101 protein-coding genes and 1 riboswitch (2 of these 102 running past the window's edge) are annotated in these 115,343 nt (G+C 71.8%); of the genes, 34 read left to right on the forward strand and 67 right to left on the reverse strand.

What is annotated here, in order from left to right:
- Positions 1–419, forward strand: partial view of a nitronate monooxygenase family protein gene (locus tag OHU35_RS10925; RefSeq protein WP_189728935.1) — the end only. 631 nt of this gene lie to the left of the window's left edge; only the last 419 of its 1,050 coding nucleotides appear in the window; the start codon falls outside the window, past its left edge; it ends in the stop codon at positions 417–419.
- 4 nt (positions 420–423) lie between these two features.
- Here OHU35_RS10925 and OHU35_RS10930 read toward each other — a convergent pair whose 3' ends face one another.
- From OHU35_RS10930 to OHU35_RS10940, 3 genes are read right to left on the reverse strand one after another with little or no spacing between them, the layout of a single operon-like run.
- Positions 424–1,581, reverse strand: coding sequence for an acetyl-CoA C-acetyltransferase (locus OHU35_RS10930; RefSeq protein ID WP_189728937.1), 1,158 nt, complete (start codon positions 1,579–1,581; stop codon positions 424–426).
- Positions 1,582–1,604: 23 nt separating this feature from the next.
- Complete coding sequence (locus OHU35_RS10935) at positions 1,605–2,213, reverse strand: TetR/AcrR family transcriptional regulator (RefSeq protein ID WP_189728939.1); 609 nt, start codon at positions 2,211–2,213, stop codon at positions 1,605–1,607.
- 42 nt (positions 2,214–2,255) lie between these two features.
- Positions 2,256–3,044, reverse strand: coding sequence for an SDR family oxidoreductase (locus tag OHU35_RS10940; RefSeq protein WP_189728941.1), 789 nt, complete (start codon positions 3,042–3,044; stop codon positions 2,256–2,258).
- Between the two features lie 47 nt (positions 3,045–3,091).
- Here OHU35_RS10940 and OHU35_RS10945 point away from each other — a divergent pair, with 47 nt between their 5' ends.
- Both OHU35_RS10945 and OHU35_RS10950 read left to right on the forward strand, forming a co-directional pair.
- Complete coding sequence (locus OHU35_RS10945; protein WP_405505230.1) at positions 3,092–4,231, forward strand: acyl-CoA dehydrogenase family protein; 1,140 nt, start codon at positions 3,092–3,094, stop codon at positions 4,229–4,231.
- Positions 4,231–5,193: an acyl-CoA dehydrogenase family protein gene (locus OHU35_RS10950; protein WP_405505231.1), complete on the forward strand. Its 963-nt coding sequence runs from the start codon at positions 4,231–4,233 to the stop codon at positions 5,191–5,193. Before OHU35_RS10945 ends, OHU35_RS10950 begins: the two co-directional genes overlap by 1 nt.
- Here the strand turns inward: OHU35_RS10950 and OHU35_RS10955 are convergent.
- The 3 genes from OHU35_RS10955 to OHU35_RS10965 form a co-directional block, all read right to left on the reverse strand.
- Entirely contained in the window at positions 5,165–6,823 is a 1,659-nt protein-coding gene (locus tag OHU35_RS10955) for a cytochrome bc complex cytochrome b subunit (RefSeq protein WP_405505232.1), read from the reverse strand. The two genes, OHU35_RS10950 and OHU35_RS10955, sit on opposite strands and share 29 nt — an antisense overlap.
- A 121-nt stretch (positions 6,824–6,944) precedes the next feature.
- Positions 6,945–7,670: a vWA domain-containing protein gene (locus tag OHU35_RS10960; protein ID WP_405505233.1), complete on the reverse strand. Its 726-nt coding sequence runs from the start codon at positions 7,668–7,670 to the stop codon at positions 6,945–6,947.
- 13 nt (positions 7,671–7,683) lie between these two features.
- On the reverse strand, positions 7,684–8,415 hold the full coding sequence (locus OHU35_RS10965; RefSeq protein ID WP_189728951.1) for an ABC transporter ATP-binding protein: 732 nt from the start codon (positions 8,413–8,415) through the stop codon (positions 7,684–7,686).
- Positions 8,416–8,553: 138 nt separating this feature from the next.
- On the opposite strand from OHU35_RS10965, the gene OHU35_RS10970 reads away from it, so the two are divergent.
- The 3 genes from OHU35_RS10970 to OHU35_RS10980 are packed head-to-tail and all read left to right on the forward strand — an operon-like array spanning position 8,554 to position 15,591.
- Positions 8,554–11,889 (forward strand): FtsX-like permease family protein, encoded by a 3,336-nt coding sequence (locus OHU35_RS10970; protein ID WP_405505234.1) that lies wholly within the window; start codon positions 8,554–8,556, stop codon positions 11,887–11,889.
- Between the two features lies 1 nt (position 11,890).
- Entirely contained in the window at positions 11,891–14,626 is a 2,736-nt protein-coding gene (locus tag OHU35_RS10975) for an ABC transporter permease (RefSeq protein ID WP_405505235.1), read from the forward strand.
- Positions 14,623–15,591 carry an ABC transporter ATP-binding protein gene (locus tag OHU35_RS10980; RefSeq protein ID WP_405505236.1) on the forward strand — a complete coding sequence of 323 codons (969 nt, stop codon included), beginning with the start codon at positions 14,623–14,625 and terminating at the stop codon, positions 15,589–15,591. Before OHU35_RS10975 ends, OHU35_RS10980 begins: the two co-directional genes overlap by 4 nt.
- Positions 15,592–15,730: 139 nt before the next feature.
- Here OHU35_RS10980 and OHU35_RS10985 read toward each other — a convergent pair whose 3' ends face one another.
- The 3 genes from OHU35_RS10985 to OHU35_RS10995 form a co-directional block, all read right to left on the reverse strand.
- The gene (locus tag OHU35_RS10985) at positions 15,731–17,194 is read right to left on the reverse strand and encodes a glutamate synthase subunit beta (protein WP_189728959.1); all 1,464 of its coding nucleotides are present in this window, start codon (positions 17,192–17,194) and stop codon (positions 15,731–15,733) included.
- On the reverse strand, positions 17,187–21,785 hold the full coding sequence (gltB, locus tag OHU35_RS10990) for a glutamate synthase large subunit (protein ID WP_189729210.1): 4,599 nt from the start codon (positions 21,783–21,785) through the stop codon (positions 17,187–17,189). The genes OHU35_RS10985 and gltB overlap by 8 nt, the downstream gene beginning before the upstream one ends.
- Positions 21,786–22,169: 384 nt before the next feature.
- Complete coding sequence (locus tag OHU35_RS10995; protein WP_405505237.1) at positions 22,170–22,901, reverse strand: VIT1/CCC1 transporter family protein; 732 nt, start codon at positions 22,899–22,901, stop codon at positions 22,170–22,172.
- Between the two features lie 227 nt (positions 22,902–23,128).
- Here OHU35_RS10995 and OHU35_RS11000 point away from each other — a divergent pair, with 227 nt between their 5' ends.
- The 6 genes from OHU35_RS11000 to OHU35_RS11025 are packed head-to-tail and all read left to right on the forward strand — an operon-like array spanning position 23,129 to position 30,013.
- On the forward strand, positions 23,129–24,151 hold the full coding sequence (locus OHU35_RS11000) for an ADP-ribosylglycohydrolase family protein (protein ID WP_405505238.1): 1,023 nt from the start codon (positions 23,129–23,131) through the stop codon (positions 24,149–24,151).
- A complete protein-coding gene (locus OHU35_RS11005; protein ID WP_405505239.1) occupies positions 24,148–25,398 on the forward strand; it encodes an ADP-ribosylglycohydrolase family protein in 1,251 nt (416 codons plus the stop codon). The genes OHU35_RS11000 and OHU35_RS11005 overlap by 4 nt, the downstream gene beginning before the upstream one ends.
- Before the next feature lie 7 nt (positions 25,399–25,405).
- Positions 25,406–26,575 carry an ADP-ribosylglycohydrolase family protein gene (locus OHU35_RS11010; RefSeq protein ID WP_405505240.1) on the forward strand — a complete coding sequence of 390 codons (1,170 nt, stop codon included), beginning with the start codon at positions 25,406–25,408 and terminating at the stop codon, positions 26,573–26,575.
- On the forward strand, positions 26,563–27,996 hold the full coding sequence (locus tag OHU35_RS11015) for an ADP-ribosylglycohydrolase family protein (protein WP_189728967.1): 1,434 nt from the start codon (positions 26,563–26,565) through the stop codon (positions 27,994–27,996). The genes OHU35_RS11010 and OHU35_RS11015 overlap by 13 nt, the downstream gene beginning before the upstream one ends.
- Positions 27,993–29,192 carry a CaiB/BaiF CoA transferase family protein gene (locus tag OHU35_RS11020; RefSeq protein WP_405505241.1) on the forward strand — a complete coding sequence of 400 codons (1,200 nt, stop codon included), beginning with the start codon at positions 27,993–27,995 and terminating at the stop codon, positions 29,190–29,192. Before OHU35_RS11015 ends, OHU35_RS11020 begins: the two co-directional genes overlap by 4 nt.
- On the forward strand, positions 29,189–30,013 hold the full coding sequence (locus OHU35_RS11025) for an HpcH/HpaI aldolase/citrate lyase family protein (RefSeq protein WP_405505242.1): 825 nt from the start codon (positions 29,189–29,191) through the stop codon (positions 30,011–30,013). The genes OHU35_RS11020 and OHU35_RS11025 overlap by 4 nt, the downstream gene beginning before the upstream one ends.
- Positions 30,014–30,079: 66 nt before the next feature.
- Here the strand turns inward: OHU35_RS11025 and lgt are convergent, their stop codons facing one another.
- The 11 genes from lgt to hisI form a co-directional block, all read right to left on the reverse strand.
- A complete protein-coding gene (gene lgt / locus OHU35_RS11030) occupies positions 30,080–31,012 on the reverse strand; it encodes a prolipoprotein diacylglyceryl transferase (protein ID WP_189728972.1) in 933 nt (310 codons plus the stop codon).
- Between the two features lie 84 nt (positions 31,013–31,096).
- Positions 31,097–31,873, reverse strand: a complete 777-nt coding sequence (locus OHU35_RS11035) for a thioredoxin domain-containing protein (RefSeq protein WP_189728974.1) — start codon at positions 31,871–31,873, stop codon at positions 31,097–31,099.
- 86 nt (positions 31,874–31,959) lie between these two features.
- Positions 31,960–32,778, reverse strand: a complete 819-nt coding sequence (trpA, locus tag OHU35_RS11040; protein ID WP_405505243.1) for a tryptophan synthase subunit alpha — start codon at positions 32,776–32,778, stop codon at positions 31,960–31,962.
- A complete protein-coding gene (trpB, locus tag OHU35_RS11045) occupies positions 32,775–34,061 on the reverse strand; it encodes a tryptophan synthase subunit beta (protein ID WP_189728978.1) in 1,287 nt (428 codons plus the stop codon). The genes trpA and trpB overlap by 4 nt, the downstream gene beginning before the upstream one ends.
- A gap of 59 nt (positions 34,062–34,120) precedes the next feature.
- Positions 34,121–34,345, reverse strand: coding sequence for a tryptophan biosynthesis modulator TrpM (gene trpM / locus OHU35_RS11050; protein ID WP_189728980.1), 225 nt, complete (start codon positions 34,343–34,345; stop codon positions 34,121–34,123).
- A gap of 21 nt (positions 34,346–34,366) precedes the next feature.
- Positions 34,367–35,176 carry an indole-3-glycerol phosphate synthase TrpC gene (gene trpC / locus OHU35_RS11055; protein WP_189728982.1) on the reverse strand — a complete coding sequence of 270 codons (810 nt, stop codon included), beginning with the start codon at positions 35,174–35,176 and terminating at the stop codon, positions 34,367–34,369.
- A 139-nt stretch (positions 35,177–35,315) separates the two neighbouring features.
- Positions 35,316–35,750 carry a DUF2752 domain-containing protein gene (locus OHU35_RS11060; RefSeq protein ID WP_189728984.1) on the reverse strand — a complete coding sequence of 145 codons (435 nt, stop codon included), beginning with the start codon at positions 35,748–35,750 and terminating at the stop codon, positions 35,316–35,318.
- 83 nt (positions 35,751–35,833) lie between these two features.
- A complete protein-coding gene (locus OHU35_RS11065) occupies positions 35,834–36,085 on the reverse strand; it encodes an HGxxPAAW family protein (RefSeq protein WP_189728986.1) in 252 nt (83 codons plus the stop codon).
- A 126-nt stretch (positions 36,086–36,211) separates the two neighbouring features.
- Positions 36,212–36,853, reverse strand: coding sequence for a TIGR02234 family membrane protein (locus tag OHU35_RS11070; RefSeq protein WP_189728988.1), 642 nt, complete (start codon positions 36,851–36,853; stop codon positions 36,212–36,214).
- Between the two features lie 41 nt (positions 36,854–36,894).
- The gene (locus OHU35_RS11075; protein ID WP_189728990.1) at positions 36,895–38,376 is read right to left on the reverse strand and encodes an anthranilate synthase component I; all 1,482 of its coding nucleotides are present in this window, start codon (positions 38,374–38,376) and stop codon (positions 36,895–36,897) included.
- 11 nt (positions 38,377–38,387) lie between these two features.
- Positions 38,388–38,831 carry a phosphoribosyl-AMP cyclohydrolase gene (gene hisI, locus OHU35_RS11080; protein ID WP_189728992.1) on the reverse strand — a complete coding sequence of 148 codons (444 nt, stop codon included), beginning with the start codon at positions 38,829–38,831 and terminating at the stop codon, positions 38,388–38,390.
- 139 nt (positions 38,832–38,970) lie between these two features.
- Between hisI and OHU35_RS11085 the strand changes: the two genes are divergently transcribed.
- A complete protein-coding gene (locus OHU35_RS11085; protein ID WP_189728994.1) occupies positions 38,971–39,606 on the forward strand; it encodes a TIGR03085 family metal-binding protein in 636 nt (211 codons plus the stop codon).
- Positions 39,607–39,645: 39 nt separating this feature from the next.
- On the opposite strand, the gene OHU35_RS11090 is transcribed toward OHU35_RS11085, so the two are convergent.
- The 10 genes from OHU35_RS11090 to hisD form a co-directional block, all read right to left on the reverse strand.
- On the reverse strand, positions 39,646–40,896 hold the full coding sequence (locus tag OHU35_RS11090; RefSeq protein ID WP_405505244.1) for an MFS transporter: 1,251 nt from the start codon (positions 40,894–40,896) through the stop codon (positions 39,646–39,648).
- Positions 40,874–41,464 (reverse strand): transcriptional regulator, encoded by a 591-nt coding sequence (locus OHU35_RS11095; protein WP_189728998.1) that lies wholly within the window; start codon positions 41,462–41,464, stop codon positions 40,874–40,876. The genes OHU35_RS11090 and OHU35_RS11095 overlap by 23 nt, the downstream gene beginning before the upstream one ends.
- Before the next feature lie 118 nt (positions 41,465–41,582).
- A complete protein-coding gene (gene hisF / locus OHU35_RS11100) occupies positions 41,583–42,338 on the reverse strand; it encodes an imidazole glycerol phosphate synthase subunit HisF (RefSeq protein ID WP_189729000.1) in 756 nt (251 codons plus the stop codon).
- Entirely contained in the window at positions 42,335–42,739 is a 405-nt protein-coding gene (locus OHU35_RS11105; RefSeq protein WP_184596613.1) for a RidA family protein, read from the reverse strand. The genes hisF and OHU35_RS11105 overlap by 4 nt, the downstream gene beginning before the upstream one ends.
- The gene (priA, locus tag OHU35_RS11110) at positions 42,736–43,476 is read right to left on the reverse strand and encodes a bifunctional 1-(5-phosphoribosyl)-5-((5-phosphoribosylamino)methylideneamino)imidazole-4-carboxamide isomerase/phosphoribosylanthranilate isomerase PriA (protein ID WP_189729002.1); all 741 of its coding nucleotides are present in this window, start codon (positions 43,474–43,476) and stop codon (positions 42,736–42,738) included. The genes OHU35_RS11105 and priA overlap by 4 nt, the downstream gene beginning before the upstream one ends.
- Positions 43,476–44,120 (reverse strand): imidazole glycerol phosphate synthase subunit HisH, encoded by a 645-nt coding sequence (hisH, locus tag OHU35_RS11115; protein WP_267943668.1) that lies wholly within the window; start codon positions 44,118–44,120, stop codon positions 43,476–43,478. The genes priA and hisH overlap by 1 nt, the downstream gene beginning before the upstream one ends.
- A complete protein-coding gene (locus OHU35_RS11120) occupies positions 44,117–44,281 on the reverse strand; it encodes a hypothetical protein (protein WP_189729006.1) in 165 nt (54 codons plus the stop codon). Before OHU35_RS11120 ends, hisH begins: the two co-directional genes overlap by 4 nt.
- On the reverse strand, positions 44,278–44,871 hold the full coding sequence (gene hisB / locus OHU35_RS11125) for an imidazoleglycerol-phosphate dehydratase HisB (RefSeq protein WP_030248649.1): 594 nt from the start codon (positions 44,869–44,871) through the stop codon (positions 44,278–44,280). Before hisB ends, OHU35_RS11120 begins: the two co-directional genes overlap by 4 nt.
- Positions 44,868–45,992 carry a histidinol-phosphate transaminase gene (locus OHU35_RS11130; RefSeq protein ID WP_189729008.1) on the reverse strand — a complete coding sequence of 375 codons (1,125 nt, stop codon included), beginning with the start codon at positions 45,990–45,992 and terminating at the stop codon, positions 44,868–44,870. Before OHU35_RS11130 ends, hisB begins: the two co-directional genes overlap by 4 nt.
- Positions 45,989–47,314, reverse strand: a complete 1,326-nt coding sequence (gene hisD, locus OHU35_RS11135; protein WP_189729010.1) for a histidinol dehydrogenase — start codon at positions 47,312–47,314, stop codon at positions 45,989–45,991. The genes OHU35_RS11130 and hisD overlap by 4 nt, the downstream gene beginning before the upstream one ends.
- Before the next feature lie 178 nt (positions 47,315–47,492).
- Between hisD and OHU35_RS11140 the strand changes: the two genes are divergently transcribed.
- The 4 genes from OHU35_RS11140 to ybaK all read left to right on the forward strand — a co-directional run bounded on the left by OHU35_RS11140 (position 47,493) and on the right by ybaK (position 51,490).
- A complete protein-coding gene (locus OHU35_RS11140; RefSeq protein ID WP_189729012.1) occupies positions 47,493–49,070 on the forward strand; it encodes an oxidoreductase in 1,578 nt (525 codons plus the stop codon).
- A gap of 121 nt (positions 49,071–49,191) precedes the next feature.
- Complete coding sequence (locus OHU35_RS11145; protein ID WP_189729014.1) at positions 49,192–50,223, forward strand: hypothetical protein; 1,032 nt, start codon at positions 49,192–49,194, stop codon at positions 50,221–50,223.
- An 11-nt stretch (positions 50,224–50,234) separates the two neighbouring features.
- Positions 50,235–50,975: an LON peptidase substrate-binding domain-containing protein gene (locus OHU35_RS11150; RefSeq protein ID WP_189729016.1), complete on the forward strand. Its 741-nt coding sequence runs from the start codon at positions 50,235–50,237 to the stop codon at positions 50,973–50,975.
- 11 nt (positions 50,976–50,986) lie between these two features.
- Positions 50,987–51,490, forward strand: a complete 504-nt coding sequence (gene ybaK / locus OHU35_RS11155) for a Cys-tRNA(Pro) deacylase (protein ID WP_189729023.1) — start codon at positions 50,987–50,989, stop codon at positions 51,488–51,490.
- Between the two features lie 130 nt (positions 51,491–51,620).
- Here ybaK and OHU35_RS11160 read toward each other — a convergent pair whose 3' ends face one another.
- The 4 genes from OHU35_RS11160 to OHU35_RS11175 all read right to left on the reverse strand — a co-directional run bounded on the left by OHU35_RS11160 (position 51,621) and on the right by OHU35_RS11175 (position 55,606).
- Entirely contained in the window at positions 51,621–52,310 is a 690-nt protein-coding gene (locus OHU35_RS11160) for an AAA family ATPase (protein WP_189729025.1), read from the reverse strand.
- A 56-nt stretch (positions 52,311–52,366) separates the two neighbouring features.
- A complete protein-coding gene (locus tag OHU35_RS11165; RefSeq protein ID WP_189729027.1) occupies positions 52,367–53,188 on the reverse strand; it encodes an ABC transporter permease in 822 nt (273 codons plus the stop codon).
- Between the two features lie 107 nt (positions 53,189–53,295).
- Positions 53,296–54,270: an ABC transporter ATP-binding protein gene (locus OHU35_RS11170; protein WP_189729030.1), complete on the reverse strand. Its 975-nt coding sequence runs from the start codon at positions 54,268–54,270 to the stop codon at positions 53,296–53,298.
- 124 nt (positions 54,271–54,394) lie between these two features.
- Positions 54,395–55,606 (reverse strand): NYN domain-containing protein, encoded by a 1,212-nt coding sequence (locus OHU35_RS11175; RefSeq protein ID WP_189729032.1) that lies wholly within the window; start codon positions 55,604–55,606, stop codon positions 54,395–54,397.
- Positions 55,607–55,828: 222 nt separating this feature from the next.
- Between OHU35_RS11175 and OHU35_RS11180 the strand changes: the two genes are divergently transcribed.
- A complete protein-coding gene (locus OHU35_RS11180) occupies positions 55,829–55,993 on the forward strand; it encodes a hypothetical protein (RefSeq protein ID WP_229873351.1) in 165 nt (54 codons plus the stop codon).
- A 96-nt stretch (positions 55,994–56,089) separates the two neighbouring features.
- On the opposite strand, the gene dnaE is transcribed toward OHU35_RS11180, so the two are convergent.
- The gene (dnaE, locus tag OHU35_RS11185; protein ID WP_189729037.1) at positions 56,090–59,632 is read right to left on the reverse strand and encodes a DNA polymerase III subunit alpha; all 3,543 of its coding nucleotides are present in this window, start codon (positions 59,630–59,632) and stop codon (positions 56,090–56,092) included.
- Between the two features lie 215 nt (positions 59,633–59,847).
- Here dnaE and OHU35_RS11190 point away from each other — a divergent pair, with 215 nt between their 5' ends.
- From OHU35_RS11190 to OHU35_RS11210, 5 genes are all read left to right on the forward strand, one after another.
- On the forward strand, positions 59,848–61,173 hold the full coding sequence (locus tag OHU35_RS11190) for a DUF2252 domain-containing protein (RefSeq protein WP_189729039.1): 1,326 nt from the start codon (positions 59,848–59,850) through the stop codon (positions 61,171–61,173).
- An 81-nt stretch (positions 61,174–61,254) separates the two neighbouring features.
- Positions 61,255–61,959: a hypothetical protein gene (locus tag OHU35_RS11195; RefSeq protein ID WP_405509206.1), complete on the forward strand. Its 705-nt coding sequence runs from the start codon at positions 61,255–61,257 to the stop codon at positions 61,957–61,959.
- Positions 61,960–62,046: 87 nt separating this feature from the next.
- Positions 62,047–62,865 (forward strand): thioredoxin domain-containing protein, encoded by an 819-nt coding sequence (locus OHU35_RS11200; protein WP_189729041.1) that lies wholly within the window; start codon positions 62,047–62,049, stop codon positions 62,863–62,865.
- A gap of 92 nt (positions 62,866–62,957) precedes the next feature.
- The gene (locus OHU35_RS11205; RefSeq protein WP_405505245.1) at positions 62,958–64,628 is read left to right on the forward strand and encodes an alkaline phosphatase D family protein; all 1,671 of its coding nucleotides are present in this window, start codon (positions 62,958–62,960) and stop codon (positions 64,626–64,628) included.
- 136 nt (positions 64,629–64,764) lie between these two features.
- Positions 64,765–65,100: a hypothetical protein gene (locus OHU35_RS11210; RefSeq protein WP_189729045.1), complete on the forward strand. Its 336-nt coding sequence runs from the start codon at positions 64,765–64,767 to the stop codon at positions 65,098–65,100.
- A 15-nt stretch (positions 65,101–65,115) separates the two neighbouring features.
- On the opposite strand, the gene OHU35_RS11215 is transcribed toward OHU35_RS11210, so the two are convergent.
- Positions 65,116–65,685: a dienelactone hydrolase family protein gene (locus OHU35_RS11215; protein ID WP_184596574.1), complete on the reverse strand. Its 570-nt coding sequence runs from the start codon at positions 65,683–65,685 to the stop codon at positions 65,116–65,118.
- Between the two features lie 108 nt (positions 65,686–65,793).
- On the opposite strand from OHU35_RS11215, the gene OHU35_RS11220 reads away from it, so the two are divergent.
- Positions 65,794–66,930, forward strand: coding sequence for a mechanosensitive ion channel family protein (locus OHU35_RS11220; protein WP_405505246.1), 1,137 nt, complete (start codon positions 65,794–65,796; stop codon positions 66,928–66,930).
- Between the two features lie 67 nt (positions 66,931–66,997).
- Here OHU35_RS11220 and OHU35_RS11225 read toward each other — a convergent pair whose 3' ends face one another.
- From OHU35_RS11225 to OHU35_RS11250, 6 genes are all read right to left on the reverse strand, one after another.
- Positions 66,998–67,738 (reverse strand): SDR family oxidoreductase, encoded by a 741-nt coding sequence (locus OHU35_RS11225; RefSeq protein WP_359895428.1) that lies wholly within the window; start codon positions 67,736–67,738, stop codon positions 66,998–67,000.
- A gap of 56 nt (positions 67,739–67,794) precedes the next feature.
- Entirely contained in the window at positions 67,795–69,381 is a 1,587-nt protein-coding gene (locus tag OHU35_RS11230) for a Na+/H+ antiporter (protein ID WP_189729053.1), read from the reverse strand.
- 95 nt (positions 69,382–69,476) lie between these two features.
- Positions 69,477–69,947 carry a GNAT family N-acetyltransferase gene (locus OHU35_RS11235; protein ID WP_189729055.1) on the reverse strand — a complete coding sequence of 157 codons (471 nt, stop codon included), beginning with the start codon at positions 69,945–69,947 and terminating at the stop codon, positions 69,477–69,479.
- Entirely contained in the window at positions 69,944–70,888 is a 945-nt protein-coding gene (locus OHU35_RS11240) for an RluA family pseudouridine synthase (RefSeq protein WP_189729057.1), read from the reverse strand. The genes OHU35_RS11235 and OHU35_RS11240 overlap by 4 nt, the downstream gene beginning before the upstream one ends.
- A gap of 45 nt (positions 70,889–70,933) precedes the next feature.
- Complete coding sequence (gene lspA / locus OHU35_RS11245) at positions 70,934–71,590, reverse strand: signal peptidase II (RefSeq protein WP_189729059.1); 657 nt, start codon at positions 71,588–71,590, stop codon at positions 70,934–70,936.
- Positions 71,591–71,679: 89 nt separating this feature from the next.
- The gene (locus OHU35_RS11250) at positions 71,680–72,975 is read right to left on the reverse strand and encodes a TraR/DksA family transcriptional regulator (protein ID WP_189729061.1); all 1,296 of its coding nucleotides are present in this window, start codon (positions 72,973–72,975) and stop codon (positions 71,680–71,682) included.
- Positions 72,976–73,591: 616 nt separating this feature from the next.
- Between OHU35_RS11250 and ileS the strand changes: the two genes are divergently transcribed.
- A complete protein-coding gene (gene ileS / locus OHU35_RS11255; RefSeq protein ID WP_405505247.1) occupies positions 73,592–76,735 on the forward strand; it encodes an isoleucine--tRNA ligase in 3,144 nt (1,047 codons plus the stop codon).
- A 185-nt stretch (positions 76,736–76,920) separates the two neighbouring features.
- Here the strand turns inward: ileS and OHU35_RS11260 are convergent, their stop codons facing one another.
- From OHU35_RS11260 to rsmH, 16 genes are all read right to left on the reverse strand, one after another.
- On the reverse strand, positions 76,921–78,057 hold the full coding sequence (locus tag OHU35_RS11260) for a DivIVA domain-containing protein (RefSeq protein WP_405505248.1): 1,137 nt from the start codon (positions 78,055–78,057) through the stop codon (positions 76,921–76,923).
- A 56-nt stretch (positions 78,058–78,113) separates the two neighbouring features.
- Complete coding sequence (locus OHU35_RS11265; protein WP_115908676.1) at positions 78,114–78,398, reverse strand: YggT family protein; 285 nt, start codon at positions 78,396–78,398, stop codon at positions 78,114–78,116.
- 59 nt (positions 78,399–78,457) lie between these two features.
- Positions 78,458–79,099 (reverse strand): cell division protein SepF, encoded by a 642-nt coding sequence (locus OHU35_RS11270; RefSeq protein ID WP_184596554.1) that lies wholly within the window; start codon positions 79,097–79,099, stop codon positions 78,458–78,460.
- A gap of 129 nt (positions 79,100–79,228) precedes the next feature.
- Complete coding sequence (locus tag OHU35_RS11275) at positions 79,229–79,948, reverse strand: YggS family pyridoxal phosphate-dependent enzyme (RefSeq protein WP_405505249.1); 720 nt, start codon at positions 79,946–79,948, stop codon at positions 79,229–79,231.
- A 6-nt stretch (positions 79,949–79,954) separates the two neighbouring features.
- Complete coding sequence (gene pgeF, locus OHU35_RS11280; RefSeq protein ID WP_189729069.1) at positions 79,955–80,686, reverse strand: peptidoglycan editing factor PgeF; 732 nt, start codon at positions 80,684–80,686, stop codon at positions 79,955–79,957.
- 10 nt (positions 80,687–80,696) lie between these two features.
- Entirely contained in the window at positions 80,697–81,890 is a 1,194-nt protein-coding gene (gene ftsZ, locus OHU35_RS11285; protein ID WP_189729071.1) for a cell division protein FtsZ, read from the reverse strand.
- A gap of 288 nt (positions 81,891–82,178) precedes the next feature.
- Positions 82,179–82,973, reverse strand: coding sequence for a cell division protein FtsQ/DivIB (locus OHU35_RS11290; RefSeq protein WP_405505250.1), 795 nt, complete (start codon positions 82,971–82,973; stop codon positions 82,179–82,181).
- Between the two features lie 26 nt (positions 82,974–82,999).
- On the reverse strand, positions 83,000–84,097 hold the full coding sequence (gene murG, locus OHU35_RS11295; RefSeq protein WP_189729075.1) for an undecaprenyldiphospho-muramoylpentapeptide beta-N-acetylglucosaminyltransferase: 1,098 nt from the start codon (positions 84,095–84,097) through the stop codon (positions 83,000–83,002).
- A gap of 6 nt (positions 84,098–84,103) precedes the next feature.
- Positions 84,104–85,468: a putative lipid II flippase FtsW gene (ftsW, locus tag OHU35_RS11300; RefSeq protein ID WP_189729077.1), complete on the reverse strand. Its 1,365-nt coding sequence runs from the start codon at positions 85,466–85,468 to the stop codon at positions 84,104–84,106.
- Positions 85,469–85,613: 145 nt separating this feature from the next.
- Positions 85,614–87,053 carry a UDP-N-acetylmuramoyl-L-alanine--D-glutamate ligase gene (gene murD, locus OHU35_RS11305; protein ID WP_189729080.1) on the reverse strand — a complete coding sequence of 480 codons (1,440 nt, stop codon included), beginning with the start codon at positions 87,051–87,053 and terminating at the stop codon, positions 85,614–85,616.
- Entirely contained in the window at positions 87,035–88,126 is a 1,092-nt protein-coding gene (gene mraY, locus OHU35_RS11310) for a phospho-N-acetylmuramoyl-pentapeptide-transferase (protein WP_189729215.1), read from the reverse strand. Before mraY ends, murD begins: the two co-directional genes overlap by 19 nt.
- Positions 88,126–89,541, reverse strand: coding sequence for a UDP-N-acetylmuramoyl-tripeptide--D-alanyl-D-alanine ligase (murF, locus tag OHU35_RS11315; RefSeq protein ID WP_405505251.1), 1,416 nt, complete (start codon positions 89,539–89,541; stop codon positions 88,126–88,128). Before murF ends, mraY begins: the two co-directional genes overlap by 1 nt.
- A gap of 28 nt (positions 89,542–89,569) precedes the next feature.
- Positions 89,570–91,090, reverse strand: coding sequence for a UDP-N-acetylmuramoyl-L-alanyl-D-glutamate--2,6-diaminopimelate ligase (locus OHU35_RS11320; protein WP_189729084.1), 1,521 nt, complete (start codon positions 91,088–91,090; stop codon positions 89,570–89,572).
- 197 nt (positions 91,091–91,287) lie between these two features.
- Complete coding sequence (locus OHU35_RS11325) at positions 91,288–93,246, reverse strand: penicillin-binding protein 2 (protein WP_308400962.1); 1,959 nt, start codon at positions 93,244–93,246, stop codon at positions 91,288–91,290.
- A 271-nt stretch (positions 93,247–93,517) separates the two neighbouring features.
- Positions 93,518–93,967, reverse strand: coding sequence for a septum formation initiator family protein (locus OHU35_RS11330; protein WP_189729088.1), 450 nt, complete (start codon positions 93,965–93,967; stop codon positions 93,518–93,520).
- A gap of 46 nt (positions 93,968–94,013) precedes the next feature.
- Entirely contained in the window at positions 94,014–94,970 is a 957-nt protein-coding gene (rsmH, locus tag OHU35_RS11335) for a 16S rRNA (cytosine(1402)-N(4))-methyltransferase RsmH (RefSeq protein WP_405505252.1), read from the reverse strand.
- A 372-nt stretch (positions 94,971–95,342) separates the two neighbouring features.
- Between rsmH and OHU35_RS11340 the strand changes: the two genes are divergently transcribed.
- The 4 genes from OHU35_RS11340 to OHU35_RS11355 all read left to right on the forward strand — a co-directional run bounded on the left by OHU35_RS11340 (position 95,343) and on the right by OHU35_RS11355 (position 100,981).
- On the forward strand, positions 95,343–95,894 hold the full coding sequence (locus OHU35_RS11340; RefSeq protein WP_189729092.1) for a carbonic anhydrase: 552 nt from the start codon (positions 95,343–95,345) through the stop codon (positions 95,892–95,894).
- A gap of 292 nt (positions 95,895–96,186) precedes the next feature.
- Positions 96,187–97,227: a MoxR family ATPase gene (locus OHU35_RS11345; protein ID WP_189729094.1), complete on the forward strand. Its 1,041-nt coding sequence runs from the start codon at positions 96,187–96,189 to the stop codon at positions 97,225–97,227.
- Entirely contained in the window at positions 97,227–98,588 is a 1,362-nt protein-coding gene (locus tag OHU35_RS11350; RefSeq protein WP_405505253.1) for a DUF58 domain-containing protein, read from the forward strand. Before OHU35_RS11345 ends, OHU35_RS11350 begins: the two co-directional genes overlap by 1 nt.
- On the forward strand, positions 98,588–100,981 hold the full coding sequence (locus OHU35_RS11355; RefSeq protein ID WP_405505254.1) for a DUF3488 and DUF4129 domain-containing transglutaminase family protein: 2,394 nt from the start codon (positions 98,588–98,590) through the stop codon (positions 100,979–100,981). Before OHU35_RS11350 ends, OHU35_RS11355 begins: the two co-directional genes overlap by 1 nt.
- A 122-nt stretch (positions 100,982–101,103) precedes the next feature.
- On the opposite strand, the gene OHU35_RS11360 is transcribed toward OHU35_RS11355, so the two are convergent.
- The 3 genes from OHU35_RS11360 to OHU35_RS11370 form a co-directional block, all read right to left on the reverse strand.
- Positions 101,104–101,505 (reverse strand): DUF3040 domain-containing protein, encoded by a 402-nt coding sequence (locus OHU35_RS11360; RefSeq protein WP_189729100.1) that lies wholly within the window; start codon positions 101,503–101,505, stop codon positions 101,104–101,106.
- Between the two features lie 279 nt (positions 101,506–101,784).
- On the reverse strand, positions 101,785–102,648 hold the full coding sequence (locus OHU35_RS11365) for a methyltransferase (RefSeq protein ID WP_405505255.1): 864 nt from the start codon (positions 102,646–102,648) through the stop codon (positions 101,785–101,787).
- A gap of 197 nt (positions 102,649–102,845) precedes the next feature.
- Positions 102,846–103,409 carry an SAV_6107 family HEPN domain-containing protein gene (locus OHU35_RS11370; RefSeq protein ID WP_359895453.1) on the reverse strand — a complete coding sequence of 188 codons (564 nt, stop codon included), beginning with the start codon at positions 103,407–103,409 and terminating at the stop codon, positions 102,846–102,848.
- Between the two features lie 179 nt (positions 103,410–103,588).
- Here OHU35_RS11370 and OHU35_RS11375 point away from each other — a divergent pair, with 179 nt between their 5' ends.
- From OHU35_RS11375 to OHU35_RS11390, 4 genes are all read left to right on the forward strand, one after another.
- Positions 103,589–104,359 carry an ATP-binding cassette domain-containing protein gene (locus OHU35_RS11375; protein ID WP_405505256.1) on the forward strand — a complete coding sequence of 257 codons (771 nt, stop codon included), beginning with the start codon at positions 103,589–103,591 and terminating at the stop codon, positions 104,357–104,359.
- On the forward strand, positions 104,331–106,415 hold the full coding sequence (locus tag OHU35_RS11380; RefSeq protein ID WP_359895454.1) for a YhgE/Pip domain-containing protein: 2,085 nt from the start codon (positions 104,331–104,333) through the stop codon (positions 106,413–106,415). The genes OHU35_RS11375 and OHU35_RS11380 overlap by 29 nt, the downstream gene beginning before the upstream one ends.
- A 47-nt stretch (positions 106,416–106,462) precedes the next feature.
- Entirely contained in the window at positions 106,463–107,092 is a 630-nt protein-coding gene (locus OHU35_RS11385) for a TetR/AcrR family transcriptional regulator (protein ID WP_189729113.1), read from the forward strand.
- A gap of 390 nt (positions 107,093–107,482) precedes the next feature.
- A complete protein-coding gene (locus tag OHU35_RS11390) occupies positions 107,483–108,994 on the forward strand; it encodes a phytoene desaturase family protein (protein WP_405505257.1) in 1,512 nt (503 codons plus the stop codon).
- A 28-nt stretch (positions 108,995–109,022) separates the two neighbouring features.
- Here the strand turns inward: OHU35_RS11390 and OHU35_RS11395 are convergent, their stop codons facing one another.
- The 6 genes from OHU35_RS11395 to OHU35_RS11420 all read right to left on the reverse strand — a co-directional run bounded on the left by OHU35_RS11395 (position 109,023) and on the right by OHU35_RS11420 (position 114,167).
- On the reverse strand, positions 109,023–109,961 hold the full coding sequence (locus OHU35_RS11395) for a hypothetical protein (RefSeq protein WP_405505258.1): 939 nt from the start codon (positions 109,959–109,961) through the stop codon (positions 109,023–109,025).
- A 56-nt stretch (positions 109,962–110,017) separates the two neighbouring features.
- A complete protein-coding gene (metF, locus tag OHU35_RS11400; protein WP_189729119.1) occupies positions 110,018–110,941 on the reverse strand; it encodes a methylenetetrahydrofolate reductase [NAD(P)H] in 924 nt (307 codons plus the stop codon).
- A gap of 104 nt (positions 110,942–111,045) precedes the next feature.
- Positions 111,046–111,705, reverse strand: coding sequence for a thiamine phosphate synthase (thiE, locus tag OHU35_RS11405; RefSeq protein WP_189729120.1), 660 nt, complete (start codon positions 111,703–111,705; stop codon positions 111,046–111,048).
- A gap of 393 nt (positions 111,706–112,098) precedes the next feature.
- A complete protein-coding gene (locus OHU35_RS11410; protein ID WP_031131943.1) occupies positions 112,099–112,464 on the reverse strand; it encodes an Rv2175c family DNA-binding protein in 366 nt (121 codons plus the stop codon).
- Between the two features lie 78 nt (positions 112,465–112,542).
- Complete coding sequence (locus OHU35_RS11415) at positions 112,543–113,784, reverse strand: NAD(P)/FAD-dependent oxidoreductase (protein WP_405505259.1); 1,242 nt, start codon at positions 113,782–113,784, stop codon at positions 112,543–112,545.
- 32 nt (positions 113,785–113,816) lie between these two features.
- A complete protein-coding gene (locus OHU35_RS11420; RefSeq protein WP_405505260.1) occupies positions 113,817–114,167 on the reverse strand; it encodes a hypothetical protein in 351 nt (116 codons plus the stop codon).
- A 51-nt stretch (positions 114,168–114,218) separates the two neighbouring features.
- Positions 114,219–114,330: riboswitch (TPP riboswitch) on the forward strand.
- Between OHU35_RS11420 and thiO the strand changes: the two genes are divergently transcribed.
- Positions 114,328–115,343, forward strand: the 5' portion of a protein-coding gene (gene thiO, locus OHU35_RS11425) for a glycine oxidase ThiO (protein WP_405505261.1). Its footprint extends 154 nt past the window's final position; the window shows 1,016 of its 1,170 coding nt (coding positions 1–1,016); it begins with the start codon at positions 114,328–114,330; its stop codon lies off the right edge, out of view. It overlaps the preceding riboswitch by 3 nt.

A 115,343-nucleotide genomic window follows, 5' to 3' on the forward strand; every position in this document is an offset into this window, starting at 1 on the left:
TGGCGGCGACGGTGCGGGATGTGACGGTCACCAGGGCCGTGGACGGACTGCCGCACCGCATGCTGCGGACGGAACTGGTCGACGCGCTGGAGCGCTCCGGCCGGGTGCGGGGTGCCCTCCAGGCGGTCCGCAGGGCGGCGGGCTACCGGAAGCTGTCCGGCACGAGCTGGCGCCGGATGTTCCAGGACGGCCGTGCGCTCAAGCACGGCAAGGACCTGACCTGGAGCCAGGTCCTGCTGGCCGCGAACACCCCGATGCTGCTCAGGGCGTCCATGGTGGACGGCCGTACGGATCTGGGGGTGATGGCGTCCGGGCAGGTCGCCGGGGTGATCGACGACCTGCCGTCCTGCGCGGAACTGGTGGAGCGGATCATGAAGGAGGCCGAGGACACCTGCCGAGGGTTCACCGCCCCTGGATGACGGCTCACAGCCTCTCGATGATCGTCACATTGGCCTGCCCGCCGCCCTCGCACATGGTCTGCAGGCCGAACCGGCCGCCGGTGCGCTCCAGTTCGTGCAGCAGGGTGGTCATCAGCTTCACGCCCGTGGCGCCCAGCGGATGGCCCAGGGCGATGGCACCGCCGTTGACGTTGACCTTGTCCGGGTCCGCGCCGGTCTCCTTCAGCCAGGCCAGGACGACCGGGGCGAAGGCCTCGTTGATCTCGACGAGGTCGATGTCGTCGATGGCCATGCCGGCCTTCTTCAGGGCGTGGGCCGTGGCCGGGATCGGGGCGGTGAGCATCCGGATCGGGTCCTCGCCGCGCACCGAGAGATGGTGCACGCGCGCGCGTGGGGTGAGGCCGTGGTCGCGCACCGCCTGCTCGGAGGCCAGCAGCATCGCCGCCGCCCCGTCGGAGACCTGCGAGGAGCAGGCGGCGGTGATCGTGCCGCCGTCGAGGACCGGCTTGAGCCCGGCCATCTTCTCCAGGGAGGTGTCGCGGCGCGGGCCCTCGTCGGCCGTGACCTCCCCGTACGGCACGGTCTCGCGGTCGAAACGGCCCTCGTCGATCGCCCGGGCCGCCCGCTGGTGGGAGCGCAGGGCGAACTCCTCCTGGTCCCGCCGGCTGACCCCCCACTTCGCGGCGATCATCTCGGCGCCCACGAACTGGTTCACGGGCTTGTCCCCGTACCGCGCCCGCCAGCCCGCGCTGCCGGCGAACGGCCCCTGGGTCAGCCCCAGGGGTTCGGCGGCCTGCCGGGTGGCGAAGGCGATGGGGATCATCGACATGTTCTGCACACCGCCGGCGACCACCAGGTCCTGCGTGCCGGACAGCACGGCCTGTGCCGCGAAGTGCACGGCCTGCTGCGAGGAGCCGCACTGCCGGTCGACGGTCACGCCCGGCACCTCCTCGGGCAGCCCGGCCGCCAGCCAGCAGGTCCGGGCGATGTCCCCGGCCTGTGGCCCCACGGTGTCCAGACAGCCGAGGACGACGTCCTCCACGGCGGCCGGGTCGACGCCCGAGCGGCGCATCAGCTCCCCCAGCGCGTGCGCGCCGAGGTCGGCCGGATGGACCGCGCTCAGCCCTCCCCCGCGCCGCCCGACGGGCGTCCGTACCGCTTCGACGATGTAGGCCTCGGCCATGACAACTCCCTCGCGGACAGTGGCTATTCGCGTACGGCGATCCCGTCCAGCACCATCGACAGGTACTGCCGGGCGATCTCCTCCGGGCTGTGCTGTCCGCCTGGGCGGTACCAGGACGCGGCGACCCAGACCGTGTCGCGCACGAACCGGTAGGTGAGCCGGACGTCGAGGTCGGCCCGGAAGGCCCGCTCGGCGACGCCGCGCTCCAGGGTGGACAGCCACGCCTTCTCGAACCTGCGCTGCGACTCGGCGAGGAACGCGAACCGCTCCTGCGCCACGAGCTGCTTGCTCTCCTTCTGGTAGATCGCGACGGCCGCGCGATGCCGGTCGATCTCCCGGAACGACTCCGTGACCAGGGCTTCCAGCGTCTCGCGCGGGCCGAGCGCGGCACCCAGGACGGCGTCGTAGCCGTCCCAGAGCTCGTCGAGGAAGGTGCGCAGGATCTCCTCCAGCATCGATTCCTTGGAGTCGAAGTGGTAGTAGAGACTGCCCGCGAGCATGCCCGCGTGGTCCGCGATCTTGCGGACGGTGGTGGCGTTGTAGCCCTGCTCGGCGAAGACCTCGGCGGCGGTGCCGAGGAGTTCGCCGCGGCGGTCGCGGGCGGCGGCCGCGGCGGGCTCTGTGGCGGTCACCTGGGGTTTCTTCTTCGTAGGAGGCACGGGTCCATTGTCGTCCTAGGGATGGCGGCTGCTGACGGAGACCACTTCCCCCGTCATGTACGAGGAGTAGCCGGAGGCGAGGAACACGATCACGTTGGCCACCTCCCAGGGCTCGGCGTACCGCCCGTAGGCCTCGTGTGCGGTCAGTTCGGCGAGCAGTTCGGGTGTGGTCACCTTCACCAGGTGCGGATGCAGGGCGAGGCTGGGTGCCACGGCGTTGACCCGCACCCCGTAGTCGGCCGCCTCGAGAGCCGCGCAGCGGGTCAGCGCCATCACGCCGGCCTTGGCGGCGGCGTAGTGGGCCTGTCCGGCCTGGGCGCGCCAGCCGACGACCGAGGCGTTGTTGACGATCACGCCGCCACGGGTGTCCTTCATGTGACGGAGTGCGGCCCGCACACACCGGAACGTGCCGTTCAGCGTCACGTCCAGGACGCGGGACCACTGGTCGTCGGTCATGTCGACGAGATGCGCGGTGCCGCCCAGCCCGGCGTTGTTGACCACGACGTCGAGGCGCCCGTGCTCCCGCACGGCCGTCTCGAAGAGCATGCGCACCTGCGTCTCGTCGGTGACGTCGCAGGGCACGGCGGCGACCGACGCGGCCCCGAACTCGGCGGCCAGCTCCGCCTCGTGCTCCTTGAGCCGCCGCGCGTGCGCGTCGCTGATCAGCACGCGTGCGCCCTCCTCCAGGAGGCGCCGCGCCGTGGCCCCGCCGATCCCCGCGCCGGCCGCCGCGGTGACGACGGCGGTCCGGCCCGTCAGCAGGCCGTGACCGGGCACGTACGACGGACTCTCGACGTCTGTCATGGGCTCACGCTAACCTACCAAACACTTGTTAGGGAAGGAGGGTAGTCGTGGACCTCGCGTTCTCCCCGGCGGACGAGGAGTTCCGCACCGAGGTGCGGGAATGGCTGCATGCGCATGTGCCGTGTGCGCCGTTGCCCTCCCTGGAGACGGCGGAGGGTTTCGCCGCGCACCGCGCCTGGGAGGCGGAGCTGGCCGCGGACCGCTGGTCGGTGGTCAACTGGCCGTCGGAGTACGGCGGACGGGACTCCGGTCTGCTGCGGTGGCTGCTCTTCGAGGAGGAGTACTACGCGGCGGGCGCCCCGGGCCGCGTCAGCCAGAACGGCATCCACCTGCTCGCCCCGACCCTCCTCGACCACGGCACCGAGGAGCAGCGGGCCCGGGTGCTGCCCGCGATGGCCTCCGGCGAGGTGATCTGGGCGCAGGCCTGGTCGGAGCCCGAGGCCGGTTCGGACCTGGCGTCGCTACGGGCGAAGGCCGTGCGCACGGACGGCGGCTGGTTGCTGAGCGGCCAGAAGACCTGGTCCTCGCGCGCCGCGTTCGCCGACCGCGCGTTCGGCCTGTTCCGCAGCGACCCAGAGACCCCGAAACCCCACCAGGGCCTGACGTATCTCATGTTCGGCCTGCGCGCCCCCGGCGTCACGGTCCGCCCGATCGCCCGTCTCGACGGCAAGCCGGCGTTCGCGGAGCTGTTCCTGGACGAGGTCTTCGTGCCCGACGCGGACGTGATCGGCACACCCGGCCAGGGCTGGCGGATCGCGATGTCGACGGCGAGCAACGAACGCGGGCTGATGCTCCGCTCCCCCGGCCGGTTCCTCGCCGCCGCGCGGCGGCTGGACGGGCTGTGGCGGGAGCGGGGCGGTCCGGTGTCCGCGCGGGACCGGGTGGCCGACGCCCTGATCGGCGCGCGGGCCTACCAGCTCTTCACGTACGCGGCGGCCTCCCGTTTCCTGGACGGCGAGGCGGTCGGCCCGGAGTCGAGTCTCAACAAGGTCTTCTGGTCCGAACTGGACATCGCGCTGCAGGAGACGGCCCTCGACCTCCTCGGCCCGGAGGGCGAGCTCGCGGACACCGACTGGGCGGAGCGGTACGTCTTCGCACTCGCCGGTCCCCTCTACGCGGGCACGAACGAGATCCAGCGCGACATCATCGCCGAGCGCCTGCTCGGCCTGCCGAAGGGGCGCCGCTGATGCGTTTCCTCCCCGACGCCGAGCAGCGGGCCTTCGCCGCCTCCCTGGACGCCCTGCTGACGGCGGCCGGCACACCGGCGGTGGTGCGGGAGTGGAGCCGGGGCGACCATGCGAGCGGGCGGCAGCTGTGGTCCCGTGTCGCGGAGGCGGGCGTGTTCGCGCTGGCGGTCCCCGAGGAGTACGAGGGCCTGGGGCCACGCCCCGTCGAACTGGCCGTCGCGTTCGTCGAGCTGGGCCGCCACGCGGTACCGGGCCCGCTGGTCGAGACGATCACGGCGGCGGTGCTCCTCACAGGGGCCGGCCCGGTGATCGCCAAGCGGCTGCTGCCTTCGCTGGCGTCCGGCGGGACGATGGCGACGGTGGCACCCGAGGGGGCGTTCGCCCTGGACGGCGACGCGGCCGGCCTCCGGCTCTCCTGGGCGCCCGACGGCATCCGCCTCTCCCCCGGCCACGGCCCCGTCCGCCCCTCACTCGACCCGGCCCGTCGCCTCACCCCTCTCTCCCCCGGCGGCGAAGTCGTCGGCACCGCCACGGAACAGGCCCTCGTCTGGGCCCGGCTCGCCACCGCCGCCCAGGCCCTCGGTGTGGGCCTCGCGCTGCTCGACAGAACCGTCGCGTACGTCAAGCAGCGCAGCCAGTTCGGGGTGCCCGTCGGCTCGTTCCAGGCGGTCAGGCACCGGCTGGCCGACGCGAAGATCGCCCTGGAGTTCGCGCGCCCGCTGGTGTTCGGTGCCGCGCTGACCCTGCGGCCGGCCGATGTCGCCGCCGCCAAGGTCGCCGCGTGCGAGGCGGCGTACGGCACCGCGCGTAGCGCACTGCAGCTGCACGGCGCGATCGGCTACACGGCGGAGTGCGACCTGTCGCTGTGGCTGACCAAGGCCCGGGCCCTGCGCACCGCCTGGGGCGCCCCCCAGGAGTGCCGGGCGCTGGTGGTCAGTGCGGCTGGTGATCGCCGCTGGTGATCTCCCGGTACTCCTCCGCCGTCGGCTTCTCGATCCGCGCGTCGGGCCCGAACATGGCGTTCGCGAGCCGGGCACGCAGCCGCTCGGACCGCTTGACCTTGCGGCGGACACCCCCCGCGTCGACCTCGCGCCCGACCTCGTACGGCGGCCGCTGTTCGTGCTGCGTGAGGGTGAACAGCCGGGCCTGCGAGAGAGGCTCGTGGATCTCGATGTACTCGCCGTTGGCCAGCCGTTTGATCGTGCCCGTCTCCATGCCGTGCAGCACTTTGGCGCGGTCGCGGCGCTGGAGGCCCATGCAGATCTTCTTCGTGACGATGAAGGCGGCGACCGGCAGCACGAAGACACCGATCCGCACGAACCAGGTGATCGCGTTGATGGACAGATGCAGATGGGTGGCCACGATGTCGTTGCCGCCGCCGATCAGCAGCACCGCGTACAGGGTCAGCCAGGCCACGCCCAGGCCGGTGCGCACGGGCGCGTTGCGCGGCCGGTCCAGGATGTGGTGCTCGCGCTTGTCGCCGGTGATCCACGCCTCGACGAAGGGATAGACGCCGAGGGCGAGCAGGATCAGCGGGAAGAGCGAGAAGGGGATGAACACGCCCAGGACGAGCGTGTGCCCCCAGAGGTTGATCTCCCATCCCGGCATCACCCGGATGAGGCCCTCGGAGAACCCGAGGTACCAGTCGGGCTGGGCACCCGTGGTGACCAGGTCGGGTCTGTAGGGGCCGAAGGCCCACACGGGGTTGATCTGGGCGACCGCGCCCATCACGGTCAGGACGCCGAAGACGAGGAAGAAGAAGCCGCCCGCCTTGGCCATGTAGACCGGCAGGAAGGGCATCCCGACGACCGACCGCTCTTTGCGTCCGGGGCCCGGGAACTGGGTGTGCTTGTGGTAGAAGACCAGGATCAGATGGGCCGCTACCAGGCCCAGCATGAGCCCGGGCAGCAGCAGGATGTGGACGGGGTACAGCCGCGAGATGATGTCCTCGCCCGGGAACTCCCCGCCGAAGAGGAAGAACGACAGATACGTTCCGACGATCGGGATCGACAGGATCGCGCCCTGCGCGAAGCGGATGCCGGTGCCGGAGAGCAGGTCGTCGGGGAGCGAGTAGCCGGTCAGGCCGGTGATGATGCCGAGCATCAGCAGGGTCCAGCCGAAGACCCAGTTGAGCTCGCGCGGCTTGCGGAAGGCGCCCGTGAAGAACACCCGCATCATGTGCACCAGCATGCCGGTGATGAAGACCAGCGCCGCCCAGTGGTGGATCTGCCGGATCAGCAGTCCGCCGCGCACGTCGAAGCTGATGTCCAGCGTGGACTCGAAGGCCTTGCTCATGAGCACGCCGTTGAGCTCCGTGTAGGAGCCGTTGTAGACGACCTCCTGCATGCTCGGCTCGAAGAACAGGGTGAGGTAGACGCCCGTGAGGATCAGCACGATGAAGCTGTAGAGGGTGACCTCGCCCAGCATGAAGGACCAGTGGTCCGGGAAGACCTTGCGCATGTTGGCCTTGGCCAGCCCGAAGAGCCCGAGCCGCCCGTCCGCCCAGTCGGCGAGCTTCTCGCCCTTGCCGGGAGGGGGACTCCGGCGAGCGGAGTCCGTCCCGTACGCCCGTCGTGCGCCGTCGTCGCCCATACGTCGTCGCCTCCCCGTCGGATCCTTCCCAGCGTGGCACGGCATCGCGACGGTGCAAATGGGGCGTATGGCCGGATAGGCCAAGGGGCGAGGTGGTTGGGCCAAGGGGGCGAGCGGGGGCTCAGGCCGGTGGCACGATCCCCTGGGCCCGCGCGGCGACCAGCCACTTCGGGAACTCGCCCACCAGCCGGTCGTACAGCTCGGCGTCCGGCACCCGCCGTGGATCCTCACCCGCGTGGAAGAACCCGGCGTTGTCGACGATCCGCTTGCCCGGCACGGCCAGGTCGTCCAGCTTGCGCAGGAAGTCGAACTGCTTGCCGCCCGGGTCGCCGAAGCCGATGAACTGCCAGAACAGCGGCAGCCTCGCCGCCTTGCACAGATACCGCTCGGCGGCGAGCTTGTTGATGGGGCCGCCGTCGGTCTGGAAGATCACGAGGGCGGGCTCCGTCGCACCGCTGTCGAGGTAGTGGTCGATGACGGCGTCCATGGCCAGGTGGTAGCTGGTCTTCCCCATGTGCCCGAGCCCGGCCACGATCCGGTCGATCCGCCCCTGGTGGTCGGCCAGGGCGATCCCGGTCTCGGCGTCGATGTCGGTGGAGAAGAACACGACCGGCACGGTGCCGTCGTCGTCGAGGTGCGCCGACAGTCCGAGCACCCGGTCGGCGAGCGCCTGCACACTGCCGTCCTTGTAGTACGGCTTCATCGAGCCGGAGTAGTCGACCACGAGGTAGACCGCGGCCCGCAGCCCGTCGAGGCCGTGTTTCGTGAGGGACACCCCGGCGCTCTTGTAGAGGTTCACCAGCGCGGGAGCGGTCTCCTGGACCTTGCTCAGACTGATCGCGACCATGGCCCCCACCTTCTCACTCCTCGACGACCACTCCGTCACTCAGTTCCAGCACCCGGTCGGCCAGGCCGAGGAGTTGGGGGTCATGGGTGGCGACGAGGGCCGTGACGCCCTCGCTGCGGACCACAGCCCGCAGCAGTTCCATCACCGCCAGGCCGGTCGCGGCGTCGAGCTGGCCGGTCGGCTCGTCGGCGAGCAGCAGGGCCGGGCGGTTGGCGAGGGCCCGGGCGATGGCGACCCGCTGCTGCTGCCCGCCGGAGAGCTCGGCGGGCCGCTGTGTCTCGTGGCCGGCGAGGCCCACCAGGGCCAGGAGCAGCGCCACCCGCTCCTCGCGTTCGCGCGGCTCGGCCCGGCGCAGCCGCAGCGGCACACCCACGTTCTCGGCGGCGGTGAGGATGGGGATCAGCCCGAAGGACTGGAAGACGAAACCGATCCGGTCGCGGCGCAGTTCCAGCAGCTCGCTCCCGCTCAGCGCCGACAGGTCGGTGCCGCCCACGACGACCCGGCCGCTCTGCGGGGAGTCGAGGCCGCCGATCATGTGGAGCAGCGTCGTCTTGCCGGAGCCCGAACGGCCTTTGAGGGCGACCAGTTCCCCGCGCCGGACGGCGAAGGAGGCTCCGCGCAGCGCGTGCACGGTCGTCGCACCCGTGCCGTAGGAGTGGTGCACGTCCGCCACCCGCAGCATCGGCTCGTCGGACGGGTCGTCGGCGAGGGCGGCACCGGACCCCGGGCTGGTGTTCTCGGTCATCACCGCATCCCATACGGAACCGGTCCGGATGGTCAAGAGTGGAACAACCCGCATTCGAACTCATGCGCAGAACCGGTAACTCCGTGATATGCATGCCGAGTTGGGGGAAGAGTGGCTCGGGCATCGGGTGGGGGAAGCGTGACCGGCTTACTGCTGCTGCGCCTGCGTGCGCATCGGCTGCTCCTTGTGGCCGCCCTGCTCGCCGTACTGCTGACCACCTCGGTGCTCGCCGCCCTCGCTGCCTTCTCGGGCTCCGTCGGGGACGCGGCGCTGCGCGGCGCCCTGGGCGGACGGGACGCGGTCTCCGCCTCCCTCCTCGTCGAGGCGGACGTGCCCCGGGAGCGGCGGGACGCGGCGCAGCGGGCGGTGGAGCAAGGGGCGCGTGAGGCGTTCGGCGGGCTGCCGGTGACCGTGCGGACGCTGGAGCGGTCCGGGCCGTACGCGCTGCCCCGTTCCCTCCAGGACGCCGACGCCCGCGCCGGGCAGCCCGATCTCACGCACCTCGCCGCCCTCGACCGGTCGCGGATCAAGCTGGTATCGGGCAGCCTGCCGGGCCCGGCCCCGGCGGACCGCACCGCAGCCGTTCCCGTCGCCCTGCCCGAGGCGGCGGCCGACCGGCTGAGGCTGCGGCCCGGGACGCGCGTCACGCTCACCGACCGGCTGGGCGGCGAGCCGCTCCGGGTACGGGTGACCGGCGTGTACCGGGCGGCCGACAGCTCCGATCCCTACTGGCAGGCGGACGCCCTCGGCGGCCAGGGCGTGCGCACCGTCGCCTTCACCACCTATGGGCCGCTGCTGGCGGACGAGTCGGTGCTCGCCTCCGGCCGCACCTCCGAGGACGGCACCGGCTGGGTGGCGACGGCCGACTACCGGACCCTGACCACCGACGGCATCGGCGCGCTCCGCGCGGCGATCGTCCGCGCCGCCGGGGCGCTGCGCGAGGACCCGGCGCTCGGGGGCGAAGCGGACGTGCGCACGGGGCTGCCCGAGGTGCTCGACGGGACGGGGCGGGCCCTGCTGGTGTCCCGGTCCACCCTGATGATCGTCTCGGTGCAGCTGGTGCTGCTCGCCGGGTACGCGCTGCTGCTGGTGGCCCGGCTGCTGGACAGCGAGCGGGCCGGTGAGACCGAACTGCTGCGGGCCAGGGGCGGATCGCGCCGCCGGATCGCCTCACTCGCCGCGCAGGAGGCGCTGCTGCTGGCGGTACCGGCCGCCGTGTGTGCCGCGCTGCTGTCCGGCCCGCTGGCCCGGCTGCTCGCCCGGTGGTCCTCGCTCGACCGGATCGGACTGCGGCTCGACACCGCCCCGGTGGGCCTGGTCTGGCTGGTCGCGGGCGGAGTGGCGGCGGCGTGCGCGCTGGCGGTCGTGGCGCCCGCGCTGGCGGCGACGGCGAGCACACCGGCGAGGCTGCGTCGGGTGCGGGCCGCGACGTCGGCGGCTCCGGTGCGGGCCGGAGCCGATGTGGGGCTGCTGCTGATCGCGGGCCTGGCGTACTGGCAGCTCGACCGGCAGACCGACGCGACCGGCGGCGGGGTGCTGAGCCGGGACCGGGCCGGGGAGCTGGGCATCGATCCGCTGCTGGTCGCGGCGCCCGCGCTGGCGCTGCTGGCGGGCACCGTCCTGACGCTGCGTCTGCTGCCGCTCGCGGCCCGGCTCGCGGAACGGCGGTCCGCCGGCGGGCGCGGGCTGCCGACGGCGCTGGCGGGGTGGCAGTTCAGCCGGCGTCCGCTGCGCGGGGCGGGTCCGGTGCTCCTGCTGGTCATCGCCGTGGCGACCGGAATGCTGGCGATCGGGCACGGCGCGTCCTGGGACCGGTCGCAGGACGACCAGGCCGACTTCCGGGCGGGCGCCTCCGTACGGGTCCTCGACCAGCGGCCCGGCAGTCCGGGGCAGTCCGGTCTCTACACCGGGCTCCCCGGGGCCCGGGACACCGCTCCCGCGCACCGCACCACCCTGGCCCTTTCCGGCGGCCGCCAGGCGACCGCCCTCGCCCTGGACACCTCCCACGCCGGGCAGGAGATGCTGATGCGCGGCGATCTCGCCGACGAGCCCCCGGCGAAGCTGCTGCGGGCACTGGCCCCGCCCGCGCGGGAGGAGGACCGGGCGATACGGCTTCCCGACGGCACCCGGCGGCTCGCGCTCGACGTGCGGATCACCGACGTGGCCGCACGCAAGGGACGCTCCCCCTCCGCCCGCGCGCCCCAGCTCACCTCGGTCGTCGAGGACCGGTACGGCATCGGGTACCGGCTGGGCGCCGGGACCGTCCCGGTGGACGGCCGGGTCCACCGGGTCACGCTCGACCTGGACCGGACGGCGACGGGCCTGCGCGCCGCCCCCGCCGGACCCTTGCGGCTGACCGGACTTCAGCTCGACGACACCTCTCCCGCCGGCGACGCCGAGAAGCACCGGTTCACCGTCGAACGGCTGCTCGCCACCGGCCGCGACGGCTCCGCCCGGACCGTGCCCGTGCCGGCCGGCACGGGCTGGCGGGGCGTGTGGTCGGTGACGGAGAACGGCGAAGTCGTCGACCGCTCGGCCGCGCGGCCCGCCGTGTCCGGGACCGCGCCGCTGACCGTGTCGTACGGCACCGGCTCCGACGGCGCCGAGCGTTTCGGAACGCCGCCGGTCTACACCGTCCGGGTCGCCACCGCCGGGGCGAAGGCACCGCGGGTCCTCGCCGCCGTCGCCACCCGGGACTTCCTGCGGGCGTCGGGGGCCGAGGCCGGGGACAGCATCGACGTACCGCTGTCCGGGGAACAGCTGCGGGTGCGGATCGCGGGGGTGGTCGAGGAGCTGCCGACCACCGCCACCGGCCTGGACGGAAAGGCCGTGGACGGCGGGGCCCTGCTGCTCGATCTGCGCGCCGTCGACGCCGTGCTGGCCCAGCGGGGCAGCGCGCCGCTCGACCCCACCGAGTGGTGGGTGAGCGCGGCCCCCGGCAAGGCCGCCGAGGTCGCCGCTACGCTGCGGGCGCGCCCCGACCTCGAAGCGCGGCAGGTACTGGTGCGGGACGAGACCGCCGCCGAGCTGCTGCGCGATCCGCTCGGCGCCGGGCCGCGCTCGGCGCTGACGGCCGTCGCGGTGGCCGCCGTGGCACTCGCCGCCGGGGGGTTCGCGGTGAGCGCCGCCGGGGCACGGCGGGAGCGGTCGGCGGAGTTCGCGGTGCTGCGCGCCCTGGGCACGCCCCGCCGGGATCTCGCCCGGCTGGTGGCGACGGAGCAGAGCCTGCTCATCGGGGTCGGCCTGCTCGCCGGACTCGGTCTGGGCACCGTCTTGACCCGGGCCGTCGTGCCGCTGATCGTGCTGACCTCCGGTGCCGCGCGGCCGGTCCCGTCCGTCCTCGTCGAACTCCCGCCGCATCGAGTGGCCCTGCTCCTCGCGGGCGTGGCCGCCCCGCTCCTGCTGATCACCGCCGCGTCGGCGCTGCGCCGTGCCGAGCCGGCGGTCGCGCTGCGCCATCAAGGGGAGGACTGAGATGCCGCCGAGGGAACAGGGTGCGCCCTGGGTGCGGACACGGCTGCGGGCCGCGCCGGTGGCCACCGTCGCCTTCGGTGTGCTGGTGCTGGTCACGGCGTTCCTCGCGGCCGTCCTGCCCCGGGCCGTCGAGGCGTACGAGACGGACGGGCTGCGCGCGGCGGTCGCCGGTGCCTCCCCCGAGTCCACCGTGCTGGAGCTGAAGGCGGTGCAGCCCGGTCTCGAACTGCCGGAGAAGGACCGTGCGGACGAGGTCCTGCCGAAGGCGCTGAAGGCCGTCGACGGCGCGGCGCGGTCCCTGCTGCCCGCACCGCTGCGGGCGGACCCGGCCGAGTCGGCGTACGGGGTGCGGACCGCGAAGAGCCTGGAGGCACAGGAGGCGTCGCTGCCCCGGCCCGACGGGCTGCCGCCCCGCTTCACCCTGGCCACGCAGTCGGGGCTGGCCGGTCACGCCACCGTCCGGGAGGGCCGGCTGCCGGCCGCGAAGACACCGGTCACCGTGGACACCAGGGTGGTGGAAGGAGCCGTGACCGCCGAGACCGCACGCACGCTGCGGCTGCGGACCGGCTCCACGCTCACCCTGGCCGACTTCCTGGACGGGCCGCTGACCGTACGGATCACCGGCATCGTCGAACCCCGGCACCCGCAGCGGAGTTACTGGTCCGCCGAGCCGGTCCTGCGCACACCTGGCCTGACCTCCACCGGAAGCCGTCTCCCGATGTTCTACTGGGAGGCGGGCGTCCTGCTGGCGCCGGGGGCCGCGCCGGCGCTGCTCGGCGGGCAGGGCGAGCCGGAGAAGTACTGGCGGTTCGCGCCCGCGACCGGGCGGCTCACCGGGTCGGACACCTCGGCGCTCGTCGAGGCGGTCGCCTCCCTGGAGGACGGGCCCGGGCTGGTGCGGATGCGCGGGGCCGCCGGTCCGACGGCCCAGGTGTCCACCGGCCTGGAGCAGATCGCAGGCTCCTACACCCAGACCCTTGACGCGATCACGCCCGTGGTCGCCGTCGCGGCCTTCGGCATCGCCGCGGTCGCCGTGGTCGTCCTGGTGATGAGCGGTGGCCTGGCCGCCGCCCGCCGGGACGCCGAACTCGCCCTGCTGCGCGCCCGGGGCGGCTCCCTGCCCGGCATCGCCGGGCGGCTGCTGGCCGAGGCCGCGGTGCCGGCGGTACCCGCGGCGGCGTGCGGTCTGCTGCTCGCGGTGCTCGTCGTGGACGAGGGCCGGCCGCTGCCCGGCGTCCTCGGGGCGGGCGCGGTGGCCCTGCTCGCCTGTGCCGTGCTGCCGGTGCGCGCGGTCATGGCGCATCGCAGGCCGCGCGCGCACCAGGAGCGCGACGACCTCGCCCATGCCAGGCCCGGCGCGCGCCGCACGGTCGCCGAACTGACCCTGCTGGTGCTGGCCGTGGGCTCGGTGGCGGCGCTGCGCCGACGCGGTACGGAGACGACGGGCGACCTGCTGGTGAGCGCCGCCCCGGTGCTCATCGGGCTGGTCGCCGCGCTGGTCCTGGTACGGCTGTACCCGCTGCCCCTGCGGTGGGCCGCCGGCCCGGCCGGGCGGCTGCGCGGCGTGGTCGGGTTCCTGTCGCTGGCCCACGCGGGCCGCTCCCCGGCGGCGGTCGCCACGCTGCCGCTGCTGGCCCTGCTGACGGCCCTGACGACGGCCGCGTTCGGGGGGTCCGTGCTGACCGGCGTGGCGGACGCCCGGGACCGGGCCGCGCTGCTGGAGACGGGCGCGGACGTACGGATCTCCACGACCGACGGCGGCCCGCTCCCGGCGGGGCTGGCCCGGGTGGTGGGAGAGGTGGCGGGCGTGGGGCAGGTCGTGCCCGTCGGCGTCGAGTTCGCCTCGGAGCGCGCGTCCGACACGACGCGGTCGCTGACGGTGGTCGGGGCCGAGCCGGACTCCTACGCGGGGCTGGCCCGGCAGATGGGGCTCGGGGGGTTCGAGGCCGACCGGCTGCGGTCCGGGGGCGGGGTGCGGGACGCCGTCGCCTCCCCCGAGGTCGCCGAGCGGCTCGGGCGCGAGCCGCGCCGGATCATGCTGCCGGGCGGAGCCGTCACGGTGCGCATCACCGCCGTGCGCCCCCGTACCCCGGCCGTCCCCGAGGGCGAGTTCCTGCTGGTCGACGCGGCGGGGCTGAAGGACTTCCGCCGCCCCACGGTCCTGCTGGCGGCCGGTGCCGGGCTGGACGCGAAGGCGCTGCGGGCGGCCGTGCGCGGCGCCGGGCCGGAGCTCTCCGTGGAACTGCGCGGCGAGGCACGCGCGGCGCTGTCCGACTCGCCGCTGCAGTCGGGCGCGGAACGGATCTACGTCTGGGCCGTCGCGGGAAGCGCGGGGTACGCCCTGCTCGCCCTGGTGCTCGGGCTGCTGCGGTCGGCACCGGAACGAGCGGCGCTGCTGGCCCGGCTGCGCACCCTGGGCCTGACGGCCCGCCAGGGGCGGCGGCTGCTGGGCCTGGAGGCGCTGCCCCAGACGCTGCTCGCGGCCGGCGGGGGCATGGCCGTCGGCTGGGCCACGGTGGGGCTGCTCGCCCCCGGCGTCGACCTGGAGCGGCTGGCTCTCCCCGACGCGTCCGGCGTCACGGCGCCGGGTGGTGCCGCGCTGCGGGCCGATGTGTGGTCCCTGGCCCTGCCCGCCGCGGGCGCGGTGCTGCTGGCAGGAGCGGTGGCCGTCGCGCAGGCCTGGTGGGCGGGACGCCGGACACCGATCACTCACCTCAGGGCAGGAGACATGCGATGAGCGGTACGACGGAGTCGCTCGCGGAGCTGGAGCGGCGGGCGGCACACCACCGCGACCGGCCCGCGTACGGGCACGACGCCCTGATCGCCTGCGACCGGCTGGTGCGCATCTTCGCCAAGCGCGGCGGCGGGGACGCCGTGGAGGTGCAGGCGCTCCAGGGGCTCGATCTCCTGGTGCGCGAGGGCGAGTTGATGGCCCTGGTGGGGGCGTCCGGCAGCGGCAAGTCGACGTTGATGAACATCCTGGCGGGCCTGGACGTCCCGACCGCGGGCGCCGCGAAGGTCGCGGGCCGCGATCTGCTGGCGATGGACGCGAAGACCCGGTTGCGTTACCGGCGCGAGGTGGTCGGCTTCGTCTGGCAGCAGACGGCGCGCAATCTGCTGCCGTATCTGACGGCGGCGCAGAACGTCGCCCTGCCCCTGCAGCTGGCGGGCGCCTCGCGCCGGAAACGGGCCGGACGGGCGGACGACCTGCTGGCCATGCTCGGTGTCGCCGACTGCCGGGACCGGCGTCCGGGGCAGTTGTCCGGCGGTCAGCAGCAGCGCGTCGCGATCGCCGTCGGCCTGGCCAACGCCCCCGCCGTACTGCTCGCCGACGAGCCGACCGGCGAACTGGACTCGGCGACCGGCCAGCAGGTCTTCGCGGCGTTCCGCCGGGCCAACGAGGAGCTGGGCACGACGATCGTCATCGTCACGCACGACCAGGCCGTCGCCGGCGAGGTCCGCCGCACGGTGGCGATCCGCGACGGCCGCACCTCGACGGAGGTACTGCGCCGCACGGAGGTCGACGAGGCGGGCCAGGAGTCCCTGGTGGCCCGCGAGTACGCGATGCTCGACCGCGCGGGCCGTCTGCAGCTGCCGGACGAGTACACGACGGCCCTGGGCATGGCGGACCGGGTGCTGCTGGAACTGGAGGAGGACCACATCCAGGTGTGGCCGGACCGGAACGGGAGCGAGAACGGCTGACGGCCCCGGACATGCGACAGCGCCTGCCCGGTCGTCCGGTCGGGGACTGTGGGGCAGGCGCCATCTCGGGGGGTCTGGGGGGTATCCCCCCAGATATCCCGCCCGTACGCCTTTGTACGGGACGTTCTGGGGGTGCGCGTCAGACCATCAGCGCACGGTCCGTCGGGCGGATCGGGGCCGGCAGCTCGCTGACACCCGTGAGGCGGCGGTCCACCCCGCGCGCGGCCGAGCGGCCCTCCGCGATCGCCCACACGATGAGCGACTGGCCGCGGCCCGCGTCACCGGCGACGAACACGCCCGGCACGTTGGTCTGGAAGTCGGCGTCGCGGGCGATGTTGCCGCGCTCGTCGAGGTCCAGGCCGAACTGCTCCACGAGGCCGTTCTCCCGGTCGGTGCCGGTGAAGCCCATGGCGAGGGTGACCAGCTGGGCGGGGATCTTGCGCTCGCTGCCCGGCTTCGGGGTCAGCTTGCCGTCGATGAACTCCACCTCGGTGAGGTGCAGCCACTGGACGTTGCCGTCCTCGTCGCCCTCGAAGTGGGTCGTCGAGACGGAGTAGACCCGCTCGCCGCCCTCCTCGTGCGCGGAGGTGACCTTGTACAGCATGGGGAAGGTCGGCCACGGCTGGGAGGCCGTGTTCCGCTCCTCGCCCGGGCGGGGCATGATCTCCAGCTGCGTGACGGAGGCCGCGCCCTGGCGGTGGGCGGTGCCCACGCAGTCCGCGCCGGTGTCGCCACCGCCGATGACCACGACGTGCTTGCCCTCGGCCGTGATGGGGGGCGCCACGAAGTCGCCCTCCTGGACCTTGTTGGACAGGGGCAGGTACTCCATGGCCTGGTAGATGCCCTGGAGCTCGCGGCCGGGCACCGGCAGATCGCGGGCCGTGGTCGCGCCGACGGCCAGGACCACCGCGTCGTACCGCTTCTTCAGGTCCGTCGCCTTCAGGTCGCGGCCGATCTCGATGCCCGTGCGGAAGCGGGTGCCCTCCGCGCGCATCTGCTCGATACGGCGGTTGATGTGCCGCTTCTCCATCTTGAACTCGGGGATGCCGTAGCGGAGGAGGCCTCCGATACGGTCCGCGCGCTCGTAGACGGCGACCGTGTGACCGGCCCGGGTCAGCTGCTGGGCGGCGGCCAGACCGGCCGGGCCCGAGCCGATGACCGCGACCGTCTTGCCGGACAGGCGCTCCGGGATCTGCGGGGCGACGTCCCCGGTCTCCCACGCCTTGTCGATGATCGAGACCTCGACGTTCTTGATGGTGACGGCCGGCTGGTTGATGCCGAGCACACACGCCGACTCACAGGGAGCGGGGCACAGACGGCCCGTGAACTCCGGGAAGTTGTTCGTCGCGTGCAGCCGCTCCGAGGCGGCGGCCCAGTCCTCGCGGTAGGCGTAGTCGTTCCACTCGGGGATGAGGTTCCCCAGCGGACAGCCGTTGTGGCAGAACGGGATGCCGCAGTCCATGCAGCGGCTGGCCTGCTTGCTGATGATGGGCAGCAGGGAGCCGGGGACGTAGACCTCGTTCCAGTCCTTGAGGCGCTCCTCGACCGGGCGGGACTTGGCGACCTCGCGGCCGTGGTTCAGAAAGCCCTTCGGGTCAGCCATTGATCGCCGCCTCCATCATCTTCTCGTGGGTCTCGGTCTCGGAGAGACCGGCTCGCTCGGCGGCGTCCTTGGCGGCGAGCACTGCCTTGTACGTGCTGGGGATGATCCTGCTGAAGCGCTCGACGGCGGTGTCCCACTCGGCCAGGAGCTTCTCGGCGACGGTCGAGCCCGTCTCCTCCTGGTGGCGGCGGACCACGTCGTGCAGCCACTGCTTGTCGGTGTCGTCCAGCGGCTCGACGGCGTCCACGTTGCCGACGTTGACGTTGTCGCGGTCCAGGTCGATGACGTACGCGATACCGCCGGACATACCGGCCGCGAAGTTGCGGCCCGTCTCGCCGAGCACCACCGCGTGACCACCGGTCATGTACTCGCAGCCGTGGTCGCCCACACCCTCGGAGACGACCGTGGCGCCGGAGTTGCGGACGCAGAACCGCTCGCCCGTACGACCGCGCAGGAACAGCTCGCCGCCGGTCGCGCCGTAGGCGATGGTGTTGCCCGCGATCGTCGAGTACTCGGCGAGGTGGTCGGCGCCGCGGTCCGGGCGGACGATCACACGGCCGCCGGAGAGGCCCTTGCCGACGTAGTCGTTGGCGTCGCCCTCCAGGCGCAGCGTGACACCGCGCGGCACGAAGGCGCCGAAGGACTGGCCGGCGGAGCCGGTGAAGGTGATGTCGACGGTGTCCTCGGGCAGGCCCGCACCGCCGAACTTCTTCGTCACCTCGTGGCCGAGCATGGTGCCGACCGTGCGGTTGATGTTGCGGATCTGCACCTGGGCGCGCACCGGCTGGGCCTCGGTGGCGTCCGAGGCGGACAGGGCGTCGGCGGCCAGCTTGATCAGCTGGTTGTCGAGCGCCTTCTCCAGCCCGTGGTCCTGGGCGATCAGCTGGTGGCGCACCGCGCCCTCGGGCAGCTCGGGCACGTGGAACAGCGGCTCCAGGTCCAGGCCCTGCGCCTTCCAGTGGTCGACCGCGCGGGTGACGTCGAGGGCCTCGGCGTGGCCGACGGCCTCCTCGATGGAGCGGAAGCCCAGCTCGGCGAGGATCTCGCGGACCTCTTCGGCGATGTACTTGAAGAAGTTCACGACGTACTCGGCCTTGCCGGAGTAGCGCTCGCGCAGCGTCGGGTTCTGGGTGGCGATGCCGACCGGGCAGGTGTCCAGGTGGCAGACGCGCATCATGACGCAGCCGGAGACGACGAGCGGCGCGGTCGCGAAACCGAACTCCTCGGCGCCGAGCAGCGCGGCGATGACCACGTCACGGCCGGTCTTCAGCTGACCGTCGGTCTGCACGACGATGCGGTCGCGCAGGCCGTTGAGCAGCAGCGTCTGCTGGGTCTCGGCGAGACCGAGCTCCCAGGGGCCACCGGCGTGCTTGAGCGACGTCAGCGGCGAGGCACCCGTACCACCGTCGTGGCCGGAGATCAGGACGACGTCCGCGTGCGCCTTCGAGACACCCGCGGCGACCGTGCCGACGCCGACCTCCGAGACCAGCTTGACGTGAATCCGCGCCTGCGGGTTCGCGTTCTTCAGGTCGTGGATCAGCTGGGCCAGGTCCTCGATGGAGTAGATGTCGTGGTGCGGGGGCGGCGAGATGAGGCCGACGCCCGGCGTCGAGTGACGCGTCTTGGCGACCCACGGGTAGACCTTGTGGCCGGGCAGCTGGCCGCCCTCGCCGGGCTTGGCGCCCTGGGCCATCTTGATCTGGATGTCGTCGGCGTTGACCAGGTACTCCGAGGTCACACCGAAGCGGCCGGAGGCGACCTGCTTGATGGACGACCGGCGGGCCGGGTCGTACAGACGCTCCGCGTCCTCGCCGCCCTCACCGGTGTTGGACTTGCCGCCCAGCTGGTTCATGGCGATGGCGAGGGTCTCGTGCGCCTCCTGGGAGATGGAGCCGTACGACATGGCGCCCGTCGAGAACCGCTTGACGATCTCGGAGACCGGCTCGACCTCGTCGATGGAGATCGGCTGCCGGCCCGACTTGAAGCCGAACAGGCCGCGCAGCGTCATCAGCCGCTCGGACTGCTCGTTCACGCGCTCGGTGTACTTCTTGAAGATGTCGTAGCGGCCGGAGCGCGTGGAGTGCTGGAGACGGAAGACCGTGTCCGGGTCGAACAGGTGCGGCTCGCCCTCGCGGCGCCACTGGTACTCGCCGCCTATCTCCAGCGCGCGGTGCGCCGGGGCGATGCCGGAGGCCGGGTAGGCCTTGGCGTGGCGGGCGGCGACCTCCTTGGCGATGACGTCGATGCCGACGCCGCCGATCTTGGTGGCCGTGCCGTTGAAGTACGCCTCGACGAAGGTCTCGTCCAGGCCGACGGCCTCGAAGACCTGGGCGCCGCGGTAGGAGGCGACGGTCGAGATGCCCATCTTGGACATGACCTTCAGCACGCCCTTGCCGAGGGCGTAGATGAGGTTGCGGATGGCCTGCTCGGGCTCGATGCCGGGCAGGAAGGTGCCGGCGCGGACCAGGTCCTCGACGGACTCCATCGCCAGGTACGGGTTGACGGCGGCGGCGCCGTAGCCGATGAGCAGGGCGACGTGGTGCACCTCGCGGACGTCGCCGGCCTCGACCAGCAGGCCCACCTGGGTGCGCTGCTTGGTGCGGATGAGGTGGTGGTGGACGGCCGCGGTGAGCAGCAGCGACGGGATCGGCGCGTGCTCGGCGTCCGAGTGGCGGTCCGACAGGACGATCAGCCGGGCGCCGTTCTCTATCGCGGCGTCGGCCTCGGCGCAGATCTCCTCGATGCGCGCGGCCAGCGTGTCACCGCCGCCGTGCACCCGGTACAGGCCGGACAGCGTCGCGGCCTTGAAGCCGGGCATGTCGCCGTCGGCGTTGATGTGGATGAGCTTGGCCAGCTCGTCGTTGTCGATCACCGGGAAGGGCAGCAGCACGCTGCGGCAGGAGGCCGCGGTCGGCTCGAGCAGGTTGCCCTGCGGGCCCAGCGCGGAGCGCAGCGAGGTGACGAGCTCCTCGCGGATCGCGTCCAACGGCGGGTTGGTGACCTGCGCGAACAGCTGGGTGAAGTAGTCGAAGAGCAGCCGCGGGCGGTCCGAGAGCGCCGCGATCGGCGAGTCGGTGCCCATCGAGCCGATCGGCTCGGCACCGGCCTTGGCCATCGGCGCGAGGAGGACGCGCAGCTCCTCCTCGGTGTAGCCGAAGGTCTGCTGGCGGCGGGTGACCGAGGCGTGGGTGTGGACGATGTGCTCGCGCTCGGGCAGGTCGCCCAGCTCGATCTCGCCGGCTTCCAGCCACTCCGCGTACGGGTTCTCGGCGGCGAGCTCGGCCTTGATCTCGTCGTCCTCGATGATGCGGTGCTCGGCGGTGTCCACGAGGAACATGCGGCCGGGCTGGAGGCGGCCCTTGCGGACGACCTTGGCCGGGTCGATGTCCAGGACGCCGACCTCGGAGCCGAGGACGACGAGGCCGTCGTCGGTGACCCAGTAGCGGCCGGGGCGCAGGCCGTTGCGGTCGAGCACGGCGCCGACCTGGACGCCGTCGGTGAAGGTGACACAGGCCGGGCCGTCCCAGGGCTCCATCATCGTGGAGTGGTACTGGTAGAAGGCGCGCCGGGCCGGGTCCATGGAGTCGTGGTTCTCCCACGCCTCCGGGATCATCATCAGCACGGAGTGCGGCAGGGAACGGCCGCCCAGGTGCAGGAGTTCGAGGACCTCGTCGAAGGAAGCGGAGTCGGAGGCGTCCGGCGTACAGACCGGGAAGATCCGGTCCAGGGCCTTGTCGTCGGAGCCGAAGAGGTCCGAGACGAGCTGCGACTCGCGGGCCACCATCCAGTTGCGGTTGCCCTTGACGGTGTTGATCTCACCGTTGTGCGCGACGAAGCGGTAGGGGTGGGCCAGCGGCCACGACGGGAACGTGTTCGTCGAGAACCGGGAGTGGACGAGCGCGACCGCGGAGGCGAAGCGGCGGTCGGACAGGTCCGGGAAGAAGGGCTCCAGCTGGCCGGTGGTCAGCATGCCCTTGTAGACGATGGTCCGCGCGGACAGCGACGGGAAGTACACGCCGGCCTCGCGCTCGGCGCGCTTGCGCAGCACGAAGGCCTTGCGGTCCAGGGCGATGTCCGTCGAGGAACCGTCCGAGACGAAGATCTGGCGGAAGACCGGCATGGTCGACCGGGCGGTGGCACCCAGCAGCTGGGGCGCGACCGGCACCTCGCGCCAGCCGAGCACGGTGAGGCCCTCTTCGGACGCGAGCGTCTCGATCTTCGAGACGGCGTCGGCGGTGGAGTCCTCCGGCAGGAAGGCGATGCCGACGGCGTATCCGCCGGCCTCGGGCAGCTCGAATCCGGCCACGTCACGGAAGAAGGCGTCCGGAACCTGCGACAGGATGCCGGCGCCGTCGCCGGAGTCGGGCTCGGAGCCGGTGGCACCGCGGTGTTCGAGGTTGCGCAGGACGGTCAGAGCCTGCTCGACCAGGGTGTGGGACGCCTCGCCTGTGAGGGTGGCGACGAAGCCGACGCCGCAGGCGTCGTGCTCGTTGCGGGGGTCGTACATACCCTGCGCAGCAGGGCGAGCATCCATGAACGACCAGTTCTGGCCATTCGCGGAGTGCTGGGACGGCTGGCGCGGCGTACGCATCGGCTCTCCCGTCGTCGTCATGTGGCATATGCAAAGTGCCGAGGGACGACGTTGGCCCTCTGCGTGATCGCAAAATTTCGTGCAGGTTACATGATGGAGCGGTTCTCGGGAAGCGGGATAATCCGTTCCAACATGCGGACACCGCAGGTGCGCGGCGGGGGTTCCGCGCGGACGGTGGAAGCTATGGGGGCCGGCACGGAACGACCGGGTGAGATCGATGCCCGCCGGGCCCGATGGCGGGAACGGGCGTCTTCGCCCATCCCGCTGGGGGTGCGCGGTGAGCGTCGTTGCCCGCAGCGCTTACGGCTCATGCCCCGTGGTTGCGTATCCGAAACCAGCGAGTAACGGCTACTTATGCGGCCCAACGCATAAGTCCGAGCCGAACTATCCTACGGCCGTTCCGAACAGGGTGCCCAGGGCGTACGTCACACCGGCCGCCGCGCCTCCCAGGAGCAGCTGCCGCAGCCCGCTGTACCACCAGGTGCGGGCCGTCACCTTGGCCACCACCGCTCCGCACAGGAAGAGCCCCAGCAGCGCCAGGAGCACGGCGGGCCACAGGGTGCTCGCACCCAGCAGATACGGCAGTACGGGGATCATCGCGCCCAGCGCGAAGGAGCCGAAGCTCGACACCGCGGCCACGGTGGGCGAGGGCAGATCGCCGGGGTCGATGCCCAGCTCCTCGCGGGCATGGATCTCCAGCGCCTGCTCGGGATCCTTCGACAGCTGCCGGGCGACCTCCCGGGCCAGCCGCGGCTCGACGCCTCTCGCCTCGTAGAGCGAGGCGAGCTCGGCCTCCTCGTCCTTCGGGTGCTTGCGCAGCTCACGCCGCTCCACGTTCAGCTCGGCCTCGACGAGCTCGCGCTGCGAGGCCACCGAGGTGTACTCGCCGGCGGCCATGGAGAAGGCGCCGGCGGCCAGACCCGCGAGTCCGGTGAGGATCACGGTCTGCTGACTCACGGATCCGCCCGCGACGCCGGTCATCAGGGCGAGATTGGAGACGAGACCGTCCATCGCACCGAACACCGCGGGACGCAGCCAGCCGCCGTTCACGTCCCGGTGCGTGTGGTTGTCCCGGTGCGCCTCGTGCAGCGTCGCCTCGGTCTCGATGATGGCCATGAAAGATCCCCGATTCCCTTGCTTCAACGGCTTCTTTGGACGAGTTCCAGATTTTTATAACACCCAAAATACGCCGTGAATTCCGGCGCCGCCAGCAAGGAAAGGCTGGGCTAACCTGCGGTTTTACCCTTCTGCGCTCACTTGATCATCACCCCGCACAGATGTCGACCGGGTGATGCTGTGGCTCCCGAGGCTCGGGGCGGTCGCCGGAGTGGGACACATGCCGTATGGCATCGATCGCCTGTATCCCCTCCGTCCCGGCGCCCGGGCCCGGGGACGCCGCCGAGCTCCGCGAGCGGGCACGGGGCGCGCTGCTGGGCCTGGCCGTCGGTGACGCCCTCGGCGCCCCCGCCGAGAACATGAAGCCCTCCGAGATCCGCGCCCGGTGGGGCCGCATCACCGGCTACGTCACTGATAACCCGTCCGGCACGGATGACACCGAGTACGCGATCTTCTCCGGTCTCCTTTTGGCCCGGCACGGCTCCGCACTCACCCCGGCGCATGTGGAGGCGGCCTGGCACGAGTGGATCGCCGACCGCGACGAGGGCCCTTTCCGGGGCGCCGGCTTCAGCGAGCGCGGCACGCTGGAGAACCTGCGCAGGGGCCTGGCCGCCCCGATCTCCGCCCAGCACCGGCACGCCTGGAGCGACGGCCTGGCGATGCGCGCGGCCCCCTTCGGGGTGTTCGCGGCGGGCCGCCCGGCGGAAGCGGCCCGCCTGGTCGCCATCGACGGCTCGGTGAGCCACGACGGCGAGGGCATCTACGGCGGCCAGGCGGTGGCGGCGGGCGTGGCGGCGGCGATGGCGGGCGCCCCGGCGATCGCGGTCGTGGCCGCCGCCCTCGCGGTCGTGCCCGACGACTCGTGGACGGCCCGCTGTCTGCGGCGCGCGGTGGCGGTGGCCCACCGCGGCGAACGGGCGGTCCGCTCCGCGGTCGTCATCGGCGGCTACCCCTGGACCGACCTGGCCCCCGAGGCGGTCGCCCTTGCCTTCGGCGCGTACGCGGCGGCCGACGGCGACTTCGAACAGTCCGTCCTGACAGCGGTGAACATGGGCCGCGACGCGGACACGACGGCGGCGGTGGCGGGGGCGCTGGCGGGAGCGACGCAAGGTGTCGCGGCGATCCCGCAGTCCTGGGCCACCCCCATCGGCCCGGTCCTCGGCAGCTGCCTCCCAGCGATGGCGGGCTACCACGTCCTGGACGTGGCGGACCTGCTGGCAGCGGACAGCGGGACGGAGGTACGGGCATGACCCCGCTGGCACCGTCAGCCGCCGACGGTGAGAAGCCCCCGCAGGGGCCACCACCCGAGACCGCCGACGGCGAAGGCGCCCCACGGGAGACCAGGACCCTTCGGGTGACACTTACGAGCGGTGCGCGAGCGGGAGACAGAAAGGCCGAAGGCCTCCTGCTCGGACTCGCCGCCGGAGACGCCGCCGGCTGGCCCGCCGCCCGCCACAGAGCCGCCCGCATGCCCGACTGGACCCGCCGCCTCACCCGCGAACTGGACACCTTCGCCGAACACAACGCCACCACCACCCTCCCGGTCCCGATCGCCCTGAACCAGCCCCCCGAACCCCTCCGCCTCGGCCCCTCCGACGACGCCGAGTGGGCGGCCTTCGCCGCCGAAGCCCTCCTGCGCGCAGGCGACGACACCGTCCTGAACGACCTCAGCCGCGAACGCCGCACCCGAGCCGCCATCGACCTCACCTGGAACGCCCTCGCCGCCGAGGTCGCCGCCGCAGCGGACCGCGCGCCCGAGATCGAGTCCGCCGTCCTCCCCCTGCGCGCCCGCATCTCCGTCCGCGCCGGCCTCGGCAACCTCGCCACCGGCCTGCGACCGCCCGCCACCGGCCACGACAACCCGCACTACTTCGACGACGCGGCCTGCGTACGCGCCTGTGTCCTGGCCATGGCCCACCCGGGCGACCCCGGCCGCGCCGCCGCACTCGCCGAGTTCGACGCCCGCTACACCCAGGACGGCGACGGCGTGCACGGCGCCCGCGCGATGGCGGCGGCCCTCGCCCTCGCCCTGGCCGGGGCGAACGTCGACGCCTGCGTCACGGCGGCCCTCGCCGAACTCCCCGAGGAGACGGAGATCGGCCGCAACGCCCGGCACGCCCTGCACCTCGCCGCCGCCGCGGACAGCGCCTTCGCCCTGGTCCCGCCCCTGGAACACCAGATCGTCGACCACGTCTACAGCTACGGCATCGCCGCCGCCGAAACGGTCCCGGTCGCCCTCGCCCTGGCCACCGCCGCCCGCGGCCGCATCGCGGAGGCGGTCCCCGCCGCGGCCTGTCTGTCCCGGGTCGCGGACTCCGCCCCGGCCCTGGCGGGCGCCCTCACCGGCGCGCTGGGCGGCGGCGCCTCGATCCCGGCCTCCTGGCGGAAGACCTGCCGCACGCTCTCCGGCTGCGTCCTCCCCCGTCTCACCGGCACCGACCTCGTAGAACTCGCCGAACTCCTCGAAGCCGCACAACCGGCCCGCCCAGGTGGATGATGCGGCCATGAACCCCAAACCACACCAAAACGCCCCGCTGGACGAGCGGATCACCGGTGCCCTGACCGGGGCCGCCGTCGGCGACGCCCTCGGCGGCCCCGTCGAGGGCTGGGCACCCGAGCAGATCCTCGAACGCCACGGCGGCCGCGTCCACGGCATCGTCGGCCCCTGGCACGGAGACGCCTGGCGCACCGCCCGCCCCCTCGCCCCGTACCACAAGGGGGACGGCCACATCACCGACGACACCTTGATGACCCACGCCCTGGTCCGCGTCTACGCCCGGGTCCGCGACCACCTGGACGCCTACGCGGTCGCCGACCACCTCGTCCCCGACCTGATGACCGAGCCGCGCTGGATCCCGGAACTGGAGACGGAGGCCCTCCCCCTCCAGCGGATCTTCCTGGCGGAGAAATGGCTGGTGACGAGGCTCCACTACGGCCATGCCGACCCGCGCGAGGCCGGCACCGGCAACATCGTCAACTGCGGTGCGGCGATGTACATGGCTCCGGTCGGCCTGGTCAACGCGGCCAACCCGCCGGCGGCGTACGCCGAGGCACTCGACATCGCCGGCGCGCACCAGTCGTCGTACGGCCGTGAGGCGGCGGGCGTCCTGGCCGCGGCGGTGGCGGCGGCGTGCACCCCGGGAGCGACGCCGGAATCGGTCGTCTCGGCCTGTCTGTCCCTGGCGAAGGACGGCACCCGCACGGCCATCGAGCGGGTCTGCGAGGAGGCCTCCCGGCACACGGACTTCGAATCGGCGCTGCGCCCCCTGCGCGAGGCGGTGGCCCCCTACGACACGGTGGGCCCCGACTACCGGTCGCCCTCCCTCGGTGCCCGCCGCCCTTCCCGCCTCCACGCGATCGAGGAACTCCCCGTAGCGCTGGGCATGTTGCTCGTGGCCGGGGGCGACTACCGCCACGCGGTCCTCGGCGCGGTGAACTACGGCCGCGACTGCGACTCCATCGCCACGATGGCGGGGGCCATGTCCGGTGCCCTCGGCTCGCCGGTCCCCCAGGACTGGTCCAAGACGGTCGCGGAGGCCAGCCGCCTGGACCTCTGGGAACCGGCTACGACCCTCACGGCCGTGACCCGCGAGATCTTCGCCCGGGACGTATCCCGCCGCCGCACCCACGAACAGGCCTTCGCGTCCCTCGGAGGCCCGGCATGCTCCGACTGACCTGGGTCCAGCCGGAGGACCTGATCGGCCACGAACTCCGCCAGGCATCCCAGGACGGCCGCGAGCCGAAGGCGATCGCGGCCCGCTGGACAACGGCGGGCGGCGGAGAGGCCCCCCTTACGGCGGGCGCGTCCCCGACCCCGGCGTCCCGCTACCTCCGCCAGCTGGCGGAAGACCTCCTGGACGAACTGGCGGACCTGCCGAGCAGCTTGGCGGACGAAGAACCAACGGACCTGGACGGAATCAAGTCGGCTTGCACGAACTGGCCGCTGTCTGCGGGCAGTCGTGCCGCTGGGGCGGCACGGGTGGGCGCAGGCGGCACCCCGCCAGCGCGGGCGGGCGTCCCCACCCCGCCCTCAGCAACAACCCCGCAGCACCTCGAAGCCGCCTGGCTGGGCCGAGCCGTCGGCTGCCTGCTCGGCAAACCCGTAGAGAAGCTCCCCCTCGAAGCCATTCGCCAACTGGCCCGATCCACCGGCAACTGGCCCCTCACCACCTATTTCACAGCCCGAGGCGTCCCGGCAGAACTCCTCACCGCACACCCCTGGAACCGCCGCTCGGCGGCCACCTCCCTCGCCGAGAACATCGACGGCATGCCCGAGGACGACGACCTCAACTACCCCCTCCTCAATCTCCTCGTCCTCCAACGCCACGGCAGCGCCTTCACCACCACGGACGTGGCCCGCACCTGGCTCGACGAACTCCCCGCCGGCCGCACCTTCACCGCCGAGCGCATCGCCTACCGCAACCTGCTCTCCGGCCTGGAACCCCCGCACACCGCCCGCCATCGCAACCCGTTCCGCGAATGGATCGGCGCCCTGATCCGCGCCGACGTCCACGGCTGGACCAACCCCGGTGACCCGGCCGCCGCCGCGGAACAGGCCCACCGCGACGCCACGCTCACCCACACCGCCAACGGCGTCTACGCGGCGATGTTCGCGGCAGCCACCCTCGCGACCGCCGCGACGGGCGAACACGACATCCACGCCTGCCTGCGCACCGGCCTCACCGTCGTCCCCCCACGCTCCCGCCTCGCCCGAGCCGTCCGCCACGCCGTCCGGCTGGCGGGCGAGCACGACGACTTCGACACGGTCGTGGACGAACTCCACGCCGTCCACTCCCCCACGTACCACTGGGTGCACGCCGTCCCCAACACCGCCCTGATCGCCGCCGCCCTCACCCACGCGAACGGCGACTTCCCCGGCTCCGTCTGCCGTGCCGTGAGCGGCGGTTGGGACACCGACTCCAACGGCGCGACGGCCGGCAGCGTCGCCGGCCTGCTGGCCGGACACCCCGCGGCACTCCCCGACCGCTGGACGGCTCCGTTGAAGAACCGTCTCGCCACGTCCGTCGGCGACTTCGACGGCATCGGCTTCGACGCTCTCGCCCACCTCACGCACCGGGAGACCCACCGCCCATGACCGCTGCCACGACCGCTCCCCTCACCGGCCTCCGCGTCCTCGACCTCGCCACCCTCTTCGCCGGCCCGCTCGCCGCCACCCTGCTCGGCGACTTCGGCGCCGAGGTCGTCAAGGTCGAGCACCCGTCGAAACCGGACCCCTCCCGCGGCCACGGCCCGTCGAAGGACGGCGTCGGCCTGTGGTGGAAGACGCTCGGCCGCAACAAGCGCACCATCACCCTGGACCTGTCGAAGCCCGGCGGCCGCACCACCCTCCTGCGCCTCGCCGCCACCGCCGACGTGGTCATCGAGAACTTCCGCCCCGGCACCCTGGAGAAGTGGGACCTGGGCTGGCCGGAGCTGTCGGCCGCCAACCCGCGCCTGGTCCTGGCCCGCGTCACCGCCTTCGGCCAGTTCGGCCCCTACGCTCATCGCCCCGGCTTCGGCACCCTCGCCGAGGCGATGAGCGGCTTCGCCGCGATCACCGGCGAACCGGACGCGCCCCCGACCCTCCCGCCGTTCGGCCTGGCCGACTCCATCGCGGGCCTGACGACGGCGTACGCCGTGATGACGGCGCTGGCGGCGCGCGAGCGCACCGGCGAGGGCCAGGTCGTCGACATGGCCCTGATCGAACCGATCCTGGCCGCCCTCGGCCCCCAGCCCCTCTGGTACGACCAGCTCGGCCACGTCCAGCCCCGCACCGGCAACCGCTCCCCCAACAACGCCCCGCGCGGCGTCTACCGCACGGCGGACGGCACCTGGGTCGCCGTCTCGACGTCGGCCCAGTCGGTGGCGGAGCGCGTGATGCACCTGGTGGGCCGCCCGGAACTGATCGACGAACCGTGGTTCGCCACGGGCGCCGACCGCGCCCGCCACGCCGATCTCCTGGACGAGGCGGTCGGCTCCTGGATCGCCGCGCGCACCCGCACGGACGTCCTGGCGGCCTTCGAGAAGGCGGAGGCGGCGGTGGCCCCGGTCCAGGACGTCCGGGACGTGATGGCGGACCCGCAGTACCAGGCCCTGAACACCATCACCACGGTCGACGACCCGGAACTGGGCCCCCTGCGCATGCAGAACGTCCTCTTCCGCCTCTCCGCCACGCCCGGCGCGATCCGCTGGGCCGGCCGCCCGCACGGCGCCGACACGGACGAGGTCCTGACCGAGCTCGGCCTGTCCCCGGCCGAGCTCACGGCGCTGCGCACGGAGGGCGCCCTGTGACGGCGGCGTACCCGCTCACCTGGCTGTACGCCCCGGGCGACCGCCCGCACGTGGTGGCCAAGGCCCTCACCTCCGGCGCCGACATCGTCGTCATCGACCTGGAGGACGCGGTCGCCCCGGATCGCAAGGCCTACGCCCGCGCCGCCACCGCCGACCTGCTCGGCGACCTGCCACCGGTCCCGGTCCACGTCCGCGTCAACGCCCCGGACACCCCGTGGGCCGCGCCGGACATCGCGGCCGTGGCCCGCGCCCCCGGCCTCTGCGCCCTGCGACTCCCCAAGATCACCTCACCCGCCGAGGTCGTCCGGATCGCCGAGCGCGCCGTCCCCCCGGGTCTGCCCCTGTACGCCCTCCTGGAGACGGCCCTCGGCGTGGAACAGGCGTACGCCGTCGCCGGCGCCCACCCGTCCCTGCGGGGCATCGCGCTCGGGGAGGCGGACCTGCGGGCCGACCTGGGCGTACGGGACGACGCGGGTCTCGACTGGTCCCGCTCCCGGGTGATCGTGGCCGCCCGGGCTGCAGGCCTGCCCCCGCCTGCGCAGTCGGTCCACCCGGACATCCACGACCTGGCGGGGCTGGCCGCCTCCTGCGCCCACGGCCGCGCCCTGGGCTTCCTGGGCCGCGCCGCGATCCACCCCCGTCAGCTGCCGGTCATCGAACGCGCCTATCTGCCCACCGAGGGGGAGATCGAACAGGCGGAGACGATCCTCAAGGCGGCGGCGACGCAGCAGGGCGCCCAGGCTCTCGCGGACGGCTGCTTCGTCGACGCGGCGGTGGTGACGGCGGCCCAGCGCACACTGTCCCTGGCCCGCCGTCGCTGAGACACACCGAGGGCGCCCGGAACATCTCCGGGCGCCCTCGGTCACACGTATACGTACGGCGGACGGTCAGGTCTTCTTCGCCGACCCGGCCCCGTCCTTGGCCTCGTCCTCGGCCTCGTCGTCGTCCTTGTCGGCGTCAGCGGCGGCCTTCTCGCCCCCGTCGGCTTCGCCGCCGGAAACCTCCGCACCGGGCTCCACGACCTCTTCCCGGCCGGGGCTCTTCTTCGCCGAGATCACCAGGTAGGCGACCGCGAGCAGGAACACGAGGATCGCGGTCCACACGTTCAGCCGGAGGCCCAGGATGTGGTGGGCGTCGTCGACGCGCATGTACTCGATCCACCCACGCCCCGCGCAGTACGCGGCGACGTACAGCGCGAACGCCCGCCCGTGTCCGAGCCGGAAGCGGCGGTCGGCCCAGATGACCAGGACCGCGACGCCGATGCACCACAACGACTCGTACAGGAACGTCGGGTGGTAGGTGCCCGGCACCCGCCCGTCCGCCGAGGACGTGATCTCCAGGGCCCACGGCAGGTCGGTCGGCTTGCCGTACAGCTCCTGGTTGAACCAGTTGCCCCAGCGGCCGATGGCCTGGGCGAGGGCGATGCCCGGGGCGACGGCGTCGGCGTAGGCCGGCATCGGGATACCCCGGCGGCGGCAGCCGATCCACGCGCCCAGCGCGCCCAGCGCGATCGCGCCCCAGATGCCGAGACCGCCCTCCCAGATCTTGAAGGCGTCCACCCAGTCACGGCCCTCGCTGAAGTACAGCTCGTAGTCCGTGATCACGTGGTAGAGCCGGCCGCCGACCAGGCCGAAGGGCACGGCCCAGACCGCGATGTCGGCCACCGTGCCGGCCCGCCCGCCCCGGGCGATCCAGCGCTTGTTGCCGAGCCAGACGGCAACGAAGACGCCGATGATGATGCAGAACGCGTAGCCGCGCAGCGGAATGGGGCCGAGGTACAGCACCCCGCGCGACGGGCTGGGAATGAAGGCAAGTTCCATGGCAAGGTCGACGCTACCCTGCCGCACCGGGCCCACGGCAGGCAGCCCGGCTACGGGTCCATAACGGGGGCGTGAGAAAAGCCTTTACCCCTTGTTCTCCTCCAGCACCATCTTCTTCAGCTTCGCCGGGGTCATCGCCCGGTCCTGGTAGATGTTCTCGCCCTTGAACAGCACGGTCGGCGTGCCCGAGAAGCCGCCCTTGTTGAAGGCCTGATGGGACTTGGCGACCCAGCCGTTGTGCGTGCCGTTCCGCACGCACTTGCGGAAGGCGGGGGTGTCCAGGCCGTCGACCTTGCCGGCCAGCTCGACCAGCTTGTCGTTGTCGGCGTAGGCGTCGTCGACCTCGGGGGGCTGGTTGTCGAAGAGCACGTCGTGGTACGCGGGGTACTTCCCGGCGTCCTGGGCGCAGGCCGCGGCGTTGGCGGCGTTGCGGGAGCCGGTGCCGCCCATGTTGCCGTCGATGAGGGTGACCAGGTGGTACTCCACCTTCAGCTCGCCGGCCTCGGTCAGCTCGTGGATCACCGGCCGGTACGTCGTCTCGAAGGACTTGCAGGCCGGGCAGCGGAAGTCCTCCCACACCGTGAGCGTGGACTTGGCGCTGTCCTTGCCGACGGGGATGGCGAGGCCGTCCTTGCCCTGCGCTCCCGAGGGGACCACGACCGGGCCCGACGCCTCGCTCTCGTCCTCCTTGCCGGCGTTGGCGGCGACGACGCCGATCACCGCCGCGAGACCCAGGACGGCGACGACGGCCCCGCCCACGATCAGCGCGCGCCGGCGCTTGTCCGCGGACTTCTGCTTCTCACGCTCGACCGCCAGCTTCTCCCGGGCGGTGCGCTTTCCCTCACGGTTCTTCTCGCTCACACCCCGGAAACGAACCGGGGAGGCGCACCGCGCCTCCCCAGCCCCAGGTCCACCCTTACGAGGGACCGGTATGACTTCCCGGTTTCTTACGCCTGCCGGCGCACGCCCTTGGCGAGGTCGCCCGCGAGCGCGCGGACGGCCTCGACACCGGCCGCGTCGTCCGGGGCGTCCAGCATGGCCTTGACGAACGCCGAGCCGACGATCACGCCGTCGGCGAAGCGGGCGACCTCGGCGGCCTGGGTGGCGTTGGAGACGCCGAGCCCCACGCAGACGGGCAGGCCGGTGCCGGTGGCGCGGGTGCGTTCCACCAGGTTCTCGGCCTGCGAGCTGACGGTCGCGCGGGTGCCGGTGACGCCCATGAGGGAGGCGGCGTAGACGAAGCCGCTGCCCGCGGCGGTGATGTCCGCGAGCCGCTCGTCCTTGCTGCTGGGGGCGACGACGAAGACCGTGGCGAGCCCGTGCTTCTCCGCGTGCTCCCTCCACAGCGCCGACTCCTGCACGGGCAGGTCGGGCAGGATGCACCCGGCGCCGCCCGCCTCGGCGAGCTCGGCGGTGAAGCGCTCGACGCCGTAGCGGTCGATGGGGTTCCAGTACGTCATGACGAGGACCGGCTTGCCGGTGGCCCGGTGGGCCTCGCGGACCGTGCGCATCACGTCGGCGATCTTCACGCCGCCGCGCAGGGCGATGTCGTCGGCGGTCTGGATGACGGGGCCGTCGAGGACGGGGTCGCTGTGCGGCAGACCGACCTCGACGACGTCGGCGCCGCCGTCGAGGGCGGCCTTGATCGCCTCGATGCCGCCGTCCACGGTCGGGAACCCGGCCGGGAGGTAGGCGATGAGAGCGGACCGGCCCTCGGACTTCGCCGCGGCGAGGCTGTCGCTCAACAGCTGGATGTTGCCGCTCACTTGGCGTCCCCCTCGATCTCGGCGGTGTCGGTGTCCGCGTCGGCGGCGACCTCGGCATCGGTGTCGTAGAGGCCGAAGTAGCGGGCCGCGGTGTCCATGTCCTTGTCGCCGCGGCCGGACAGGTTGACCACGATCAGCCCGTCCTTGCCCAGCTCCTTGCCGACCTCCAGGGCGCCGGCCAGCGCGTGGGCGCTCTCGATGGCCGGGATGATGCCCTCGGTACGGGACAGCAGGCGCAGGGCCTGCATGGCCGCGTCGTCCGTGACCGCGCGGTACTCACCGCGGCCGGAGTCCTTGAGGTAGGAGTGCTCGGGGCCGATGCCCGGGTAGTCCAGGCCGGCCGAGATCGAGTAGGGCTCGGTGATCTGGCCCTCGTCGTCCTGAAGGACGTACGAGCGCGAGCCGTGCAGGATGCCGGGCTCGCCGGCGGTCAGGGTGGCCGCGTGCTCGCCGGTCTCGACGCCGTGGCCCGCCGGCTCGCAGCCGATGAGGCGTACGTCCGTGTCCGGGATGAAGGCGTGGAAGAGGCCGATGGCGTTGGAGCCGCCTCCGACGCAGGCGACGGCCGCGTCGGGGAGGCGTCCGGCGCGCTCCAGGAGCTGGCGGCGGGTCTCGACGCCGATGACCCGGTGGAAGTCGCGGACCATGGCCGGGAAGGGGTGCGGGCCGGCGACCGTACCGAAGAGGTAGTGCGTGTGGTCGACGTTGGCGACCCAGTCGCGGAAGGCCTCGTTGATGGCGTCCTTCAGCGTGCGGCTGCCGGACTTCACGGCGATGACCTCGGCGCCGAGCATGCGCATGCGGGCGACGTTGAGGGCCTGGCGCTGGGTGTCGATCTCGCCCATGTAGATCGTGCACTCGAGGCCGAAGAGCGCGCAGGCGGTGGCCGTGGCGACACCGTGCTGGCCGGCGCCCGTCTCGGCGATGACGCGGGTCTTGCCCATGCGCTTGGTGAGCAGGGCCTGGCCGAGGACGTTGTTGATCTTGTGGGAGCCGGTGTGGTTGAGGTCTTCCCGCTTCAGGAAGATCCGTGCGCCACCCGCTTCCGCGGCGAAGCGGGAGACCTCGGTGAGCGCCGAGGGGCGGCCGGTGTAGTTGACCAGCAGGTCGTCGAGTTCCTTGGCGAACTCGGGGTCGTGCTTGGCCTTGTCGTATTCGACGGCCACCTCGTCCACGGCGGCGACGAGGGCCTCCGGGATGAACTTGCCGCCGAACGCCCCGAAGTAGCCTTCGGGGCTGGGGATTTGACCCTCCGGGTCGGGGATGAAGAACTGGCTGGGCATGCGGATACCTCACGGTGAGTGTGTGTGGAATGCACTAGTCGCCGTGGGGGCAAGGGTGGTCAGTCGACTGCGGGACCGCTGTGGCCGTTCGCGCAGTTCCCCGCGCCCCCAGAAGCAAAAGAGGGGCGCTGCCATCGCATGCCGTTGACCTGGCCCGGTTCGTCACCGATGACGTACCGCACGCGGCGGCCGTGGACCCGGCGGGCCGGGGCTCGGCAGCCGCGGGGGCGGCAGCCGCGCGCGAGGCGGGCGTACCGGTCCACGGTCGTCATGGTGAGAGTCATCGGGGCAAGCCTAGCGGGGGATCAGCCCCGGCCGTGCCGGAGTGCGGGGTGCTCGCCCGCCGCCACCAGGTCGGAGACCGCCGTCCTGGGGTCCTTGCCGGTGACGAGGGACTCGCCGACCAGGACCGCGTCGGCGCCGGCGTTGGCGTAGGCGATGAGGTCGTGCGGGCCGCGGACGCCGGACTCGGCGATCTTGATGATGTGGTCGGGGATCTCGGGCGCCAGGCGCTCGAAGGTGCCGCGGTCGACCTCGAGGGTCTTGAGGTTGCGCGCGTTGACGCCGATCACACGGGCGCCGGCGTCGACCGCCCGCTCGACCTCGTCCTCGTCGTGCACCTCGACGAGCGGGGTGAGCCCGATGGACTCGGCGCGCTCGATGAGGGACTCCAGGGCGGGCTGGTCGAGGGCCGCGACGATCAGCAGGACGACGTCGGCGCCGTAGGCCCGGGCCTCCCAGAGCTGGTACGACGTGACGACGAAGTCCTTGCGCAGGACGGGGATGTCGACGCGGGCGCGGACCGCCTCGAGGTCGGCGAGCGAGCCTCCGAAGCGCCGCTGTTCCGTGAGCACCGAGATGACGGCCGCGCCGCCCGCCTCGTAGTCAGCGGCGAGCCCGGCCGGGTCGGCGATCGCGGCCAGCGCGCCCTTGGACGGGCTGGAGCGCTTGACCTCGCAGATGACCTTGACGCCGTCGCCGCGGAGTGCCGCCGCGCCGTCCTTGGCCGCGGGAGCCTTCGCCGCGCGCTCCTTGAGCTCGTCGAGGCTGACGCGCGCCTGCCGCTCCGCGAGGTCGGCACGGACTCCGTCGATGATCTCGTCGAGCACACTCACGCGAGCGGCCCCCTTCCAGACGGTTGACAGTTCCAGCGACCAGTCGAAAACCGATGGTCACTGCGATGGTATCCGCAGCGGGGCGTAGGCCTCACATCCGGTTGACGCCGGTCCCACTACCTGGACAGACGCCAGTTGATCAAGGATGGAGCCAGCCACCGAAGGGCAGGTTCCGGACAACCGTGAAGACCAGCAGCAACGCGCCGAGGCTCCACACCTGCGCCGGCCGGGGATCGATCCGCAGCGGGCGCCCGCGGACCGCGTGGACCACCCATACGGTCCACAGTACGGCGAAGCCCAGATAGCCGAGGACGGCGAGCGCGTTGTCCTGGAACGCCGCCGCGAAGTCGCCGTGGACGAAGGCGTGCGCGCTGCGCAGTCCGCCGCAGCCGGGGCAGTACAGGCCGGTGTAGTGCAGCAGCGGGCAGACGGGGTAGTGGCCGGGTTCGTTGGGGTCCACCGTGCCCACGTAGGCGAAGGCGGCGGCGACGGCCGTCAGCACCCCGGCGGGGACGGCCAGGCGGCTCGGGACGCTGCGCGTCACCCTTCGGCTGTCGGCGTTCACGGTATGCATTGTGCCCCGCACGCGCGTGAGGGGCGGTCCCGGCATCCCAGTGCCGGCCGCCCCTCACGCGACAACGCGGTGTGTTCCGGGGATCAGCCCTCGGCGCGCGCCGGCTCGCGGTCGCCGGTCATCGCGTGCGGCTGGTGCAGGTCCTTGGGCTGGCCCATGCCCATCGCCCGCATGACCGCGCCGACGACACCGCCGAGCAGCACGACCACCATGCCCGCCCAGAAGCCCAGCGGCTGGTCCAACACCATGAACGCGCCCGCGATGCAGAAACCGATGAAGGCGATCGTGACACCGGTCCAGGCGGCCGGGGTGTGACCGTGGCTGCTGCCCGCCATTGCTTGCTCCTCGTTGCTGTGTGCGTGTCTGAGCAGGACGCTCGCGCCCATTGTCCCGCACGTGCGCGCGTCCGGTGAGCGGGGGTACTCCCTCCGCTTCTCGTGCCCGCGGCGCACCCGTGCGGTTTACGCCCCGGTCGGGTCCTCGCCCCGGTCGAGGGCCTTCCACAGGTCCTCGGGCCGGTCGGGGTCGACGGCGGGGGCCTTGCGGCGCGGCCGGGGCGTGCCGTCCCGCTCGTAGCGGCCGGACATCGCGGGCCACAGCCGGCCGTAGCGCAGGGCGAGCAGTCCGGCCACGAGGAGCAGGACGCCGCCGGCGGCCGCGACGTAGGGCCAGGCGGTGTGGCTGAGGGCCGCCACGGAGGCTGAGGTGTCGCCGGAGGCCTCGGCGGCCTTCTCGTCGAGTGCGGAGCTGTCGGAGGCGCCGAGCAGGGCGGCGGCGACGGTGCCCGCGCCGGAGAGCGCCAGCAGGGCGGCCACGACGACGCGGCCGCCCCGGCGGACGGCGAAGACGGCGACGAGCGCGGCGAGGCCCACTATGGCGAGCGCCGCGGGGACGCCCGTGACGTCGCTGCCCGTGGCGGTCAGGGGGAAGGCGCCACCGGCCACCGTCGCGGTGCCCTCCGACCAGCTCTGCCGGGTGGCGAGCAGGGCCACGGCCGCGCCGAGCGCGCCGCACAGGAGGGCGACGGCGAGGCTCAGGCGGCCGGCCCGGGCGGATCCGGAGGCTTGGGAACGTGGGTGCGGTACGGCAGTCACGTATCCCACTATCGCCTGAACCCCGGGCGAACCGTCACCCGGGGTTCATCTCAGGCCTTTCCCAGCCGGTTCGCCGTGTGGACGGCCCGCAGGACCGCCGCCGCCTTGTTGCGGCACTCGGTGTCCTCGGCGACCGGGTCGGAGTCGGCGACGATGCCCGCGCCCGCCTGGACGTAGGCCGTGCCGTCGCGCAGCAGGGCCGTGCGGATGGCGATGGCGGTGTCGGAGTCGCCCGCGAAGTCGAGATAGCCGACGCAGCCGCCGTACAGCCCGCGCCGGGACGGTTCGAGTTCGTCGATGATCTGCATGGCGCGGGGCTTCGGGGCGCCGGAGAGGGTGCCGGCCGGGAAGCAGGCGGTGAGGACGTCGAAGGCCGTGCGGCCCGGGGCGACGCGGCCCGTCACCGTCGAGACGATGTGCATGACGTGCGAGTACTTCTCGATGGACATGAAGTCGACGACCTCGACCGAGCCGGGCTCGCAGACCCGCCCCAGGTCGTTGCGGCCCAGGTCGACGAGCATCAGGTGCTCGGCGCGCTCCTTGGGGTCGGCGAGGAGTTCGTCGGCGAGGGCCTGGTCCTCCTGCGGGGTGGCGCCGCGCCAGCGGGTGCCGGCGATGGGGTGGACCATGGCCCGGCCGTCCTCGACCTTGACCAGGGCCTCGGGGGACGAGCCGGCGACGTCGAACCCGTCGAAGCGGAAGAGGTACATGTACGGCGACGGGTTGGTGGCGCGGAGGACCCGGTAGACGTCCAGCGCGCTCGCCGTGCACGGCGTCTCGAAGCGCTGGGAGGGCACCACCTGGAAGGCCTCGCCGGCCCGGATGCGCTCCTTGATGTCCTCGACGGCCTCCTGGAAGTCGGGGCCGCCCCAGAGCGCGGAGTACTCGGGGACTTCGGAGGGCGGCAGGACGGCGGGGGGCTGGGCCACCGGGCGCGAGAGGTCCGCCTCCATGGCGTCGAGGCGGGCGATCGCGTCCGCGTACGCCTCGTCGACACCGGTGTCGAGGTCGTTGTGGTTGATCGCGTTGGCGATCAGCAGGACCGAGCCCTCCCAGTGGTCCATGACGGCGAGATCGCTGGTGAGGAGCATGGTCAGCTCGGGCAGCTTCAGGTCGTCGCGCTCGCCGGGGCCGATCTTCTCCAGACGGCGGACGATGTCGTAGCCGAGATAGCCCACCATGCCGCCGGTGAAGGGCGGCATGCCCTCCTGGTGCGGGGTGTGCAGGGCCTCGATGGTGGCGCGCAGGGCGGCGAGCGGGTCGCCGTCGGTGGGGACGCCGACGGGCGGGGTGCCGAGCCAGTGCGCCTGCCCGTCACGCGTGGTCAGCGTGCCGGCGCTGCGGACTCCGACGAACGAGTACCTGGACCAGGAGCGGCCGTTCTCGGCGGACTCCAGCAGGAACGTGCCGGGGCGCTCGGCGGCGAGCTTGCGGTAGAGCGCGACCGGGGTGTCGCCGTCGGCGAGGAGCTTGCGGGTGACCGGGATGACCCGCCGGTCGGTGGCGAGCTTGCGGAACGTCTCGAGGTCCATGGCGGCTGACCTTACTGATCCGCGGCGGCGGCGTCCGAACCGCCGTCCTTGAGCAGCACGTCCTCGTCGAAGCAGGTGCGGTCGCCGGTGTGGCAGGCGGCGCCGACCTGGTCGACCTTGACGAGCACGGTGTCGGCGTCGCAGTCCAGGGCGACGGACCTGACCCACTGGAAGTGGCCGGAGGTGTCGCCCTTCACCCAGTACTCCCGGCGGCTGCGGGACCAGTACGTGCAGCGGCCGGTGGTCAGGGTGCGGTGCAGTGCCTCGTCGTCCATCCAGCCGAGCATCAGCACCTCTCCGGTGTCGTACTGCTGGGCGATGGCGGGCAGGAGGCCGTCGTCGCTGCGCTTGAGGCGCGCGGCGATCTCCGGGTCGAGGCGGCTGGATGGAGCACCGTGGCGCGAAGCGCCTCCGTGAGGGGCGGCGGCCGGGCGACGGGCGGGCGTGCTGGTCATGTGGTCCATTGTGCCGGGCGCCACTGACAGGCCCGGTGGAGTGTCCACTGATTGGAAAAGGCGGCGCGAAGCGTCTCAATGGGGGGTGGTGGTCGGGTGACGGGTGGGCGGACCGGGAACACGGCCGTAGGCTGGCCGCATGTCGACCCATGCCAAGCGTGAACGACTTCTCCTCGCCGATCTGTTGGAGACCGCGGGCCCGGACGCGCCCACCCTGTGCGAGGGCTGGACGACCCGGGACCTCGCCGCGCACGTGGTGGTGCGCGAGCGCCGCCCGGACGCCGCCGGGGGGATACTGATCAAGCAGCTCGCGTCGCGCCTGGACCGGGTGATGGCCGAGTACACCGGCAAGCCGTACGAGGAGCTGATCCAGCTGATCCGTACGGGCCCGCCGCGCTTCTCGCCCTTCTCCCTCAAGCCGGTCGACGAGATCTCGAACATCGTCGAGTTCTACGTCCACACGGAGGACGTCCGGCGCGCCCAGTCCGACTGGTCCGTGCGCGAGCTCGACGCGGTCTTCCAGGACGCCCTGTGGTCCCGTCTGGAACGCACCGCCCGGCTGATGGGCCGCGGCCTCCCGACGGGCCTGGTCCTGCGCCGCCCCGACGGCCAGACGACGGTCGCCCAGCGCGGCACACCGGTGGTCACGGTGACCGGCGAGCCGTCCGAGCTGGTCCTGTTCTCCTACGGCCGGCAGAGCGCGGCCAAGGTCGACCTGGACGGCGACGAGAACGCGATCGCGAAGCTGCACGAGTCGAAGCAGCTCGGCATCTGAGACGGCCGGCCGGGCGGCGCTGCCGTGGGCGTGGGCTGATCAGCGCGGGAGTTCGGCGCGGCGGAGCGGGGCCGAGCACAGGGTGACGAGGACGCCCAGGGCGCAGATCGCCGCGCACCCCGCGAAGACCGGGCCCGCGGACCAGCGGGCCACCGCCGCGCCGACCAGCGGGAAGGTGAGCGGGGCGACGCCGAAGCCGACCAGGGTGGCGGCGGAGGTGACCCGGCCGACGTAGGCCGGGCCCGCCGTGACCTGGAGCAGCGCCCCTCTCAGCGCGCCGCCGAGTCCGGCGGCCAGGCCGATGGCCAGGGCCACCGCGGCGGCGGCGAGGACGGACGGCGCGTGGGCGAGCGCGGCGATCGCCGCGCAGCCGACGAGTTCCGCCACGGCCATGACCAGCCCGGCCCGCGGCACCCGGCCGCGCAGCGCGAGCAGCAGCGAGGCGGCCCCGGCTCCGGCGCCGAACCCGGCGAGCACCCAGCCCATGCCGGCGGAGCCCCACCCCTTCTCCCGGGCCAGCAGGGTCAGTCCGAGGTTCATCGGCCCGACGAAGCCCAGGTCGGCCAGCGCCATGGCGAGCACCAGCGGGCGCAGCACCCGGTCCTGTGCGATGTGCCGCAGTCCGTCCCGCAGTTCGGCGAGGGCGGTGCCGCGCGGGCGCTCCACGCCCTCGGCCGCGGAGGCTGTCCGGCAGACCCGTACCGCCCACAGCACCGGCAGCGACACCCCGATGAGCAGCGCGGCCAGCCCGAACGCCCCGGCCGTGCCGCCGAGCGCGATGCCGAGGCCGCCGAGCGGTCCGCCGAAGACGGTGGCGAGCCGGGTGGCCAGGCCGCGCATGCCGTGCACGCGGGCGAGTTGCCCCCGGCCGGTGATCCGCGCGGGCAGCGCACTCGCGGCAGGCAGGAAGACGGCGTCGACGATCCCGAACAGCAGCGCCACACCGCCCAGCGCCCACAGCCCCGGGTCCGCCACCGTCAGCATCGCCGCCGCCAGGACGACGAGCAGGCAGCGCGCGGCGCTGCTGCCGAGGACGACCGGGCGCGGCCCGTACCGGTCGGTGACCACTCCCCCGCCGAGCATCAGCAGGGCCCGGGGCACGGCACTCACCGCCGTGACCAGCCCGGCCTCGGCGGGTGTCCCGGTCTGTACGGCCGCCCAGGACAGGGCGACGTAGTAGACGGTGTCCCCGACCGCCGACGAGGTGTAGGCCCCGAGCCAGCGCAGCACGTTGGGGTCGCGGTGGGCCGGCCGGACGGCGGCGGTGTCAGGTACGGAAGGGGAAGGCATACGTGTGCAGCGCGACGTTCTCGCGCCCCTCGGTGTCCCCGGCCGTCTCGGCGGCACGGCCCTTCTCCTGGTATTTCTGGGCGAGGGCACGCAACTCACCGGTGAGCTCGGCGAGTTCGGCCGCCGTGAGCCGCAGCACGGACTCCGAGGACTCGGCTGCGGTGGTCCACTCGGGGTCCCAGTGGGCGCGTTCGTCGAGGTGGCGCCGGTACATGTCGGCGCGCTGCTCGAAGAAGAGGCGGCTGGCCGCGGTGTGCGCGGCCGCCTTCTCGGGGGCGTCACTGAAGTCCTCGGCATGGATGCTCACGCCGTCCGAGGCCGGCTGCCACCAGCGTTCCCGCCCGTCCGCACTCCGCGGCTCGGCCTCCTCGATGAGACCGTGCTCGGCGAGCTTGCGCAGGTGGTAACTGACCAGCGAGACGGCCTCGTCGACCTGCTCGGCGAGCTGTGAGGCCGTCGCGACGCGGGCGAGGGTCAGCCCGCGCATGAGCTTCATCCGGAGCGGATGGGCGAGCGCCTTGAGCGTGCCCAGGTCGGTGATGCGGCGGTCCCTCTCCTTGCTTCCCATGCCTGAACCGTAGATACGAAGGGAAAGTTGCGCAATTGTTTTTGCGCAACTTTCCTTTCTCATCTGCCTATGAAAGAGCCCCGGCCGCACCGGGCGACCGGGGCTCCGGGCGCAGGCGTCACCGCACCGGGTGACCCGCCTCCCGCAGCGTCTCCTTGACCTCGCCGATGCGCAGGTCCCCGAAGTGGAAGACCGACGCGGCCAGCACCGCGTCCGCGCCCGACGCGACGGCCGGGGGGAAGTCGGTCAGCTTGCCGGCGCCGCCCGAGGCGATGACGGGGACGGTCACGTGCTTGCGTACGGCCCGGATCATCTCCAGGTCGTAGCCGTCCTTCGTGCCGTCCGCGTCCATCGAGTTGAGCAGGATCTCGCCCGCGCCCAGCTCGGCGGCCCGGTGGGCCCACTCGACGGCGTCGATGCCGGTGCCGCGACGGCCGCCGTGGGTGGTCACCTCGAAGGAGCCCGACTCGGTGCGGCGGGCGTCCACCGAGAGGACCAGCACCTGCCGGCCGAAGCGCTCGGCGATCTCGCGGATCAGCTCGGGACGCGCGATGGCGGCGGTGTTGACGCCCACCTTGTCCGCGCCCGCGCGCAGCAGCTTGTCCACGTCCTCGGCGGTGCGCACACCGCCGCCGACCGTGAGCGGGATGAACACCTGCTCGGCCGTACGGCGCACCACGTCGTACGTCGTCTCGCGGTTGCCCGACGAGGCGGTGATGTCCAGGAACGTCAGCTCGTCGGCGCCCTCGGCGTCGTACACCTTGGCCATCTCGACGGGGTCGCCCGCGTCGCGCAGGTTCTGGAAGTTGACGCCCTTGACGACCCGGCCGTTGTCCACGTCCAGGCAGGGGATGACTCGGACCGCCAGGGTCATGAATCCACGGCTCCTCTATACGCTTCCACTTCGACTGACACCAGGACCCGCGAGTCGATGAAGCCCTCCACGACCAGCAGGGTCGTGACCGGGCGTACGGAGTCGAACAGCTCCTTGTGGGCGCGGCCCACCGCATCGACATCGCGCGAATGTGCCAGGCACACACGGGTCCGGATCACGGACTCGATGCCGAGCCCGAACTCGCCGATCGCCTCGACCGCACTGGCGAAGGCCACCCTGGTCTGTTCGTACGGGTCACCGTCGCCGTACAGCACGTCGCCCTTGAAGGCGGTCGTGCCCGCCACGATGACACGGTCACCCGCCGCCACGGCCCGTGCGAAACCGAAGGACTCTTCCCAGGGACTTCCGCTCTGCACGCGCCGTACGGCTTCGGATGTCATGACGCCACAGCCTCCAAGGCTTCTTCCAGGGTGAACGCCTTCGCGTACAGGGCCTTCCCGACGATGGCCCCCTCGACACCGGCCGGGACGAGACCGGCGATCGCCCGCAGGTCGTCCAGCGACGACACGCCGCCGGAGGCGACGACCGGGCGGTCGGTGGCCGCGCAGACGTTCTTCAGGAGTTCCAGGTTGGGGCCCTGGAGCGTGCCGTCCTTGGCGATGTCCGTGACGACGTACCGCGCGCAGCCCTCCTTGTCGAGGCGCGCCAGCGTCTCGTAGAGGTCGCCGCCGTCGCGGGTCCAGCCCCGGCCGCGCAGGGTCGTGCCGCGTACGTCGAGGCCGACGGCGATCTGGTCGCCGTGCTCGGCGATGACCTTGGCGACCCACTCGGGGGTCTCCAGGGCGGCCGTGCCGAGGTTCACCCGAGTGCAGCCGGTGGCCAGGGCGGCGGCGAGGGTGTCGTCGTCGCGGATGCCGCCGGACAGCTCCACCTTGATGTCCATGGCCTTCGCGACCTCGGCGATCAGCTCACGGTTGTTCCCGGTGCCGAACGCGGCGTCCAGGTCGACCAGGTGCAGCCACTCGGCGCCGGACCGCTGCCAGGCGAGGGCGGCCTCCAGGGGGGAGCCGTAGGAGGTCTCCGTACCGGACTCGCCGTGCACCAGGCGGACCGCCTGGCCGTCCCGGACGTCGACGGCGGGGAGGAGTTCGAGCTTCACGGAAGACTTCGGGGGCATCAGAGGGTTCCGATCCAGTTGTTCAGCAGCTGCGCTCCGGCGTCGCCGGACTTCTCGGGGTGGAACTGCGTGGCCCACAGGGCGCCGTTCTCGACGGCCGCGACGAACGGCTTGCCGTGCGTGGACCAGGTCACCTTGGGGGGCTCGAGGGCCGGGTTGTGGGTCTCCAGCGACCAGTCGTGGACGGCGTAGGAGTGCACGAAGTAGAAGCGGGCGTCCGCGTCCAGGCCGTCGAACAGCCGCGAGCCGGCCGCGGCCTCCACGGTGTTCCAGCCCATGTGGGGCACGACGTCGGCCTGGAGCGGCTCGACCGAGCCGGGCCACTCGTCGAGGCCGTCGGTCTCCACGCCGTGCTCGATGCCGCGCGCGAAGAGGATCTGCATGCCGACGCAGATGCCCATGACCGGGCGGCCGCCGGAGAGCCTGCGGTCGACGATCCAGTCGCCGCGCACCTCGCGCAGGCCCTTCATGCAGGAGGCGAAGGCGCCGACGCCGGGGACGAGCAGCCCGTCGGCGTTCATGGCCTTGTCGTAGTCACGCGTGATCTCGACATCGGCTCCCGCGCGCGCGAGGGCACGCTCGGCGGAGCGGACGTTGCCGAAGCCGTAGTCGAAGACGACTACCTTCTTCTGAGGGGCGCTCAATTCCACACCTCCAGCCGCACGACGCCGGCCACGAGGCACATCGCGGCGCCGATGGACAGCAGCACGATCAAACCCTTGGGCATCTTCTGCTTGACGAAGGAGTAGATCCCGCCGACGAGGAACAGACCGACGACGATCAGCAGGGTCGAGATGCCGTTCACAGGGCGCCCTTCGTGGACGGGAGGATGCCGGCCGCGCGCGGGTCGCGCTCGGACGCGTAGCGCAGGGCCCGGGCCAGCGCCTTGAACTGGCACTCCACGATGTGGTGCGCGTTGCGCCCGTAGGGCACGTGCACGTGCAGCGCGATCTGGGCCTGGGCCACGAAGGACTCCAGGATGTGACGCGTCATCGTGGTGTCGTACTCGCCGATCATCGGCGCCATCTTCTCGGGCTCGGTGTGCACGAGGTAGGGGCGGCCGGACAGGTCGACGGTGACCTGCGCGAGGGACTCGTCCAGCGGGACCGTGCAGTTGCCGAAGCGGTAGATCCCCACCTTGTCGCCGAGGGCCTGCTTGAAGGCGGCGCCGAGCGCGAGGGCGGTGTCCTCGATGGTGTGGTGCGAGTCGATGTGCAGATCGCCCTCGGTCTTCACGGTCAGGTCGAACAGACCGTGCCGGCCGAGCTGGTCGAGCATGTGGTCGTAGAAGCCGACGCCGGTGGAGATCTCCGTCTTGCCGGTGCCGTCGAGGTCTATCTCGACGAGGACCGTGGTCTCCTTGGTCGTCCGCTCCACGCGTCCGGTGCGGCTCATTGACTCTGCTCCTTCTTCAGTGCACGAACCGCGTCGAGGAACGCGTCGTTCTCTTCGGGGGTTCCGGCTGACACCCGCAGCCACCCGGGGATGCCGTTGTCCCGGACCAGAACGCCCTGGTCCAGGATCTTCTGCCAGGCCGTGTGCGCGTCCTCGAACCTGCCGAACTGCACGAAGTTGGCATCGGACTCGACGACCTCGTAGCCGGTCGCGCGCAGTTCGCGCACCAGCCGGTCCCGCTCGGCCTTGAGCTGCTCGACGTAGCCCAGCAGCGTTTCGGTGTGCTCCAGGGCGGCCAGGGCGGTCGCCTGCGTGACGGCCGACAGGTGGTATGGCAGCCGGACGAGCTGGACGGCGTCCACGACGGCCGGGTGCGCGGCGAGGTAGCCGAGGCGCAGGCCGGCCGCGCCGAACGCCTTCGACATCGTGCGGGAGACGACGAGGTTCGGGCGGCCCTCGATCAGCGGCAGCAGCGAGTCGCCGTGGCTGAACTCGATGTACGCCTCGTCCACCACGACGATCGCCCCGGCAGTCTCGGCCTTGGCCGCCTGCGCGGCCTCGTACAGCGCGAGGACCGTCTCGGGCGGGACCGCGTTGCCCGTGGGGTTGTTGGGCGTGGTGATGAAGACGACGTCGGGCCGGTGCTCGGCGATCGCCTTCTCGGCGGCCTCCAGGTCGACCGTGAAGTCCTCGTTGCGGGGACCGGAGATCCAGCCCGTGCCCGTGCCGCGCGAGATGAGCCCGTGCATCGAGTACGACGGCTCGAAGCCGATCGCCGTACGGCCCGGTCCGCCGAAGGTCTGCAGCAGCTGCTGGATGACCTCGTTGGAGCCGTTGGCCGCCCAGACGTTGGCCAGGCCGACCTCGTGGCCGGAGGTGTCCGTCAGGTACTCGGCGAGCTTGGTGCGCAGCTCGACCGCGTCCCGGTCCGGGTAGCGGTTGAGGTTCCGCGCCGCCTCACGGACCCGCTCGGCGATGCGCTCGACCAGCGGCTCGGGCAGCGGATAGGGGTTCTCGTTGGTGTTCAGCCGTACGGGGACGTCCAGCTGGGGCGCGCCGTAGGGGGACTTGCCGCGCAGCTCGTCCCGTACGGGGAGATCGTCGATACGTACGTCGCTCACTTGCTCTCGGGTACCTTCCAACCGAACCTCGCCTTGATCGCCGCGCCGTGCGCGGGCAGGTCCTCCGCCTCCGCCAGCGTCACCACATGGTGCGCGACCTCGGCCAGCGCGTCCTTCGTGTAGTCGACGATGTGGATGCCGCGCAGGAAGGACTGGACGGACAGGCCCGAGGAGTGGCAGGCGCAGCCGCCGGTGGGCAGGACGTGGTTGGAGCCGGCCGCGTAGTCGCCGAGGGAGACCGGGGCCCAGGGGCCGATGAAGATCGCGCCGGCGTTGCGGACCCGGTCGGCCACCGCCGCGGCGTCGGCCGTCTGGATCTCCAGGTGCTCGGCGCCGTACGCGTCGACCACCCTGAGACCCTCGTCGACGCCGTCGACCAGCACGATCGCGGACTGCTTGCCGGACAGGGCCGGGACGATCCGGTCGTCGACGTGCCGGGTGGCCGCGACCTGCGGCTCCAGCTCCTTCTCCACGGCGTCCGCCAGCTCGACGGAGTCGGTGACGAGGACGGCGGCGGCCAGCGGGTCGTGCTCGGCCTGGCTGATCAGGTCGGAGGCGACGTGCACCGGGTCGGCCGTGTCGTCGGCGAGGACCGCGATCTCGGTCGGGCCGGCCTCGGCGTCGATGCCGATCTTGCCGGTGAAGTAGCGCTTGGCGGCGGCGACCCAGATGTTGCCGGGCCCGGTGACCATGTCGGCGGGCGCGCAGGACTCGGTGCCGTAGGCGAACATCGCGACGGCCGTGGCACCCCCGGCCGCGTACACCTCGTCGACGCCGAGCAGCGCGCAGGCGGCGAGGATGGTGGGGTGCGGCAGGCCGTCGAACTCGGCCTGGGCGGGAGAGGCGAGCGCGACGGACTCGACGCCGGCCTCCTGCGCGGGCACCACGTTCATGATCACGGAGGACGGGTAGACGGAGCGGCCGCCGGGCGCGTAGAGCCCGACCCGCTGGACCGGTACCCACTTCTCGGTCACGGCGCCGCCGGGCACGACCTGGGTGGTGTGCGTGTCGCGGCGCTGGGCGCGGTGGACGATCCGGGCGCGGCGGATGGACTCCTCCAGGGCCGCGCGCACGGCCGGGTCGAGTTCCTCCAGCGCGCGGGTGAGCGCGGCGGCCGACACTCGCACCTGGTCGAGCCTGACCCCGTCGAACCGCTCGGCGAAGTCGATCAGCGCCGCGTCGCCCCGATGATGCACGTCCTCGCAGATGGGACGCACCTTCTCCAGGGCGGCCGCTACGTCGAACTCGGCTCGGGGCAGCAGGTCACGCAGGGCGGTGCCCTCGGGGAGGGCGTCGCCGCGCAGATCGATTCGGGAGATCACGTGCTCAATTCTCTCAGACCCGGGTGAGGCGTCGTCCGCGCGTATCAATGGCTGATACAGAACGCGGCGCGAAGCCGGAAGATCCCCCTCACGTTTCGCGTTCGGGGCGTCACCCAGCGGGCATGAACTGTTGTACGAAGAAACCAACCCGCGAGTACCCGGGGAGGAAGGGAAGAGCGTGACCGAGGGGGCCGGCGTGCGTGCCGGGGATGTGCCCGAGGACCTGACCGCGGCCGAGGCCGGCATGTGGCAGGCCTTCCGCAACGGCAGCGTGTACGACCTGAGCAGCGGCGACCCGCTGGTGGACGATCCGCACGGCGGCAGGCCGTGGGGCGAGGAGCGGACCGTGCGGGCCCGGATCGTCTGCTGGCTGCTCCTCGACGGCCCGCCCGCCCTGGCCGGCCGGGTGTCGGCGCTGAAGCTGGCCGGCATACGGATCAGCGGCTCGCTGGATCTCGCGGGGGGCACGGTGGTGCCGTACGTCGAGATGCGCCAGTGCCGGTTCGAGCAGGACGTGCTGCTGCCCGAGGCCCGCTTCACGACCCTGCGGATGGTGGACTGCTCGGTGCCGCGCCTCGAGGCGGCCCGGGTGCACACCGAGGGCGATCTGCATCTGCCGCGCTGCCGTTTCCACCGCGGCATCCGGATCACGGACGCGCAGATCGGCACGGACCTGATGCTCAACCAGTCGATCGTGCACCGGGACCGCAGCGGCCGGTCGATCGCCGCGGACGGCCTGACCGTCGGCCAGGACTTACAGGCCGAGCTGCTGGAGTCGCACGGCGAGCTGAGCCTGCGCGCCGCCACCATCGGCGTCTCGCTGAGCCTGCGCGGCGCGCGCCTGGCCAACCCCTACGAGCGGCTCGCGCTGAACGCCCCGCAGCTGACCGTCGAGCGCAGCCTGTATCTGACCCCGGCGGGGGTCGGCGCCCAGGCGATGAGCGGGATGACGCCGGCGCGCGGCACGCGGATCCAGCGGTTCGAGTGCGAGGGCGGGATACGGCTCGACGACGGGCGGTTCGGCGACGCCGTCGACTTCGAGCGGGCCCGGTTCGCCCTCACCGAGGACCAGGAGCTGTCGCTGCGCCGGGTGCAGACACCTGAGCTGCGGTTCCTCGGGGAGCATCCGGCGCGCGGGCGGGTGGTGCTGTCGGGGGCGAAGATCATCAACCTGATGGACCGGGCGGACGCCTGGCCCGGCCCGGGGCGGCTGCACATGGGCGGCTTCGCCTACGAGAACCTCGTGCCGCGCGGCCCGTTCCCGCTGGCCGAGCGGCTGGACTGGGTGGCGGCGGCGACCGCCGAGTACAACCCGGAGCCGTACGAGCGTCTCGCGTCGGTGCTGCGGGCCGGCGGGGAGGACGTGGACGCCCGCGAGGTGCTGCTCGCCAAGCAGCGCCGGCACCGCGAGAGCCTGCCGCCGGCGGCCAAGCTGTGGGGCTATGTGCAGGACTGGACGGTCGCCTACGGGTACCGGCCGGGCCGGGCCGCCGTGTGGATGGCGGTGCTGTGGGCGGCGGGCTCGTTCGCCTTCGCGCAGGCCGGCCATCCGCCGCTGAAGCGGGGCGAGCATCCGGAGTGGAGCCCTACGCTCTTCACGCTCGATCTGCTGCTGCCGGTCATCGACCTGGGCCAGGTGGGCTTCTGGCAGTTGCGCGGGGGCTGGCAGTGGCTGGCGACGGCGATGATCCTGCTGGGCTGGATCCTGGCGACGACGGTGGCGGCGGGGGCCACGCGATTGCTGCGGCGCAACTGATGTTGCCGGTGTGACCACAGTTGTTGAACTGTCACACCTTTGCCTTCTCTTGACCGTCAGGCGTACAACTTTCGGCGAGTTCCCCGAACCATCTGGCGCCGCTGTGACCAGCGGTCTTTCAATGGTCGACACCATGGCTCTGCAGCTCCCGTTCATCCGCGCGAGCCGGATGACAAGGACCGCCCCCCACCTCGTCGGCTGGCCTTTCGCCGACGACGAGGTGCTGCTCGACGCGCCCGACGCGCGGCTGAGTCCGGCGCTGGTCGCCGCCGCCCGCGGCGACCACGGACCGGCCGCCGGGCTGCTCCACGCCACCCGCGCGGCGGCCGAGTGGGAGCGACGCGACCGGTACGTGACCCGGCTGGCCGCCTTCGCCCGCTCACGCCCCGAATGGCTGGACGCCTGGCTCGCCACCGCCCCGCACGACCCCGACGCGCTGCTGGTCGGGGCCCAGCTGGCGGTGGACCGCGCCTGGCTCTCACCGGCCCGCGCCGAGCTGCTGCGCGAGGTGAGCCCGCTGCTCACGGCCTCGGCCCGGGGCGACCAGCGGGACCCGGTGCCCTGGCGGCTCGCGCTCGACCACGCGCGGGGCGCGCAGGCCGGGCACAGGTACTTCGAGGAGCTGTGGGCGGCGGCCGTACGCCGCGCCCCGCACCACTACGGCTGTCATGTGGCCGCCCTGCGCTATCTGGCCGCCTCCTGGCACGGTTCGCACCAGGAGTGCTTCGACTTCGCCGACCGGGCCGCACAGGACGCGCCCGCCGACGCGCTCGCCCAGGCGCTCCCGCTGTGGGCGGCCTTCGGCTACCTGACCGACGGCTGCGGACCCGAGGTGCCGCGTGAGCGGCTGGAGGCGGCCGCCGACCGGGCGATCGCGCTGTCCCCGCTGCTGCCGGCGGCCGATCCCTGGCCCGCCCGGATGCGGAACCTGCTGATCTTCGTCCTGGTGTGCCTGGAGCGCTGGCCGGACGCCACCGAGCAGCTGCGGCTGAACGGCCCGTACGCCACCTCGTTCCCCTGGGACCAGGTGTCGGACGACCCGCTCGGACACTTCCTGCGGGTACGCGACGACGTCCGGGCCGCGACGGCAGGTCGGCCGTCCTGGCATCCACGGAGTGAACGGGGCGGACGAGTCCGCTCCGGCGACCATTAGGCTTTTGCGTCGTGACCACCGTCCGGCTCCCCCTCTTCCCCCTGAACTCAGTGCTGTTCCCGGGGCTCGTGCTCCCGCTCAACGTCTTCGAGGAGCGGTATCGCGCCATGATGCGCGAGCTGCTGAAGACCCCGGAGGACGAGCCGCGCCGGTTCGCCGTCGTGGCGATCCGCGACGGCCACGAGGTGGCCCCGAGCGCGCCCGGCATGCCCGACCCGACGGCCCTGCCCGACCGGGGCCCGCTGGCCGGTTTCGGCGCGGACCCGGTCAAGGCGTTCCACAAGGTGGGCTGTGTGGCGGACGCGGCGACGATCCGGGAGCGCACCGACGGCTCCTTCGAAGTGCTGGCGACCGGCACCTCCCGGGTGCGGCTGCTGTCCGTCGACGCCTCCGGCCCCTTCCTGACGGCCGAGCTGGAGACGCTGCCCGAGGAGCCCGGCGACGAGGCCGCGCCGTTGGCCGAGGGGGTGCTGCGGTCCTTCCGCCAGTACCAGAAGCGGCTGGCCGGCGCGCGGGAACGCTCCCTGGCGACCGGTGCCGAGCTGCCCGACGAGCCGGGCGTGGTGTCGTATCTGGTGGCGGCGGCGATGATGCTGGACACCCCGTCCAAGCAACGCCTGCTCCAGGCCCCCGACACGGCGTCCCGCCTGCGCGACGAGCTGAAACTCCTTCGCTCGGAGACGGCCATCATCCGTAATCTGCCGTCGTTGCCGGCGTCGGAACTGACGCGCGGCCCGATGAGCCTCAACTGAAGCGGACCGGCATGGCGAAGAAGTCGAAGAAGCAACAGCAGCCGGGGGGCACGCCCGCCACGGTCGCGCTCACGACGGCGGGCGTTGATTTCACCGTCCACTCCTACGACCACGACCCCGCCCACCCGTCCTACGGCGAGGAGGCGGCCGAGGCGATGGGCGTCTCACCGGACCGGGTCTTCAAGACCCTGGTGGCGGACGTCGACGGCGCGTTGACGGTCGCGGTGGTCCCGGTGGCGGGCCAGCTGGATCTGAAGGCCCTGGCCTCGGCCGTCGGCGGCAAACGCGCGACGATGGCCGACCCGACCCTGGCCGAACGCACGACGGGCTACGTCCGCGGCGGTATCTCGCCCTTGGGCCAGCGCAAGAAGCTCCCGACGGTCCTCGACGACTCGGCCTCGTCCCACCCGACGATCTGCGTCTCGGCGGGCCGGAGGGGCCTGGAGGTGGAACTGTCCCCGGAGGCCCTGGCCAAGCTGACGGAGGCGGTACTGGCACCCGTAGGCCGCGCCTAGCGCCGCCCTCGCTGCGGGCATGCGTGCCGCCCCTAGCTGCGGGCATGCGTGCCGCTAGGGGCGGCACGGGTGGGCGCAGCGGCACCCCGCTACGCCGGGCTGCGCAACGCCCCGCCCCCAGGCCGAGCACCTACGCAGCAGGCGGTGCCTCGTACGGCCCCTCAGGAAACTCCGGCTCCGGATCCCGAGGCCCGAACAACGCCGTAAGCCCCAGATGCAACACCAGCGCGGCAAGCGGCCAGGCCAGCAACGCCCCCTTCGCCCCCAGCTTCAGCGGCGCGGAGAACGTCACGCCCCGCCCCACATCCCTCGCCCGCGCGATGACATCCTCCGCGGGCCCGAGCCACACCCCGAGCCGCCAGGCCAGCAGCGACCCGAGCAGCCCGCCGACAGCCAGGCCCACCACCAGCGGCACACCCCCGCGCCGCCGCAGCAGGAACACGACCAGCGCGCTGACGGCCCCGAAGCCCAGCGCGAGCAGCGTGAACGTGCCGTCGACCCCGACGGCCTGCTCGCCCTCGGTGTCCTTGAGGTAGACGACCCAGTTGCCCTCCACCACGTCACCGATCAGCGGCACGTGCGGCGCGAGCCACCACCACAGCACTCCGAGCAGCACCCCGCCGAGCGCGACGGCCAGCGAGATCACGGCGGCTTCCCGCACTTCGGTCTTCATGCCGGGGCCGTCCTGTCCGTACCAGCCGTGCCCGGCGTACTCGGCGGGCTGAGATCCGGGAGCCCGGGGCCCGTCGGCCGGCGGCGGCCACGCGTCCTGCGCGGAACGTTCATGCGGTGGCGGTGGCGGAGTCAGTGGTGCGGTCACCCTGCCATCGTGCCAGTCCCGCCTGTGCGCCGCGTCACCGGACGACCGCTCCGCGCTCACCGGACGGCCGCCCGGCGGTACGCCCAGGTCGCCACGGCCAGCGAGACGACGCCCACCACCCCGCACACGGCGAGGTCACCGAGCACGAAGGCCCAGTCGGGATGCTGATCGAACGTCCGCGCGAAGGCCTCGACCCCGTACGTCGACGGCAGCAGATCCCGCGCGAAGCGCACCACCTCCGGCATCCGGTCCGCCGGCAGTACGCCCAGCAGCAGCGCCGCCGACATGCCCAGCTGCCCGAGCAGCGTGGCCAGCTCCGGCCGGGGCGCGAGCAGCCCCAGCGCCGCTCCCAGCCCGGCGAGCGCGGCGCCCGCGAGCGGGATCACGGCCATGAGGACCCACAGATGGGCGAGCGGCAGCCCGAACAGCGCGCAGCCGAACACCGCCGTCACGATGGTCCCCGGCACGGTGAACGAGGCGTACGCGCCCGCCGCGCCCAGCACCACCGCCGCCGGCGGCACCGGCAGGGTCGCGTAGTGGTCGAGTCCGCCACTGGCCCGCAGCTGCCCGAAGTACTGCGCGAGCAGGTTCAGCGCGACGAAGGCGACGACCAGGACCGACGAGCCGGCCACGACCGCCTGCGCCTCCGCCCCGTCGTCCACGACCCCGCGCATCAGGATCATGATCCCGATCGACTGGAAGGTCGCCACGAACAGCAGCGGGATCCGCGCGACCCGCGCCCGGGACAGCTGTGCCCGGTACACGGCCGCCAGCGAAGGCCACAGCCGCGCCCTGGGCCCGAGCTCGGCCGCGCACGCGGCGGGCTCCTCCGCGGCCAGGGCACTGCCCGGCAGGACATCGGCGGGTACGACACTCACGTCGCGCTGCTCCCCTTCGCTCGGGTCCACTGCGGCGGTCGCCCTGTTCGGTACGTATGCGGCGGGCTGTGCACTCAAGCCCCCCGCACCCAAGGCCCCGGTACTCCTCACGCCTTCACCAGCCCCTGCTGCACGGCACCGCCCAGGGCCAGGTACACATCCTCCAGGCTCGGCGTGGCCAGCGTGAAGTCGTCCAGGGCGGCGAAGGCGGCCCCGCCGGTGACGGTGGCGACGACCGCCCGGGCCTCCTCGGGCCCGAGCCGGAGCGTCCAGCGGCGGCCCGACTCCACGACGCGATCCCGCAGCGCGGCCACCTCGGGGACGTGCAGCGGCGCCGCGTCCCGCCACACCAGCTCCACCCGCACCTCACCGGCGACCTGCTCCTTGAGCCCGGCCGGGGTGTCGCAGGCGATCACCTTCCCCCGGTCGAGGACGGCCACACGGTCCAGTACGGTCTCGGCCTCGATGACGTTGTGGGTGACGAGCAGCACCGTCGTCCCCCGTTCGGCGCGTCGCCGGTCGACGGCGGACCACACGGCCCGCCGCGCCACCGGGTCCATGCCGGAGGTCGGCTCGTCGAGCACGAGCAGCGACCGCTCCCCCACCAGCGCCGCGGCGAAGCACGCCAGGCGCCGCTGGCCCCCGGAGAGCTTCTTCAGCGGCCGTCCGGCGAGGTTCGCGAGCCCCAGCTCCTCGAGTACGTCGTCCCGCTCGGCCCGCGCGGCCCGTACGTCCAGGCCGCGCAGCCGCCCGGTGGTCTCGGCGGCGAGCGACACGGTCAGCTCGTCGAGGGCGGTCGACTCCTGCCCGAGGTAGGCGAGGATGCGTGCGGCCCGTTCCGGGTGGCGCACGATGTCGTGCCCGAGGATCTCCACGCTGCCGCGGTCGGGCCGCATCAGCCCGGTGAGCTGCCGTACGAGGGTGGACTTGCCGGCGCCGTTCGGCCCGAGCAGGCCGAAGATCTCGCCGCGCCGGATGTCCAGCCGTACGTCGTCCGTGGCCCGGACCTCGGGAGTTCCCGGTGCGCCCCGCCGGCCCCGGACCGCCGGATAGGTCTTGGTCAGCCCGCGGACCGCGCACACGACGTCACCATCGTGCCGAAATGCCTGTGCCGCGCGCTTACTCACAAGGGACGAGACTACGGGGTCGGGAACCCCGGCCGGCTCTCGGGTCGGTCCATTCCGGGGAAATCCGCTCGCAAGGATCTCAGTCGCCGACGGGCGTGTGCTCCACGCCCGTGCGCACGCCGATCTCCCGCCAGAAACCGGCCCGGATGGCGTACCGGTCCCGCTCGTCGATCTGGTCGTCCTTGTGGGCGAGCAGGCCGAAGCGGGCGGCGTAGCGCAGCAGCTCCCCGTCGACCCGGTGCGGGATGCGCGGGTACATCCCGGACAATTTCGGCAGCTGGCCCTGGTCGCCGAGGCGCTCCACCCAGCGCCGTGCGAAGACCTGCCCCACCTCGTACGGGTCGCCGCCGACCGTGGTGATGTCCTCCTCGCGGTCGGCCCACCGCTGCTCGGCCGTGGTCAGCTGGGCGAGCGTCGGCATCGAGGCGGCTTCTGGGGGCTCGGCCGTGGGCCGGTCGACCCAGCCCTTGTCGGAGGACCAGCGAAGGGTGGCGGAGGCGGGGGGCTGGGCGGGCTGGGTTCCGGGGGCGCGCAGGGCCGCCAGGTCTTTGGGCGTGGGGACGCCTTTGGGGGCGGGGACCCGCTCCTCGGTGCCGTTCTGCCCGGGGCCGGCCGCCGGGTGCGGGGCCGGCGGGGCGGTCCGCTCGGCCGTGGCGGCGAGCGAGGACTCGGGCAGCGGCGCGGAGAGGATCGCGGCGATCTCGGGCCGGGGCACGGGCTGCGGGGCGCACACGCCGGTGTACTCCTTGGCGCGGACCGCCTTGGTGATCCACGTCCGGTCCAGGACGCGCCGCTCGTCGGCCTCGGCGACCAGGTCCTCGGACTGGTTGTAGTCGCCGTCGGCGGCCTGGACGGCCCACAGATGCACGGCGACACCGTGCTCCTTGGCGGCCATCATGCCGGGCAGCAGGTCGCCGTCGCCGGTGACGAGGACGACGTCGGAACAGGCGCGGTTGCGGGCCAGCTCGGTGAGCTCGGCGTGCATCGCGGCGTCCACGCCCTTCTGCGCCCAGCGGCCGTCGCTGCGGGTCAGAGCGCCGAGCCGGACGGTGACCCGGGGCATCACGCGCAGCCGGCGGTGCTCCGGTTGCGGGACACGGTCGGGGGCGCCGTCGAACCAGTAGATGCGCAGCAGGGGCTGCTGCGTATCGGACTCGGCGCGTTCGCGCAGCCCCTGGATGAGGGCCGTGTGGTCGACGGTGATGCGGGACCGTGAGGGCTCCCCGGCGAGGAGACTCGCCGCGGCTCCCAGCAGATACCCCGCGTCCACCAGGACGATGCAGCGGTCCACACGACTCACCCTCTTCCCAGGAGGTTTGCTTCGGGCTTGCTTCGAGTCTGCCCGACGGCGCGGAGGTTAACGGCCGGAACTCGATCTTCGGCGTGGCGTTTCGGGAGTTCCCGCTCCGACCACCCCTGTCACGCACGGTAATTGTCCGACATGCGATCGTTGTCGGCCTGTGTGAATCTGGTCCCGGCCCTGGCCCCTAGATCCCCCACAGGAGGCACCACCATGGCCAAGAACAAGAACCGTGAACGCAAGCAGCGTCCCACCGAGCGTGGCCAGCGGGCGGACCGCAGCCCCGCGGCGCAGACGGAGCCCCAGCCCGAGGTCGAGGTGGCCGCCCCCGGCGACATGGCGACCCGTAAGCGGAAGCGCAGCTTCGGCCACAACTGACATCTGCGTGACGGGTCGTTGAGACCCACCCACTTGCGCATATGCGTGAGGGGCGTACCCGGTACCGGGTACGCCCCTCACGCGCATCGAGAGCCCTCAGCCGGCCAGGCAGGACGGCCCGAGCAGCACCTTCAGGTCACCGAAGAGCGCCGGGTCCGGCTTCACGCGGTGCCGGTCCAGACGCAGCACGGTGGTCTTGGTCGGCCCCTGGAGCTTGATCCGGACCTCGCTGTCGCCCTTGTGGTGGCTGAGCACCTCGCCGAGGCGGCTGACCAGCGGCGGGGTGACCCGGGTGGCCGGGATGGTGAGGATCACGGGCGCGTTGGTACCCGCGTTCGACAGGTCCGGCACCATCAGCTCCATCGCGACGAGCCGCGGCACGTCCTCCCGCTTGTCGAGGCGGCCCTTGACGAACACCACGGCGTCCTCGACGAGTTGCGTCGAGACGAGCTGGTAGGTCGCGGGGAAGAACATGCACTCGATCGAGCCGGCGAGGTCCTCGACGGTGGCGATGGCCCAGGCGTTGCCCTGCTTGGTCATCTTGCGCTGGAGGCCGGAGATGATGCCGCCGATGGTCACCACGGAGCCGTCGGAATAGTCACCCCCGGTCAGCTGGGAGATGCCCGCGTCCGCCTTGTCGGACAGGATGTGCTCCAGACCGAACAGCGGGTGGTCGGAGACGTACAGGCCGAGCATCTCCCGCTCCTGGGCGAGCAGATAGGTCTTGTCCCACTCGTCGGGGGAGAACTCCACGTCGAGACCGAAGCCCGGCTCGCTGGTCTCGGCCGCCTCGCCCATGCCGCCGAAGAGGTCGAACTGGCCCTCGGCCTCCTTGCGCTTGACGGCGACCACGTTGTCGATCATCGGCTCGTAGTGCGCGGTCAGGCCCTTGCGGGTGTGGTTCATGGCGTCGAAGGCGCCGGCCTTGATCAGCGATTCGGTGGTGCGCTTGTTGCAGACCACCGCCTCCACCTTGTCGAGGTAGTCCGGGAAGGAGACGTACTTCCCCTTGGCCTTGCGGCACCTGATGATCGACTCGACGACGTTCGTGCCGACGTTGCGGACGGCGGAGAGGCCGAAGAGGATCACGTCGTCGCCCTGGGCCGCGAAGTTGGACATCGACTCGTTGACGTCCGGCGGGAGCACCTTGATGCCCATGCGGCGGCACTCGTTGAGGTAGACGGCCGACTTGTCCTTGTCGTCCTTCACCGAGGTGAGCAGGGCGGCCATGTACTCGGCGGGGTGGTTCGCCTTGAGATACGCGGTCCAGTACGAGACCAGGCCGTACGCGGCGGAGTGCGCCTTGTTGAACGCGTAGCCGGCGAAGGGGACCAGCACGTCCCACAGGGCCTGGATGGCCTCGTCGCTGAAGCCCTTCTTGCGGGCGCCCTCCTGGAAGAGGACGAAGTTCTTCGCCAGTTCCTCGGGCTTCTTCTTGCCCATGACGCGGCGGAGGATGTCGGCCTCGCCGAGCGAGTAGCCGGCGATGATCTGGGCGGCCTTCTGCACCTGCTCCTGGTACACGATCAGGCCGTGGGTGACGTCCAGGACCTCCCTGAGGGGCTCCTCGAGCTCCGGGTGGATGGGCGTGATCTCCTGCTGGCCGTTCTTTCGAAGGGCGTAGTTCGTGTGGGAGTTCATGCCCATCGGGCCCGGGCGGTACAGGGCCGACACGGCGGAGATGTCTTCGAAGTTGTCCGGCTTCATCAGCCGGAGCAGGGAGCGCATCGGGCCGCCGTCGAACTGGAAGACGCCGAGGGTGTCGCCGCGCTGGAGCAGTTCGAAGGTCGTGGGGTCGTCGAGCGGGAGGCTCAGGAGGTCGATGTCGACCCCCTTGTTGGACTTCACCATCTTGACGGCGTCGTCCATGATCGTCAGGTTGCGCAGGCCGAGGAAGTCCATCTTCAGCAGGCCGAGCGACTCACAGCTCGGGTAGTCCCACTGGGTGATGGTGACCTTGTCCGTGTGCCTGACCCAGACCGGGACGTGGTCGGTGATCGTCTCGCTGGACATGATCACGCCGGCGGCGTGTACACCCATCTGGCGGACCAGGCCCTCGACGCCCTTGGCGGTGTCGATGACCTTCTTCACGTCCGGCTCGTTCTCGTACATCCCCCGGATCTCGCCCGCCTCCGAGTAACGGGGGTGCTCGGGGTTGGTGATGCCGTCGAGGTTGATGCCCTTGCCGAGGACGTCGGCGGGCATGGCCTTGGTGAGGCGGTCGCCCATCGCGTACGGGTAGCCCAGCACACGCGCGGAGTCCTTGATCGCGTTCTTGGCCTTGATGGTGCCGTAGGTGCCGATCATGGCGACCTTGTCGGCGCCGTACTTCTCCGTCACGTACCGGATCACCTCGACGCGCCGGCGCTCGTCGAAGTCGATGTCGACATCGGGCATGGAGATGCGCTCGGGGTTGAGGAACCGCTCGAAGATCAGGCCGTGCGGGATGGGGTCGAGGTCGGTGATGCCGAGGGCGTAGGCGACGATCGAGCCGGCCGCGGAGCCTCGGCCGGGGCCGACCGCGATGCCCTGCTTCTTGGCCCACATGATGAAGTCGGCGACCACGAGGAAGTAGCCCGGGAAGCCCATCGAGATGATGGTGTCCATCTCGTACTCGACCTGCTTGGTGCGGTCGTCCGGGATGCCCTCCGGGAAGCGGCGCTCCATGCCGCGCAGGGTCTCCTCGCGGAACCAGCTGACCTCCGTGTACCCCTCCGGGATGTCGAACTTGGGCATGAGGTCGCGCTTCTCGAACATGCCCGTGGTGTCGACCATCTCGGCGATCAGGCGGGTGTTGGCGCAGCCCTCCTGCCAGGCGTCCGAGGAGTCGATGGCGTACATCTCGTCGGTGGACTTCAGGTAGTAGCCGGTGCCGTCGAACCTGAAGCGGTCGGGGTCGGAGAGGTTCTTGCCGGTCTGGATGCACAGCAGGGCGTCGTGGGCGGACGCCTCGTGCGAGTAGGTGTAGTGCGAGTCGTTGGTGACCAGCGGGGGGATGCCGAGCTTCTTGCCGATCTCCAGCAGGCCGTCGCGGACCCGGCGCTCGATCTCGATGCCGTGGTCCATCAGCTCCAGGAAGTAGCGCTCCTTGCCGAAGATGTCCTGGTAGTCGGCGGCGGCCTTGAGGGCCTCGTCGAAGTGTCCGAGGCGCAGCCGGGTCTGGACCTCGCCGGAGGGGCAGCCGGTGGAGGCGACGATCCCCTCGGACCACTGGGAGATGGTCTCCTTGTCCATCCGGGGCCACTTCTGGAGCCAGCCCTCGGCGTACGCGTCGGAGGACAGCCGGAAGAGGTTGTGCAGGCCGGTCGAGTTCACCGCCCACATCGTCTTGTGGGTGTAACCACCGGAACCGGAGACATCGTCCCGCTTCTGGTGCGGCTGGCCCCACTGGATCTTGCGCTTGTTGCGGCGGGACTCGGGCGCGACGTACGCCTCGATGCCGATGATCGGCGTGACCCCGGCCTTCTGCGCCGTGTGGAAGAAGTCGTACGCCCCGTGGAGGTTGCCGTGGTCGGACATGGCGATGTGCGACATGCCCATCTCGTTGCACGCGTTGAACATGTCCTTCAGCCGCGCGGCACCGTCCAGCAACGAGTACTGGGTGTGGACGTGCAGGTGCGTGAACGGCGGCTTTGACACGGCAGCGGCCTCCAGAGAAAACGTAGGTCGAATGGGGTCCGACAGGCTGCGCACAGTCTGGGGGACAGCGTCGAAGTCTATGCCTCGGCACTGACACTCCGAGGGCTGACCCGCGTACCTTCATGCGAGGGTCGCGGGCACTCCCGCGACCCGCCGCACGTTAGTCAGGGGGCGGACCTGCCGCCCTGAACATCTGCACCAGGAGGCACCCAGCGATGTCGTTCCCGCCGCTCGACGACGAGCACCGCGGTGAGGAGATCCTCGCCGTATTCGACACCGCCTTCGGCCAGCTGCTGGCCGCCGACCCGGCCGCGTTCCGTGTGAAGTTCCGGAAGATGGCGGCCTCGGCCTTCGCCTTCTACCGGGGCACGGCGTGCCTCTTCTACAAGGACCTCGACGCCGAGAAGCGGGGCGGGCCGTACCTGGACGAGCGCACCTCGCGCGTGTGGATCCACGGCGACCTGCACGCGGAGAACTTCGGCACGTACATGGATGCGAACGGCCGGCTGATCTTCAACGTCAACGACTTCGACGAGGCCTACGTCGGCCCGTTCACCTGGGACCTGAAGCGCTTCGCCGCGTCCATCGCGCTGATCGGGTATGCGAAGGCGCTCAGCGACGAGCAGATCTCCGAGCTGGTGACGATCTACGCGGTCGCCTACCGCGAGCGGATCCACGCCCTGGCCACGGGTGCGAAGAGCGACGAGGTGCCGCCGTTCACGCTGGACACCGCGCAGGGCCCGCTGCTGGACGCGCTGCGTGACGCCCGCTCGCTGACCCGGTTCGGCCTGCTGGAATCGATGACGGAGATCCGCGACTTCGAGCGCCGTTTCGCGCCGGGCGGCGGCTCCGTCGAGCTGGACGCGGCCACGCGCTACAAGGTCCTCGCCGCCTTCGACGGCTACCTGGAGACGCTGCCGGACAGCTCGCTGGCCCGCCCGGACTCCTACCGCGTGAAGGACGTCGTCGGCCGGCGCGGCATCGGCATCGGCTCGGCGGGGCTGCCGTCGTACAACATCCTCCTGGAGGGCCACAGCGACGCCCTGGAGAACGATGTCGTGATCTACATCAAGCAGGCCCAGACCCCGGCCGTCTCCCGGCACATCACGGACCAGTCGATCGGCGACTACTTCCAGCACGAGGGGCACCGCACGGTCATCTCCCAGCGCGCCCTCCAGGCCCACGCCGACCCGTGGCTGGGCTGGACGGAGCTGGACGGCTCGGGCCAGCTGGTCGCCGAGGTCTCGCCGTACGCGGTGGATCTCGACTGGGGCGACATCGACGACCCGGAGGAGATCGCCCAGGTGGTGGCCGACCTCGGCCGGGCGACGGCCACGATGCACTCGGCGGCGGACGACCAGTCCGGGGAGTCCCTGGTGCCGTTCTCCACGGAGCGGGCCATCGACGCGGCGATCGCGGCCGACGAGGACGGCTTCCCGCCGCTGCTGGTCGACTTCGCGCACAGCTACGGCGCACGCGCGCGTGCCGACCACCAGACCTTCGTGGACCTGTTCCGCAACGGCCGGATCCCGGGCCTGTAGCCGGGGCTTTCGCCATCCGCTCTCCCACAGGCATCCTTTAGGGGTCCCTTACAGGCCCCCATGACAGACTCTCCCTTCGCTATGGACATATCCGGGATCCAGCTCAGAGCCGTACGCGCGGCGCTGTTCACGGCAGTGGTCGTGACGCTCAGCACCGCGTCGCACGTGTTGCTGTCCCAGGTCCCGCTCCCGCTGAGCACGGTGGCCGCGGTCTCCGTCGCCGTGTTCGTGATCGCGTACGCCCTGGCGGGCCGCGAGCGCTCCTTCGGGCGGATCGCGGCCCTGCTGATCCCGCTGGAACTGGCCGCCGACACGGTGTTCACCACAGGTCAGCACGCCTGTTACGGCAGGGCGGGCGGCCCGGTCGCCGGTCCGTTGCGTTCGGTCGGCCTGGACGTGCTGTGCGGGGGCGGCGAGGTCGGCACCCCGCTGGCCCGGATGGCCGGGGCCACCGGCACCGACCGGCTCGCGGCCGCGGTCGCGCACGCCGACCCGGCCACCGCCTGGCTGCTGCTCGGCGCGCACATCGGCGTGGGCCTGGTCGCCGCCGTCTGGCTGCGCCGCGGCGAGCGGGCCCTGGCCCAGCTGCTGCGGGCCGTGGCGGCCGCGGTCTCCACAAGGGTCCGGCCGCTGCTGCTGGCGGTCGCCGCTGTCGCGGTGGAGCGGGCTCCGGCCGGGCGGTGCCTGCCGTCGCGCGCCGCCGACCGCACGCCCACCGCCCGCGACCGGATCCTCACGTACTCCCTGGGGCGGCGTGGACCGCCGTGCTCGCCCGCCTTCGTCTGAGGCGCTCCCGCACCTTTCGAGCACAGGCAGTCCCCCTACGCATTCCGCACACCCCGGTGTGCGCGTACCCCTACGGAGAACATCACCATGAGCAAGCGGAACACCCAGGCGGCGAAGACGGCGGCCCGCGAGCGGCTGCGCGCCGAGCGTGAGCGCGAAGCCAAGCGCGCGAAGGTCAAGCGGCAGATCGTCGTCGCCTGCTCCATCGTCGGCGTCCTGGCGATAGCCGGCGGCATCAGCTACGCGGTCGTCCAGGCCAACAAGCCCAGCTACTGGGAGGGCAAGAAGGACGCCAAGGTCGTCACGCCGGCCAACACCACGGGCGCCAAGGGCACCACGGTCGTCATCGGCAAGGACTCGGCCAAGAAGACCCTGAAGGTCTACGAGGACCCGCGCTGCCCCGTGTGCGCCCAGTTCGAGCAGACCGTCGGCCCGACCGTGAAGAAGGACATCGACGACGGCAAGTACAAGATGCAGTTCATCGGTGCCACGTTCATCGACAACAAGGACAACGGCGAGGGCTCCAAGAACGCGCTGAGCGCCCTGGGTGCCGCGCTGAACGTGAGCGACGACGCGTTCCTCGACTACAAGGCCGCGCTGTACTCGGCGAAGTACCACCCCGAGGAGACGACCGACGAGTTCAAGGACGACAGCTACCTCATCAAGGTCGCGAACACCGTCCCCGAGCTGAAGAACAACAAGAAGTTCCAGGACGCGGTCGAGAAGGGCACCTACGACGCCTGGGCGATGGCCATGTCGAAGACCTTCGACGACAACAAGGAGGGCGTGAAGGGCACCCCGGGCTTCGCCATGGACGGCAAGCAGCTCACCGCCGACAGCCAGGGCACGCCGCTGATGACCGTGGCCGACTTCAACCGGGTGGTGGGCGAGGCCCTCAAGAAGTGACGGCGGGTCCGGTACGGGCCACCGCGTGAAGAGCGGGCGAACTTCCGGAGTTCGCCCGCTCTGGTGCGTACCGATCAGTAACCTGATCGTCCGTGACCAGTCGATACAGATCATCGAAGACGTCCGAGGGCATCAACTCCCTCAACCCCCGCCGCCGTACGGTCGTCAAGGCCGCGGCGGCGACCGCTGTCCTGGCCGGGCCGCTCGCCGCCTCCCTGCCCGCGCGCGCCGCCGACCAGGCTCCCGCCTTCCTGCACGGCGTCGCCTCCGGTGACCCCCTGCCGGACGGCGTCCTGCTGTGGACCCGGGTGACCCCCGTCCCGGAGGCGATACCCGGCTCCGGGCTGGGTCCGGACACCGTGGTGAGCTGGGTCGTCGCCGAGGACCGCGCCTTCACCACGATCGTCGCCAAGGGTTCCACCACCGCGACGGCCGCCTCCGACCACACGGTGAAGGCCGACATCCGGAGCCTCAGGCCGGCCACCGACTACTGGTTCCGCTTCTCCTCCGGCGGCACCGACTCCCCCGCCGCGCGCACCCGCACCGCCCCGGCGGCCGACGCGGCCGTCACGAACCTCCGCTTCGGCGTGGTCTCCTGCGCCAACTGGGAAGCCGGTTACTTCTCCTCGTACCGCCATCTCGCGGCCCGCGGCGACCTGGACGCCTGGCTGCACCTCGGCGACTACATCTACGAGTACGGCACCGGCGAGTACGGCACGCGCGGCACGGTCGTACGCCCGCACGCCCCGGCCCACGAGATCGTCACGCTCGCCGACTACCGCATCCGGCACGCGCGCTACAAGACCGACCCGGACCTCCAGGCCCTGCACACCACGGCCCCGGTCGTGGCGATCTGGGACGACCACGAGTTCGCCAACGACGCCTGGTCGGGCGGTGCCGAGAACCACACGGAGGGCGCGGAGGGCGCCTGGTCCGCCCGCCAGGCCGCCGCCAAGCAGGCCTACTTCGAGTGGATGCCGGTGCGTCCGGCGATCGCGGGCACCACCTACCGCCGGCTGCGTTTCGGCAAGCTGGTCGACCTCTCACTGCTTGACCTGCGGTCCTTCCGCTCGCAGCAGGTCAAGGTGGGCAACGGCGAGGTCGACGACCCGGACCGCACGCTCACCGGCCGCGCCCAGCTCGACTGGCTCAAGGCGGGACTGAAGGCGTCCGACACCACGTGGCGGCTGGTCGGCAACTCGGTGATGATCTCGCCGTTCGCCATCGGCTCGCTCTCCGCCGACCTGCTGAAGCCCCTCGCCAAGCTGCTCGGCCTGCCGCAGGAGGGCCTGGCCCTCAACACCGACCAGTGGGACGGCTACACCGACGACCGCCGCGAGATCCTCGCCCACCTGCGCGCGAACGCGATCCGCAACACGGTCTTCCTCACCGGCGACATCCACATGGCCTGGGCCAACGACGTCCCGGTGGACGCCGGCACGTACCCGCTGTCCCCGTCCGCCGCCACGGAGTTCGTCGTCACCTCGGTCACCTCGGACAACCTCGACGACATCGTCAAGGTCCCGGAGGGCACGGTCTCCGCGGTCGCCTCACCCGTCATCCGCGCCGCCAACCGGCACGTCCACTGGGTCGACACCGACCGCCACGGCTACGGCGTCCTGGACATCACGGCCGAGCGCGCCCAGATGGACTACTACGTCCTCTCCGACCGCGCGAAACGCGACGCGACCGCCAAGTGGACCCGCTCCTACCGCACCCGCAGCGGCACACAGAAGCTCGAGCGGGTCTACGACCCGGTGTGAGCGGCCGTCTACGAAAAGACACCTTGAAGTCGTCAACCGTACGAGCAACTCCTACGTCTTTCTCAGTAGGTTGACGATTCGTCAGCGCTATCGACGCGTACGAGAAAGGAGTCACATGGCCACCTCTCAAGGTGTCTTGACGAAGTCAGCGGTGGTCGTGGCCGCTCTGGCCCTCGCCGGAGGTACCGCCACCGCCGCCCATGCACAGGAATCCGCCCCCGCGGCACCGGCCTACGTCACTCTGTCCGTGCTGAACCCGGACGGCGCCCCCGTCTACGCCAAGCCCGATTCCTCGTCGGAGCGGTACCGCGTGGACAAGGCCGGCACCAAGGAGCGCATCCAGTGCTCGACCACGACGACCCCCTCGGGGGCCCGGTGGTTCCGGATCTACGACTCGCACCCGGTGGGCTGGATATGGTCCGGGCACTTCGCCTCCCTGGAGAACCCGCCCAAGGAGTGCTTCCCCAGGTAGGCGGATGACCGCCGGCTACAAGCTGTCGAGGAAGCCGAGCGCCACCCGCCAGGTGGCCTCGGCGGCCTCCTCGTCGTAGTCCGGCAGGTCGGGGTCGGTGTAGAGGTGGCCGGCCCCGGCGTAGCGGTACACCTCGACGTCCGCGCCGGTCCGGCCCATCTGGAGGTACCAGGCGCTGAGCCAGTCGTCCGTCTCGAAGGGATCCGGCTCCGCCACGTGCAGCTGGACCGGCAGGTCGTCGGCCGTGGCGTCCGGCGCGATGTCCGACGTGCCGTGCAGGAGCAGCAGCCCGCGCGCCTTGTCGTCGCCGAGGGCGAGGGTCTGGGCGATCGAGGCGCCGAGCGAGAATCCCGCGTACACCAGTCCGCGCTCGGAGTAGGGCGCGGCGGCCAGCACGGCCCGCTTCAGCAGCTCGTCCTTGCCGATCTTCTCCTGGTGCTCCATGCCCTCCTCGACCGCCTCGAACGTGCGCCCCTCGAAGAGGTCGGGCGTCCACACCTCGTGTCCGGCCGTGCGCAGCCGGTCAGCGGCCTGGAGCACCGCGGGCCGCAGCCCCTGGGTCGAGTGAAAGAGCATGATGTTCATGAAGCCCATGGTGCCAGCCGGGTGTGACACCGCGAGATCGCGGCAGTACCCAGCACCGGACGGAAGTCACATGTTCATGTCTGCCGGTGGCCGGTTAGGTTCGGGGGCATGGAGAACCTGCTGCGACCGCTGATCGTGGTCGGTGGCTCGGTCGTGCTCACGCTGGTGATCGGCTGGGCCACCGACTTCCTGCTGCGCAAGGCCGACGAACGACACCACGAGACCCAGCTGTGGGGTCTGCTCCGCCGCGGGCGCATTCCCTACCAGCTCGTGCTCTTCGCGGCCCTCCTGAGAGGGTCGTACGACGAGGCGGACCTGCTGGACGACCGCCGCGAGGGCCTCGGCCAGGCGCTGACGCTGCTGCTCATCGGGTCGGCCGCCTGGCTGGTGATCCGTATCGCGGGGGCGATCGTCGAGACGTCCTACAGCCGGTACGCCAGCGCACGGGCCCACCGCGACCCGGCAAGGGTCCGCCGCGTGCGCACCCAGGTGACGCTGATCATGCGGGTGGTGTCCGCGGTCGTCGGCGTGGTGGCCACGGCGAGCATGCTGCTGACGTTCCCGGCGTTCCGGGCGGCCGGCGCCTCGCTGCTGGCCTCGGCCGGCATCCTCGGCATCGTCGCCGGTGTCGCCGCCCAGTCCACGCTGAGCAACATGTTCGCGGGGTTCCAGATCGCCTTCGGCGACATGGTGCGTATCGGGGACACCGTGGTGGTGGACGGCGAGTGGGGCACGGTCGAGGAGATCACGCTGACGTTCCTGACCGTCCACACCTGGGACGAGCGCCGGATCACCATGCCGGTGTCGTACTTCACGTCCAAGCCGTTCGAGAACTGGTCGCGGGGCACCCCGCAGATGACCGGCATCGTCTTCTGGCACGTGGACCACACGGCCCCCGTGGACGCGATGCGCGAGAAGCTCCGCGACATCCTGCGCGAGTGCCCGGCCTGGGACGGCCGCGCCTACAACCTGTGCGTCACGGACACCACCCCGAGCACCCTGCAGGTGCGGGCCCTGGTGACGGCCAAGGACGCGGACGACATCTGGACGGTGCGGGTCACGGTGCGCGAGGAGATGGTCCGCTGGCTGGCGGACGAGCACCCGTACGCCCTCCCCCGGGTCAACACGGCGGACGCGCTCCTGCCGCCGTCCTGGAACGGGAATGGGAACGGCCACCCCCCGTCGCAGGACGGCGTCCCGCCCCAGCAGCGCCGCTACCACGGCTCGGCCAGGCCGGAGCGCTGACACGAGAGCCGGCAAAGAGAGAAGAGAGAGGGCTGCCCGTACCGCGGGCAGCCCCCTTCTCGGCCGGTCAGTGACCCCGTTCGGCGCCGCCGTTGACCTGGATGATCTGGGAGGTGATGTGCCCGGCGCCCGAAGAGGCCAGCCAGTGCAGGGTCTCGACTACGTCACCGGGGGTCCCGGCCCGCCCGTTCGAGGTCTCCGCGACGAGCCGCGCCCGCCGCTCCTCGCTCATCGCGTCCCCGAAGAACTCGGTGTCCTCGACATAGCCGGGCGCGACCACGTTCACGGTGATGCCGCGCGGCCCCAGCTGCCGGGCCAGATCATGGGCGTAGGGATGCAGACCCGCCTTGGCCGCCGCGTACGCGCCGCTCCCGGATCCCCGGTAGGCGGCGATGGAACCGAGGAACAGCACCCGCCCACCGGGCTCGGCGAGGCGCGGCCTCAGAGCCTCGGTGAGCAGGACGGCGGTCAGGGTGTTGAGCCGGAAGTTCACGGTCCAGCTGTGCGCGACGGCCTCGAGCGGATCGTCACTCCCGGCGTCCGGCTCGAGCAGCCCATTGCCTCCGGCGCTGTGCACGAGCACGTCCACGGCCCCGAACTCCCGCTCCACGAACCCGGCGACACCCCGCACGTCCGCCGGCTCGCTGAGATCCGCCGCATACGTCCGCGCCCCCGGCACCCCGGCCTTCTCCAGCACATCGGCCCGCCGCCCGAGCAACAGGACCTGATCCCCGCCCGCGGCGAACGCCCGGGCCGCCGCGAGCCCGATTCCGGTTCCTCCACCACTGATCACAACATTCCGAGCCATACGACGACCCTACGACCCGTCAGCCGCCGACGGCGAAGACCCCGCCGGGAAACCGCTCACCGCATCGACCGCACATCAAGATGCCGCAACACCCGGTCCACGACCTCCGGATCGGCCCCCGGCTCACTCCGCGCCGCCAGCACCTCGTGCCGGGCCGCGCTCAGCATCTCCTGCTGGATCCGCCGCACCCGCTTCAGCCGCCGCGCGCGCTCCCCGGAGGCCTCCCGCCGCTCGTCCTCGGCGACTTCGGGACTGATCCGGACCCCGATGTCGAAGGCCCGCCGCAGCATCTGCTCGGACAGGTCCTCCGGGAGGTCCTCTTCCTCCTCGATCTCGCGCAGCCTCCGCTTCGCCGCCTTGGACGCCCGGATCGCCAGTTCCTTCGCGCGTTCCTTCTCCTGGTCCCGGTCGGCCTTCACGCCCAGCCGCCGCACCAGCCACGGCAACGTCAGCCCCTGCACCACCAGCGTCGCCACGATCACGCCGAACGCGATGAAGATGAGCTCGTCCCGGTTGGGGAAGGGAGCCCCCGCGTCCGTCTCCAGCGGAATGGCCAGGACCAACGCCACCGAGGCCACCCCGCGCATCCCCGACCACCACATCACCACGGTCTCGCGCCAGCTCACCGGGATGTCCTCGTCGTAGTCCCGCCGCGCGTGCAGCCGTTTGGTCAGCCAGGTCGCCGGCAGCAGCCACAGCAGCCGTACGAACACGACGACGACCACCACGACCGCCGCCCAGCCGAGCAGCTCGCCCCACCGGCCGGACGCGGTGCGAATGGCGTTGTGCAGCTCGAGACCGACCAGCCCGAACGCGACGCCGGTGACGAGCGTGTCGACGATGTTCCAGAACGTGTGCCCGGCCAGCCGGGTCATGACGTCGTCGGCGTCGGACCCGTACTCCGCGAGGAACACCGCGGTGGTCAGCACGGCGAGCACTCCGGACCCGTGCAGTTCCTCGGCCATGACGTACGAGGCGTACGGCACCAGCAGGGTCAGCCCGATCTGCAGGGTCGCGTCCCCGAGCAGGTCCATCAGCTTGTTCGCGCCCCAGCCCAGAGCGATGCCCACGGCCGCCCCCACCACGGCCGACAGCACCAGATCGAGGCCGGCCTGCCAGGGCGAGAACGTCCCGCTGACGGCGGCGGCGATCGCCACGTGGTAGAGGACGATGGCCGTCACGTCGTTGAACAGCCCCTCGCCCTCCAGGATCGACACCAGCCGGCGCGGCAGCCCCAGCTGCCCGGCGACGGCGGTCGCCGCGACCGGGTCCGGCGGCGCCACCAGCGCACCGAGCGCGAACGCCGCGGCGAGCGGCAGCCCCGGCACGATCGCGTCGGCCGCGGCGGCCACACAGGCCATGGTGACGAACACCAGCGCCACGGCCAGCAGGAAGATGGGTCTCTTGTTCGCCGCGAACTGCCGCCATGACGTGCGCCGCACGGCGGCGTACAACAGGGGCGGCAGCAGCAGCGGCAGGATGAGGTCAGGCGGGATCTCGACGTTCGGTACGAAGTCGAGCAGCGCGAGGACTATGCCCAGGAGCGTCATCAGCACCGGCGCGGGCATCCCCAGCCGGTCCCCGACCGGGACGCTGATCACGGCCCCGAGCAGCAGCACGAACAACAGGGCCAACTGATCCACGGTCAGCACTCCGGGAGGTCAGACGGTCATACGACTGAACTCAAGCCTGCCACGCAACTCCACGGACAAACCGTTTCGGCACCCGCGGCGAGCGGCTACAGCGAACGCCGCATCCCCTGGTGCGGGATACCCGCCTCCAGATACTCCGGCCCGTACGCCTCGTAGCCGAGCCGCGCGTAGAAGCCGAGCGCGTGCGTCTGCGCGTGCAGGTCCACGGCCGCGAGCCCACGCGCGCGTGCGGCGTCCTCGATGGCCCGCACCAGGGCGACCCCGACACCGAGGCCGCGCGCCTGGCCGGCCACGGCGAGCCGGCCGAGGGAGCCGACGGACGGGCCGGCTCCGGTCTGCGCCACGGCCGCCTCGCCGTACAGCAGCCGCCCGGTCCCGAGCGGCACGCCGTCCTCCCGGACGGCCAGCACATGCACGGCCCCCGCGTCGTACGCGTCGTACTCGAGGTCCTCCGGCACGCCCTGCTCGCCGACGAAGACCTCCTTGCGCACCGCGAAGCACGCCTCACGGTCGGCGGCGTCCTCCGCGACACGCACCGCATACCGCGGGGTGCTCATGCGTACGTCTCCTCCCGGACCTGGTCCAGGGCCTTCTGCAGGTCCTCCGGGTAGTCGCAGGAGAACTCCGCCCACTGCCCGTCCCCGGGGTGCTCGAAGCCGAGGCGCACCGCGTGCAGCCACTGGCGGGTCAGGCCGAGGCGCTTGGCGAGGGTCGGGTCGGCGCCGTAGGTCAGGTCGCCTACGCAGGGGTGCCGGTGGGCGGCCATGTGGACGCGGATCTGGTGGGTGCGGCCGGTCTCCAGCTTCACGTCGAGCAGCGACGCCGCGCGGAAGGCCTCGATCAGGTCGTAGTGCGTGACGGACGCCTTGCCCTCGGCGGTGACCGCCCACTTGTAGTCGTGGTGGGGGTGGCGGCCGATGGGCGCGTCGATGGTGCCGCTGGTCGGGTCGGGGTGGCCCTGGACGAGCGTGTGGTACCGCTTGTCGACCGTGCGCTCCTTGAACTGGCGCTTCAGCGATGTGTACGCGTACTCCGACTTGGCCACGACCATCAGCCCGGACGTGCCGACGTCGAGGCGGTGCACGATGCCCTGGCGCTCCGCGGCCCCGGAGGTGGAGATCCGGTACCCGGCGGCGGCCAGGCCCCCGATGACGGTCGGCCCGGTCCAGCCCGGCGACGGGTGCGCGGCGACGCCCACCGGCTTGACGATCACGACCACGTCATCGTCGTCGTGCACGATCTCCATGCCCTCGACCGGCTCGGCCACCACCTGCACCGGCGCGGGCGCCTGCGGCATCTCGACCTCCAGCCAGGCGCCGCCGTGCACACGCTCCGACTTTCCGACCACCGACCCGTCGACCGCGACCTTTCCCGCGGCGGCGAGTTCGGCCGCCTTGGTCCGGGAGAAGCCGAACATGCGGGAGATGGCGGCGTCGACGCGCTCGCCCTCCAGTCCGTCGGGCACGGGCAGGGTGCGGATCTCGGGAATCGTGCTCACCCGTCGAGTATGCCGGACGGGTCCGACAGTCCCGACCGGCGCCTGTCAGTCCTTGTGGACGGTGCCGTCCGGGTCGAGCCCCTTGAACGACAGCAGCACGATCAGGATGCCGCCGCACACGATCGCCGAGTCGGCCAGGTTGAAGACGGCGAAGTGCTTGGGCGCGATGAAGTCCACGACCGCGCCCTCGAAGACACCCGGCGCACGGAAGATCCGGTCGGTGAGGTTGCCCAGCGCACCGCCGAGCAGCAGTCCGAGCGCGAGCGCCCAGGGCAGGCTGTAGAGCTTGCGGGCGAGCCGGGCGATCACCACGATCACCGCCGCCGCGATCATGGTGAAGATCACCGTGAAGGCCTCGCCGAAGCCGAAGGCCGCACCCGCGTTGCGGATCGCCTCGAACTTCAGCCAGTCCCCGATGATCTCGATGGGCGGGTGGTGCTCCAGCTTGGCCACCACGATCATCTTGGTGCTCAGGTCGAGGGCGTACGCGAACAGGGCGACAGCGAACAGGACCGCGATACGGCGCTTGCCCCGGGGCTGCGCGGCCGTGGGCTCCGGCTCACCCGTGCCGGGCTCTCCGGTGGCCCGGGTGCCCTCGGAGTCGGCGCGCTCGCCCGACGCCGCGTCCTCGGGCCGCTCCTGCCCGTCCCCGGCAGCGTCCGGTGTGTCCGGCGTACCGATGATGCGCTCCGCCTCTGCCACGTGAGTCCCTCAACCTAGGTGCCTGACTGAGGACGAGGGTACGACACACCCCGTGCCCCCCACGTGCTCAGGAGGCATTCGGCCGCCGGTCAGTACCTGCGCTCCTGCTTCTGCTTGCACTCCACGCACAGCGTGGCCCGCGGGAAGGCCTGCATCCGGGCCTTGCCGATGGGGTTGCCGCAGTTCTCGCACAGGCCGTAGGTGCCCGAGTGGAGACGGTCCAGGGCTCGCTCGGTCTGGATCAGCATCTCGCGCGCGTTGGCGGCCAGGGCCAGCTCGTGCTCGCGGGTGATGTTCTTGGTACCGGTGTCCGCCTGGTCGTCGCCCGCGCCGTCCCCGGAGTCGCGCATCAGACCGACGAGCGAGCGCTCCGACGACGTGATCTCCTCACGCAGCCGGGTCTCCTCGGACGTCAGCTCGGCACGCGCCTCCTCGACCTCCGCCTCCGTCCAGGGGTCCTCCCCCGGGCGTACCGCGAGCTCACCGGGCTCCGCCGCGGCCACCCGTGCCTTCGGAACGGCGGTCTTGGCCGCCGTCGCCGTGCCAGGAGTCTTCTTCGCACCCACCGTGGTCGCTCCCGTCTGCGCCGCGGCCTCGGCCGCGCCCGCTTTCTTGGCCGTGCTGTTCCCGGCCTTGTCCTGTGTGACCGCGCCGGTCCGGGCAGTGCCCTTCCCGGCCGCGCTCTTCCTGGTGGTGCTCTTGCCTCCGGCGCGCACGCCCTCGGCCCCGACGCTCTTCCCCGCGGCGACGGCCTTGGCGGCCTTCGCCCTCTTGACCGCGGCCTTCTTCTCCGCCGTCCCGCCGGCAGCCGCCTTCTCGCCCGCGGCCTTCCGCCCCGCCGCCTCGTCGACAGCCGCCGTCTTCCGCTCCGCTGCCTCATCGGCGGCCGCCTTCTTGGCCGCCGTCTTCTTGCCCGCGACCTTCCCGGCCGCGGCCTTCGCGCCCGCGGCTTTCTTGGCCGTCGCCTTTCTGACCGCCGTCTTCTTGGTCGCCGTCTTCCGGGCGGAAGCCTTCTCGGCCGCCGTCCCCTCAGCCGCAGTCCTCTCGACCTCAGCCTTCTCGGCCTCAGTCTTCTCGACCGCGGCCTCATCGGCCTCAGCTTTTTCGCTCGTTCCCTTGGCCCCGGCCGTCTTGTCCGTGACCTTCCTGGCCACGGCCTTTCCCACCGCGGTCTTCTTGGCCGTCACCTTCTTGACCGCCGCCTTGGTCCTGGTGACAGCCGCCTTCGTCCCCCCGGTCGCCTTCTCGGTCGCCCCCTTCGCCGCCCGCCCCGCCGAGCCTCCCTGGGTGGTCTTCTTCCCGCCCGGGTCCTTGGGCGCACCGCCGGAGGCCTCCGCGGACCTGCCGGACGCCGGCTGCTGTACGGCGGTCTTCTTCGCCACCATGGCCGCGGCCCCTTCACATATTGTGACCTTGCTCGCGAATCGTGCTGGGACGATAAATCGACTTGAGTCCCGCGGCAACGGGGCACACCGCCCGATTCGCCCGCCTCGCGCATGCCGCGCGGCGAACCTGCATCCGTTGTGCCCAGCTCCCCGCCCGGTAATCCGCCGAGCCGGACGTCCCAGGATCCGAACACCCATACCTCGCCATTCGGGTCATCAAACCCCAAACCGAACCTCCCACGTCACCCGGTCCCCGGCGGCCCCGAAAAGCGGTCGGCCGCTGTCCGCCCGGCGCCGTACACTGGGCGGAGCGAAAAGCGTGGATGGGGACGAGTAGCGGCGTACGCAGCCCAGAGCGACCCGGGGACGGTGGAAGCCCGGGGGCGAGCGCGACGCGAAGATCACCCCGGAGCCGCCGGAAGAAAGCCGCAGCCGAACAGCCGCGGCCGGTAGAACCGGCATCGCGACCCCAATGAGGGGGCTCACCGGCGCACACCCCGCACCGGAGGGCCAAGGAGGGTGGTACCGCGGGAGCGCGCCGAAGTCGGCGCAGGCAATGACGTAGCTCTCGTCCCTCCGGACGGAAGGCAGCAAGTCCGCCGGAGGAAGCCCGCTGATGACATCGCCGACGTACCGCCAGGTACCCGCCCAGGTCGACCTGCCCGCCCTCGAGCACACGGTGCTCGCCTTCTGGGACGAGCAGAAGATCTTCACCAAGAGCCTGGAGCAGTCCGAGGGCCGCCCCGAGTGGGTGTACTACGAGGGCCCGCCCACCGCCAACGGCATGCCCGGCGCCCACCACATCGAGGCCCGCGTCTTCAAGGACGTCTTCCCCCGCTTCCGCACCATGCGCGGCTACCACGTCGCCCGCAAGGCCGGCTGGGACTGCCACGGCCTCCCGGTGGAGCTGGCGGTGGAGAAGGAGCTCGGCTTCTCCGGCAAGCAGGACATCGAGGCGTACGGCATCGCCGAGTTCAACGCGAAGTGCCGCGAGTCGGTCACCCGGCACACCAACGCCTTCGAAGAGCTCACGACCCGCATGGGGTTCTGGACCGACCTCAACGACCCCTACCGCACCATGGACCCCGCGTACATCGAGTCGGTCTGGTGGTCGCTCAAGGAGATCTTCAACAAGGGCCTGCTGGTCCAGGACCACCGCGTCGCCCCCTGGTGCCCCCGCTGCGGCACGGGCCTGTCCGACCACGAGCTGGCGCAGGGCTACGAGACGGTCGTCGACCCGTCCGTGTTCGTCCGCTTCCCGCTCACCTCCGGCCCGCTCGCCGGCGAGGCCGCGCTCCTGGTGTGGACGACCACGCCCTGGACCCTGGTCTCGAACACGGCCGTCGCCGCGCACCCCGAGGTCACCTACGTCGTCGCCACCGACGGCAAGGAGAAGCTGGTCGTCGCCGAGCCGCTCGTCGCCAAGGCCCTCGGCGAGGGCTGGGAGACCACCGGCCAGACCTTCACGGGCGCCGAGATGGAGCGCTGGACGTACCAGCGCCCGTTCGAGCTGGTCGAGTTCCCCGAGCCGGCCCACTACGTGGTCAACGCCGACTACGTCACCACCGAGGACGGCACGGGTCTCGTCCACCAGTCCCCCGCCTTCGGTGAGGACGACCTCAAGGTCTGCCGCTCCTACGGCCTGCCGGTCGTGAACCCGGTCCGCCCGGACGGCACCTTCGAGGAGGACCTGCCCCTGGTCGGCGGCGTCTTCTTCAAGAAGGCCGACGAGCAGCTCACCGCCGACCTCGACGAGCGCGGCCTGCTCTTCCGGCACGTCCCGTACGAGCACAGCTACCCGCACTGCTGGCGCTGCCACACCGCGCTGCTCTACTACGCGCAGCCCTCCTGGTACATCCGCACCACGGAGATCAAGGACCGTCTCCTCGCGGAGAACGAGAACACCAACTGGTTCCCGGACACGGTCAAGCACGGCCGGTACGGCGACTGGCTGGACAACAACATCGACTGGGCGCTCTCCCGCAACCGCTACTGGGGCACGCCGCTGCCGATCTGGCGCTGCGAGGACGACCACCTCACCTGCGTCGGCTCCCTCACCGAGCTGACCGAGCTGACCGGCACCGACCAGTCGGGCCTTGACCCGCACCGCCCGTACATCGACGCGGTCACCTTCGCCTGCCCGCAGGACGGGTGCGGCCGGACGGCCACGCGCGTGCCCGAGGTCATCGACGCCTGGTACGACTCGGGTTCGATGCCGTTCGCGCAGTGGGGCTACCCGTACAAGAACAAGGAGACCTTCGAGGCCCGCTACCCGGCGCAGTTCATCTGCGAGGCCATCGACCAGACCCGCGGCTGGTTCTACACGCTGATGGCGGTCGGCACCCTGGTCTTCGACAAGTCGTCGTACGAGAACGTGGTCTGCCTCGGCCACATCCTCGCCGAGGACGGCCGCAAGATGTCCAAGCACCTGGGCAACACCCTGGAGCCCATCCCGCTCATGGACCGGCACGGCGCCGACGCGGTCCGCTGGTTCATGGCGGCCGGCGGCTCCCCCTGGGCGGCCCGCCGCGTCGGCCACGGCACCATCCAGGAGGTCGTCCGCAAGACGCTCCTCACCTACTGGAACACGGTCGCCTTCCAGGCCCTGTACGCCCGTACGTCGGGCTGGGCCCCCTCCGAGGCCGACCCGGCCCCGGCCGACCGCCCGGTCCTGGACCGCTGGCTGCTCTCCGAACTGCACGCGCTCACCGACCAGGTCACCCAGGCCCTCGACGCCTACGACACCCAGCGCGCCGGCAAGCTGCTGTCCGCGTTCGTCGACGACCTGTCGAACTGGTACGTGCGCCGCTCCCGCCGCCGCTTCTGGCAGGGCGACAAGGCGGCACTGCGCACGCTGCACGAGGTGGTCGAGACGGTCACGCAGCTGATGGCCCCGCTGACCCCGTTCATCACCGAGCGGGTCTGGCAGGACCTGATCGTTCCGGTCACCCCGGGCGCCCCGGAGTCGGTCCATCTGTCCTCCTGGCCGCAGGCGGACCTCGCGGCCATCGACCCGGAGCTGTCGAAGCAGATGGTGCTGGTGCGCCGGCTCGTGGAGCTGGGCCGCGCCACGCGCGCGGAGTCGGGTGTCAAGACGCGTCAGCCGCTGTCCCGCGCCCTGATCGCCGCGTCGGGCTTCGACGCGCTGGACTCCGGACTGCGCACCCAGATCACGGAGGAGCTGAACGTCGAGTCGCTCGCGACACTGAGCGACGTCGGCGGCAGCCTGGTCGACACCACGGCCAAGGCCAACTTCCGCGCGCTGGGCAAGCGGTTCGGCAAGCGCGTCCAGGACGTGGCCAAGGCCGTCGCGAACGCGGACGCGGCCGGCCTGTCCCTGGCCCTGCGCGAGGGCACGGCGTCGGTGGAGGTCGACGGCGAGACCATCACGCTGGCTCCCGACGAGGTGATCATCACGGAGACGCCGCGTGAGGGCTGGTCGGTGGCGTCCGACTCGGGTGCCACGGTCGCCCTCGACCTGGAGATCACGGAGGAACTCCGGCGTGCGGGCCTGGCCCGTGACGCGATCCGGCTGATCCAGGAGGCCCGCAAGAACAGCGGCCTCGACGTGGCCGACCGCATCGCGCTGCGCTGGACCGCCACGGACGCGGCGACGGTCGCGGCCCTGACCGGCCACGCCGGCCTGATCGCCGACGAGGTCCTGGCGACGGACTTCGCCCAGGGCGAGGCCGACGACACGTACGGCGAGCCCTTCAGTGACGAGGGTCTGTCCCTGACGTTCCGCCTGCGCAAGGCGTAACGCTCGGACCGAAGGCCCGGCCCCGCCAAAGATCTTGGTGGGACCGGGCCTTCGGCGTTGCGTACGCACGAACGCGATTGCGTATGCGCGAACAGGCATGGCAAAAGGGCGAGGCCCCGGGATCAACCCGGGGCCTCGCCCTGAACGCTGCCGATGTCTACGCCGTACTACTGGCCATCAGGCCGTCAGTTGTCATCCTCGTCGATCAGGAAGCCCCGCATGGGCGAGGGCGCCTGACCCATCTGCGACGGGCCCTGCGGACGCACCGGCGCCATCGGCTGGGTCATCGCCGGAGACATCTGCTGCTGACCGCCGTAGGACGGACCGGACGGCGACGGGGCGCCGCCCATCGTCTGGTTGCCGCCCCCGTAGGACGGGGCGCTCGCGCCGGCCGGAGCCATGGAAGGCGCCGGGGACGGCGGGAGGGACGCGGCAGCCGGAGTGCGCGGCGGAGCCAGCGAGTCGTCGGCCTGGGTCTCCAGCTGACGCAGCTGCGACTCCAGGTACGACTTCAGGCGCGTGCGGTACTCGCGCTCGAAGCCGCGCAGGTCCTCGACCTTGCGCTCCAGCGTGGCGCGAGCGGACTCCAGGGAGCCCATCGCCACGCGGTGCTTCTCCTGCGCGTCCCGCTCCAGGGCGTCGGCCTTGGCACGGGCGTCACGCTCAAGACCCTCGGCACGCGAACGCGCTTCCCCGACGATCTTGTTGGCTTCGGAACGGGCCTCGGCGATCGCCTGGTCGGCGGTCTGCTGGGCCAGCGAGAGGACACGGGCGGCGCTGTCGCCACCGGGGCCTCCCTGACCGGGGCCGCCCATCGGAGGACCGCCCATGGGGCCGCCCATCGGACCACCCATCTGCTGCTGCATCTGCTGCTGCATCGGGCCCGGACCGCCCGGACCCTGGCCCATGGGGCCGGGACCCTGCGGACCACCCTGACCGCCGGGGCCGGCGGGCAGCTGCGGGGCACCGCTCGGCAGCTGGGGCGGACCACCCATGGGGCCACCCATCTGCTGCTGCGGCGGGCCCGATATGCCGGCGGGTACGGGACCACCCGGACCGCGCATGCCCTGCTGCTGCTGTTGCTGTTGCTGCTGCTGATCCTGCTGGGGCTCCGGAGGCTTGCGCATGTTCTGCTGGTTCTGGGCAGCAGCGCGCGTGGCCGCGGCCAGCTTGGCGCGCAGGTCCTCGTTCTCGCGGAGCAGGCGGGTCAGTTCGGCTTCGACCTCATCGAGGAAGGCATCGACCTCGTCCTCGTCATAGCCTTCTCGGAGGCGGACGGTCGTGAACTGCTTGTTCCGCACGTCCTCGGGGGTCAACGGCATCTCTTCACCTCAACGTAGTCGTCGGCATTCGGCAAGACGGTAGGTCACATCGCTCATCACAGCCGGCTCACGATCGAGATCAGGATGTAGACGATGATCATCAGTACGAAGAAGGACAGGTCTAGCGCCACGCCCCCGAGACGCAGCGGCGGAATGACCCGCCGCAGAAGCTTGAGCGGTGGATCAGTGACAGTGTAGGTGGCCTCCAGAACGACCACCATCGCCTTGCCGGGTTGCCATGAGCGGGCGAACTGGAAGACATAGTCCATGACCAACCGGAAGATGAGCACGATGAGGAAGCACATCAGCGCGATGTAGATGACATCCAAAACCACGCTCATGACCTGCGTTTCCCTCTCCCCTGTGCCCTGCTGGGTACTGCTGTTTCCGGTGGTGCGTCTCAGCTCTGGTTGAAGAACCCGCCCTCTGCGATGCGGGCCTTGTCCTCCGCCGTGACATCGACGTTAGCAGGCGACAACAGGAACACCTTCTGCGTCACCCGCTCGATACTGCCGTGAAGACCAAACACCAGACCAGCCGCAAAGTCGACAAGTCGCTTCGCATCTGTGTCATCCATCTCAGTCAGATTCATGATCACCGGAGTGCCTTCACGGAAGTGTTCCCCGATGGTACGGGCCTCGTTGTAGGTCCGTGGGTGGAGTGTGGTGATCCGGTAAGGCTCTCGTTCGGACACGACCTTGGGCATGATCACCGGTGCGTTCTTCTCCAGACTTGCGCGTTCTTGTGTGATGGATGCCACGGGCGCGATGCGCGCCGGGCGGCCGGATTCCGCGGGGAGCGAAGCGGAACGGGGGGCCGGCTCGCGAGGCACGGACGGCTGTACGACTCGTACCTCTTCGTCCCTTTGAGGCTGATGTGAGACGTGCGGCTGATGGGACGGCTCGTGCCGTCGGTGGTCCCGCTCGGGCTCCGGGTCCAGTTCGGGTTCGAAGTCGTCGTCGGGGTCGAATCCGCGGCCGTCGTACCCATCGTCCTCCACGAGGCCGAGGTAGACCGCCATCTTGCGCATCGCGCCGGCCATGCTCTGAGTCCTCCGCTCTGTGGTGGATCTGCTGACGACTGCCAAGTGCCTGCGATCCACGAGGTCCTTGAGTCCGCCTATCGGCGGCAATGACCATATTTTCTGCTGTGGTCCGACTTCCTGGCGACGTTACCCGAGCCTGGGGCGGACTCCGAGTACCGCGCTGCCGACGCGCACATGTGTCGCTCCGGCCGCCACGGCCTGTTCGAGGTCCGCACTCATCCCTGCCGAGACCATGGTGGCAGTCGGATGACTCCGGCGCAGGTCGGTCGACAAAACCATCAACCGCTCGAACGCCGCCTGTTCGCGTCCCGCATATTCGCCGGTGAGCGGTGCGACGGTCATCAGTCCGCCGAGCCGCAACCCCGGCGCCTCGGCCACGAGGCCGGCCAACTCCTCGATCCCGCCGGGGGCCACGCCGCCCCGCTCGCCCCTCGCGCTCTCCCCGGCGTCGAGCGCGACCTGGAGAAGACACCCCAGTTCGCGCCCGGTCCGGACAGCTTCCTTCGACAGAGCTGTGACGAGCTTGGAACGATCGACGGACTGCACGAAGTCCGCGTAACCGGCCACCGATCGCACCTTGTTGGTCTGGAGTTGACCGACAAAATGCCATGTAAGGGGCAGATCCGCACAGGCGGCGGCCTTGGGGGCCGCGTCCTGGTCGCGGTTCTCGGCGACATGCCGCACCCCGAGTTCCGACAGCACGCGCACATCGCTCGCCGGATAGGTCTTGGTGACCACGATCAGGGTCACTTCCTCGCGCCCCCGGCCGGCGGCCGCGCACGCGTCGGCGATGCGCCGCTCAACATTCGCCAGATTCGCGGCGAGTTCGTCCTTACGGTCCGTCATGCCCTATCAGTCCAGCCACACATAGCCCGCGAGTCGACCGGTGGTGCGGTCGCGGCGGTACGAGAAGTGATCGTTCGACTCCAGCGTGCACACCGGAGACTGCGCCCGGTCACGCACCCCGAGCCGTTCGAGCTGGGCGTGCACTCCGGCACTCACGTCGACCGCCGGAGTGCCCCAACTGGTCTCGGCGTACGCCGCCGGCTCGACGGCGGACACCTCGGCGCGCATCGCCTCGGGCACTTCGTAACACCGGCCGCAGACGGTGGGCCCGGTGCGGGCGACGATCCGGGAGGGCTCGGCGCCCAGTTCGGTCATCGCGCGTAGCGCGGCCGGGACGACCCCGGCGATCATGCCGGGCCGGCCCGCGTGAGCCGCCGCGGCGATCCCGGCGACCGGGTCGGCGAGCAGGACCGGCACGCAGTCCGCGGTGAGCACGGCGAGGGCGAGCCCCCGCTTCACCGTGACGATCGCGTCGACCGACGGGATCTCGGACGAAGATCCCCACGGCCGGTCCACCACCGCCACGTCGGCCCCGTGCACCTGGTTCATCCAGACCACCCGGTCCGGCTCGACACCCAGGGACTTGGCGGCCAGGTCCCGGTTGCCGCGTACGGCGTCGGGGTCGTCGCCGACCGCTCCGCCGAGGTTGAGCTCCTCATACGGAGCGGCGCTCACTCCGCCCCACCGGTCGGTGAAGCCGAAGTGCGCGCCGCCCACGCTCTCGCGCTGTCCTATCACGTCAGGAGGATCACTTAAGGAAGTCCGGTACGTCCAGTTCCTCGGCCGCGCTGTCCGAGTAGGTCCGCGGCGCCGGCGGGACCGGCGGGGCGACCGGGATGTCGTTGACCGGCTCCGGAGCGGGCTCCGGGTCCTCCTTCGGGGTGACGCTGCCGAGCGAGCCGAAGGACGGGCGGCTCTCGGTCTGCCGTGCCGGGGCCGGCTCCTCGCGCTTGGCCGAGGACGAGCCGAGGACGTTGTCCCGCTTGGACGGCGGCTGGCCGCCGTCGAAGCCGGCCGCGATCACGGTGACCCGGACCTCGTCGCCGAGGGCGTCGTCGATGACCGCGCCGAAGATGATGTTGGCCTCGGGGTGAGCGGCCTCGCTCACCAGCTGGGCGGCCTCGTTGATCTCGAACAGACCGAGGTCGCTGCCGCCGGAGATGGAGAGCAGCACACCGCGGGCGCCGTCGATGGACGCCTCCAGCAGCGGCGAGGAGATCGCCATCTCGGCCGCGGCCACCGCGCGGTCGTCGCCGCGCGCCGAGCCGATGCCCATCAGCGCCGAGCCCGCCTCGGACATGACCGACTTGACGTCGGCGAAGTCGAGGTTGATGAGGCCAGGGGTGGTGATGAGGTCGGTGATGCCCTGGACACCGGAGAGCAGGACCTGGTCGGCCGACTTGAAGGCGTCCAGCACCGAGACCTGGCGGTCCGAGATGGACAGCAGCCGGTCGTTCGGGATGACGATGAGGGTGTCGACCTCTTCGCGGAGCTCGGCGATGCCGTCCTCGGCCTGGTTCGCGCGGCGCCGCCCCTCGAAGGTGAACGGACGCGTGACCACACCGATGGTGAGAGCGCCGAGCGAGCGGGCGATGTTGGCCACGACGGGCGCGCCGCCGGTGCCGGTGCCGCCGCCTTCACCGGCTGTCACGAAGACCATGTCGGCCCCCTTGAGGACCTCCTCGATCTCCTCGCGGTGGTCCTCGGCGGCCTTGCGGCCCACGGCCGGGTTGGCTCCGGCGCCGAGTCCGCGGGTGAGTTCACGGCCGACGTCCAGCTTGACGTCGGCGTCGCTCATCAACAGAGCTTGCGCGTCGGTGTTGATGGCGATGAACTCGACGCCCTTGAGACCGACCTCGATCATCCGGTTGATGGCATTGACACCACCGCCGCCGACACCGATGACTTTGATGACTGCGAGGTAGTTCTGCGGTGCTGCCACGTCGAAGGCCTCTCGCCTCGAGTTACGTGTCGCCGAATCACCGTGACGCACTGCGCCCCGCGACCCGACGACTGATGCCGAATGGGACGGTCCGTATCGCCGACCCGAACCCTAACCCTGAAGTTTAGGGTTACCAGTGTGTCTGTTCCTTGGAGTCTTCTGAACAGGACACTAAGTCGACAAGTGGCGCACGTTCAACGAACACGCCGAACCTCCCGTTTTTCTTTTCACCCTATGTGATCAGCCGTAGCACTGCCCAACCAGGGTGCTGGCCTGCGCGGATGTGCGTCAACTCGCTGATGACGCGGGCGCGGTGGGAACACTCACGTCGAAGTAGCGCGCGCCGGGCGAGGCTTTCATCAGGGCGGTGAGCGTACGGGCCTTGACCGCGCCCTTCTCGCTGCTGCCCCAGACGACCGTGCGGCCGTCCCTCAACTCCAGCGAGATGTCGTCGTAGGAACGGACCTTGACGGCCTGTGTGCCGCGGGCGACGGCGGCCGGAACCGCACGGGCGACGACGACCGCCTCGCGCACCAGCCGGGACTCGCCGAAGCGGCGCAGGCTCGCGGCGGCGGAGCTGGACCGGGACAGCGTCAATTCCAGTGCGGGCACGCCTTTCGGCGCCTCGGACACCGTGGCGAAACGGACACCTTCATCGTCCACTTCGACGAACTTTCCGCCCTTTTGGACAATCAGAACCGGAGTCCGCTCGACCACTTTCAGCCCGATTCCATCGGGCCAGGAACGGACCACGTCAACCGAGTCAATTCGGGGCAATTTCCGGCGCAGTCGTGTCTCGATCGCTTCGGTGTCGACGGAAATCAGCGGCTTCCCGAGGGGAACGTCGGCGGCGGCCCGGACCTGAGCCGGAGTCAGGACCCTGGTGCCCGACACGGAGACCCGCTCGGCACGCAGCCAGTCGGAGCCGTAGAACAGCCACACCGTCGGGAAGCCGAGGAAGACCAGGGCGAGGCCCAGGATGACAATCACACGAAGCCGGGCCCGCCTCGACCGCGGTCGGGGTGGCGGACCGGACGACTTCCGCTGGCGTTCACCGCGCTCGGCGGTGGTCGATCCGGCCACGCTCCCCTGCCTTCCGTCATACAGTCCTAGCGGTGTGCACGACTGGCGGCGATCGCCTCGTACACCATGCCGACGAGCAGGTCGTCGGCGTCCCGGCGGCCGAACTCGGCGGCGCTGCGGGACATCTGGTACAGCCGGTGCGGGTCGGCGAGCACGGGCAGGACGTTCTGCTGGACCCACTCGGGGGTCAGCTCCGCGTCGTCGACCAGCAGACCGCCGCCGGCCTTGACCACCGGCTGGGCGTTGAGCCGCTGTTCGCCGTTGCCGATGGGCAGCGGGACGTAGGCGGCCGGGAGCCCGACGGCGGAGAGTTCGGCGACGGTCATCGCGCCCGCGCGGCAGAGCATCATGTCCGCCGCGGCGTACGCGAGGTCCATCCGGTCCAGATAACTTACCGGGATGTAGGGGGGCATTCCCGGCATCTGGTGGACCTGCGGCAGTTCGTTCTTCGGACCGACCGCGTGCAGGATCTGGATTCCGGCCTGCTGGAGCCAGGGCGCGACCTGCTGGACGACCTCGTTCAGCCGCCGGGCACCCTGGGAGCCGCCGGTGACCAGCAGCGTGGGCAGGTTCGGGTCGAGACCGAAGGCGGCCCGGGCCTCGGGGCGTACGGCGGCCCGGTCCAGGGTGGCGATGGAGCGGCGCAGCGGGATGCCGATGTAACGGGAGTTGCGCAGCTTGCTGTCCGGGGTGGAGACGGCGACCTGGCTTGCGTAGCGCGAGCCGATCTTGTTGGCCAGGCCCGGGCGGGCGTTGGCCTCGTGGATGACGATCGGCACGCCGAGGCGCTTGGCCGCGAGGTAGCCGGGCAGGGCGACGTAGCCGCCGAAGCCGACCACCGCGTCCGCCTTGGTGCGCTCCAGGATCTGCTCGGTCGCCTTGATCGTCCCGCGCAGCCGGCCCGGGACGGTGATCAGCTCGGGGGTGGGCTTGCGCGGCAGCGGTACGGCGGGGATCAGCGCGAGTTCGTACCCACGCTCGGGTACGAGACGTGTCTCGAGGCCGCGCTCCGTTCCCAGGGCCGTGATGCCCACGCTCGGATCCTGCCTGCGCAGGGCGTCCGCGAGGGCGAGCGCGGGCTCGATGTGGCCCGCGGTTCCTCCGCCGGCGAGTACGACATGCACCGAAATTCACCGCTCTCCGGACGAGCGCGCCGCCGAGGCACGTCGTCGCATCGTGTTCCATCTCCGGGGACTCCGAATGGAACCGGTGCCCCCAGCCCCCCGCTTTCTACCAAAGCGGGGTTGCCGCATCGCAAGCGCCGCCCGCGCAGCGGGCTCGTCGCGTGCGAAGGCGATCAGCAGCCCGATGGCGAACATGGTCGGCAGCAGGGCTGATCCCCCGTAGGAGAACAGCGGGAGGGGGACGCCGGCGATCGGCAGCAGACCGAGCACCGCACCGATGTTGATCACGGCCTGGGCCGTGATCCAGGTAGTCACGCCTCCCGCGGCATACCTCACGAAGGGGTCCTCCGTGCGTCCGGCCACGCGGATACCCGCATAGCCTAGAGCCGCGAAGAGGGCGAGTACCGACAGCGTCCCCGCCAGGCCCAGTTCCTCACCGGTGACGGCGAAGATGAAGTCGGTGTGGGCTTCGGGGAGTTGGCCCCATTTCTCCACACTCGCACCCAGCCCGGAGCCGAAGATTCCGCCCGAGGCCAGGGCGTAGATGCCGTGTACGGCCTGCCAGCAGTCGACGGGGCCCGACTGGGGTTCGGTGGCGCCGAGGCACTGCAGTCGGGCCATGCGGTTGGCGCTGGTCTTGATGAGGATCAGGCCCAGCACGGCGGCGATCGACAGCACACCGGCGAACAGCCGTGTGGGCGCGCCGGCCAGCCAGAGCAGGCCGAACAGGATGGCTGTGAGAATGATCGCCGTGCCCATGTCGCCGCCGATCATGATCAGCCCGAGCAGCATGAAGGCGGCCGGCACCAGCGGGACGAGCATGTGCTTCCACTGGGTCAGCAGCTTCTTGTCCTGCTTGCGGGCGAGCAGGTCGGCGCCCCACAGCACGAGGGCGAGCTTGCCGAACTCGCTGGGCTGGATCTGGAAGGAGCCGCCGACCGCGATCCAGTTCTGGTTGCCGTTGACCGACACTCCTATCCCCGGGATCTGCACCAGGGTCATCAGGAAGACGGCGCCCGCGAGGATGGGGTAGGCCAGCGCCCGGTGCAGCTTCACCGGCATCCGTGAGGCGGCGAACAGCAGTCCGGCGCCGATCACCGCCGCGAGCAGCTGCTTGCGGAAGAAGTACGAGCCCGGCAGTGACATCTGCAGCGCGGTGATCTGGGAGGCCGAGTAGACCATCACCAGCCCCAGCACCGTGATCAGCAGGCTGCCGCCGAAGATCAGATAGTAGGCGGTCAGCGGCCGGTCCCAGCCCCTGCGCGCCCGCAGGTACAGGGCCAGGACACCGCTCTCGCGCGCGGCCCGGGGCGCGGCGGGCCGACGGACGGGCCGCTGAGCGGGCGGCCCTCCGGTACGGCTACCGGGCATGGACGGCTCCTGCGAGAGCGCGTGGCAGGGGTGGGGGCGTCGGCCCCCGGTCGGCGGCGGGTGTCCGCCGGTTCGTCTCGGGCCACATCCGAGTCACGCGTCCCTCCATGGGTCCCGAAGCACCCGTCGTGGCCGAGACCGACCGTCAGGTGCCCGCGCCGAGTTCGCGAACCGCCTCCGCGAACGCGTCACCACGCTTGTTGTAGTTGGTGAACATGTCCATCGAGGCGCAGGCCGGGGCCAGCAGCACCGTGTCGCCGGGCTGTGCGAGCCGCCGCGCCTCCTGGACAGCCTGGAGCATCGCCCCAGTGTCGGTCCGGTCGAGGTCGACGACGGGTACTTCCGGGGCGTGTCGCGCCAGGGCTTCGCGGATGAGCGCCCGGTCCGCGCCGATCAGCACGGCCCCGCGCAGCCGCCGCGCCGACTTGGCCACCAGCTCGTCGAAGACGGCACCCTTCGCGAGCCCGCCCGCGATCCACACGATCGGCTCGTACGCCGCCAACGAGGCTTCCGCCGCATGCGTGTTGGTGGCCTTGGAGTCGTCGACGTACGCGACGCCGTCCACGTCGGCCACGTGCGCGATGCGGTGGGCGTCCGGGGTGAAGGCCCGCAGACCGTCCCGTACGGCCTTGGCGGGCACGCCGTAGGCCCGGGCGAGGGCCGCCGCCGCGAGGGCGTTGGCGATGTTGTGCGGGGCCGGCGGGTTCACGTCGGCGACCTCGGCGAGCTCCTGGGCGTTCTTCTGCCGGTCCTCGACGAAGGCGCGGTCGACCAGGATGCCCTCCACGACACCGAGTTGGGAGGGCGCGGGCGTGCCGAGGGTGAAGCCGACGGCCCGGCAGCCCTCCTCGACGTCGGCCTCGCGGACCAGGTCCTCGGTCGCCTTGTCGGCGACGTTGTAGACGCAGGCGACGTGATTGCCCTCGTAGATACGGCCCTTGTCGGCGGCGTACGCCTCCATGGAGCCGTGCCAGTCGAGGTGGTCCGGGGCGAGGTTCAGCACGGCCGCCGAGTGGGCGCGCAGCGACGGCGCCCAGTGCAGCTGGTAGCTGGACAGCTCCACGGCGAGCACGTCGTACCGCTCCTCGCCGAGCACCGCGTCCAGGAGCGAGACGCCGATGTTGCCGACGGCGGCGGTGCGCAGGCCCGCCGCCTCCAGGATCGACGCCAGCATCTGGACGGTGGTGGTCTTCCCGTTGGTGCCGGTGACGGCGAGCCACGGGGCCGCGTCGGGGCCGCGCAGGCGCCAGGCCAGTTCGACATCGCCCCAGACGGGGACGCCCGCCCGCTCGGCCGCCGCGAACAGCGGCTTGTCCGGCTTCCAGCCGGGCGCGGTGACGATCAGTTCGGAGCCCTCGGGCAGCGTGTCGCCGTCGCCGAGGCGCACGGTGATGCCGAGCGCCTCCAGCTCGGCCGCCTGCGCCCGGGCGCGCTCGTCGGCGCCGTCGTTGACGACCGTGACGATCGCACCGAGGCCGTGCAGCACCTTGGCCGCCGGGACGCCGGAGACGCCGAGCCCGGCGACGGTGATGTGCTTGCCCTGGAATGCGAAGGGCTCCGAGGAGGTCACTTGTCCGCTGCCCATCCTGCATAGAAGAGGCCTAGTCCGACGATCACACAAATGCCCTGAATGATCCAGAAGCGGACCACGACAAGCACTTCGGACCAGCCCTTGAGTTCGAAGTGGTGCTGGAGTGGCGCCATCCGGAAGACGCGCTTCCCGGTGAGGCGGAAGGAGCCGACCTGGATCACCACGGACATGGTGATCAGGACGAAGAGGCCGCCGAGGATGGCGATCAGCAGCTCGGTGCGGGAGCAGATCGCGAGGCCGGCGAGCACACCGCCGAGCGCGAGCGAACCGGTGTCACCCATGAAGATCTTGGCCGGCGAGGTGTTCCACCACAGGAAGCCGAGGCAGGCGCCCATCAGAGCGGAGGCGACCACCGCCAGGTCGAGCGGGTCTCTCACCTCGTAGCAGGCGCCCGGGTTGGTCAGCGTCTGCGCGTTGGCGCAGGACTCCTGGAACTGCCAGACGCCGATGAAGGTGTAGGCGCCGAAGACCAGCACCGAGGCGCCGGTGGCCAGACCGTCCAGACCGTCGGTCAGGTTCACGCCGTTCGACATGGCGAGAATCATGAACAGCGCCCAGACCACGAACAGCACGGGGCCGATCGTCCAGCCGAAGTCCGTGATGAACGACAGCTTCGTGGAGGCGGGGGTGTTGCCGCGGTTGTCCGCGAACTGGAGCGACAGCACCGCGAACCCGATGCCGACGATCAGCTGGCCGGCCATCTTCGCCTTGGCCCGCAGACCCAGCGAACGCCGCTTGACGATCTTGATGTAGTCGTCGAGGAAGCCGACCAGGCCCATGCCGACCATCAGGCCGAGCACCAGCAGACCCGAGAAGGTCGGCGCCGCGTCGGCCTCCGGGTCCAGATAGCCCGTGATCACCTTGGCCAGGAAGTACGCGGCGACCGTCGCGAAGATGAAGGCGATACCGCCCATGGTCGGCGTACCGCGCTTGCTGGCGTGCTCGCGCGGGCCGTCGTCGCGGATGTACTGGCCGTAGCCCTTGCGGGCGAGCAGCTTGATCAGCAGCGGGGTGCCGACCAGGGTCAGGAAGAGGCCAATGACTCCTGCGAACAGGATCTGCTTCATCATCGGGCGGAAACCTCACCCTCGGCACCGGACTCGATGAGCGCCTGCGCCACGCTCTCGAGACCGACCGAACGGGACGCCTTCACGAGCACGACGTCCCCCGGGCGCAACTCGCTGCGCAACAGGTCGACCGCCGCCTGTGCGTCGGACACGTGCACCGACTCCTCACCCCACGAACCCTCGTTATATGCGCCCAGTTGCAGCCAGGCGGCTTCCCTGCCACCGACCGCGACGAGCTTGCTGACGTTGAGCCGGACGGCGAGCCGCCCGACCGCGTCGTGCTCGGCGAGAGCCTCGTCCCCGAGCTCGGCCATCTTGCCGAGCACCGCCCAGGTCCGCCGCCCCTTGCCCATCGCCGCGAGCGCGCGCAGAGCGGCTCGCATGGACTCGGGGTTCGCGTTGTAGGCGTCGTTGACGATCGTCACGCCGTCCGGGCGCTCGGTGACCTCCATCCGCCAGCGGGAGAGGGAGCCCGCCTCGGAGAGCGCCACGGCGATCTCGTCTGCGGACATGCCCAGTTCGTGGGCGACGGCGGCCGCGGCGAGCGCGTTCGACACGTGGTGCTCACCGTACAGGCGCATGGTCACGTCACTTGCACCGGAGGGTGTGTGAAGCCTGAACGAGGGCTGTCCGGTGTCCGTGAGTCGCACGTTCTCGGCGCGAACGTCCGCTTCGCCGGACTCTCCGAAAAAGATCACCTTCGCCTTCGTACGGGAGGCCATGGCCCGTACGTAGGGGTCGTCCGCGTTGAGGACGGCGGTCCCGCCCTCGGCTTCGGACGGCAGGGCCTCGACGAGCTCGCCCTTCGCCTGGGCGATCTGCTCACGGCCGCCGAACTCGCCGATGTGGGCGCTGCCGACGTTGAGGACGAGGCCGACCTTCGGGGGCGTCAGACCGGTGAGGTAGCTGATGTGCCCGATGCCCCGGGCGCCCATCTCCAGGACGAGGAACCGGGTCTCCTCGGTCGCGCTGAGCGCGGTCAGCGGCAGTCCGATCTCGTTGTTGAGGGAGCCGGGCGTGAACACCGTCGGCGCCTTGCTCCGGAGCACCTGTGCGATGAGGTCCTTGGTGCTGGTCTTGCCCGCCGAGCCGGTCAGGGCGACGAGGGTGGCACCGAGACGTCGTACGACGTGCCGCGCGAGGGCGCCGAGGGCCGTCTGGACGTCGTCCACGACGATCGCGGGCACGCCGACGGGCCGGGTGCCGAGCACGGCCACCGCTCCCGCCTCGACGACCGCCGCCGCGTAGTCGTGTCCGTCCACGCGCTCGCCGGCGAAGGCGGCGAACAGGCTGCCCGGCACCGCCTCGCGGGAGTCACGGATGACCGGGCCGGTGACCTGGACGGACGGATCCGGTATGTCGTGCGTCTGCCCGCCGACGACTTCTGCGATCTCGGCGAGGGAGAGGGCGATCACAAGTTCATCCCCTGGGTCTTCTGGATTTTCATCCCTGGGTCTTCTGGATGGCTTCGCGGAGCACCTGGCGGTCGTCGAAGGGACGGACCACCCCGGCGATGTCCTGGCCCTGCTCGTGGCCCTTGCCCGCGACCAGCACGGTGTCGCCGGGTTCGGCGCGGGCGACGGCGGCGGCGATCGCGGCGGCCCGGTCCTCGAAGACCTGCACCTCGCCGCGCTCGTGCGCGGGCACGGACGCCGCGCCCTGGAGCATCGTGGCGAGGATCGCGAGGGGGTCCTCGCCGCGGGGGTTGTCGGAGGTCAGTGTGGCGGTGTCGGCGAGCCGGGCCGCCGCTGCGCCCATGGGCTCGCGCTTGGTCTTGTCCCGGTCGCCGCCGCAGCCGAGGACGATGTGCACCTTGCCCTCGGTGACCTTGCGCAGGGCGCGCAGCACGGACTCGACGGCATCGGTCTTGTGGGCGTAGTCGACGACCGCGAGGTAGGGCTGTCCGGCGTCCACGCGCTCCAGGCGGCCCGGCACGCCGGGTACGGCGGCGACACCGTCGGCGGCGGCCTGCGGGTCGAGGCCGGCGACGGCGAGGGCGACGATCGCGGCGAGGGTGTTGGCCACGTTGAAGGGACCCGGCAGCGGCGACCTGGCGCTGATCCGCTCGCCCTTGGGCCCGATGACGGTGAAGGTCGAGTCCAGCTGGCCGACCTCGACGTCCTCGGCGCGCCAGTCGGCGTCGGGGTGGCCCTCGGCGGAGTAGGTGACGACCGGGACGGTGGCCTCGTTCGCCAGCCTGCGGCCGTACTCGTCGTCGACGTTGACCACGCCGAGTTTGCCGCGTTCCGGCGTGAACAGCTGCGCCTTGGCCTGGAAGTAGTCCTCCATGCCGGAGTGGAACTCCATGTGCTCCGGGCTGAGGTTGGTGAAGACGCCGATGTCGAAGACACAGCCGTCGACCCGGCCGAGGACCAGGGCGTGGCTGGAGACCTCCATGGCGACCGCGTCGACGCCGCGCTCGCGCATGACGGCGAACAGGGCCTGGAGGTCGGTGGCTTCGGGAGTGGTCCGCTCGGACTTGATGCGCTCGTCGCCGATGCGCATCTCGACCGTGCCGATCAGGCCGGTGGACCTGACGGTCTTCAGGCCGCCCTCGACGAGATAGGCGGTGGTGGTCTTGCCGGAGGTACCGGTGATCCCGATCTGGAGCAGGTCCCGGCCGGGGTGGCCGTAGATCGTGGCGGCCAGCTCGCCCATCCGCGCGCGGGGGTCTTCGACGACGAGGACCGGCAGCCCGGACTCCGCGGCGCGCTCCGCGCCGGTGGGGTCGGTCAGCACGGCGGCCGCGCCGAGGCCGGCGGCCTGCGTGACGAAGTCGGCGCCGTGCAGCCGGGCGCCCGGGAGAGCGGCGTACAGGTCGCCGGGGCGCACGGCACGTGAGTCGTGGGTGATGCCCGTGACCTCGGCGGCGCTGTCCGGCGCGGGGGCACCCAGCTGATCGGAGAGTTCCGCGAGGGGTGTGGCGGAGACCTGCACCGGCCTGGGCGGCCCGGGGTATGTCACGGGATGGCCCTTCTGGGTGGTTTGGGACTGATCAGCGTGTGGCACGGCGGTGAGCGTACCGGGCGTACCCGCCTCCGGGCGAAGTGAGGGGGCGGCAGCGCTCTGGTTCCCGGGGTCGGGGGTGATCGTTGTCACGGGGGCGGTCCTGGTGGCTCGGTGGTGCTCGGTGCTGATCAGGGCTCGGGGTTCGGTTCTGGTCAGTTCTGGAAGGAGACGGGCAGCTTCGCGGCCTTGGCTCCGGTCGGCGGGACCTGGAGGGACTTCAGTGCGAACTCCATGACCTGCTTGTAGACGGGGCCGCAGATCTGGCCGCCGAAGTAGCTGCCCTGGGTGGCGTTCTGGATGGCGCAGTAGACGGTGACGCGGGGCTTGTCGGCGGGGGCGAAGCCGGCGAACGACGAGGTATAGCCGTGGTACTTGCCGGTGGCCGGATCCACGCGGTTGGCCGTGCCCGTCTTGCCCGCGACGCGGTAGCCGGGGATGCGCGCCTTGGTGCCGGTGCCCTCCTCGTCGTCCACGACGGACTCCAGCATCTGGGCGAGGGTCTTCGCCGTCTTGGCGCTGACGACCCTGTTCTTCTTGGGCTCGGGGGCCGGGGTGAAGCGGCCTTCGGGGCCCTTGGTGCCGCGGACGAGGGTGGGTTCTACGCGGACGCCGCCGTTGGCGATGGTCGAGTACACGGACGCCGCCTGCATGGCGTTGAGGGAGACGCCCTGGCCGAAAGGAATCGTGTACTGCTGCGAGGTCGACCACTTGTCGGGCGGGGCGAGGATGCCCTTGGTCTCGCCGGGGAAGCCGAGGCCGGTGTAGCTGCCGAGGCCGAACTTGCGCAGGTAGTCGTAGAGGACCTTGTTGGACTGGGCCTGGGTCTTGCCGAGCTGGCCGGTGGCGAGGATGGTGCCGATGTTGCTCGACTTGGCGAGGACGCCGTTGAGCGTCAGGTACCAGGTCGGGTGGTCGATGTCGTCCTTGAAGAGCCGATCGCCGCGGTGCAGCCGGTTGGGCACGACGACGTGGGTCATCGGGGTGGCGGTGTTCTCCTGGAGGACGGCGGCCATCGACATGACCTTGGCGGTGGAGCCGGGCTCGAAGGCGTCCTGGACGGCCGCGTTGCCGAGCGCGGCCGAGTCGGCGTCGGACAGGTCGTTGGGGTCAAAGCCGGGTGAGTTGGCCATGGCCAGGATCTGGCCGGTGCGGGTGTCCTGGACGATGACGTAGCCGCGGTCGGCCGCGGACTCCTTCACCTGGTCGGTGATGGCCTTCTGGGCGGCCCACTGGATGTCGCGGTCGATGGTGAGCTCGACGTCGCTGCCGGGCACGGCGGGTGTCTCGGTGGAACCCACGGTGGGGACGAGACGGCCGCCGGACTGGGCGTAGCGGATCTTGCCGTCCTTGCCGGCCAGCTGCTTGTCCAGCTGGAGTTCGATGCCGCCGCCGGGCTTGCCCTCGCCGTTGACCCAGCCCAGTATCCCGGCGGCGAGGTCGCCGTTGGGGTACACGCGCTTGCTGGTTCCGACGGAGAAGACGCCCGCGAGGACGTTGTGCGCGTTCTTCTCCGTCTCCGACTTCTTCGCCAGCGCGGACTTCAGGTCCTTGATCTGCTTCCAGACCTGCGGGGTCTGGCGGGAGGCCAGCTTCGTGTAGCGCAGGGACTTGTTCTCCGGCCGCAGCTTCTTGACCAGGGCCTCCTGGTCCTGGCCCAGGATCGGCGCGAGGAGCGCGGCGGCCTGCTCGGGCCCGTCACCGATCTTCAGGTGGTCCGGGGCGAACATCGTGGGGTCGGCCGTGATGTCGTAGGCGTCCTCACTGGTCGCCAGGGCCACACCGGACCGGTCGGTGATCTCACCCCGGTCCGCGGCCAGCACCTGCCCGACGTAGCGGTTCTGCTCGGCCTTGGCGGCGTAGGTGCTCGCGTCGACGGCCTGCACCTGGAACAGCCGTACGACGAAGGCGATCATCACCAGCGTCAGCGCGAGCCCGACCAGGCGCAGCCGGGGCCGGGGGCTGCCCAGCCGCAGCGGCCGGGGCGCCCCAGGCCGGGCCTGGGCCGGCCGCCGGGCCGGACGGACACCGGGGCCGGGACGCCGCCGGGCATCGGGCCGAGCGGGCCTGGCGGGGCCGGGCACGCGGCGGCGCGGGGGTTCCCTGTCGGACACTTCCGTCACCTGCCGGGGGTCGGAGCGGTCTGGGGGCGGACGGACACGGCGGCGGGCGGGCGGCCGGGCGGGCGCCGCGCCTCGGGGCCGGCGGCGCACAGCGGCGACCGCCGGGCGGACACCCGAGCCACCCGGCCGAAGACCCGAGCCGCCGCGAGCCCGCGAGCGGAAACCGCGCCGAGGGCCGGACGAACGCCGGGATCACGGCGGCAGAGGGGCCCGGTGAGACCCGGTACCCGGCGGCGCGAGGGTTCCCTGTCGGACACTTCCGTCACCTGCCGGGGGTCGGAGCGGGGCCGTTGGGCATGGCCTCGGGGGCGAGGACCAGGGGGATGTGCGCGGCGCTCTGCCAGGCGCCGGGGGCGGCGCTGGGGACGCCCTTGACGGTGCCGTCGCGGTCGAGGAAGGCGGGGTCGCCGCCGGGCACCATGCCGAGCTCGCGGGCGCGGCGCTGGAGGGCCTCGGGGGCGGAGTAGGCGTCGATGTCCCGCTGGAGGGCCTGTTCCTCGTCGGTGAGGCTCTTGGTCTCGCGCTGGAGGTCGTCGAGCTTGAACGCGCCTTCGCTGAGGGCCGAGTTCAGCACCAGGAGGCCGATGAGACCGCCGCCGAGGAGGAGGACCACGAGGAGCACGAACGGCATGCGGGCCGCCTGCGCCTTGCCGGTCGGGAAGAGCCGCGCGAGACGTGCCGCCCTCCCCTTCAGTTCGGGTTTGCTGCTCACGCACGCTCCCTCGGGTCCGGAAACACCCGGCCGCCCTGCACGTGGCTCACTCGACGTCCTCTCTGATGCGCTGCGCCCCGCGCAACCGCGCCGGTGCCGCGCGCCGGTTCTCGGCGATCTCCTCTTCCGTGGGGAGTTCGGCACCGCGCGTGAGCAGCTTGAGCCGCGGCTGGTAGCGCTCGGGCACGACGGGCAGTCCGGGCGGCGCGGTGGTGGCGGCGCCCGCCGCGAACACGTGCTTGACCAGCCGGTCCTCCAGCGAGTGGTACGACAGCACCGCGATCCGCCCGCCCACGTCGAGCGCCTTCACGGCGGCCGGGATCGCCCGCTCCAGGACGGAGAGCTCGCCGTTGACCTCGATGCGCAGCGCCTGGAAGGTGCGCTTGGCCGGGTTGCCGCCGGTGCGCTTGGCGGCCTGCGGCAGGGCGTCCCGGATCAGCTCGACCAGCCGAGCGCTGTTGCTGAACGGCTCCTTCTCGCGCTCGCGCACGACCGCGGCCACGATCCGCTTGGCCTGCTTCTCCTCGCCGTACGCCCGGAGGATGCGGACGAGTTCGCCCGGCGGGTAGGTGTTGAGGACCTCGGCGGCGCCGGCGCCGGTCGTCTGGTCCATCCGCATGTCGAGCGGGGCGTCCTGGGCGTAGGCGAAGCCTCGGTCGGCCTCGTCGAGCTGCATGGAGGAGACGCCCAGGTCGAACAGGACACCCTGCACGCGCGCGATGCCGAGCTTGCGCAGCACGTCGGGCAGTTCGTCGTACACGGCGTGGACGAGGGTGGCGCGCTCCCCGTAGGGCGCGAGGCGCTCGCCGGACAGGCGCAGGGCCTCCTTGTCGCGGTCGAGGGCGACGAGCCGGGCCTCGGGGAACCGCTCGAGGAGTGCCTCGCTGTGGCCGCCTAGGCCGAGGGTGCAGTCGACGACCACCGGGCCCGGGCCCTCCAGGGCGGGTGCCAGCAGGTCCAGGCACCGCTGGAGCATCACCGGAACGTGTCGACTCTGGCTCAAGGGGGCCTCTCAGATCCGGCACGGGCTTACGCACCGCCGGGTCCCCGCCCGCTGCTGAAGGGGAGGTCCGCCGGCGCCGGAAGCGTCAACCGACCGGGAGCGGGAGGAGGCCGAGCCGTACGTACGCGCCGCGCACGTGGGGAGATCGCCGGGCGTCGCCGGGTCTCCGGGAAAATCAGTCCAGCGGGGAGAGTCTCGCCTCCCGCTTCGCGTCACTTTAGTCCACCGTGTCTCCCGGTCAATCAACCGGCCTGCGCGTCGCGACCGGCAGGCACACCACCCTTGTGGGTTACCTCACTACAAGGTCCGATGGCGTTCTTTGTCCTCTCTCACAGCGAGCCCGGAACAGTCGTGACCAGTACCGTCATGGATATGACGACTTCTGCATCAGTTCCCATGGGTTCGGAGAGCGCCATAGCCGGAAGCGGCACCGTCACGGACCGTATCGTCGACGCCAACACCCGGTACGCCGCCGACTTCGGCCATGCCGGGATGGACGCCAAGCCCGCCCTGCACGTGGCCGTCGTGGCCTGCATGGACGCCCGCCTCGACCCGCTCGCCACGCTCGGCCTCGAGCTCGGCGACTGCCACACCATCCGCAACGCCGGCGGCGTCGTCACCGACGACGTGATCCGCTCCCTCACCATCAGCCAGCGCAAGCTGGGGACGCGGAGCGTCGTCCTCGTCCACCACACCGGCTGCGGCATGGAGACCCTCACCGAGGACTTCCGGGGCGACCTGGAGGCCGAGGTCGGCCAGCGCCCGGCCTGGGCGGTGGAGTCCTTCCAGGACGTCGACCAGGACGTACGGCAGTCGATGCGGCGCGTGCGCACCTCGCCGTTCCTGCCGCACACCGACGACGTCCGCGGATTCGTCTACGACGTCGGGACCGGCCTGCTGCGGGAGATCGACCCCGCCTCCTGACCTGGTCACCCACTCCTGGTCACCACCCCGGAGCCGGCCTCGCGCAGCTGTCGAAAACCTGTCAGTCACACGTTCGAAAGGGTCGCAAGGCCGACATATCGCGGCCAGTTATCCACAGTCGAGTGACACGAATCGGTAACGGCAGCAAGAATGCGGGAGTGACGTCACGCTGAGCGTTTCACGCGTGGTGTCCGTGGTTCGGGGTGGGCCGGCGCGCGTCATGCGGCGTCGGCCCGGGAAAATGGGGTATCCCGTGCTCCCTGGGAGCACGGGAAAGGCCGAGGAGGGCCGGGTGACGACCTATGACGATCGAGCGAGCCTCACTGATCTGACCGCCGTGGTGGAGCGGGTGCGGGAGTCGGTGGAAGGCGTGATCGAGGGCAAGCCCGAGGTCGTACGGCTCTCGCTGACCGTACTGCTGGCCGAGGGACATCTGCTGATCGAGGACGTCCCGGGTGTCGGCAAGACGATGCTCGCCAAGGCACTGGCGCGGTCCATCGACTGCTCGGTGCGGCGCATCCAGTTCACGCCCGACCTGCTGCCGTCGGACATCACCGGTGTGTCCATCTGGGACCAGCAGCGCCGTGACTTCGAGTTCAAGCCGGGCGCGATCTTCGCGCAGGTCGTGATCGGCGACGAGATCAACCGCGCCTCGCCCAAGACGCAGTCCGCGCTCCTGGAGTCGATGGAGGAGCGCCAGGTCACCATCGACGGCAGCAGCTACGAGCTGCCCAGCCCCTTCATGGTGGTGGCGACGCAGAACCCCGTCGAGATGGAGGGCACCTACCCGCTGCCGGAGGCCCAGCGCGACCGTTTCATGGCCCGGGTCTCGGTCGGCTACCCCAGCGCGGAGGCCGAGTTGCAGATGCTGGACGTGCACGGCGGCGTCTCGCCGCTGGAGGACCTCCAGCCCGTGGCCCACGCGCACGAGATCCTCAAGCTGATCGAGGCGGTGCGCGGCGTGCACGTCGCCGACCCGGTCCGGCGCTACGTCGTGGACCTGGTCGGCGCCACGCGCACACACCCCGACCTCAGACTGGGCGCCTCCCCGCGCGCGACGCTGCACCTGCTGCGCGCGGCGAAGGCGTCAGCGGCCCTCAGCGGCCGGGAGTACGCGCTGCCGGACGACGTGCAGGCCCTGGCCGTCGCCGTCCTGGCCCACCGCCTGCTGCCCACCGCCCAGGCCCAGCTCAACCGCCGCACCGCCGAGCAGGTCGTCGAGGAGATCCTGCAGCGCACGCCGGTACCGGCGGCGCCCCAGCAGCAGAGCGGCCTCGGCGGCCTGGGCCGCGGTGTGCCGGCGTATCCCCAGCAGCCGCCGCGGAGGCTGTGATGACCACCGCGGGGACGGGGCACGCGGAGGCCGACCGGGACGAGAAAGGCGGCATCCGCACCGCCCTGGCCGGTCTGACCACCCGCGGACGCTCCTTCCTGGCCGCCGGCGTCGCGGCCGCCGTCTGCAGCTATGTGCTCGGGCAGAGCGACCTGCTGCGCGTGGGCCTGCTGCTGGCGGTGCTGCCGCTGGTGTGCGCGACGGTCCTGTACCGCACGCGCTACCGGGTCGCGGGCAGCCGCCGGCTCTCCCCCGCGCGCGTGCCCGCCGGCAGCGAGGCCCGGGTCCACCTGCGGATGGACAACGTCTCGCGGCTGCCCACGGGCCTGCTGATGCTCCAGGACCGGGTGCCGTACGTGCTCGGTCCCCGGCCGCGCTTCGTGCTGGACCGGGTGGAGGCGGGCGGCCGCCGCGAGGTGTCCTACCGGGTGCGCTCCGACCTGCGCGGGCGCTACCCGCTGGGCCCGCTCCAGCTGCGCCTGACCGACCCGTTCGGCATGTGCGAGCTGACCCGGTCCTTCTCGACGTACGACAACCTGACGGTGATCCCGCGCGTGGAGCCGCTGGCGCCGGTGCGCCTCAGCGGTGAGGCGAGGGGGTACGGCGACGGGCGGCAGCGTTCGCTCGCGCTGGCCGGCGAGGACGACGTGATCCCTCGCGGGTACCGCCACGGCGACGATCTGCGCCGCGTGCACTGGCGCTCCACGGCCCGCTACGGCGAGTTGATGGTGCGCCGCGAGGAGCAGCCGCAGCGCGCCCGCTGCACGGTGCTGCTCGACACCCGGGGCATCGCCTTCCAGGGCGCGGGCCCGGACGCGGCCTTCGAGTGGGCCGTGGCGGGCGCCGCGTCCGTGCTGGTGCACATGCTCGAACGCGGCTTCTCCGTACGGCTGTTGACCGACACCGGCAGCGCGGTGCCCGGCGAGGGCGGCGACGGCTTCGCGGGCGCGAGCCAGGGGTCGGCGGACGCGGCCGGGCTGATGATGGACACCCTCGCGGTGATCGACCACTCCGACGGCGAGGGCCTGTCCCGGGCCTACGACGTGCTGCGCGGCGGGAACGAGGGGCTGCTGGTGGCCTTCCTCGGCGATCTGGACGAGGAGCAGGCGGCCGTGGTGGCCAGGATGCGGCAACGCGGCGGAGGTGCGGTCGCCTTCGTGCTGGACAGCGAGACCTGGATGCGGGAACCGAGTGACGTGCCCGGTCCGTTGGACGGGAGCGGGGAGCGGCTGCGCATGCTGCGCGAGGCGGGCTGGACGACCCTGGGCGTGCCGCGGGGGGCCTCACTGGACGACCTGTGGCGACAGGCGGACCGGGAGCGCAGAGGCGTGGCAGCGGCCGGCGGCGGGGAGGGACCGTGATGAGCGGGCGGATACGACTGACGCTGGGCGCGTGGGCGGCCACACTGACGGCCGCGTGCGCCCTGCTGCCCCTCGTCAAACCGGCCACATGGATCGTGCAGGCGGCCTTCCTGCTGGGCGTGCAGGCGGGCGTGGGTGCCGCGGCCCGCAGGGTGCCGCTGGCCCGGCCGCTGACGGTCGCGGCGCAGGCCGTGGTCACGGTGTTTCTGCTGACGTTCGTGTTCGCCCGTGAACAGGCCCTCGCCGGTCTGGTCCCGGGGCCGGAAGCCCTCGACCGCTTCGCGATCCTGCTCCGGCAGGGCGGGGACGACATCGCGCGGTACGCGATCCCGGCCCCCCTGGAGTCCGACGGCATACGGCTGATGCTCATCGGCGGGGTCCTGATCATCGGGCTGCTGGTGGACACCCTCGCGGTGACCTTCCGCAGCGCCGCCCCGGCCGGGCTGCCGCTGCTCGCGCTGTACTCGGTGGCCGCGGGGCTGTCCGACGGGAGCACGGACTGGCTGTGGTTCCTGGTCGCGGCGGCCGGCTATCTGATGCTGCTTCTGGCCGAGGGGCGGGACCGCCTCTCCCAGTGGGGCCGGGTCTTCGGCGGGGCCTCGCGGACGGCCGGAGGGGAGCAGAGCGGCGCGGTCGCCCCGGTCCGCACCGGCCGGCGCATCGGCGTGGTCGCGCTGGGCATCGCCCTGGTGGTCCCGCTCGGCCTGCCCGCGATGAACGGCGGCCTGCTGGACTCGGTGGGGGCCGGCGCCGGCTCCGGCGCGGGCGGCGGAGGCACGATCTCCGCCGTGAACCCGCTGGTGTCGCTGCGGGACAGCCTGAACGCGGACGAGGACCAGCAGGTCCTGTCCGTGAAGACCGAGATGCCGGACGTCTCGGACCTGTATCTGCGGATCGTGTCCCTGGACGACTTCGACGGCACCACCTGGAAGCCGTCCCGGCGGTCCATCACCGCCCTCCCCGACGGCACCTTCCCGACGCCGGTCGGCCTCGGCCCGGACGTGAAGCGCACGGAGGTCGACACCACGATCACCGCGGCCGACTGGTACGCCCAGGACTGGCTGCCCATGCCGTACCCCCCGAGCGGGGTGAACATCCGGGGCAACTGGCGCTACGAGCCCCTGGGCATGACGCTGGTAGGCGACCACGGCCAGAACACCCGAGGCCTGACGTACCAGGTCAAGAGCCTGGACGTGGAGCCGACGGCGGAGCAGCTGGCCTCGGCGCCGGAGCCGCCGGCGTCCATCAGGCGCGATTTCACCAAGCTGCCCGACTCGCTGCCGTCGGTGGTGGCGAGCACGGCCCGCAAGGTCACCGAGGGCGCGGCCGACCCGTACGACCAGGCGGTCAAGCTGCAGGACTGGTTCGCCGTGACCGGTGGCTTCGAGTACGACACCCAGGTGCAGGTCGGCAGCGGCTCGCAGGCGATCGCCCGCTTCCTGAAGGACAAGCAGGGCTTCTGCGTGCACTTCTCCTTCGCGATGGCGGCGATGGCCCGCTCCCTGGGCATACCGGCCCGGGTCGCGGTGGGCTTCGCGCCCGGTTCCCCGCAGGCGGACGGCTCGGTGTCGGTGGGGCTTCGGGACGCGCACGCCTGGCCCGAGCTGTACTTCGAGGGCGTGGGCTGGACCCGCTTCGAGCCGACTCCGAACCGCGGCTCGATGCCGTCGTACACGCTGCCGGACGACCCGGGCAGCTCGGTGCCGGACGCGGCGCGCCCGTCCGAGACGTCGTCCGCCGCGCCCTCCGCGACGCCCTCGGCGCGCGAGAGCTGCACGCCGGAGCAGAAGAAGCTGGACGGCGGGTGCGCGAGCGAGTCCCCGCAGGCGGCGCTGCCCACGGACGACGACGGCCCGAAGTGGTACGCGATCCTGGCCTGGGCCCTGGCGGGCCTCGCCGCCCTGGCGCTCCCCCTGGCCCCGATGCTGTGGCGCCTGCGGACGCGCACGGTCCGGCTGGGGGCGCATGGCCGCGGCGAGGCGGACGCTGCGCTGTACACGCTGGCCGTCTGGCAGGAGCTGACCGACACCGCGTGGGACTTCGGCATCACGCCGGACGAGTCACAGACCCCGCGCAAGGCGGCCGCCCGCATCGTCGGACTGGGCGGGCTCGATGCGACGGCCGCGGCCTCGGTGCACCGGGTGGCGAACGCGGTGGAGCAGGTCCTGTACGCGCCCCAGCCCCGCCCGACGGCAGGCATCGCGGACGACGTCCGCCGTGCGACAGCGGGTCTGAGCGCCGCGGTCGGCAGGGGCGCCAGGCTCCGCGCGGTCCTCGCACCGCGCTCCACCGTGCGCGTGGTGTGGACGGCGTCGGCCTGGTGGTCGGGGGTGCGGGAACGCGTCCTGGCGATGCGGCCGACGTGGCGGAAGGCCTCGGGGCAGCAGGGCTGAACCCGCTGAACCCATGGCATGCGGCAACGGCATGCGTCAGGGGGTGACCACCGAGTCGGTGGTCACCCCCTGACGTGCGTCTTCGTGTAGTCCCGGAGAGCTGTGCTCCGGGACTGGTGGGACTAGTGGCCGCCCTGTTCGTCGCGGCGCTTCTGCCAGCGCTGCTCGATGCGGTCCATCATGGAGCGGCGCTGCCGGCCGCCCTGGCGGCGGGCTTGCGGTCCGGCGGCACCTGCCGCCTGTTCGCCCGGCTTGGGGGCCTTGCGCCAGCCGGTCACGGCGAGCACCGCACAGCCCAGCATGACGAGGAAGCCCACGACGCTGAGCCAGACCTGCTTGGCGACCATACCGGCCATGAGGAGCGCAATACCTACGAGGAAGCCCGCGACCGCCTGGTAGACCCGTCGCCGGGTGTACGTACGCAGCCCGCTTCCCTCGAGCGCCGTCGCGAACTTGGGATCTTCGGCGTACAGCGCTCGCTCCATCTGCTCGAGCATGCGCTGCTCGTGCTCCGAGAGCGGCACGGAGTCCTCCTCATCGTGCAGTCGCCGGGGCGACCCGGGGGGTCTCTTCAGGATAGGCAGGGAATCGCCCCCGTGAAACCCGCCCCTCTGCGCCAACTGACCAACCGGAACCCGCCATGGACGTCCCGGCTCGCTGAGGCTTCCATTCCCCGGCGGCCGACCCGTCATGCCGGAACGGTCTCCCTCGATCATACGGCGCCAAGCCCCCATTCGGGGGGCCTGTGGCGTACTCCATGCACAGTCAAGGCGCTGATCAGGGGTGGTAGCTCACGAAGCGGCTCAGGCCTCGACTGCCCCACCGGTCTCGCCGGCCCCACCGGTCTCAGCGGCCCCACCGGTCTCACCCAGCACATGCAGCTGCGTGGCCACCGAGTGGAAGGCCGACAGCTCGGCCGCGGCCTCCTCCAGCTTCAGCAGCGCTTCCAGGGCTCCGGGCTCGGTGTCCACGAGGACGCCGGGCACGAGGTCGGCGAAGACCCGCACGCCGTGCACCGCGCCGACCCGCAGGCCCGCGCCCTCGACGAGTCCCGTGAGCTGCTCGGCGGTGAAGCGGCGCGGCACGGGGTCACCCGCGCCCCATCGGCCGTTCGGGTCGTCGAGCGCCTGCTTGGCCTCCTTGAAGTGACCGGCGAGGGCGCGGGCGAGCACGGCACCCCCGAGACCGGCGGCGAGCAGGCTCAGGACGCCCTCCGGGCGCAGGGCGGCCACGGCGTTGCGGACGCCCTCGGCGGGGTCGTCCACGTACTCCAGGACGCCGTGGCACAGCACCACGTCGTAGCCGCCGCGCTCGGCCACGTCGAAGAGGCCGTGGGCGTCGCCCTGCACGCCCTTCACCCGGTCGGCGACGCCGGCCTCGGCGGCACGGCGCTCCAGGGCGAACAGCGCGTTGGGGCTGGGATCGACGACGGTGACCCGGTGGCCGAGGTGGGCGGCGGGCACCGCGAAGTTGCCGCTGCCGCCTCCGGTGTCGAGGACGTCCAGCGACTCCCGGCCCGTGGCCTTGACCCGGCGTTCCAGGGCCTCCTGGAGGACCTCCCAGACCACGGCCGTACGGAGTGAGGCGCGAGATCGAGAAGGGCCGGAGCGCAGCGATGTCGGCTGAGGGTGGTGGTGGGAGACGGGTGGGCGCATCGGGTCCGACACGGCAGTTGACTCCTCGGCGCGGCACCGCCTCTTGCGCGGCGGAGCGAACGGGGTGCCTCCCCCGGCCCCGGCTGCGGGGAGGGAAGACTTTCAGGCATCCCCCACCCTATTGCCTCGGACGCGGCAGCCCGCATGAGCGGTCCCGGCATGGACTCGAGCCGGTGCCGGCCGGGCGGATCCGGAGCGCCCGTACCCGGTCAGCCGGCGTCCGGCATGTCCCTCCCCGCGCCGGGATCCTCCGGCCGGTCCCGGTCCGGGCGCGGCTGCGGGAGGACCGGCTGGAGGACCAGCATGCGCTCGACGAGGCGGAGGAACATCGCCACGTCGCGTATCAGGTCGTCGGCGTCCCGGACGCTCGCCGCGCCCTGGATGCCCGCCTCGGCGCGGGCCCGGCGCCGGGCGCCGGCGGCGAACAGCGCGCTCCACTCGGTCAGTTCGGGTGCTATCTCGGGGAGCACTTCCCAGGCGCTCCGGATCTTGGTCCGGGCCCGGGTCGAGGTCTCGGGCCTCCCCCGGGCGGCGAGGACGGCGGCGGCGGTGCGGAGGGCGGCGAGGTGGGCCGTCGCGTAGCGCTCGTTCGGTGTCTCCAGGGCGGTGGCCTCGTCGAGACCGGAGCGGGCCTGGGCGAGCAGGTCGAGGGCGGCGGGCGGGGCCGTGGTCCGGCGCAGCACGGGGTGTACGTCGCTCGCCGGGCCGGTCAGTGAGGGGGCAGGGCCGGTGGCGCGGCGCCGGCGGGCGGCTGCTGCGTGATAGCTGGCCATGACGAACCTCCTGTCGTCGTGTGACGGCGGCTCCTCCCACGGAGTGCCGTATGTGACCCATCGTGAGGTATGGCACTGACAATCCGTTCTGACCTGCGGTTTTGCTTCGATCGCAGGTTCGGAGTAGTTTTTGCACTGACCAGTCAGTTCAATTTCATGCTCACATTCAGGGGAGCCCCGTGGGGGAACAAGCGGGAGGGGTGCGGGTCGCCGCCGAGGGCCTTGGGATCAAGGGGCCGCGCGGGTGGGCGTTCCGCGGGATGTCCGTCGACGCCGAGCCGGGATCACTCATCGCGGTCGAGGGCCCGTCCGGGTCCGGCCGTACGTGTCTGCTGCTCGCGCTGACGGGACGGATGAAGATCACGGAGGGCACCGCGAGCGTCGGTGACGCCGGCCTTCCGAAGCAGATGTCGGCGGTGCGCCGCGTCAGCGCCCTGGCCCACGTGCCCGGGGTCACCGACCTCGAACCGGCGCTCACCGTCGGCGAGCACCTGCGTGAACGGGCCCTGCTCCAAAGGCGCTTCGGCGACTCCCTGCGCGGGCTGCTGCGACCCCGCGGCGAGCGGGCGGCCGAGGCCGGGCTGCGGGTCGACACCGCACTGGCAGCGGCCGGACTCGACCTGGAGGCGCTGCCCAAGGGTCCCCGTACGGCCGTACGCGATCTGGAACGCCTGGAGGCGCTGCGGCTCTCGGTCGCCCTCGCCCTCGTCGCCCGGCCGCGGCTGCTCGGGGTCGACGACACCGACCTCAAGCTCTCGGACGGCGAGCGGGACGAGGTCTGGGCCCTGCTCAGGTCCCTCGCCGACGCCGGGACGACGGTCGTGGCGGTGTGCAGCGAGGCCCCCGAGGGCGCCGTCAAGGTGTCCACGCGGCAGAGCACCCCTCAGGACACCCATCAGAGCGAGGACAAGGAGAAGGCCGATGCGCTCGCCGAGACTGGCCGCGCTTGAGCTCCGCCGCTTCGGCCGGGGGAAGCTGCCGCGCGCCGCACTGGTCGCGCTGCTGGTGCTGCCGTTGCTGTACGGCGCGCTGTACCTGTGGTCGTTCTGGGACCCGTACGGCCGGCTGGACCGTATCCCCGTGGCGCTCGTGAACGACGACAAGGGGGCGACCGCCGACGGGAAGAAGGTCACGGCGGGCGACGACATCACGGAGAAGCTGCGCGACAGCAAGACCTTCGACTGGCGCGAGGTGAGCGCCGCCGAGGCCCGCAGGGGCGTCGAGGACGGCACCTACTACCTCTCGCTCACCATGCCCGACGACTTCAGTGAGCGGATCGCCTCCAGCTCCGGGAAGTCCCCGGAGACCGGCGCCCTCCAGGTGCGCACCAACGACGCGAACAACTACATCGTCGGGCAGATCTCCCGGACAGTGTTCAGCGAGGTGCGCCAAGCGGCGTCCACGAAGACGTCGCGGTCCTTCCTGGACAAGATCTTCGTGTCGTTCTCCGACATCCACGGTGAGACCGTGAAGGCCGCGAAGGGCGCCGACAAGCTCAAGGGCGGCATCGGGAAGGCCGAGAAGGGCTCCAAGGATCTCGCCGACGGCCTGAAGGACGCCAAGGACGGCAGCGGGAAGCTGTCCACGGGCCTGAAGAAGCTCCACACGGGCGCGGGCGATCTGGAGGACGGCTCGAAGCAGGTCGCGGAAGGCACGCAGAGGCTCGCCGACAAGGTCAACACGAACGCCGGCAAGGTGGGCCCCTTCCTGAAGGGCAACGAGAAGACCATCGGCGACACGGCCCAGTTCGTGGCCGACACCTCAGGCGCGGTCCGCAAGCACCTGGACACCCTGGCGGAGCGGGCCCCGGCCGCCGCCAAGGACGCCCGTACGGCGTCGGACACGCTGAACGGCACCTACGCCAGGCGCTGCGACGACCCCGTGCTGCCCGACGCCGCCTGCGCCGACCTGAAGAAGGCCAAGGACGCCGCCGCCGACGTGGCCGGCATCGCCGACGACCTCGACACGCTGATCGCCGACCAGAACGGCGATCTGACCAAGCTCGACAAGCACCTCGCCACGCTCCAGAAGCAGTCCCAGGCCCTCGCCGACCGCGCGCCGCACCTCTCCGAGGACCTCGACGACGCCGTCAAGAAGATCAACAAGCTGAACGACGGGGCGGCCGAGGTCGCCGCGGGTGCGAAGAAGCTGCACAAGGGGCTCGGCACGGCCAGGACCGGCGCCACCGACCTGGACAAGGGCGTCGGCGATCTCAAGACCGGCGCGGACGACCTCAACGGCGGCATGTACAAGCTCGTCGGCGGCTCCGGGAAGCTCGCCGGCGGACTGCACGACGGGGCGGAGCAGATCCCCGACTACGGCAAGCAGGACCGCGACCAGCGCACCGAGGTCATGGCCGACCCCGTGCGGCTCGCCTCCCAGGACCTGCACAAGGCGCCCAACTACGGCACCGGCTTCGCCCCGTACTTCATCCCGCTGTCGCTGTGGGTGGGCGCGATGGTGGCGTACATGCTGATCACGCCGATGAGCCGGCGCGCGCTCGCCGCGGGTGCCTCGGCGTGGCGGATCGCGCTGGCCGGCTGGCTGCCGGTGGTGGCGATCGGAGTGCTCCAGACGGTGGCCCTGATGTCGGTGCTGCACTGGGCGGTCGGCCTGGAGATGGCGCGGGCGGCCGGGACGGTGGGCTTCCTGTTCCTGGTGACGGCGTGCTTCGCGGCGATCGTGCAGTGGCTGAACGCGCGCTTCGGGGCGGCGGGCCGGATCCTCGTCCTCGCCCTGCTGATGCTCCAGCTGACGTCGGCGGGCGGCACGTACCCCGTACAGACCAGCCCCGGCTTCTTCAACGCGCTCCACCCCTTCCTGCCGATGAGCTACGTCGTGGAGGCCCTCAGGAGGCTCATCACGGGCGGCGGCCTGGAACCGGTGTGGCACGCGTGCGTGGTGCTGACGGCGTTCACCGCGGGCGCCCTCGCGCTGACCGCCGTGGCGGCCCGGCGCCGCCAGGTGTGGACGCTGGACCGGCTGCACCCGGAGCTGAGCCTGTGAGCCCTACCGTCACTCCTCCCGGAAAGGTTCCTGTGACAATCAGGGCCATGGAAAGCAGCAGTGCAACGTCGGGCGGCAGCACGCGCCGCGAGGCCACCCGGCAGAAGCTCTACGAGGCGGCCGTCACGCTCATCGCCGAGCAGGGCTTCTCCGCCACGACCGTGGACGAGATCGCCGAGCGTGCCGGAGTCGCGAAGGGCACGGTCTACTACAACTTCGCGAGCAAGTCCGTCCTCTTCGAGGAACTGCTGCGGCACGGAGTGGGCCTCCTCACCGCCTCCCTCCGGGACGCGGCCGAGCGGACCGCCCGGGAGGGCGGCACCAAGGTCGACGCCCTGGACGCGATGATCCGCGCGGGCCTGGTCTTCATCGACCGCTACCCGGCCTTCACCCAGCTGTACGTGGCCGAGCTGTGGCGCACCAACCGGACGTGGCAGTCCACGCTGATGGTGGTCAGGCAGCAGGCCGTCGCCGTCGTGGAGGACGCGCTGCGCGAGGGCGTCGCGGGCGGCGAGTTCAGCGAGGAGATCGACGTCCCGCTGACGGCGTCCGCGCTGGTCGGCATGGTCCTGGTGGCCGCGCTCGACTGGAAGTCCTTCCAGCCGGAGCGCTCCCTGGACGACGTCCACGCGGCACTGTCCCGGCTGCTCCAGGGGAGGGTGAGCGGCTGCCGCTGAGGGCACGCCTGGCGCAGACGTGAAGGCGCCGGTTCGCTGTGGCCGCGTCCCCCGCGGGCCACCTCGAACCGGCGCCTTCCCTGCTCCCCCGTTTTCCTGCTCCCCCGTGCGTCCCCCGCAGGACCCCCGTTCGGTCGTCCCCCGGTTCTCCCCCGTGCCTCGCTCCCGCCGACTCGGTCGGCGGAAGGAGCGGATCGCGGGCCGGCCCCGTTCCGGCGCCCCGTGTCGCCGGTGCCGGAGCCGTGCCCCTTTCCGTGTCTCCACTCTCTCGTTCCCGCCGGCCCTGCCCCATCCGCGCGCGTACTCAACTCCCCCACTAGGTACTGGTACTCAGCCCTGCGCACGCGGCACCAGAAGGCGCTGTCAGCGGGGGCGGATAGAGTCCTCGGCATGGCACGGATTGCGGTGATCGGCGCCGGGATGGGCGCGCTGACGGCTGCCGCCCGGCTGGCCGTCGCGGGCCACCGGGTGGTGGTGTACGAGCGGACGGACACGTACGGCGGAGCGCTGCGCCGCTTCGAGCGTGACGGGTTCTCCTTCGACACGGGCCCCGGCCTGCTCCCGCTGCCGGCCGTCTATCGCGATCTGTTCGTCAAGACCGGCAAGGAGCCGCTGGAGGCGTGCGTCGAGCTGGTCCAGGTCGACCCCTCGTCCCGGCACGTGTTCGCGGACGGCACCCGGGTGTCGCTGCCGAACGCCTCGCGCGCGGGTGTGGTCACCGCCCTGGACGAGGGCCTCGGCCCGGGCACCGGGAACCGGTGGGGCGACTTCCTGGTCCGGGCCCGCGAGGCCTGGGACCGGACCCGCCGCCCGCTCCTGGAGGAGCCGCTGTGGCCGAACTGGCAGGTGCTGGCCGAGCGCGAGCCCTACCCGGCGGTGCCCCACAAGCGGCTGCTGCGCACCCGCCGGGCCGGCACACTCGCCGAGATCGGCGCCTGGGAGCTGCGTGACCCCCGGCTCGCCGCACTCCTGGAGGGCCACGCCCTCACCCAGGGCCTGGACCCCCGGGTCACCCCGGCGAGCGCGGCCGTACTGCCGTACATGGAGCACGCCTTCGGCGTCTGGTACGTGCGCGGCGGCCTGCGCGAGCTGGCGCGGGCGGTGTACGAGCGGTGCGTGGCCAGAAAGGTCGAGTTCCGTTTCGGCGCCGACGTGACCGGCGTGCTGGAGAAGGACGGGCGGGCGTCGGGGGTGGAACTCGCCGACGGGACGGTCACGGAGGCGGACTTCGTGGTCGCCGGTGTCGCGCCCGGCACACTGGACCGGCTGACGGCGGGGACCGTACCGCGGGGCGACGGCGAGGTGCCCCCGCAGCCCGCGTCGGCCAGTCGGCTCACGGTGCTGCTGGGCCTGCGCGGCACCCGCCCCGAGGGCACGGCACACCGCACGGTGGTGCACGCGGCGGACCGGGAGGCCGAGTTGGACGCCCTGTTCGGCACGGCTCCGGCGAACGCGCAGCCCACGGTCACGGTCCTGCGGCCCGACGACCCCGCGCTGGTCCCGGACCGGGATCACGAGGCGGTCACCCTCACGACGGTGGTGCCCGCCCGGCCCGACGAAGCCAACGAACCCCACAAGTCCTACGACGAACTCGCCGACACCATGATCAGCGTCGCCGAACGCGCCCTGCCCGACCTGCGCGACCGTCTCCTCTGGCACGAGGTGCGCACCCCGGCCGACATCGCCGAGGCGACCGGCGCGGAGGGCGGGGCGGTGCCGGTGCAGGCACTGGCGGCGGCCGACGGGCGGCTGCTGCATCCGTCCAACAGCACGCGCGTGCCCGGCCTGTTCACCGTCGGCGGCTGGGCGCACCCCGGCGGCGGACTGCCGCACGCGGGCATGTCGGGCGCGCTGGTCGCGGGACTGGTCGTGGAGGGGCCGGGGTTCCGGGGCTCCCAGTGAGCCCACCGCCCCCGGCGGGGTTCAGGCTTCAGAAACGGTACTGCTCGTCGAAGCCGTTGCCCTGTGGCTGCTGCCCGTTGCCCTGGTAGGGGTACGGCTGCTCCGGCGGCAGCTCCTGCCCGTACTCGTCGGTGCGCTGCTGCGGGACCCACACACCGCCGGGCGGGGTCTCGCCACCGTAGGTGCCGGCGTACTGGTCCTGGCCGTAGCCCTGCTGCTGGCCGTAGTACTGCTGGTCGCCGTAGCCGCTGTCGTACGAGGTCCCGCCGTAGGTGGGATTGCCGACGTACGGGTCGGAGTAGGCGGCGTACTGCTGCTGGCCGGTGGCGTCGTAGCCCTGCTGCTGGCCGTAGCCCGAGTAGTCGTAGGCGTAGGACTGGTCGGTGCCCTGGGCCGTGGCGGCGTACTGGTCTTGGGGTGAGCCCTGGTGGTAGCCGGTGTCGCCGTAGACGCCGTAGGAGCCGGTGTCGTCCGGGATGGGCTGCGGCTCGTAGACCGCGGTGGTCTCGGCGGCCGTCGGCTGGACCGGGCGCGCGGGGGTGAAGACGTCGTCGCGGTCGTAGTCGTCGCCCTGGCCGTAGGTGGCGGCGTCGCGGCGGTAGTCGCCGCCCTCGTCGCCGTAGCCGCCGCCCGTCGCCTCCATGCCGGAGACCTCGAGGGTCGGCTCCTGGCGGCCGCGCTCACCGCGGCGGCGCTTGCTGCCGCCCAGCATCGGGGCGTTCATCGCCCAGCCGGCCGCGAAGCCGCTGCGGAAGGACAGGGTGACGTAGGTCTGCCCGACCGCGAAGGCGGCCGCGCCCAGTCCGATCACGACGACCGACGGGATCAGGACACCGACGACGACGCCGAGGAAGCCGGCGAAGGCGAGCAGCCGCCAGCGCAGCCGCGCCTTGTACTGCAGCAGCACCTCGCCCAGCAGCCACAGCGCGACGATGCCGAACGCGATGTAGAGGACCGCCCAGCCCATGTACGCCCCTCTCCCAGTCGCCGCTACGCAGTGTGTCGTATACCGGTGCGAACGGTCTAGGCCTGCGGTGGGTGGTGCAGGCCCAGGTTCTCGTAGATTTCCAGGGTCGCCGTGGAGTTGTTGAGCGTGATGAAGTGCAAGCCGGGCACTCCCTCGGCGAGCAGCCGCGCACAGAACTCCGTGGCGAATTCGATCCCAATGGAGCGTACAGCGGCCGGATCGTCTTTTGCTGTGAGGATCCGCTCTTTCAGGGCGTCCGGGAACACGGCATTGGTGAGGGACGGGATCCGCGCCAGCGACTTCACACTGGCGATCGGCATGATCTCGGGGATGATCGGGGTGTCGCAGCCGGCGGCCGCGACCCGGTCACGCAGCCGCAGGTAGTCCTCCGGCTGGAAGAACATCTGCGTGATCGCGTAGTCCGCGCCCGCGCGGCACTTGTCGACGAAGTGGCGGACGTCGGCGTCCCAGTCGCTGGAGCGCGGGTGCATCGCCGGGAAGGCGGCGACGCCCACGCAGAAGTCGCCGGACGCCTTGATCAGCTCGACGAGCTCGGCGGCGTAGGCGAGCCCGCGGGGGTGCGGCACCCAGTCGCCCATCGGGTCGCCGGGCGGGTCGCCGCGCAGGGCGAGCATGTTGCGGATCCCGGCGTCGGCGTACTGGCCGATGATGTTGCGCAGGTCGGCGACCGAGTGGTCGACGGCCGTGAGGTGCGCGATAGGCGTGAGGGTGGTGTCGGAGGCGATCGCCTCGGTCGCCTTGACCGTGCCCGCGCGGGTGGAGCCGCCCGCGCCGTAGGTCACGGACACGAAGTCGGGCGCCACCGCCTCGACCCGGCGCAGCGCGTTCCACAGGTTCCGCTCGCCCTTCGGGGTCTTGGGCGCGTAGAACTCGAACGAGTACGTCGTCTTGCCTGTCGCGAGCATGTCGCGGACGGTGCGTGCGTGGTCCGACCTGATGGATGCGGTGCCGAGGGCCATACGGGCAGGTTAGCCAGGGGCGGTCGGTCCCCCAACCGGGCATCGATATTTGCCCGATTTGTGTACTTGTTGTCCACCCCTTGGACATCCGGTCAACCGGCGTACTACTTCTCCCGCAGCCTCTTCGCGAACTCGGCCGCCGCCGCGCCCGGGTCGTCTGCCTCGGTGATCGCCCGTACGACGACGACGCGCCGGGCGCCCGCTTCCAGGATCTGGTCGAGGTTGCCGAGGTCGATGCCGCCGATGGCGAACCAGGGGCGCTCGGTGCCGAGGGCGGCGGTGTACCGGACGAGGTCCAGGCCGGGTGCGTGGCGGCCGGGCTTGGTGGGGGTGGGCCAGCACGGGCCGGTGCAGAAGTAGTCCACGCCGTCCTGTGCGGCGGCCGCGGCGGCCTCGGACTCGGCGTGCGTGGACCGGCCGATCAGGACGTCGTCGCCGAGGATCGCGCGGGCTGCCGGGACCGGGAGGTCGCCCTGGCCGAGGTGCAGCACGTCGGAGCCGGCAGCGTGGGCGACGTCCGCCCGGTCGTTGACCGCGAGCAGCTTGCCGTGCCGAGCACAGGCGTCGGCGAAGACGGCCAGCCGCTCCAGCTCCTCGCCCGCCTCCATGCCCTTGTCCCGCAACTGCACGATGTCGACCCCACCGGCCAGCACGGCATCGAGGAACTCCACGAGGTCGCCCTGCCGCTCGCGGGCGTCGGTGCAGAGGTAGACCCGGGCGTCGGCGAGCTGAGCCCGTGCGGTGGTGGCGGCGGTGTCGGGCATGCGTGTCCCTCTGGGTGTCGGTGGCGTACGGGTGCGGACACCCGTGCCGGTGGCGGTGACGTACGGGTACGAGAAGCACCCGAGCGTGCGGGCGGCGGCCCACTGTCGGTCGCTGCCCGCAAGGGGCCACGGCAAGGCCCGGGCAGGTCCCGAGTCTGTCACCCGGGCCAGGCGGCGGCCCAGCCCCGATGGGAGGCAGAGACCCGCCCCGGGCCCGGCGGTCCAAGGCCCCCGGCAGGGATCAAGAACCGCCCGCCCCGGCGGCCCACGCCCCGAGCCGGGCGCGAGCCGCCCCGGGACCGTGGCCCCACGGGCCGCGGCCCGTACTCCGGGCAGTTGTTCAGGTCCGGCCCCGCTCGCACGGCACCGGACGGTTGTTCCGTCGAGGCCGGGTCAGACCGCGAGCGCCTGGGCGCGGCGCTTCACCTCCGTGCCGCGATTCTCACTCAGTGCCTGCGCCGGGGTGCCGGGCAGGCTCGGGTCGGGGGTGAAGAGCCACTCCAGCATCTCCTCGTCCGTGAAGCCGTCGTCCCGCAGGAGCGTCAGGGTCCCGGACAGGCCCTTGACGACCTTGTCCCCGTCGATGAAGGCGGCGGGGACGTGCAGTGCGCGGTTCTCACCTCGGCGTACGGCGATGAGCTGGCCGTCCTTGACCAGCTGCCGCACACGCGTCACCTCGACACCGAACTGTTCGGCGATGTCGGGGAGGGTGAGCCAGGCGGGGACGAGAGCATCGATCTTTGCGTCAATCTCGGTCACGGAAACCAGCCTGCCATCCGCCACTGACAGTCGGAAGTCAGCCCGGCCCACCTGGGCGGACATCGCGCTCCTCGACAGCTACGCCGTCGCCGCCTTCAGCGGCCTGGCCGGGTCCGCGAGCAGCACCGGATTCATGGCGGCGCCCGACTCGATCAGGCGGCGCCCCTGCGCCAGGTCCCGGGGACGGCCCACCGCCAGCAGCGCGACCAGCCGGTCGCCGCGGAGCCAGCAGACCGTCCAGGCCGGCCCGGCCGGGTCGCCCCGCCACAGGGTCGTGTCGGCGCCGGCGTGGTGCCCGGCGTACTGCACGAACCGCCCGAACTGCTCGGACCAGAAGTACGGCACCGGGTCGTACACCGCCGAGGTCTCCCCCGAGGCCCGGCCGACGATGTTCAGGGCCACGGTGCGCGGCCCCTGGAGGGCGTTGTCCCAGTGGTGCACCAGCAGGCGCTCGCCGTACCGCCCCGAGGGGAAGGAGGCGCAGTCGCCGACCGCGTACACGTCCGGCGCCGACGTCCGCAGATGCTGGTCGGACACGATCTCGCCCTGGGCACCGAGCTCCACTCCGGAGCCGGCCAGCCATGCCGTCGCGGGGCGGGCGCCGATGCCGACCACGACCGCGCCCGCCGGCAGCCGCGTGCCGTCGTCGAGGAGCACCGCCCCGGGCTCGACGCGCTCCACGCGCGCGTGCGTGCGCAGCACCGCACCCGCGTCGGCGTACCAGCCGGCCATCGGCGCGGCGACCTCGGCGGGCAGTGCCCCGGCGAGCGGCCGTTCGGCGGCCTCCACGACGGTCACCGCGCAGCCCGCCTCACGCGCGGCCGTGGCGAACTCCGCGCCGATCCAGCCCGCGCCGACGACCACGATGTCGTGCTTGCGGGCCAGCACGGGCCGCAGCCGCTCGGCGTCGTCCAGGGTGCGCAGCAGATGCACGCCCGGCACGCCCTCCGCGCCGGGCAGCCGGATCGGTTCGGCGCCGGTCGCGACGACGAGGACGTCGTACGGCACGGGCCCGTCCTCGGTGTCCAGCTCGTGATCGCCGGGGCGCAGGCCCAGCACCTCGCAGCCGAGTCGCAGTTCGATGCCGAGGGCCTCGAAGTCGAGGTCGAAGGCGGAGCCCTCGGCCTTGCCGAGCAGGACGGCCTTGGACAACGGGGGCCGGTCGTACGGCTGGTGGGGCTCGGCGCCGATCAGGATCACGGTGCCGGTGAAGCCCTGCTCCCGCAGGGCGACCGCGGTCTGCACACCGGCCATGCCCGCGCCTGCCACGACCACGCGCCGCGGCACGGACGGACCTGGTTCCTGCGTCTGCTCGCTCACCTGATCACCATAGACAACTGACGTTCTGTCAGTCAGTGCTCATGCGCAGTGACCTGCTCCACAACGCTCGTCCCGCTGCCCTGCTGGGACTCCCACTCCCACGTCTCCTCCAGCCGCACCCGCCCGTCGGGCAGCTCCACGACCGTCGACACACAGTGCCCGGAAGAGGTGGTTCCGTCCTGCTTGAGCTGTACGTAGCGGAAGTCCAGCCGGTCACCTTCCCGGGTACCCACGAGATGCCCGCGTACGACGTCGCCGCCCGTGTACTCGGCCCAGATCTCGCCGTCCTTCTCGTGGTACGTGAACCGGGTGCGGGTCCCCACCTGGCCCGGCGCCTGGTCGGCGACCGGGGCCAGGAGAAGACCGTCGAGGGATCGGGCCATGGACGGAGGCTCCCTTACTGCGGATACGGCATCGGGCTAGGGTGGCCAACGTAGAGCACTCGCGGGAGCCCGGACGCACCGGGCTGAGAGGGAGGCTGGCGGCCTCCGACCGTACGAACCTGATCCGGGTCATGCCGGCGAAGGGAGGGGCTGGACGCCCATGTCGCGCACGCGAACGTCAGACGTCCTCGTCATCGGGGGCGGCATCATCGGCCTGGTCACCGCGTGGCGGGCCGCACAACGCGGGCTGGCCACGGCCGTGGTGGACCCCGAGCCGGGCGACGGGGCCGCGCAGGTGGCGGCGGGCATGCTGGCCGCCGTCACGGAACTGCACTACGGCGAGCAGACCCTGCTCGGTCTGAACCTCGCCTCCGCCCGGCGCTACCCGGACTTCGCCGCCGAGCTCACCGACCTCACGGGCCACGACCTCGGCTACCGCCGCTGCGGCACGCTCGCCGTGGCCCTGGACGCCGACGACCGGGCCCATCTGCGCGAACTGCACGCCCTGCAGCAGCAGTCCGGCCTGGAGTCGCAGTGGCTGTCGGGGCGGGAGTGCCGTCGCCTGGAGCCGATGCTCGCGCCGGGAGTGCGCGGCGGGCTGCGGGTCGACGGCGACCACCAGATCGACCCGCGGCGGCTGTCCGGGGCGCTGGTCACCGCGTGCGAGCGGGCGGGTGTGGTCTTCCACCGGGCGTGGGCCGAGCGGCTCACCGTCGTACGGGACCGGGCCACGGGCGTCGTCACGGCCGACGGGACCGCGCTGGACGCGGGGCAGGTGGTGCTGGCCGGGGGCAGTCTCAGCGGGCGGCTCGCGGGCGTCCCGCAGGACGTGCTGCCGCCCGTGCGACCGGTGAAGGGGGAGGTCGTGCGGCTGACCATGCCACAGCGGCACGGGCCCTTCCTGAGCCGGACCGTGCGCGCGGTCGTGCGCGGCAGCCAGGTCTACCTGGTGCCGCGCGAGAGCGGCGAGCTGGTCATCGGGGCGACCAGCGAGGAAACGGGCTGGGACACCACCGTGACCGCGGGCGGCGTGTACGAGCTGCTGCGCGACGCGCACGAGCTGGTCCCGGGCATCACCGAGCTGCCGTTCACGGAGACCCGGGCCGGACTGCGGCCCGGCTCCCCCGACAACGCGCCGCTGCTCGGCCCGACCGGTCTCGAGGGGCTGCTGCTGGC

Origin of the sequence: Streptomyces purpurascens, assembly GCF_045040895.1 — a bacterium.
Taxonomy (GTDB): domain Bacteria; phylum Actinomycetota; class Actinomycetes; order Streptomycetales; family Streptomycetaceae; genus Streptomyces; species Streptomyces purpurascens.

What these genes read in the sequence shown, in the direction of transcription:
- OHU35_RS10930 (WP_189728937.1), bottom strand. Translation starts at nt 1,581, where the DNA reads ATGGCCGAGGCCTACATCGTCGAAGCGGTACGGACGCCCGTCGGGCGG.
- OHU35_RS10940 (WP_189728941.1), bottom strand. Translation starts at nt 3,044, where the DNA reads ATGACAGACGTCGAGAGTCCGTCGTACGTGCCCGGTCACGGCCTGCTG.
- OHU35_RS10950 (WP_405505231.1), top strand. Translation starts at nt 4,231, where the DNA reads ATGCGTTTCCTCCCCGACGCCGAGCAGCGGGCCTTCGCCGCCTCCCTG.
- OHU35_RS10955 (WP_405505232.1), bottom strand. Translation starts at nt 6,823, where the DNA reads ATGGGCGACGACGGCGCACGACGGGCGTACGGGACGGACTCCGCTCGC.
- OHU35_RS10960 (WP_405505233.1), bottom strand. Translation starts at nt 7,670, where the DNA reads ATGGTCGCGATCAGTCTGAGCAAGGTCCAGGAGACCGCTCCCGCGCTG.
- OHU35_RS10965 (WP_189728951.1), bottom strand. Translation starts at nt 8,415, where the DNA reads ATGACCGAGAACACCAGCCCGGGGTCCGGTGCCGCCCTCGCCGACGAC.
- OHU35_RS10975 (WP_405505235.1), top strand. Translation starts at nt 11,891, where the DNA reads ATGCCGCCGAGGGAACAGGGTGCGCCCTGGGTGCGGACACGGCTGCGG.
- OHU35_RS10980 (WP_405505236.1), top strand. Translation starts at nt 14,623, where the DNA reads ATGAGCGGTACGACGGAGTCGCTCGCGGAGCTGGAGCGGCGGGCGGCA.
- OHU35_RS10985 (WP_189728959.1), bottom strand. Translation starts at nt 17,194, where the DNA reads ATGGCTGACCCGAAGGGCTTTCTGAACCACGGCCGCGAGGTCGCCAAG.
- gltB (WP_189729210.1), bottom strand. Translation starts at nt 21,785, where the DNA reads ATGCGTACGCCGCGCCAGCCGTCCCAGCACTCCGCGAATGGCCAGAAC.
- OHU35_RS10995 (WP_405505237.1), bottom strand. Translation starts at nt 22,901, where the DNA reads ATGGCCATCATCGAGACCGAGGCGACGCTGCACGAGGCGCACCGGGAC.
- OHU35_RS11000 (WP_405505238.1), top strand. Translation starts at nt 23,129, where the DNA reads ATGGCATCGATCGCCTGTATCCCCTCCGTCCCGGCGCCCGGGCCCGGG.
- OHU35_RS11005 (WP_405505239.1), top strand. Translation starts at nt 24,148, where the DNA reads ATGACCCCGCTGGCACCGTCAGCCGCCGACGGTGAGAAGCCCCCGCAG.
- OHU35_RS11010 (WP_405505240.1), top strand. Translation starts at nt 25,406, where the DNA reads ATGAACCCCAAACCACACCAAAACGCCCCGCTGGACGAGCGGATCACC.
- OHU35_RS11015 (WP_189728967.1), top strand. Translation starts at nt 26,563, where the DNA reads ATGCTCCGACTGACCTGGGTCCAGCCGGAGGACCTGATCGGCCACGAA.
- OHU35_RS11020 (WP_405505241.1), top strand. Translation starts at nt 27,993, where the DNA reads ATGACCGCTGCCACGACCGCTCCCCTCACCGGCCTCCGCGTCCTCGAC.
- lgt (WP_189728972.1), bottom strand. Translation starts at nt 31,012, where the DNA reads ATGGAACTTGCCTTCATTCCCAGCCCGTCGCGCGGGGTGCTGTACCTC.
- trpB (WP_189728978.1), bottom strand. Translation starts at nt 34,061, where the DNA reads ATGCCCAGCCAGTTCTTCATCCCCGACCCGGAGGGTCAAATCCCCAGC.
- trpM (WP_189728980.1), bottom strand. Translation starts at nt 34,345, where the DNA reads ATGACTCTCACCATGACGACCGTGGACCGGTACGCCCGCCTCGCGCGC.
- OHU35_RS11060 (WP_189728984.1), bottom strand. Translation starts at nt 35,750, where the DNA reads ATGCATACCGTGAACGCCGACAGCCGAAGGGTGACGCGCAGCGTCCCG.
- OHU35_RS11065 (WP_189728986.1), bottom strand. Translation starts at nt 36,085, where the DNA reads ATGGCGGGCAGCAGCCACGGTCACACCCCGGCCGCCTGGACCGGTGTC.
- OHU35_RS11075 (WP_189728990.1), bottom strand. Translation starts at nt 38,376, where the DNA reads ATGGACCTCGAGACGTTCCGCAAGCTCGCCACCGACCGGCGGGTCATC.
- hisI (WP_189728992.1), bottom strand. Translation starts at nt 38,831, where the DNA reads ATGACCAGCACGCCCGCCCGTCGCCCGGCCGCCGCCCCTCACGGAGGC.
- OHU35_RS11085 (WP_189728994.1), top strand. Translation starts at nt 38,971, where the DNA reads ATGTCGACCCATGCCAAGCGTGAACGACTTCTCCTCGCCGATCTGTTG.
- OHU35_RS11090 (WP_405505244.1), bottom strand. Translation starts at nt 40,896, where the DNA reads ATGCCTTCCCCTTCCGTACCTGACACCGCCGCCGTCCGGCCGGCCCAC.
- OHU35_RS11095 (WP_189728998.1), bottom strand. Translation starts at nt 41,464, where the DNA reads ATGGGAAGCAAGGAGAGGGACCGCCGCATCACCGACCTGGGCACGCTC.
- hisF (WP_189729000.1), bottom strand. Translation starts at nt 42,338, where the DNA reads ATGACCCTGGCGGTCCGAGTCATCCCCTGCCTGGACGTGGACAACGGC.
- OHU35_RS11105 (WP_184596613.1), bottom strand. Translation starts at nt 42,739, where the DNA reads ATGACATCCGAAGCCGTACGGCGCGTGCAGAGCGGAAGTCCCTGGGAA.
- priA (WP_189729002.1), bottom strand. Translation starts at nt 43,476, where the DNA reads ATGCCCCCGAAGTCTTCCGTGAAGCTCGAACTCCTCCCCGCCGTCGAC.
- hisB (WP_030248649.1), bottom strand. Translation starts at nt 44,871, where the DNA reads ATGAGCCGCACCGGACGCGTGGAGCGGACGACCAAGGAGACCACGGTC.
- OHU35_RS11145 (WP_189729014.1), top strand. Translation starts at nt 49,192, where the DNA reads ATGGTCGACACCATGGCTCTGCAGCTCCCGTTCATCCGCGCGAGCCGG.
- ybaK (WP_189729023.1), top strand. Translation starts at nt 50,987, where the DNA reads ATGGCGAAGAAGTCGAAGAAGCAACAGCAGCCGGGGGGCACGCCCGCC.
- OHU35_RS11180 (WP_229873351.1), top strand. Translation starts at nt 55,829, where the DNA reads ATGGCCAAGAACAAGAACCGTGAACGCAAGCAGCGTCCCACCGAGCGT.
- OHU35_RS11190 (WP_189729039.1), top strand. Translation starts at nt 59,848, where the DNA reads ATGTCGTTCCCGCCGCTCGACGACGAGCACCGCGGTGAGGAGATCCTC.
- OHU35_RS11195 (WP_405509206.1), top strand. Translation starts at nt 61,255, where the DNA reads ATGGACATATCCGGGATCCAGCTCAGAGCCGTACGCGCGGCGCTGTTC.
- OHU35_RS11200 (WP_189729041.1), top strand. Translation starts at nt 62,047, where the DNA reads ATGAGCAAGCGGAACACCCAGGCGGCGAAGACGGCGGCCCGCGAGCGG.
- OHU35_RS11215 (WP_184596574.1), bottom strand. Translation starts at nt 65,685, where the DNA reads ATGAACATCATGCTCTTTCACTCGACCCAGGGGCTGCGGCCCGCGGTG.
- OHU35_RS11220 (WP_405505246.1), top strand. Translation starts at nt 65,794, where the DNA reads ATGGAGAACCTGCTGCGACCGCTGATCGTGGTCGGTGGCTCGGTCGTG.
- OHU35_RS11225 (WP_359895428.1), bottom strand. Translation starts at nt 67,738, where the DNA reads ATGGCTCGGAATGTTGTGATCAGTGGTGGAGGAACCGGAATCGGGCTC.
- OHU35_RS11235 (WP_189729055.1), bottom strand. Translation starts at nt 69,947, where the DNA reads ATGAGCACCCCGCGGTATGCGGTGCGTGTCGCGGAGGACGCCGCCGAC.
- OHU35_RS11250 (WP_189729061.1), bottom strand. Translation starts at nt 72,975, where the DNA reads ATGGTGGCGAAGAAGACCGCCGTACAGCAGCCGGCGTCCGGCAGGTCC.
- ileS (WP_405505247.1), top strand. Translation starts at nt 73,592, where the DNA reads ATGACATCGCCGACGTACCGCCAGGTACCCGCCCAGGTCGACCTGCCC.
- OHU35_RS11260 (WP_405505248.1), bottom strand. Translation starts at nt 78,057, where the DNA reads ATGCCGTTGACCCCCGAGGACGTGCGGAACAAGCAGTTCACGACCGTC.
- OHU35_RS11265 (WP_115908676.1), bottom strand. Translation starts at nt 78,398, where the DNA reads ATGAGCGTGGTTTTGGATGTCATCTACATCGCGCTGATGTGCTTCCTC.
- OHU35_RS11270 (WP_184596554.1), bottom strand. Translation starts at nt 79,099, where the DNA reads ATGGCCGGCGCGATGCGCAAGATGGCGGTCTACCTCGGCCTCGTGGAG.
- OHU35_RS11275 (WP_405505249.1), bottom strand. Translation starts at nt 79,948, where the DNA reads ATGACGGACCGTAAGGACGAACTCGCCGCGAATCTGGCGAATGTTGAG.
- ftsW (WP_189729077.1), bottom strand. Translation starts at nt 85,468, where the DNA reads ATGCCCGGTAGCCGTACCGGAGGGCCGCCCGCTCAGCGGCCCGTCCGT.
- murD (WP_189729080.1), bottom strand. Translation starts at nt 87,053, where the DNA reads ATGGGCAGCGGACAAGTGACCTCCTCGGAGCCCTTCGCATTCCAGGGC.
- mraY (WP_189729215.1), bottom strand. Translation starts at nt 88,126, where the DNA reads ATGAAGCAGATCCTGTTCGCAGGAGTCATTGGCCTCTTCCTGACCCTG.
- OHU35_RS11340 (WP_189729092.1), top strand. Translation starts at nt 95,343, where the DNA reads ATGACGACTTCTGCATCAGTTCCCATGGGTTCGGAGAGCGCCATAGCC.
- OHU35_RS11350 (WP_405505253.1), top strand. Translation starts at nt 97,227, where the DNA reads ATGACCACCGCGGGGACGGGGCACGCGGAGGCCGACCGGGACGAGAAA.
- OHU35_RS11355 (WP_405505254.1), top strand. Translation starts at nt 98,588, where the DNA reads ATGAGCGGGCGGATACGACTGACGCTGGGCGCGTGGGCGGCCACACTG.
- OHU35_RS11370 (WP_359895453.1), bottom strand. Translation starts at nt 103,409, where the DNA reads ATGGCCAGCTATCACGCAGCAGCCGCCCGCCGGCGCCGCGCCACCGGC.
- OHU35_RS11380 (WP_359895454.1), top strand. Translation starts at nt 104,331, where the DNA reads ATGCGCTCGCCGAGACTGGCCGCGCTTGAGCTCCGCCGCTTCGGCCGG.
- OHU35_RS11385 (WP_189729113.1), top strand. Translation starts at nt 106,463, where the DNA reads ATGGAAAGCAGCAGTGCAACGTCGGGCGGCAGCACGCGCCGCGAGGCC.
- OHU35_RS11390 (WP_405505257.1), top strand. Translation starts at nt 107,483, where the DNA reads ATGGCACGGATTGCGGTGATCGGCGCCGGGATGGGCGCGCTGACGGCT.
- OHU35_RS11395 (WP_405505258.1), bottom strand. Translation starts at nt 109,961, where the DNA reads ATGGGCTGGGCGGTCCTCTACATCGCGTTCGGCATCGTCGCGCTGTGG.
- metF (WP_189729119.1), bottom strand. Translation starts at nt 110,941, where the DNA reads ATGGCCCTCGGCACCGCATCCATCAGGTCGGACCACGCACGCACCGTC.
- thiE (WP_189729120.1), bottom strand. Translation starts at nt 111,705, where the DNA reads ATGCCCGACACCGCCGCCACCACCGCACGGGCTCAGCTCGCCGACGCC.
- OHU35_RS11420 (WP_405505260.1), bottom strand. Translation starts at nt 114,167, where the DNA reads ATGGCCCGATCCCTCGACGGTCTTCTCCTGGCCCCGGTCGCCGACCAG.